119 protein-coding genes (2 of these 119 cut by a window edge) are annotated in these 115,343 nt (G+C 38.0%); 42 read left to right on the top strand and 77 right to left on the bottom strand.

Annotated elements, in window-relative coordinates; all coding sequences use genetic code 11:
• From pruA to ASU31_RS09600, 3 genes are all read left to right on the top strand, one after another.
• Positions 1 to 360 carry the 3' end of an L-glutamate gamma-semialdehyde dehydrogenase gene (gene pruA / locus ASU31_RS09590; RefSeq protein ID WP_057932118.1) on the top strand. 1,275 nt of this gene lie to the left of the window's left edge, so the window shows 360 of its 1,635 coding nt (coding positions 1,276–1,635); its start codon lies off the left edge, out of view; its stop codon occupies positions 358 to 360.
• 70 nt (positions 361 to 430) lie between these two features.
• The gene (locus ASU31_RS09595) at positions 431 to 1,939 is read left to right on the top strand and encodes a sulfatase family protein (protein ID WP_057932119.1); all 1,509 of its coding nucleotides are present in this window, start codon (positions 431 to 433) and stop codon (positions 1,937 to 1,939) included.
• Between the two features lie 112 nt (positions 1,940 to 2,051).
• Positions 2,052 to 2,312, top strand: a complete 261-nt coding sequence (locus ASU31_RS09600; protein WP_057932120.1) for a hypothetical protein — start codon at positions 2,052 to 2,054, stop codon at positions 2,310 to 2,312.
• A 64-nt stretch (positions 2,313 to 2,376) separates the two neighbouring features.
• Here the strand turns inward: ASU31_RS09600 and can are convergent, their stop codons facing one another.
• From can to ASU31_RS27930, 3 genes are all read right to left on the bottom strand, one after another.
• Positions 2,377 to 3,033, bottom strand: a complete 657-nt coding sequence (gene can / locus ASU31_RS09605; protein WP_057932121.1) for a carbonate dehydratase — start codon at positions 3,031 to 3,033, stop codon at positions 2,377 to 2,379.
• 2 nt (positions 3,034 to 3,035) lie between these two features.
• Positions 3,036 to 4,643, bottom strand: a complete 1,608-nt coding sequence (locus ASU31_RS09610; RefSeq protein WP_057932122.1) for a SulP family inorganic anion transporter — start codon at positions 4,641 to 4,643, stop codon at positions 3,036 to 3,038.
• A 156-nt stretch (positions 4,644 to 4,799) separates the two neighbouring features.
• On the bottom strand, positions 4,800 to 5,015 hold the full coding sequence (locus ASU31_RS27930) for a hypothetical protein (protein WP_245224521.1): 216 nt from the start codon (positions 5,013 to 5,015) through the stop codon (positions 4,800 to 4,802).
• 970 nt (positions 5,016 to 5,985) lie between these two features.
• On the opposite strand from ASU31_RS27930, the gene ASU31_RS09620 reads away from it, so the two are divergent.
• The 7 genes from ASU31_RS09620 (at position 5,986) to ASU31_RS09650 (ending at position 11,901) form a co-directional block, all read left to right on the top strand.
• Positions 5,986 to 7,527 (top strand): acyl-CoA carboxylase subunit beta, encoded by a 1,542-nt coding sequence (locus tag ASU31_RS09620; protein WP_057932124.1) that lies wholly within the window; start codon positions 5,986 to 5,988, stop codon positions 7,525 to 7,527.
• A 90-nt stretch (positions 7,528 to 7,617) separates the two neighbouring features.
• A complete protein-coding gene (locus ASU31_RS09625; protein ID WP_057932125.1) occupies positions 7,618 to 8,790 on the top strand; it encodes an MFS transporter in 1,173 nt (390 codons plus the stop codon).
• Between the two features lie 18 nt (positions 8,791 to 8,808).
• Complete coding sequence (locus ASU31_RS09630) at positions 8,809 to 9,411, top strand: hypothetical protein (RefSeq protein ID WP_057932126.1); 603 nt, start codon at positions 8,809 to 8,811, stop codon at positions 9,409 to 9,411.
• Between the two features lie 2 nt (positions 9,412 to 9,413).
• Positions 9,414 to 9,821, top strand: coding sequence for a GNAT family N-acetyltransferase (locus tag ASU31_RS09635; RefSeq protein ID WP_245224522.1), 408 nt, complete (start codon positions 9,414 to 9,416; stop codon positions 9,819 to 9,821).
• A 106-nt stretch (positions 9,822 to 9,927) separates the two neighbouring features.
• A complete protein-coding gene (locus tag ASU31_RS09640; protein WP_057932128.1) occupies positions 9,928 to 11,043 on the top strand; it encodes a M42 family metallopeptidase in 1,116 nt (371 codons plus the stop codon).
• A complete protein-coding gene (locus ASU31_RS09645) occupies positions 11,043 to 11,309 on the top strand; it encodes a hypothetical protein (RefSeq protein ID WP_029275483.1) in 267 nt (88 codons plus the stop codon). Before ASU31_RS09640 ends, ASU31_RS09645 begins: the two co-directional genes overlap by 1 nt.
• A gap of 184 nt (positions 11,310 to 11,493) precedes the next feature.
• On the top strand, positions 11,494 to 11,901 hold the full coding sequence (locus ASU31_RS09650; RefSeq protein ID WP_057932129.1) for a PAS domain-containing protein: 408 nt from the start codon (positions 11,494 to 11,496) through the stop codon (positions 11,899 to 11,901).
• A 5-nt stretch (positions 11,902 to 11,906) separates the two neighbouring features.
• Here ASU31_RS09650 and xth read toward each other — a convergent pair whose 3' ends face one another.
• The 6 genes from xth to ASU31_RS09680 all read right to left on the bottom strand — a co-directional run bounded on the left by xth (position 11,907) and on the right by ASU31_RS09680 (position 16,977).
• Complete coding sequence (xth, locus tag ASU31_RS09655) at positions 11,907 to 12,683, bottom strand: exodeoxyribonuclease III (RefSeq protein WP_057932130.1); 777 nt, start codon at positions 12,681 to 12,683, stop codon at positions 11,907 to 11,909.
• A gap of 312 nt (positions 12,684 to 12,995) precedes the next feature.
• Entirely contained in the window at positions 12,996 to 13,364 is a 369-nt protein-coding gene (locus tag ASU31_RS09660; RefSeq protein ID WP_057932131.1) for a response regulator, read from the bottom strand.
• Positions 13,365 to 13,442: 78 nt separating this feature from the next.
• Positions 13,443 to 13,961: an RNA polymerase sigma factor gene (locus tag ASU31_RS09665; RefSeq protein WP_057932132.1), complete on the bottom strand. Its 519-nt coding sequence runs from the start codon at positions 13,959 to 13,961 to the stop codon at positions 13,443 to 13,445.
• A gap of 125 nt (positions 13,962 to 14,086) precedes the next feature.
• Positions 14,087 to 14,737: a response regulator gene (locus ASU31_RS09670; protein WP_057932133.1), complete on the bottom strand. Its 651-nt coding sequence runs from the start codon at positions 14,735 to 14,737 to the stop codon at positions 14,087 to 14,089.
• A gap of 40 nt (positions 14,738 to 14,777) precedes the next feature.
• A complete protein-coding gene (locus ASU31_RS09675) occupies positions 14,778 to 15,854 on the bottom strand; it encodes a PAS domain-containing sensor histidine kinase (RefSeq protein ID WP_057932134.1) in 1,077 nt (358 codons plus the stop codon).
• Positions 15,855 to 16,551: 697 nt separating this feature from the next.
• On the bottom strand, positions 16,552 to 16,977 hold the full coding sequence (locus ASU31_RS09680; RefSeq protein ID WP_057932135.1) for a helix-turn-helix domain-containing protein: 426 nt from the start codon (positions 16,975 to 16,977) through the stop codon (positions 16,552 to 16,554).
• A gap of 275 nt (positions 16,978 to 17,252) precedes the next feature.
• Here ASU31_RS09680 and ASU31_RS09685 point away from each other — a divergent pair, with 275 nt between their 5' ends.
• From ASU31_RS09685 to ASU31_RS09720, 8 genes are all read left to right on the top strand, one after another.
• A complete protein-coding gene (locus tag ASU31_RS09685) occupies positions 17,253 to 17,669 on the top strand; it encodes a DUF1801 domain-containing protein (protein ID WP_057932136.1) in 417 nt (138 codons plus the stop codon).
• A gap of 295 nt (positions 17,670 to 17,964) precedes the next feature.
• The gene (locus ASU31_RS09690) at positions 17,965 to 20,382 is read left to right on the top strand and encodes an alpha/beta hydrolase family protein (protein WP_057932137.1); all 2,418 of its coding nucleotides are present in this window, start codon (positions 17,965 to 17,967) and stop codon (positions 20,380 to 20,382) included.
• Between the two features lie 316 nt (positions 20,383 to 20,698).
• Positions 20,699 to 21,595 (top strand): DnaJ C-terminal domain-containing protein, encoded by an 897-nt coding sequence (locus ASU31_RS09695; protein WP_057932138.1) that lies wholly within the window; start codon positions 20,699 to 20,701, stop codon positions 21,593 to 21,595.
• Positions 21,596 to 21,600: 5 nt separating this feature from the next.
• Complete coding sequence (locus tag ASU31_RS09700) at positions 21,601 to 21,906, top strand: chaperone modulator CbpM (RefSeq protein WP_057932139.1); 306 nt, start codon at positions 21,601 to 21,603, stop codon at positions 21,904 to 21,906.
• A 94-nt stretch (positions 21,907 to 22,000) separates the two neighbouring features.
• Complete coding sequence (locus ASU31_RS09705) at positions 22,001 to 23,575, top strand: helicase HerA-like domain-containing protein (RefSeq protein WP_057932140.1); 1,575 nt, start codon at positions 22,001 to 22,003, stop codon at positions 23,573 to 23,575.
• Between the two features lie 122 nt (positions 23,576 to 23,697).
• On the top strand, positions 23,698 to 24,597 hold the full coding sequence (locus tag ASU31_RS09710; RefSeq protein ID WP_057932141.1) for a nucleotidyltransferase family protein: 900 nt from the start codon (positions 23,698 to 23,700) through the stop codon (positions 24,595 to 24,597).
• The gene (locus tag ASU31_RS09715; RefSeq protein ID WP_057932142.1) at positions 24,588 to 25,664 is read left to right on the top strand and encodes a phosphotransferase enzyme family protein; all 1,077 of its coding nucleotides are present in this window, start codon (positions 24,588 to 24,590) and stop codon (positions 25,662 to 25,664) included. Before ASU31_RS09710 ends, ASU31_RS09715 begins: the two co-directional genes overlap by 10 nt.
• Positions 25,665 to 25,729: 65 nt before the next feature.
• Entirely contained in the window at positions 25,730 to 26,020 is a 291-nt protein-coding gene (locus ASU31_RS09720) for a hypothetical protein (protein WP_157257956.1), read from the top strand.
• 390 nt (positions 26,021 to 26,410) lie between these two features.
• Here the strand turns inward: ASU31_RS09720 and dnaK are convergent, their stop codons facing one another.
• The gene (gene dnaK, locus ASU31_RS09725) at positions 26,411 to 28,321 is read right to left on the bottom strand and encodes a molecular chaperone DnaK (RefSeq protein WP_057932249.1); all 1,911 of its coding nucleotides are present in this window, start codon (positions 28,319 to 28,321) and stop codon (positions 26,411 to 26,413) included.
• Positions 28,322 to 28,741: 420 nt separating this feature from the next.
• On the opposite strand from dnaK, the gene ASU31_RS09730 reads away from it, so the two are divergent.
• The gene (locus ASU31_RS09730) at positions 28,742 to 29,101 is read left to right on the top strand and encodes a DUF1304 domain-containing protein (RefSeq protein ID WP_057932144.1); all 360 of its coding nucleotides are present in this window, start codon (positions 28,742 to 28,744) and stop codon (positions 29,099 to 29,101) included.
• A 171-nt stretch (positions 29,102 to 29,272) separates the two neighbouring features.
• Here ASU31_RS09730 and ASU31_RS09735 read toward each other — a convergent pair whose 3' ends face one another.
• The gene (locus tag ASU31_RS09735; RefSeq protein ID WP_057932145.1) at positions 29,273 to 30,478 is read right to left on the bottom strand and encodes a class I SAM-dependent methyltransferase; all 1,206 of its coding nucleotides are present in this window, start codon (positions 30,476 to 30,478) and stop codon (positions 29,273 to 29,275) included.
• Between the two features lie 245 nt (positions 30,479 to 30,723).
• Between ASU31_RS09735 and ASU31_RS09740 the strand changes: the two genes are divergently transcribed.
• Together ASU31_RS09740 and ASU31_RS09745 are read left to right on the top strand one after the other, a co-directional pair.
• Entirely contained in the window at positions 30,724 to 32,460 is a 1,737-nt protein-coding gene (locus ASU31_RS09740) for a GMC family oxidoreductase (RefSeq protein ID WP_057932146.1), read from the top strand.
• An 11-nt stretch (positions 32,461 to 32,471) separates the two neighbouring features.
• Positions 32,472 to 33,104: a gluconate 2-dehydrogenase subunit 3 family protein gene (locus tag ASU31_RS09745; protein ID WP_057932147.1), complete on the top strand. Its 633-nt coding sequence runs from the start codon at positions 32,472 to 32,474 to the stop codon at positions 33,102 to 33,104.
• A 185-nt stretch (positions 33,105 to 33,289) separates the two neighbouring features.
• On the opposite strand, the gene ASU31_RS09750 is transcribed toward ASU31_RS09745, so the two are convergent.
• From ASU31_RS09750 to ASU31_RS09920, 36 genes are all read right to left on the bottom strand, one after another.
• Positions 33,290 to 36,259 carry a glycoside hydrolase domain-containing protein gene (locus tag ASU31_RS09750; protein WP_057932250.1) on the bottom strand — a complete coding sequence of 990 codons (2,970 nt, stop codon included), beginning with the start codon at positions 36,257 to 36,259 and terminating at the stop codon, positions 33,290 to 33,292.
• 265 nt (positions 36,260 to 36,524) lie between these two features.
• On the bottom strand, positions 36,525 to 37,049 hold the full coding sequence (rplQ, locus tag ASU31_RS09755) for a 50S ribosomal protein L17 (RefSeq protein ID WP_029278659.1): 525 nt from the start codon (positions 37,047 to 37,049) through the stop codon (positions 36,525 to 36,527).
• A 105-nt stretch (positions 37,050 to 37,154) separates the two neighbouring features.
• Complete coding sequence (locus ASU31_RS09760) at positions 37,155 to 38,147, bottom strand: DNA-directed RNA polymerase subunit alpha (protein WP_025145205.1); 993 nt, start codon at positions 38,145 to 38,147, stop codon at positions 37,155 to 37,157.
• An 85-nt stretch (positions 38,148 to 38,232) separates the two neighbouring features.
• Positions 38,233 to 38,841: a 30S ribosomal protein S4 gene (gene rpsD, locus ASU31_RS09765; protein ID WP_029282720.1), complete on the bottom strand. Its 609-nt coding sequence runs from the start codon at positions 38,839 to 38,841 to the stop codon at positions 38,233 to 38,235.
• A 61-nt stretch (positions 38,842 to 38,902) separates the two neighbouring features.
• Positions 38,903 to 39,292, bottom strand: a complete 390-nt coding sequence (gene rpsK / locus ASU31_RS09770) for a 30S ribosomal protein S11 (protein ID WP_025145207.1) — start codon at positions 39,290 to 39,292, stop codon at positions 38,903 to 38,905.
• A 152-nt stretch (positions 39,293 to 39,444) separates the two neighbouring features.
• Positions 39,445 to 39,822, bottom strand: a complete 378-nt coding sequence (gene rpsM, locus ASU31_RS09775) for a 30S ribosomal protein S13 (RefSeq protein ID WP_010599886.1) — start codon at positions 39,820 to 39,822, stop codon at positions 39,445 to 39,447.
• A gap of 68 nt (positions 39,823 to 39,890) precedes the next feature.
• Entirely contained in the window at positions 39,891 to 40,007 is a 117-nt protein-coding gene (rpmJ, locus tag ASU31_RS27185; protein WP_010599887.1) for a 50S ribosomal protein L36, read from the bottom strand.
• 1 nt (position 40,008) lies between these two features.
• Positions 40,009 to 40,227: a translation initiation factor IF-1 gene (gene infA, locus ASU31_RS09780; RefSeq protein WP_010599888.1), complete on the bottom strand. Its 219-nt coding sequence runs from the start codon at positions 40,225 to 40,227 to the stop codon at positions 40,009 to 40,011.
• 71 nt (positions 40,228 to 40,298) lie between these two features.
• Positions 40,299 to 41,084: a type I methionyl aminopeptidase gene (gene map / locus ASU31_RS09785; RefSeq protein ID WP_057932148.1), complete on the bottom strand. Its 786-nt coding sequence runs from the start codon at positions 41,082 to 41,084 to the stop codon at positions 40,299 to 40,301.
• An 8-nt stretch (positions 41,085 to 41,092) separates the two neighbouring features.
• A complete protein-coding gene (gene secY / locus ASU31_RS09790; protein ID WP_029278656.1) occupies positions 41,093 to 42,433 on the bottom strand; it encodes a preprotein translocase subunit SecY in 1,341 nt (446 codons plus the stop codon).
• A 7-nt stretch (positions 42,434 to 42,440) separates the two neighbouring features.
• Positions 42,441 to 42,887 carry a 50S ribosomal protein L15 gene (gene rplO / locus ASU31_RS09795; RefSeq protein WP_025145210.1) on the bottom strand — a complete coding sequence of 149 codons (447 nt, stop codon included), beginning with the start codon at positions 42,885 to 42,887 and terminating at the stop codon, positions 42,441 to 42,443.
• A gap of 104 nt (positions 42,888 to 42,991) precedes the next feature.
• Positions 42,992 to 43,171, bottom strand: coding sequence for a 50S ribosomal protein L30 (gene rpmD, locus ASU31_RS09800; protein WP_010599892.1), 180 nt, complete (start codon positions 43,169 to 43,171; stop codon positions 42,992 to 42,994).
• Between the two features lie 4 nt (positions 43,172 to 43,175).
• Positions 43,176 to 43,694 (bottom strand): 30S ribosomal protein S5, encoded by a 519-nt coding sequence (gene rpsE / locus ASU31_RS09805; RefSeq protein WP_010599893.1) that lies wholly within the window; start codon positions 43,692 to 43,694, stop codon positions 43,176 to 43,178.
• 17 nt (positions 43,695 to 43,711) lie between these two features.
• Positions 43,712 to 44,065: a 50S ribosomal protein L18 gene (gene rplR / locus ASU31_RS09810; RefSeq protein ID WP_029278655.1), complete on the bottom strand. Its 354-nt coding sequence runs from the start codon at positions 44,063 to 44,065 to the stop codon at positions 43,712 to 43,714.
• Between the two features lie 5 nt (positions 44,066 to 44,070).
• The gene (rplF, locus tag ASU31_RS09815) at positions 44,071 to 44,628 is read right to left on the bottom strand and encodes a 50S ribosomal protein L6 (protein ID WP_057932149.1); all 558 of its coding nucleotides are present in this window, start codon (positions 44,626 to 44,628) and stop codon (positions 44,071 to 44,073) included.
• An 18-nt stretch (positions 44,629 to 44,646) separates the two neighbouring features.
• Positions 44,647 to 45,045 (bottom strand): 30S ribosomal protein S8, encoded by a 399-nt coding sequence (rpsH, locus tag ASU31_RS09820; RefSeq protein WP_010599896.1) that lies wholly within the window; start codon positions 45,043 to 45,045, stop codon positions 44,647 to 44,649.
• Positions 45,046 to 45,205: 160 nt separating this feature from the next.
• A complete protein-coding gene (gene rpsN, locus ASU31_RS09825; protein WP_025145214.1) occupies positions 45,206 to 45,475 on the bottom strand; it encodes a 30S ribosomal protein S14 in 270 nt (89 codons plus the stop codon).
• A complete protein-coding gene (rplE, locus tag ASU31_RS09830) occupies positions 45,475 to 46,041 on the bottom strand; it encodes a 50S ribosomal protein L5 (protein ID WP_086547740.1) in 567 nt (188 codons plus the stop codon). The genes rpsN and rplE overlap by 1 nt, the downstream gene beginning before the upstream one ends.
• A complete protein-coding gene (gene rplX / locus ASU31_RS09835; protein WP_029278653.1) occupies positions 46,038 to 46,379 on the bottom strand; it encodes a 50S ribosomal protein L24 in 342 nt (113 codons plus the stop codon). The genes rplE and rplX overlap by 4 nt, the downstream gene beginning before the upstream one ends.
• A 1-nt stretch (position 46,380) precedes the next feature.
• Positions 46,381 to 46,749 (bottom strand): 50S ribosomal protein L14, encoded by a 369-nt coding sequence (gene rplN / locus ASU31_RS09840; RefSeq protein WP_010599900.1) that lies wholly within the window; start codon positions 46,747 to 46,749, stop codon positions 46,381 to 46,383.
• A 1-nt stretch (position 46,750) separates the two neighbouring features.
• Positions 46,751 to 47,005 carry a 30S ribosomal protein S17 gene (gene rpsQ / locus ASU31_RS09845; RefSeq protein ID WP_010599901.1) on the bottom strand — a complete coding sequence of 85 codons (255 nt, stop codon included), beginning with the start codon at positions 47,003 to 47,005 and terminating at the stop codon, positions 46,751 to 46,753.
• 13 nt (positions 47,006 to 47,018) lie between these two features.
• Complete coding sequence (gene rpmC, locus ASU31_RS09850; protein WP_029278652.1) at positions 47,019 to 47,231, bottom strand: 50S ribosomal protein L29; 213 nt, start codon at positions 47,229 to 47,231, stop codon at positions 47,019 to 47,021.
• Between the two features lie 73 nt (positions 47,232 to 47,304).
• Positions 47,305 to 47,727: a 50S ribosomal protein L16 gene (rplP, locus tag ASU31_RS09855; RefSeq protein ID WP_010599903.1), complete on the bottom strand. Its 423-nt coding sequence runs from the start codon at positions 47,725 to 47,727 to the stop codon at positions 47,305 to 47,307.
• Between the two features lie 40 nt (positions 47,728 to 47,767).
• Positions 47,768 to 48,613 carry a 30S ribosomal protein S3 gene (gene rpsC, locus ASU31_RS09860; protein WP_057932150.1) on the bottom strand — a complete coding sequence of 282 codons (846 nt, stop codon included), beginning with the start codon at positions 48,611 to 48,613 and terminating at the stop codon, positions 47,768 to 47,770.
• Between the two features lie 9 nt (positions 48,614 to 48,622).
• Positions 48,623 to 48,985 carry a 50S ribosomal protein L22 gene (gene rplV, locus ASU31_RS09865; protein WP_029278650.1) on the bottom strand — a complete coding sequence of 121 codons (363 nt, stop codon included), beginning with the start codon at positions 48,983 to 48,985 and terminating at the stop codon, positions 48,623 to 48,625.
• A gap of 7 nt (positions 48,986 to 48,992) precedes the next feature.
• A complete protein-coding gene (gene rpsS, locus ASU31_RS09870) occupies positions 48,993 to 49,259 on the bottom strand; it encodes a 30S ribosomal protein S19 (protein ID WP_010599906.1) in 267 nt (88 codons plus the stop codon).
• Positions 49,259 to 50,083 (bottom strand): 50S ribosomal protein L2, encoded by an 825-nt coding sequence (rplB, locus tag ASU31_RS09875; protein WP_057932151.1) that lies wholly within the window; start codon positions 50,081 to 50,083, stop codon positions 49,259 to 49,261. Before rplB ends, rpsS begins: the two co-directional genes overlap by 1 nt.
• Positions 50,084 to 50,103: 20 nt before the next feature.
• Positions 50,104 to 50,394, bottom strand: a complete 291-nt coding sequence (gene rplW / locus ASU31_RS09880; RefSeq protein WP_029278648.1) for a 50S ribosomal protein L23 — start codon at positions 50,392 to 50,394, stop codon at positions 50,104 to 50,106.
• Position 50,395: 1 nt separating this feature from the next.
• Positions 50,396 to 51,025, bottom strand: a complete 630-nt coding sequence (gene rplD / locus ASU31_RS09885) for a 50S ribosomal protein L4 (RefSeq protein ID WP_029278647.1) — start codon at positions 51,023 to 51,025, stop codon at positions 50,396 to 50,398.
• A gap of 4 nt (positions 51,026 to 51,029) precedes the next feature.
• Complete coding sequence (gene rplC, locus ASU31_RS09890; RefSeq protein ID WP_057932251.1) at positions 51,030 to 51,647, bottom strand: 50S ribosomal protein L3; 618 nt, start codon at positions 51,645 to 51,647, stop codon at positions 51,030 to 51,032.
• Positions 51,648 to 51,819: 172 nt separating this feature from the next.
• A complete protein-coding gene (locus ASU31_RS09895; protein ID WP_057932152.1) occupies positions 51,820 to 52,215 on the bottom strand; it encodes a DUF1634 domain-containing protein in 396 nt (131 codons plus the stop codon).
• Positions 52,215 to 53,048, bottom strand: a complete 834-nt coding sequence (locus ASU31_RS09900) for a sulfite exporter TauE/SafE family protein (protein ID WP_057932153.1) — start codon at positions 53,046 to 53,048, stop codon at positions 52,215 to 52,217. The genes ASU31_RS09895 and ASU31_RS09900 overlap by 1 nt, the downstream gene beginning before the upstream one ends.
• Before the next feature lie 133 nt (positions 53,049 to 53,181).
• The gene (locus tag ASU31_RS09905) at positions 53,182 to 53,475 is read right to left on the bottom strand and encodes a type II toxin-antitoxin system RelE/ParE family toxin (protein ID WP_057932154.1); all 294 of its coding nucleotides are present in this window, start codon (positions 53,473 to 53,475) and stop codon (positions 53,182 to 53,184) included.
• Positions 53,469 to 53,696, bottom strand: coding sequence for a hypothetical protein (locus ASU31_RS09910; protein WP_057932155.1), 228 nt, complete (start codon positions 53,694 to 53,696; stop codon positions 53,469 to 53,471). The genes ASU31_RS09905 and ASU31_RS09910 overlap by 7 nt, the downstream gene beginning before the upstream one ends.
• A gap of 89 nt (positions 53,697 to 53,785) precedes the next feature.
• Positions 53,786 to 54,379, bottom strand: coding sequence for a hypothetical protein (locus ASU31_RS09915; RefSeq protein ID WP_057932156.1), 594 nt, complete (start codon positions 54,377 to 54,379; stop codon positions 53,786 to 53,788).
• Between the two features lie 9 nt (positions 54,380 to 54,388).
• Positions 54,389 to 55,645: a prephenate dehydrogenase gene (locus ASU31_RS09920; protein ID WP_057932157.1), complete on the bottom strand. Its 1,257-nt coding sequence runs from the start codon at positions 55,643 to 55,645 to the stop codon at positions 54,389 to 54,391.
• 172 nt (positions 55,646 to 55,817) lie between these two features.
• Between ASU31_RS09920 and ASU31_RS09925 the strand changes: the two genes are divergently transcribed.
• The gene (locus ASU31_RS09925) at positions 55,818 to 56,429 is read left to right on the top strand and encodes a hypothetical protein (RefSeq protein WP_057932158.1); all 612 of its coding nucleotides are present in this window, start codon (positions 55,818 to 55,820) and stop codon (positions 56,427 to 56,429) included.
• A 736-nt stretch (positions 56,430 to 57,165) separates the two neighbouring features.
• On the opposite strand, the gene ASU31_RS09935 is transcribed toward ASU31_RS09925, so the two are convergent.
• The 4 genes from ASU31_RS09935 to dgt all read right to left on the bottom strand — a co-directional run bounded on the left by ASU31_RS09935 (position 57,166) and on the right by dgt (position 62,435).
• A complete protein-coding gene (locus ASU31_RS09935; protein ID WP_245224527.1) occupies positions 57,166 to 58,044 on the bottom strand; it encodes a PorP/SprF family type IX secretion system membrane protein in 879 nt (292 codons plus the stop codon).
• A gap of 13 nt (positions 58,045 to 58,057) precedes the next feature.
• Positions 58,058 to 58,561: a T9SS type B sorting domain-containing protein gene (locus ASU31_RS09940; protein WP_167346172.1), complete on the bottom strand. Its 504-nt coding sequence runs from the start codon at positions 58,559 to 58,561 to the stop codon at positions 58,058 to 58,060.
• A gap of 5 nt (positions 58,562 to 58,566) precedes the next feature.
• Positions 58,567 to 60,795 carry a beta strand repeat-containing protein gene (locus tag ASU31_RS09945; protein WP_057932161.1) on the bottom strand — a complete coding sequence of 743 codons (2,229 nt, stop codon included), beginning with the start codon at positions 60,793 to 60,795 and terminating at the stop codon, positions 58,567 to 58,569.
• Positions 60,796 to 61,076: 281 nt separating this feature from the next.
• Positions 61,077 to 62,435, bottom strand: a complete 1,359-nt coding sequence (gene dgt, locus ASU31_RS09950; protein ID WP_057932162.1) for a dGTP triphosphohydrolase — start codon at positions 62,433 to 62,435, stop codon at positions 61,077 to 61,079.
• A gap of 128 nt (positions 62,436 to 62,563) precedes the next feature.
• On the opposite strand from dgt, the gene ASU31_RS09955 reads away from it, so the two are divergent.
• Positions 62,564 to 62,926, top strand: coding sequence for a hypothetical protein (locus tag ASU31_RS09955; RefSeq protein ID WP_057932163.1), 363 nt, complete (start codon positions 62,564 to 62,566; stop codon positions 62,924 to 62,926).
• A gap of 10 nt (positions 62,927 to 62,936) precedes the next feature.
• Positions 62,937 to 63,131 carry a hypothetical protein gene (locus ASU31_RS09960; RefSeq protein ID WP_057932164.1) on the top strand — a complete coding sequence of 65 codons (195 nt, stop codon included), beginning with the start codon at positions 62,937 to 62,939 and terminating at the stop codon, positions 63,129 to 63,131.
• A gap of 276 nt (positions 63,132 to 63,407) precedes the next feature.
• Here the strand turns inward: ASU31_RS09960 and ASU31_RS09965 are convergent, their stop codons facing one another.
• The 6 genes from ASU31_RS09965 to rpsL all read right to left on the bottom strand — a co-directional run bounded on the left by ASU31_RS09965 (position 63,408) and on the right by rpsL (position 67,738).
• Positions 63,408 to 63,677, bottom strand: coding sequence for a hypothetical protein (locus tag ASU31_RS09965; RefSeq protein ID WP_057932165.1), 270 nt, complete (start codon positions 63,675 to 63,677; stop codon positions 63,408 to 63,410).
• A 130-nt stretch (positions 63,678 to 63,807) separates the two neighbouring features.
• Positions 63,808 to 64,101, bottom strand: a complete 294-nt coding sequence (locus tag ASU31_RS09970) for a hypothetical protein (RefSeq protein WP_057932166.1) — start codon at positions 64,099 to 64,101, stop codon at positions 63,808 to 63,810.
• 52 nt (positions 64,102 to 64,153) lie between these two features.
• Complete coding sequence (rpsJ, locus tag ASU31_RS09975) at positions 64,154 to 64,459, bottom strand: 30S ribosomal protein S10 (protein WP_008244591.1); 306 nt, start codon at positions 64,457 to 64,459, stop codon at positions 64,154 to 64,156.
• Positions 64,460 to 64,595: 136 nt separating this feature from the next.
• Complete coding sequence (fusA, locus tag ASU31_RS09980) at positions 64,596 to 66,710, bottom strand: elongation factor G (RefSeq protein WP_057932167.1); 2,115 nt, start codon at positions 66,708 to 66,710, stop codon at positions 64,596 to 64,598.
• 129 nt (positions 66,711 to 66,839) lie between these two features.
• Positions 66,840 to 67,307 (bottom strand): 30S ribosomal protein S7, encoded by a 468-nt coding sequence (rpsG, locus tag ASU31_RS09985; protein ID WP_029278632.1) that lies wholly within the window; start codon positions 67,305 to 67,307, stop codon positions 66,840 to 66,842.
• 17 nt (positions 67,308 to 67,324) lie between these two features.
• Complete coding sequence (gene rpsL / locus ASU31_RS09990; protein WP_029278631.1) at positions 67,325 to 67,738, bottom strand: 30S ribosomal protein S12; 414 nt, start codon at positions 67,736 to 67,738, stop codon at positions 67,325 to 67,327.
• 553 nt (positions 67,739 to 68,291) lie between these two features.
• On the opposite strand from rpsL, the gene ASU31_RS10000 reads away from it, so the two are divergent.
• Complete coding sequence (locus ASU31_RS10000) at positions 68,292 to 69,197, top strand: prohibitin family protein (RefSeq protein ID WP_057932169.1); 906 nt, start codon at positions 68,292 to 68,294, stop codon at positions 69,195 to 69,197.
• 18 nt (positions 69,198 to 69,215) lie between these two features.
• Positions 69,216 to 69,788 carry a rhodanese-like domain-containing protein gene (locus ASU31_RS10005; RefSeq protein WP_057932170.1) on the top strand — a complete coding sequence of 191 codons (573 nt, stop codon included), beginning with the start codon at positions 69,216 to 69,218 and terminating at the stop codon, positions 69,786 to 69,788.
• 12 nt (positions 69,789 to 69,800) lie between these two features.
• Here ASU31_RS10005 and ASU31_RS10010 read toward each other — a convergent pair whose 3' ends face one another.
• The 10 genes from ASU31_RS10010 to ASU31_RS10050 form a co-directional block, all read right to left on the bottom strand.
• On the bottom strand, positions 69,801 to 70,259 hold the full coding sequence (locus tag ASU31_RS10010) for a hypothetical protein (RefSeq protein WP_057932171.1): 459 nt from the start codon (positions 70,257 to 70,259) through the stop codon (positions 69,801 to 69,803).
• Between the two features lie 126 nt (positions 70,260 to 70,385).
• Positions 70,386 to 73,202: a TonB-dependent receptor gene (locus ASU31_RS10015; protein ID WP_057932172.1), complete on the bottom strand. Its 2,817-nt coding sequence runs from the start codon at positions 73,200 to 73,202 to the stop codon at positions 70,386 to 70,388.
• A gap of 236 nt (positions 73,203 to 73,438) precedes the next feature.
• A complete protein-coding gene (locus ASU31_RS27435; protein WP_157257957.1) occupies positions 73,439 to 73,606 on the bottom strand; it encodes a hypothetical protein in 168 nt (55 codons plus the stop codon).
• Positions 73,607 to 73,684: 78 nt separating this feature from the next.
• Positions 73,685 to 74,083, bottom strand: a complete 399-nt coding sequence (locus tag ASU31_RS10020; protein WP_057932173.1) for a hypothetical protein — start codon at positions 74,081 to 74,083, stop codon at positions 73,685 to 73,687.
• 148 nt (positions 74,084 to 74,231) lie between these two features.
• Positions 74,232 to 74,453, bottom strand: coding sequence for a VF530 family protein (locus tag ASU31_RS10025; protein WP_057932174.1), 222 nt, complete (start codon positions 74,451 to 74,453; stop codon positions 74,232 to 74,234).
• Positions 74,454 to 74,476: 23 nt separating this feature from the next.
• A complete protein-coding gene (locus ASU31_RS10030) occupies positions 74,477 to 75,085 on the bottom strand; it encodes a class I SAM-dependent methyltransferase (RefSeq protein WP_057932175.1) in 609 nt (202 codons plus the stop codon).
• Positions 75,086 to 75,100: 15 nt separating this feature from the next.
• Positions 75,101 to 75,508 (bottom strand): RidA family protein, encoded by a 408-nt coding sequence (locus ASU31_RS10035; protein ID WP_057932176.1) that lies wholly within the window; start codon positions 75,506 to 75,508, stop codon positions 75,101 to 75,103.
• 121 nt (positions 75,509 to 75,629) lie between these two features.
• Positions 75,630 to 77,615 carry a M1 family metallopeptidase gene (locus tag ASU31_RS10040; protein WP_057932177.1) on the bottom strand — a complete coding sequence of 662 codons (1,986 nt, stop codon included), beginning with the start codon at positions 77,613 to 77,615 and terminating at the stop codon, positions 75,630 to 75,632.
• Between the two features lie 103 nt (positions 77,616 to 77,718).
• Positions 77,719 to 78,459: a carboxypeptidase-like regulatory domain-containing protein gene (locus ASU31_RS10045; protein WP_057932178.1), complete on the bottom strand. Its 741-nt coding sequence runs from the start codon at positions 78,457 to 78,459 to the stop codon at positions 77,719 to 77,721.
• A gap of 68 nt (positions 78,460 to 78,527) precedes the next feature.
• Complete coding sequence (locus ASU31_RS10050) at positions 78,528 to 78,875, bottom strand: Spx/MgsR family RNA polymerase-binding regulatory protein (RefSeq protein ID WP_057932179.1); 348 nt, start codon at positions 78,873 to 78,875, stop codon at positions 78,528 to 78,530.
• A 330-nt stretch (positions 78,876 to 79,205) separates the two neighbouring features.
• Here ASU31_RS10050 and ASU31_RS10055 point away from each other — a divergent pair, with 330 nt between their 5' ends.
• The 3 genes from ASU31_RS10055 to ASU31_RS10065 all read left to right on the top strand — a co-directional run bounded on the left by ASU31_RS10055 (position 79,206) and on the right by ASU31_RS10065 (position 82,004).
• The gene (locus ASU31_RS10055) at positions 79,206 to 80,744 is read left to right on the top strand and encodes a sensor histidine kinase (protein WP_057932180.1); all 1,539 of its coding nucleotides are present in this window, start codon (positions 79,206 to 79,208) and stop codon (positions 80,742 to 80,744) included.
• Positions 80,745 to 80,967: 223 nt separating this feature from the next.
• A complete protein-coding gene (locus ASU31_RS10060; RefSeq protein WP_057932181.1) occupies positions 80,968 to 81,282 on the top strand; it encodes a GIY-YIG nuclease family protein in 315 nt (104 codons plus the stop codon).
• Between the two features lie 47 nt (positions 81,283 to 81,329).
• Entirely contained in the window at positions 81,330 to 82,004 is a 675-nt protein-coding gene (locus ASU31_RS10065; protein ID WP_057932182.1) for a LytR/AlgR family response regulator transcription factor, read from the top strand.
• A 262-nt stretch (positions 82,005 to 82,266) separates the two neighbouring features.
• On the opposite strand, the gene ASU31_RS10070 is transcribed toward ASU31_RS10065, so the two are convergent.
• Positions 82,267 to 88,641 carry an alpha-2-macroglobulin family protein gene (locus ASU31_RS10070; RefSeq protein WP_057932183.1) on the bottom strand — a complete coding sequence of 2,125 codons (6,375 nt, stop codon included), beginning with the start codon at positions 88,639 to 88,641 and terminating at the stop codon, positions 82,267 to 82,269.
• Between the two features lie 164 nt (positions 88,642 to 88,805).
• On the opposite strand from ASU31_RS10070, the gene ribH reads away from it, so the two are divergent.
• The 3 genes from ribH to ytxJ all read left to right on the top strand — a co-directional run bounded on the left by ribH (position 88,806) and on the right by ytxJ (position 89,956).
• Entirely contained in the window at positions 88,806 to 89,297 is a 492-nt protein-coding gene (gene ribH, locus ASU31_RS10075; protein WP_057932184.1) for a 6,7-dimethyl-8-ribityllumazine synthase, read from the top strand.
• Positions 89,298 to 89,411: 114 nt separating this feature from the next.
• Entirely contained in the window at positions 89,412 to 89,534 is a 123-nt protein-coding gene (locus ASU31_RS27995; protein WP_255420130.1) for a hypothetical protein, read from the top strand.
• 89 nt (positions 89,535 to 89,623) lie between these two features.
• Entirely contained in the window at positions 89,624 to 89,956 is a 333-nt protein-coding gene (gene ytxJ / locus ASU31_RS10080; protein ID WP_057932185.1) for a bacillithiol system redox-active protein YtxJ, read from the top strand.
• Between the two features lie 384 nt (positions 89,957 to 90,340).
• On the opposite strand, the gene ASU31_RS10085 is transcribed toward ytxJ, so the two are convergent.
• Positions 90,341 to 91,858, bottom strand: a complete 1,518-nt coding sequence (locus ASU31_RS10085; RefSeq protein WP_057932186.1) for a malate:quinone oxidoreductase — start codon at positions 91,856 to 91,858, stop codon at positions 90,341 to 90,343.
• A 385-nt stretch (positions 91,859 to 92,243) separates the two neighbouring features.
• Here ASU31_RS10085 and ASU31_RS10090 point away from each other — a divergent pair, with 385 nt between their 5' ends.
• Positions 92,244 to 93,545, top strand: coding sequence for a hypothetical protein (locus tag ASU31_RS10090; RefSeq protein WP_057932187.1), 1,302 nt, complete (start codon positions 92,244 to 92,246; stop codon positions 93,543 to 93,545).
• 156 nt (positions 93,546 to 93,701) lie between these two features.
• On the opposite strand, the gene ASU31_RS10095 is transcribed toward ASU31_RS10090, so the two are convergent.
• Both ASU31_RS10095 and msrA read right to left on the bottom strand, forming a co-directional pair.
• A complete protein-coding gene (locus tag ASU31_RS10095) occupies positions 93,702 to 94,052 on the bottom strand; it encodes a VOC family protein (protein ID WP_057932188.1) in 351 nt (116 codons plus the stop codon).
• Between the two features lie 73 nt (positions 94,053 to 94,125).
• Entirely contained in the window at positions 94,126 to 94,725 is a 600-nt protein-coding gene (msrA, locus tag ASU31_RS10100; protein ID WP_083505323.1) for a peptide-methionine (S)-S-oxide reductase MsrA, read from the bottom strand.
• A gap of 266 nt (positions 94,726 to 94,991) precedes the next feature.
• Between msrA and ASU31_RS10105 the strand changes: the two genes are divergently transcribed.
• The 3 genes from ASU31_RS10105 (at position 94,992) to ASU31_RS10115 (ending at position 98,414) form a co-directional block, all read left to right on the top strand.
• Entirely contained in the window at positions 94,992 to 95,954 is a 963-nt protein-coding gene (locus tag ASU31_RS10105; protein ID WP_057932189.1) for an isopenicillin N synthase family dioxygenase, read from the top strand.
• A gap of 108 nt (positions 95,955 to 96,062) precedes the next feature.
• Positions 96,063 to 96,905: a DUF6929 family protein gene (locus ASU31_RS10110; protein ID WP_057932190.1), complete on the top strand. Its 843-nt coding sequence runs from the start codon at positions 96,063 to 96,065 to the stop codon at positions 96,903 to 96,905.
• 90 nt (positions 96,906 to 96,995) lie between these two features.
• Positions 96,996 to 98,414 (top strand): FAD-binding oxidoreductase, encoded by a 1,419-nt coding sequence (locus ASU31_RS10115; RefSeq protein ID WP_057932191.1) that lies wholly within the window; start codon positions 96,996 to 96,998, stop codon positions 98,412 to 98,414.
• A gap of 60 nt (positions 98,415 to 98,474) precedes the next feature.
• Here the strand turns inward: ASU31_RS10115 and ASU31_RS10120 are convergent, their stop codons facing one another.
• From ASU31_RS10120 to ASU31_RS10130, 3 genes are read right to left on the bottom strand one after another with little or no spacing between them, the layout of a single operon-like run.
• The gene (locus ASU31_RS10120; RefSeq protein ID WP_157257958.1) at positions 98,475 to 98,996 is read right to left on the bottom strand and encodes a hypothetical protein; all 522 of its coding nucleotides are present in this window, start codon (positions 98,994 to 98,996) and stop codon (positions 98,475 to 98,477) included.
• Between the two features lie 19 nt (positions 98,997 to 99,015).
• On the bottom strand, positions 99,016 to 100,809 hold the full coding sequence (locus ASU31_RS10125) for a serine hydrolase domain-containing protein (RefSeq protein WP_245224523.1): 1,794 nt from the start codon (positions 100,807 to 100,809) through the stop codon (positions 99,016 to 99,018).
• 10 nt (positions 100,810 to 100,819) lie between these two features.
• Positions 100,820 to 102,454: an amidohydrolase gene (locus ASU31_RS10130; protein WP_057932194.1), complete on the bottom strand. Its 1,635-nt coding sequence runs from the start codon at positions 102,452 to 102,454 to the stop codon at positions 100,820 to 100,822.
• Between the two features lie 648 nt (positions 102,455 to 103,102).
• On the opposite strand from ASU31_RS10130, the gene mutL reads away from it, so the two are divergent.
• The 6 genes from mutL to ASU31_RS10160 all read left to right on the top strand — a co-directional run bounded on the left by mutL (position 103,103) and on the right by ASU31_RS10160 (position 111,936).
• Positions 103,103 to 104,938, top strand: a complete 1,836-nt coding sequence (gene mutL, locus ASU31_RS10135; RefSeq protein WP_057932195.1) for a DNA mismatch repair endonuclease MutL — start codon at positions 103,103 to 103,105, stop codon at positions 104,936 to 104,938.
• Between the two features lie 94 nt (positions 104,939 to 105,032).
• Complete coding sequence (locus ASU31_RS10140; RefSeq protein ID WP_057932196.1) at positions 105,033 to 105,752, top strand: rhomboid family intramembrane serine protease; 720 nt, start codon at positions 105,033 to 105,035, stop codon at positions 105,750 to 105,752.
• Complete coding sequence (locus tag ASU31_RS10145; RefSeq protein WP_057932197.1) at positions 105,745 to 106,599, top strand: rhomboid family protein; 855 nt, start codon at positions 105,745 to 105,747, stop codon at positions 106,597 to 106,599. The genes ASU31_RS10140 and ASU31_RS10145 overlap by 8 nt, the downstream gene beginning before the upstream one ends.
• Positions 106,599 to 107,711 (top strand): endonuclease/exonuclease/phosphatase family protein, encoded by a 1,113-nt coding sequence (locus ASU31_RS10150; protein ID WP_057932198.1) that lies wholly within the window; start codon positions 106,599 to 106,601, stop codon positions 107,709 to 107,711. Before ASU31_RS10145 ends, ASU31_RS10150 begins: the two co-directional genes overlap by 1 nt.
• Before the next feature lie 605 nt (positions 107,712 to 108,316).
• Entirely contained in the window at positions 108,317 to 108,949 is a 633-nt protein-coding gene (locus tag ASU31_RS10155; RefSeq protein ID WP_057932199.1) for a nitroreductase family protein, read from the top strand.
• Between the two features lie 260 nt (positions 108,950 to 109,209).
• Positions 109,210 to 111,936, top strand: coding sequence for an alpha-2-macroglobulin family protein (locus tag ASU31_RS10160; RefSeq protein WP_245224524.1), 2,727 nt, complete (start codon positions 109,210 to 109,212; stop codon positions 111,934 to 111,936).
• Positions 111,937 to 112,163: 227 nt separating this feature from the next.
• Here the strand turns inward: ASU31_RS10160 and ASU31_RS10165 are convergent, their stop codons facing one another.
• The 3 genes from ASU31_RS10165 to ASU31_RS10175 all read right to left on the bottom strand — a co-directional run.
• Positions 112,164 to 113,123 carry a 2-hydroxyacid dehydrogenase gene (locus ASU31_RS10165; RefSeq protein ID WP_057932200.1) on the bottom strand — a complete coding sequence of 320 codons (960 nt, stop codon included), beginning with the start codon at positions 113,121 to 113,123 and terminating at the stop codon, positions 112,164 to 112,166.
• A 60-nt stretch (positions 113,124 to 113,183) separates the two neighbouring features.
• Entirely contained in the window at positions 113,184 to 113,993 is an 810-nt protein-coding gene (locus ASU31_RS10170; protein ID WP_057932201.1) for a DUF4249 domain-containing protein, read from the bottom strand.
• A gap of 143 nt (positions 113,994 to 114,136) precedes the next feature.
• Positions 114,137 to 115,343 carry the 3' portion of a TonB-dependent receptor gene (locus tag ASU31_RS10175; RefSeq protein ID WP_057932202.1) on the bottom strand. The gene runs 1,118 nt beyond the window's last position, so the window shows 1,207 of its 2,325 coding nt (coding positions 1,119–2,325); the start codon falls outside the window, past its right edge; the stop codon is at positions 114,137 to 114,139.

Consider the following 115,343-nt stretch of genomic DNA (forward strand, 5'->3'; position numbering starts at 1 on the left):
GAGTTGTTCGGCCCTGTTTTAACGGTTTATATTTACGCAGATAAAAATTTCGACCAGATTTTAGAAGTAATCGATACTACCTCGCCTTATGCCTTAACTGGTGCTTTAATAGCACAAGATAGATATGCAATTGAAAAAGCAAGTCATGCGCTACGCAATTCGGCCGGTAACTTTTACATCAACGATAAGTGTACAGGTGCTGTTGTAGGTCAACAGCCATTTGGCGGCGCAAGAGGCTCCGGTACAAATGATAAAGCGGGCTCGATGATCAATTTATTGCGTTGGGTTTCTCCACGTACCATTAAAGAGGTTTTCGAATCGCCAACTGATTACCGTTACCCATTCTTAGCAGAAGACTAATAGCACAATATATAAGGCCAGACATCATTGTTTGGCCTTTTTTATGCCTAACCGAATACCATTTCTAACCATGAATCACAAATTTTTATTATCCCTCATTATTGGCCTCGCCAGCTTTAACTTTTACGCCACAGCACAAAAGAAACCCAATGTAATTATCATCTATGCAGACGATTTGGGTTATGGCGACCTCAGTTGTTACGGCGCAACAAAAATTAAAACCCCAAATATCGACGCCCTGGCAAAGCAAGGGCTGCGATTTACCAATGGTCACGCAACCGCATCTACCTGTACACCTTCACGCTATTCCCTAATGACGGGAAGATATGCATGGCGTAAAAAAGGAACAGGTGTATTGCCAGGCGATGCGGCATTGATTATCCCAACAGGTAATAGTTCCCTACCATCAATTTTTCAGCAGGCTGGTTATAAAACAGGTCTTGTTGGCAAATGGCACTTAGGCTTGGGCAATGCAGTAGAAAAAGACTGGAACAAAGAAGTAAAGCCCGGGCCAAAAGAAGTTGGTTTTGATTATTCCTTTATTTTCCCGGCTACGGCCGATAGGGTCCCAACTGTTTTTATGGAGAATCAACTGGTTGTAGGTTTAGATCCTAAAGATCCGATTACAGTTGATTATAAAAATCCTATCGGTACCGATCCAACAGGGAAAGACCATCCGGAACTGTTAAAAATGCCTGCTGAAGCTAATCATGGGCATAACCAAACCATTGTAAACGGTATTGGCCGTATTGGTTATATGCAGGGAGGCAAACTTGCCCGCTGGACTGATGAGGAAATTCCGTTTACCTTTTTAACCAAAGCGAAAAATTTTATCGAAGATCATAAACAGGAACCTTTTTTCCTGTATTATGCGTTAACAGAACCGCATGTACCACGCTTATCTGCCACTATGTTTAAAGGGAAAAGTGAATTGGGTAATCGTGGTGATGTAATTTTACAACTGGATTGGGCGGTTGGCGAAATAACAAAACAACTAAAATACCTTGGCCTTGATAAAAATACGATGATCATTTTCAGTAGCGACAATGGTCCTGTAATTATGGATGGCTACGAAGATCAAGGTTTCGAAAAATTAAATGGCCATACACCTGCAGGTAGTTTACGCGGAGGAAAATACAGCATTTTAGAAGGTGGCACACGCGAACCTTTTATTATTTCGTGGCCAGCAAAAATCAAACCGGGTGTTTCTGGGGCCTTGGTATCGCAAATTGATTTCTTAGCCTCATTTGCCAGTTTTTTCAATGTAGAAAGTAAAAACGCAATTGATAGTAAAAATGTATGGAATGCCTTTACTGGAAAAGACCAAAAAGGCCGTGATTTTTTTATCGAACAGAGTAATCAACTGGCAATTGTTAAAGATAACTGGAAATATATCAGGCCATCAAAGGGAGAAGCTTTTTATAAGCTTACCCATACCGATAGCGGAAACCTGCCAACAGCACAATTGTATAACTTAAATGATGATTTGGGCGAAAAAAACAACCTTGCCCTAAAATATCCGGAGAAGATAAAAGAATTGGAAACTTTATTAAGTAGCGAAGAAGCGAAAACTAGATAAAACAGATCGGTTGTTCGATTGCCCTGACCAACTCGATTTATACAACACCGTTTAAAGATGTAAAACCAATCTTCTTTTATGCTGTTTTATATAAATAGCTTAAAAGAAGATCATGGAAAACACAAAAGATAACAACAAAAATCTGGGCAATAAAAATGCTGATAACAGCGCCAATAAAACGAATATGCCCGATCAGCAGGTGCCGCGCCACCGGAGCAACGATAACGAAAAGAAAAATAGTGTTGAAACTGAAGCAGGTAACCTCGGCAGAGATTTCGGAATGGGCGATTTTGGTTCGGAAGAAGCAAGAACAGATGCCGAAAAAGGTAATAAGGGAGAAGCAGGAAATATGCCCAATACCACAAAAAAATAAAAGCCCCCGATGTAAAATCGGGAGCTTTCCCTAACAACTAAAAATAGCACTTATTATAGTGCTTTTATCCTACTTTAAACGCAGGGGCAACATCATCAAGACAAGTACAGGTTACTTTTAAGTCTTTAATGATTCCTGTTTTTAAACTATATACCCAGGCATGTACCGCTAGCTCCTGGCCATTGGCCCAGGCGCTTTGTACAATTGATGTATTGGTTACATTTGCAGCACCCTCAATGGCATTTAATTCAACTAAGCGATCAAAACGCTGATCAGGATCTTTGATTGTCGCCATTTCACGTTCGTGCGTGCGGTATACATCGCGGATATTTCTCAACCAGTTATCAATAATTCCAACCTGTTTATTGCCTAATGCAGCTTTCACGCCACCACAGCCATAATGACCACAAACAATAACGTGTTTTACCTTTAATACATTAATAGAATAATCAAGCACTGAAAGTAAATTCATATCGGTATGCACTACCACATTGGCGATGTTTCTATGTACAAAAATATCGCCGGGTTTGGTATTTGTGATCTGGTTTGCAGGCACACGGCTATCAGAACAGCCAATCCACAATACAGGCGGACTTTGACCTTCAGATAGTTTATCAAAAAAAGCAGGATCACTGTCAATCGTATCTTTAACCCAGTCTTTATTTCCTTGCAATAAGCTATCGTATGTTATATCTTTCGTTTCTATTGTTTTTGCGCACATAACTATAATTTATTAATATCTTCTTCTACTTTAATATTTAATTTTGGTACTGTATAATGTTTTTGGATGTTCTCCAAAGTGACGATAATACCCTTGGTATAGGCATTATGTTTGTAATTATAAATCGTTTCCAATACATCAGGATCGATATACCTGGCATTCGAACCATCAATAATTACATCTGTTTCTTTCGGAATATTCGTTAAAACTACTTGTATTGCTGCTTTGTTCAGAAAAGAAACCTCTTCTGCGAGTTTAATCCTGATATGCTTTTTATCGCCTTCATTTGTAATTCGGTAAAAGAACGGGTTACGCATATTGGTACGGAGTAAATAGAAAATAGAAACCAACATACCAACGGCCACGCCTTTTAGCAGATCGGTAAATAAAACTGCAAGCACCGTAACTACAAATGGCACAAACTGATCCCATCCTTTATGGTACATGTGTTTAAATAAACTAATACGGGTTAGTTTATATCCTGTTACCAGAAGGATTGCGGCTAAACACGACAACGGGATCATGTTAATTACCCCTGGAATAAACAAAAGTGAAAGTAATAACCAACAACCATGAAAAATAGCCGACATTTTGGTTCTGGCACCAGCATTAACATTTGCTGAACTACGAACAATTACCGATGTCATAGGTAAACCACCAACCATACCACTGGTGATGTTGCCTAAACCCTGGGCGATTAATTCTCTGTTTGTTGGCGACACACGTTTAATTGGATCTATTTTATCAACAGCCTCTATGCTTAATAAAGTTTCCAAACTTGCTACAACAGCAATAGTTGCAGCTGTTATATAAACATTTTTATTAGCCAACTGAGAGAAATCGGGCATGGTAAACAGGCCTAAAAATTCGCCAAAACCACTTACCACTGGAATTTTCACCATCTGATCGGCACGTAGTGGATGATCGGTACCGGCAAAAAGTATAGTTCCAATAACCCCTAGTGTTACCACCAATAATGGTGCAGGTACAACCGCTAATTTTGGAAATTTAGGCCAAACAATCAGAATAGCTATTGATAATAAACTGATAACCACTGCAGCCAGACTAAAATGGCTTACCGCTGCTGTAATCGCAGAAAAAGTATTTTCGTGATCTTGCTGAAAGAATCCTTCGTCGCCACTAAAATCGGTATCAACACCCAATGCATGTGGCAACTGTTTTAAAATCAAAATCAGTCCGATTGCTGCAAGCATCCCCTCAATTACACTCGAAGGGAAGTAATTACCAATAGTTCCGGCTTTAACCAGGCCTAAAATCATTTGGAATACCCCTGCCAATACAACTGCAAGTAAAAAGGTTTGATAACTCCCCAAAGATGTGATGGCACCCAAAACAATAACGGTTAAACCCGCTGCAGGGCCACTAACGCTCAATTGCGATCCACTGAAAGAGGCAACCACTACCCCTCCAATAATACCAGTGATTAAACCAGCAAATAACGGTGCACCTGAGGCTAATGCAATACCTAAACACAATGGCAACGCCACCAAAAACACTACAATACTTGCAGGTAAATCTTTCTTTAAATTCTTTTTAAGAATATATTTCTTCACGTCCGAACCTGAAAAGGCCGGGTTAAACTTTTGCATAACGATATAATTATCTAGTAAATTTTAACGAATAAATCGCTGGGGAATTTTAAGGCATATTCAGAAAGGCACAGCAATACAATGTAAAATTTTTAACAAAGCATTTATGCTCAATTCAATTGACTAGGCACAATAATTACCCCAAATAATAAAAAACTAGATAAAGTTAGGCGGCGGTGTTGGAACCGTAGGATGATATGGATCTACATACCTTTTGAAATGTTCGATAAAACTGCTCTTCAGAAAGAAGTGACTTGAAGAGAACTCGTAAGAAAAGATAGGATGATTAAGTTCAACGAGTTTGAAATCGGTAAATTTTGCAGTGTCTTTGGCGGCATCCTTCCCGCCCTCATGCTCTAACTCGATTTGCATGATTACAGCGTTCATGATTTCCTTGTCAATACTCGTACAAAACACCGGCGCACCAGATATACCCATCTTCGCCATGAAGATGAACATGAATGAGGCAACGATTAAATACTTGTATTTCCTTAAAAACATCTATTAATTCTAATCTTGTTTTAATACTAACGGTTACAAAAATAAACGGATTATTGGTTTTTCAATGCTTTAAGCTGTAAAAAAAATGTAATATAACAGATAGGCGATTGTATTCGAGATAAAAAAATTTACTGTTTAAAGATTTTGTGAAACACTGATCCAGTTATAAAATTAAATTAACCAAGGCCAAAAAAGATATTGTTCCAGTTAGATTTAGTGAACAAGGCCTGATCCAAATAGCATAATTTTGCCTATAGGCGGATGAAAGGCTTGGGTTTCTTGCACCAACCTAAGTTAAATAAACCCGATTGTCGGGAAGAGCTTCCGATCCTTCATCGGAACTCGTACCAAAAAGCGGGGCTGAAAAAGCCAAAAGCTCAGAACCGCTCATTTCCAATAGTCATAAAATGTTTTTTCTTTTTAGGAAATGAAGGGTTAGTATTTCATAGGTGCTGTAGCCCCGCCATTCGCTAATTCTGATGAAGAATCGGAACCGCTGCTGTCGGGTTTAGCTAACAGCGGTTTGTTTTCAAAGCACCAGCCTAATTTAAATAAACCTGATTATCGGGAAGAGCTTCCGATCTTTCATCGGAACTCGCACTAAAAAAGCGGGGTTTAACCTGTATAATCTTTAGACATTTTTGCATTTTATCGTCACGCTGAATTTATTTCAGGGTCTTAATGGGCAGAAAGATGCTGAAATAAATTCAGTATGACGATCGCGACTCTAGCCCGCCATCTGCTTTACTCAACATCGCCTGTTGGGCTGGGATAAAATAACACCTCGTTTACCTTGCATTACCGCTAGTAATTTTTAATTTTAAAATCTCATAGCGTTGCAATGGACAAAAAAATAGCATTACTTAAAGATAAAATCAACCAGGCAAATCTTGGCGGTGGACAGGCCCGAATCGACAGTCAGCATAAAAAAGGTAAACTTACTGCCCGCGAACGCATTCATTTTTTAATGGATGAAGGGAGCTTCGAAGAAATTGGTATGATGGTTACGCACCGAAGTACTGACTTTGGGATGGAACGCGAAAAATATCTTGGCGATGGTGTAGTAACGGGCTATGGAACAATTAATGGCAGGCTAACTTATGTATTCTCCCAGGATTTCACCGTATTTGGCGGTTCACTCTCCGAAACCCATGCAGAGAAAATTTGCAAGCTTATGGATATGGCCATGAAAAATGGTGCACCACTGATTGGTTTAAATGATAGTGGCGGTGCCCGCATTCAGGAAGGGGTTGTTTCTTTGGGCGGCTATGCCGACATCTTTTATAAAAACGTACAGGCTTCGGGTGTTATTCCACAGCTATCGGCCATTATGGGGCCATGTGCAGGTGGAGCTGTTTATTCGCCAGCCATTACCGATTTTATTTTAATGGTAGAAAATACTTCTTATATGTTTGTTACTGGCCCAAATGTAGTTAAAACGGTAACACACGAAGAAGTAACTTCAGAAGAATTAGGAGGTGCCAGTACACATGCTACAAAATCGGGCGTTACCCATTTTGCCTGTGCCAATGAAATTGAGGCTATTAACCATGTAAAGAAACTACTGAGCTATATGCCGCAAAATTGTGAGGAAATAGCCGATCATTTACCTTACGAAACAGCTGATGAAAGCCGACCAGAATTAAACACTTTTATGCCAGAAAATGCTTCGCAGCCTTATGATATACGTGAAGTGATCTCTGCCGTGGCCGATGCTGACAGCTTTTTAGAGGTACATGCAGCTTATGCTGAAAACATTGTTGTAGGCTTTGCCCGTCTTGCGGGAAGAAGTATCGGCATTGTAGCCAATCAGCCCGCTTATTTGGCAGGTGTTCTAGATAGCAATTCTTCTACCAAGGCAGCCCGTTTTGTGCGCTTTTGCGATTGCTTTAATATTCCATTATTGGTATTTGAAGATGTTCCGGGATTTTTACCAGGTACAGATCAAGAGTGGAATGGCATTATCACAAATGGGGCAAAATTATTGTACGCTTTTAGCGAGGCTACTGTACCACGCATTACTGTAATTACCAGAAAAGCTTATGGTGGCGCTTATGATGTGATGAACAGCAAACATATTGGTGCAGATATGAACTACGCCTGGCCAAGTGCAGAAATTGCTGTAATGGGCGCTAAAGGTGCCGCAGAGATTATTTTTAAAAGAGAAATTACTTCAGCAGAAAACCCTGAAGAAAAATGGCTGGAGAAAGAAAAATTATATTCAGACATCTTTGCCAACCCTTATCGTGCGGCCGAACGCGGCTTTGTTGATGAGGTGATTGAACCAGCGCAAACCCGTACAAAGTTGATAAAAGCCTTTAAGATGTTGGAAAATAAGGTAGTGAATAATCCGAGAAAGAAACATGGAAATATACCTTTGTAGAAAATAATCCATAGTCATTGGTCCATAGTTAGGTTTGTATCAATCCATAACATTAAGACTCATGACTGAGGACTTCCGACTTAAGACTAAATGCAGATTACTCAGAAATTATCACGCGCCGATATCCTCCTCATGGCTTTTTGCACAGGCCTGATTGTTGCAAATATTTACTACTGCCAACCTTTGGTGATCTTAATTGCGAAAGATTTTAACCTCACCGAAACCGATGCCGGGCGGATTACATACCTCACACAGATCGGTTACGCTTTAGGACTTTTCCTTTTAGTGCCGCTGGGTGATATGTTTGAGCGCAAAAAACAGATCCTTGTAATTACCGGACTTGCAATATTCGCCTTACTGGTTGCCGCGGTTTCACATACCTTTTTTGTATTGGAAGTTGCCTCAATTTTAATTGGCACCTGCTCTATTGTACCCCAACTGATTTTGCCCTTAGCGGCTAATTTAAGTACCGATGAGAACCGGGGAGCCAACATTGGCATGATTATGAGCGGTCTACTGGTTGGGATTTTGGCCTCGAGGGCAGTAAGTGGAAGCATTGGCTTTTGGTTAGGCTGGAGAGCCGTTTATTATATCGCTGCCGGAATTTGTGGTCTGCTTATTCTTTTAATGGCCAAACGTTTTCCACAAAGTTATCCTGCTTTTAAAGGCAGCTACAAAGAACTCATGCGTTCGATGTTCAGTTATATCAAAACCCAACCTGCCCTAAGGGAGACTTCGATTATTAACTTCCTGGCTTTCGCCATCATTAGCGCATTTTGGACTACCATGGTATTGTTTCTGGCTAACCCACCCTTTAATTTCCAAACACTGCAGATTGGGTTATTTGGAATTGCCGGAGCAGCAGGTGCATTGGCGGCACCATTGGTTGGAAAGTTAAGCGATGGCAACAATCCACGCAAAAACTTAATGATTGGTTTTATATTACAAATCGTTAGTATCGCTTTGTTTTATTTTACTGGCAGCCATTTGTACCTATTTGTAATTGGCATTGTGCTTATAGACATCGGCCAGCAAGCCATACATGTAACCAACCAGACCCGAATTTACACCTTAATACCAGAGGCCAGAAACAGACTGAACACCATTTTTATGTCAGTTAGTTTTATTGGTGCCAGCTGTGGCTCAGCCTTGGGGCTGTGGCTTTGGGACCAAGGCGGATGGGCATTATTCTGTTATGGAATGACGGGCATAATTGTCCTCAATATTTTAATTTATCAGTTTTACGGAAGAAAAAACAAATAACTAATCAATAAAAATTTCATGAAATCTAAAAACGCAATCAAAACATTTTCGGCCTTACTTATTTGCCTAACCATTTTCGGTAAAGCAAAAGCTCAAGACAGTACAAAAGTAGAACAGCCAACCGAAGTAAAATCATTAAATAAAATAAGGCTGAACCTCTTGTCTTTGCATTATGAAAGAGAACAAAAGATAGGAAAACTAACTACAGCCTACGTAGGTGCGGGTATAGCAGGAACCTTTTTGTTAGAATATAACTACAATTATAACAGTGGAAGTGAAACTAAAACCTATTTTGATCTTTCACCAAACATGTATGCCGGAATCAGGAAATATTACAATTTTGAAAACAGAATAAAAAAAGGAAAAAAAACCATTAATAACGCGGCTAATTATTTTGGTCTCGATGTAGCTACATATTTTTCTCCCTTGCTTAAAGAAGGCAACATTAATCAATATAATGTGATAGATTTTGAAATCGGAATCACCCCTCAATGGGGCATCCAACGCAGTATTGGCAAAAAAACAAATTTTGAGCTCTCATTAGGTCCAACTATACGCATCAATAAATATCAAACCTATTATGGTGTTGACGGTAGAATAGGCTTTAGCTTTTTATTATAACTATGGTTCAAATTGAGCAAATATTCCCTTCTCTAACCTGGCGGATCAGGCATGAGGCTATGTATCCAGAATTACCTTTTGATAGTGTAAAGCTTCCCGATGATTTTGACGGCATCCATTTTGGATTATACCTCAATCATAAGTTAACAGGAGTAGTTTCGTTATTTCATGACGGGGATGTTTATCAGTTCCGTAAGCTTGCCGTTCTGCCCGATACTCAAAAAGCAGGTTATGGCTCACAACTAATGGCCTATATCATTAATTTTTGTAAAATTCAAAAAGCGACAAAACTATGGTGCAACGCACGTGTAAATGCTAAGGAATTTTATTTTAAATTTGGCTTCCACGAAACAGATAAAACCTTTTTTAAAGATGGTTACGATTTTGTGGTAATGGAAAAAGAACTTTAAATTACCAACCGTCATGCTGATCCGATTGCTATCGGATTTAGTTCAGCATCTCATTAATCAGATCCTGAATCAAGTTCAGGATGACGAATAATTATAGAATAATATTATGGCTAAGAAAAAAGACGACGAAAAGAAAAAACATGTTGCTGTGGTAACTAAAAAATCGCTGCAGTTTCTAGAAGAATACATCAATAATCCTGCGCCTACCGGTTATGAATGGGAAGGACAAAAACTTTGGTTAAACTATTTAAAACCATATATCGACGAGCATTTTATCGACAACTACGGTACTGCTGTAGGTGTTATTAACCCTAAAGCTGCTTTTAAAGTAGTTATAGAAGCACATGCCGATGAAATTTCCTGGTATGTAAATTATATTACCGCAGATGGTTTAATATATGTAATCCGCAATGGCGGTTCAGATCATCAGATTGCGCCTTCAAAACGTGTGAATATTCATACTGAAAAGGGATTGGTTAAAGCGGTATTCGGTTGGCCGGCAATCCATACCCGCCATGGCGAAAAAGAACAGGCACCAGAATTAAAAAATATCTTTTTAGACTGTGGTTGTACTACAAAAGAAGAAGTAGAAAAACTGGGTATCCACGTAGGCTGTGTAATTACCTACGAAGATGAGTTTATGGTTTTGAACGACCGCTACTATGTTGGTCGTGCCTTAGATAACCGTGTAGGCGGCTTTATGATTGCCGAAGTAGCACGTTTATTAAAAGAGAACAAGAAGAAACTTCCTTTCGGCTTATATATTGTAAACTCTGTACAGGAAGAAATCGGTTTACGCGGTGCTGAGATGATTGCCCAGCGCATTAAACCAAATGTGGCCATTATTACCGATGTAACACATGATACTACTACGCCAATGATCAACAAAAACATTCAAGGCGATCTATCAGCCGGTAAAGGGCCTGTGGTTTCTTACGCGCCAGCTGTTCAAACCAATCTAAATAAATTATTAATTAAAACCGCTGAGAAAAACCATATTCCATTTCAGCGTCAGGCATCTTCTCGTTCTACCGGAACCGATACCGATGCTTTTGCCTATTCGAATGGTGGTGTACCATCAGCATTAATTTCGCTGCCGTTACGCTATATGCATACTACCGTAGAAATGGTACACAAAGAGGATGTTGACAATGTAATCAGCTTGATTTATGAAAGCTTGTTGAACATTACCGACGGTCAGGATTTCAGAGAGTTTAAATAATGGAAAAAGTAAATCACCAAAAAATCATCATCAGCACCTTGCTAAAGGTTTTGCTAATGATTGTTATTATTTTCATTCTTAACTCCTGGCCAAACATTAAACAGAGTTTTAGTGGTAATGTACCAGCATTTAGTTATTGGCTGGATCATAGTTTCAAAATAAGTAATATCATCCTCATCTTAGGGTTTGGTGGTTATTTCTACTATAAAGATTTGAGCGATCAAAAAGAACTGATAGAAAAGTCAAAAAACACGAATCAGCATTAATTAATTCCTAAATAAGTCAAGTTTTAAAGCTTGACTTATTTTTTGCCCCGGGCAGCTACGCTAAACCATCCTACCTTTTGCTACCCATTTATTTAACTCCCTGAGCAGTACGTTTATTTTTATTAATACTCAAAATATTTTTACATTGTTTGTGTAATTTACCCAAATAGTTTATCCTTTATTTATGAGTATTAATAAAAAAATTATTGATCTATCCATTATTTGCGATGATCATTGGGATGTGGTGTTCGACCACCTAGGTCTTGGTTTTTGGGAGTTAAGCATAGCAACAGGCATACTCCGCTCAACCCGGTCATTTAAGAAAAACCTAGGTTGCCCACCAGATGAAGTTTTAAGTTATGAAAAAGTTTTAGGCTTAATCCTCCCGGAAGACCTTGACCACGTTCAGGATGAAATTGAACTCACGGTTTCGAGAGAAAAAAATAGTTACCACTCAATACATAGAATTTGCCGGCCTGACGGAGAAATTAGATGGATTAAAGCCGACGGAATACTATCTCAGCAGGACGGTGAAAGCTTAAAATTAATAGGAACAATTTTAGATGTAACCGATTTAAAGAATAAGCCGTAATCATATTAAGCCTCGCTTAGTTCAATCCATACCGGACCGTGATCGCTTGTTTTTTCCCAGCCCCTCACTTGTTTATCTACTCCCGCAGATTTTAAGCGATCACTAACCTGAGGACTTAGTAAAAAATGATCAATTCTTAATCCCGCATCTCTACCATATGCATTCCTGAAATAATCCCAAAAGGTATATATCGTTTCAGTAGGATATAATTTTCTGATCGCATCTGTCCAGCCTTGCGCCATTAAATTTTGAAATGCCAAACGGGTTTCAGGACGGAATAAAGCATCTTCAACCCAACGTTCTGGTTTATAGGCATCCAGCTCCGTAGGTATTACGTTATAATCGCCACATAAAATTACTGGCAAATTATATTCTAACAATTTTGCTGCGTGGGCTGTAAAACGCTCAAACCATCGCAACTTATATTCGAATTTTGGCCCTGGTGCCGGATTTCCGTTCGGCAGATAAAGACATCCAATTATAACATTGTTTACCATTGCTTCGATGTATCGGCTGTGCAAATCTTCAGGATCGCCATCCAAATTTCGTTTTAGCTCTTTTATTTCCAGGTTTCGGGCCAATATAGCAACGCCATTCCAACTTTTTTGACCATGCCAAATGGCATTATAACCAGCATCTTTAATAGCTTGCTCCGGAAATTTTTCCTGCGGTGCTTTTAATTCCTGTAAACAAACTACATCAGGTTGGGTTTCTTCTAACCACCTTAACAGAACAGGTAAGCGCCCATTTATTCCGTTTACATTATAAGTTGCTATTTTCATCGGTATCAATATGTTTTAATGGTAATGAGGCAATCATGATTGATCTGGAGTGTGTTTTTTTGAAAATCACGATAATTTCATTTTATAAATCTCCGCAATAAAACTCAAAAATGAAACTAAGTATTTCAGATAGTAAAGCTAAGCGTGGCTTAGCATTCTTATAACATGAAATCTTTAACTATTACACTACTTTTTAAAACTAATAATAAACTAAAATGTTTAATTTTGGAGATTCATTCATGTTTGAGCGCATGTTTGAGTTTAGATATAGGGATAGGCTGTTAGTCTATCCCTTTTTATGCTCAATGATCTTTAGTTTTTATCCAACAATTTTTTCACTTTCTGTTGGAGATCCATAATATCAAAAGGTTTTTCAATGATGGCAGTTGGTGAGCAGCCTAAATTATCCATATTTAAAGCCGAAAGCAATATAATGGGCAAATGAGCTGTTTTAGGATTGTGCTTTAATTTATTGCAAATATCCCGGCCATCATGTTTACCAATACGGATATCCAATAAAATAATATCTGGCAGAAAATCGGCGATTGCTCCTTCCAGATCATCGGCGCTTAAAATGCCTTTAATAAGGTAATGTCCTTCTTCAAAAATTAAATTTATAATGTCGTGGATGTCCTCATCATCATCAACTATGAAGATTTTCTTAACTAGCAGGTTGCTCATATGCAACAAATCTAGTTTAACTTAATTAGCTAACATGACGTATTTATACCTGAATTTACCGAATAAATGATGAGAACACTAAGCAGCCAAACCAGATTTATAATTTTTAAGCATCTTTTTAAGAAGCCCTCTTGCTACATGTATTTTGGTTTTTACAGTGCCTAAGGGAATATCGAGCTCAGCAGCAATTTCATGATATTTATACCCTTCAAAATAACGGCAAAAACAAAAACGACAATCTTCGGGCAAGGCATTTAACGACTTTTGGATGTCCTCCATCATAAACTTTGCCGCACCACCATTAAATGATGCGCTTGGAACCAGTTGGATGGAAGTTAAATCCTCTTCCTGCTGGATCATTTCATTTTTCCGTTTTACCTTGTAATAATGATTAAGAAAGGTATTTTTTAGAATTGTAAAAAGCCATGCACGTACATTACTTCCCATTTCAAACTTAGCCGAAAACCTGAACGCCTTCATAAAGGTGTCCTGAACTAAATCGGCTGCATCGTCTTCATCACGCGTATAGGCTAATGCGCGATCGAAAAGTGGTTGCCTGTATTGGTATATGTCACAATTGAAATTTAATGTTTCCATGATTCGTTTTAGGTCTGATGTAAGTATTCAACAAACAGCACCATGCAATGTTATTTGTAGAAATACGCGATTTTTTACGGTTTATTTAAAACACTAAAAAATTGCCCAAAAAACGATCAAAAACACTAGGCTACATAACCATTTCGCATAGCAAAACGAACCAGAGAAGCAGAGTTTTTTGTGCCGGTTTTACTGATTAAAGCTTCTCTCTGGCTCTCTACTGTCCGCCTGCTTAAGTACAATTTGTCTGCTATTTCCTGATTGGTCAACCCATCCGCGATGAGTTTTAATACATTAATTTCACGTTCAGAAAAGTTGATTTCAGTATTCATTTTTTGCGAAAGCATATTTAACTGGGTATTAAAACGCTCTAAAATGGAGATGCATAAATTAGAGGAAAGGTACCGTTTTCCTTTCATTACATGCTTTAGGCAAAATAGCAATTCATCTTCTTCGATATCTTTTGAAAGGTAAGCAAAAGCGCCTGATGTAAAGGCATTTGACGCATACTTTTCATCATCTAAAATAGACAAAACAACAACTTTTATGTCGTATCCCCGCTCCTTAATGGTGCTGGCTAAACCTATTCCATCGAGTCCGGGCATTACAATATCTGATAAAATGATATCCGCTTTTATTCCCTTTTCCAAAAGTTCCAAAACCGCTAAACCTTCTGATACTTCTGCAACAACCTTGATGCCTTCGTGTTTTTCTATAAGTGCTTTAAGTGATGTCCGGATAATATGGTGATCATCCGCAAGAATAATGTTAATCATAATTCAAATATAACTTACACTGTTTTAAATTAAAAAAAGGCTACTTAGGCAGTTCAATATAGAAGGTGGTTCCGATACCAATTTTGCTCTTAAACCAGATTTTTCCCTGGTGCAATTCAACAATTGCTTTGATTATTCCCATACCAAATCCGCCGGATTCTTCGCCTTTCAAACCTGGTCTTAGGGTTTCGGGCAAATGATCAAAAAGCCCTGCCTGCAACTCATCTGGAATTCCAACCCCATTATCGGCCACAGTAATTAAAACAGTACTTTCATATTCCTCGGCATGTAAAGTAATATTTCCATGATCGGCAGTAAATTTTATTGAATTTGAGATTAGATTATTGATTACCTGCATAAATTTCATGCTATCCAGGTGCAGATAAATCTGTTCGGCAGAACTTGTGAATTTAATATTCTTCATTTTCCCTAGTTTCGATCGTTTGTAAAAACGAACTACATCTCTAAGTTCCCAAACCAAATCTGCCCGCTCCTTGCCAATTTCTACTATCGATGATTTTAAAAACTCCCGGTTAATCATGCTCCGTACCAAAAGCAGGTTACGCTCACACATATCCAGAATAAAAGCTAATGAGTTTATCATTTGCTCATCGCCTGTTTGGGCCACACCTTTTTTCATAGATGAGGCAGTTAATTTCATCATGGCCAGCGGTTCTTTTAAATCGTGAGCCAATACTTCCAAGGTGATATTTTTTCGGGCGTTTATTTGTTCAATATGGATTTTATTATGGCGCATTATTGTGGTATCTTCTACTGTACCCACTAAATGCTTTACTTCCCCATCCGTAACAGCAAACACAGTTACCCGCACATACTTTTCTCTATCGACAAACAGTAAACGGAATTCATATTTTTTCTCTGTACCATCTTTAAGGCATTCCTTATAACAGGACTTTACATGTTCCGAATCTTCAGGGTGTACCCGCTCAAAAAGTAACTGCGGCTTAGCCATAATTTCATCAAGGCCCAGTTCCCAAATTTTACTTATCGATTTATTGAGATATGAAAAATTTTGTGCCGTATAATCGAAAATAAAATACCCATCAGCAGAGTGGTTGCCCAGGTTACAAAAAAGCTCTTTATTTAATTCGATCATTATTTAATGTTTGATAATTTGTCCAGTAAATGATGTAATTATATCATCAGCAGCAACCACATCACAAACATCACACACGCTAAAAAGTTTTAATCAAAAAATGTGCATAATACTTCATATGATAACATGTAAATTACTTTAGATCTGTTTTTAGAGATATTAACATTTTCCACACGATGTGCAAAATTATTTTGCGGATCAAAACCAACTATTGCCTAAATTGTTAAGCATAAAAGAAAGATAAAAAAGTCCTGTGAGCGGGAGATCCGCGGAGGGCAGGCACACCATAGAGAAGACACCGTCCTTCTTACCAATAGCCATCGCACAGGTGGCTATTTTTATTATGTAGTGGCTATTTTAAAATTACCTTTTTGCCTGTTTGAGCTAATTTTCTCGCTGTCGCTATAATTTCATAATCATCTCTCCCACTATTCTTTAACCTTATTTTTTTATCGTTAATGGCCTGCGTGAATCCATTTGCACAAAACACTTACATATTTTTACACTAAAAGGCCAGCTCTACGAGGCTTCTATAATTCCTGTAGTCCAAATTAGAAATTTAAAAAGCTCTTGATGCTAATACCTAAAAATATTACAATATTGGAGATAGGAAAATGAAGCGACCAGAGTTAAGATGTAAATAAAAAGAAAAATTAACGGGATGACTTAGCTTATTCTATTAGTTAAAACCTTAGTTTTATTGATATAAAAATGTATCAGGTCTTTTATTTCTAAGTGGGAATTCCTTATTAATTGGCTCTAACTCTTGCTGCTCTTCTGTAATTAACAGGTCGTTGTATTTTTCTAGCAGATGAATATATTTATTCATCCAGAAATACACAGAATTATTATCCGAACCGATTTGTTTACCAGGATCTGCCGTTTGATTGATGGATTCGGGGTTGTACTTGGGGAAAGCTTCCGGAAATGCCGAAGAAAGATCCTGACCTAATAACTTGCCTACCTGCCAAATTACTTCATGCCCAATTCTGTCTTGACCAAACCAGTTGTAGATTGTTCTGCGGCTTACATTAAGTTTCCTTGAAAGCTCGCTGATGCCCATGCGATCTCTGCGCACTAAGCGTTCAAGAATTTCTCCTTGTTTTAGTTCTTTTGTTGTCATTGAGATAATTAATTTTTAAAAAATGAAAAAAATAATTAAATCAGCTATCGGGGACGATTGACAATTCAAATGTAAGAATAAGTGTAAAAGGTTGTATAAAAGGTGTTGATTTTTTGACATATGTCAAACTGCATTAGCGAATTACTGTGAAATACGCTCAAAATGAGTAGTTTTCAACCTATATTTTTCAAGAAATAATGTATTACTTTAAATACAATCACAACAGAAATTGAAATTATTTGGCCAAACCCTTATATTCATCATAAAAAAAAGATATGGCACAGAATAAAACTACAGAAAACGATTTAAGCGTTCCAGACTTTTTAAATACCATTCCCGACGAAAATAAAAGAGCCGATTGTTTTAACCTGTCGGATATTCTAAGTTTAGCCACAGGTTTTAAAGCTAAAATGTGGGGAAATGCCATTGTAGGTTTTGGGAGTTACCATTACAAATATGAAAGCGGCCGGGAAGGTGATGCACCATTGGCTGGTTTTTCACCAAGAAAAGATGCCATAGTTTTATACCTATCTTCTCAATTTAAAGATCGGGAAGAATTGCTTTCCAAATTCGGTAAACATAAAACTTCCAAAGCCTGTATCTACGTAAAAAAATTGAGTGATATCCATATCGAAGTTTTAAAAGAAATGATTATCAATTCTGTAGCCCACACAAGTAGCCTGTATCCTTAAAGATGGGGAAATATAATGGAACTGAAACCACCGATGAATATGAGCGCTTTTCTTTTGCCGCAGCTACACAGATAAATATGAGATATAAACTGTCCTTCTGAGTATAATGAAGGATCTTATTACGACATTACATATATGTCTATTTTTGCAGTCAAAAGACTGCCGCATGCATAATCTATCTTAACTCCTCAATGGGAGAAAGCATCCACTTTGTGATGTAAATAAGAAGTTACGCTATAATAAGTTAAATTTTACAATATTTGATTATTCCTTATTTCGAACAAACTAACTGGAAATGATAAAAAAACTACACCTCTATTTATTGATAGCGGGCGCTTGTATTTCGCTTAATTCGGCCGCACAAGATGCAGTAAGCTACCAAACACCCCCAAAAGAAATTGCCGATTTATTACTTGCCAAACCAACCCCAGGCGTAAGTATTGATGGCAAAGCAGAATGGATCTTGTTTAGCGAGCGTAACTCCTATCCTTCGGTAGAAGAACTGGCCTTACCCGAATACAGAATTGCAGGCTTAAGGTTAAACCCCAATAACTACTCACCGAGCAGACAAACCTACATCAATAACTTTAGCTTAAAAAATATCAAATCCAACCAAACGTTTCAGGTTGCAGGATTGCCAACTCCATTATACGCCAGCAACATTAGCTGGAATCCATCAGAAAATAAAATTGCATTTACCAATACTACTCAAAAAGGAGTAGATCTTTATATTATTGATCTGGCTACAAAAAAAGCTGTCAAAACCAATAAGGCTTTTTTAAATGTGGTTTTAGGTAGTGGCCTTACGTGGTTAAATGATAATACCATTATCTACCGCACGGTAACTAAACCTGCAAGTGCTGCACCTAAAAAGCCATTGATGCCAAAAGGGCCAACCATTCAGCAAAACTTAGGTAAAGCTGCACCAAGTGCCACTTATCAGGATTTAATTAAATCACCTTTTGACGAACAATTGTTCGAGTTTTTCGCAACCTCGCAATTGGTAAAAAATACAGCAGGTGTAGAAACGGCCATTGGAAAACCAGCTATTTATGGTTCGACAAGTTTATCACCTGATAAAAATTACATGATGATCGAAACTATACGCAAACCTTTTTCTTATTTGGTTACTGCAAACGGTTTTCCATCAACGGTAACCATTACTGATTTAACCGGTAAAACCATTAAAGTTATTGCTGAACTACCTTCATCAGAGGGTACTCCATCTGGTTATGACAATACACAAAATGTACCGCGTGGTTTCGATTGGAGGGATGATGAACCTGCTACACTGGTTTGGAGCAAGCCATTGGATAGTGGTTTAATTAAAAAAGATGTTCCCTTTCATGATGCAGTTTATGCGCTAAGCGCACCTTTTACCGGCACAGAAAAAGAATTATTTAAGACACAGACCCGTTACCGTGGCGTACAATGGGGAGATGCCAACCTTGCTTTAATTATGGAAGGTTTACGTAGCAAACAAACCAATAAAGTGAGCCGTTATAACCCTACAACAGGCGAAGTAGAAGAATTATACAGCCGTAACCAAACAGATGCCTATGGCAACCCGGGTTCTCCCGTTACTACGAAAAACAAATATGGCCGACAGGTAATTAAAACGGTTGACAATGGCACTAAACTGTTAATGAACAATGTAGTAGGTTCATCAGAAAAAGGAGACTTACCGTTCTTAGCCAAATTCGATTTAACCACTAAAAAGAATGAAATTATCTGGCGCAGCGCCGAAGGAACCTTCGAGTATGTAAGTGATGTAATTAATCCTGACAAACTGGTTTTGCTTACCCGTAAAGAGAGTCAGAAATTAGTACCTAACTACTTTATCAAAAACCTCATGCTTCGCATCGCCGATCAACCAATTACTAATTTCACTAATCCATATCCATCTTTAGAAGGCATTACAAAACAGAAAATTTCTTACAAACGTGCAGATGGCGTAGATTTAACAGGCGACCTGTATTTACCTAAAGGTTACAACAAAGACAAAGATGGTCCATTACCTTCATTAATTTGGGCTTACCCACGCGAGTTTAACTCTGCAGCAGATGCAGCACAGATTCGTGGATCGAAAGACAAATTTACTACAATTAGCTGGGCCTCTCCTATTTTCTGGGTAACCCGAGGTTATGCAGTGCTAGATAACGCAGAAATGCCAATTGTTGCCAAAGATGGTAAAAAACCTAACGATACCTTTGTAGATCAATTACAGCTCAATGCCGAAGCTGCTATTAATAAACTGGCCGACTTAGGCGTTGGAGATAAAAAACGTATGGCTGTTGGTGGACATAGTTATGGCGCATTTATGACCGCAAATTTATTGGCCCATACTAATCTTTTTGCTGCAGGTATTGCCCGTAGCGGAGCTTATAACCGTACGCTTACGCCCTTTGGTTTTCAAAACGAAGAACGTACCTATTGGCAAGTGCCTCAGTTATATTACGAAATGAGCCCATTCAGTTATGCCGATAAAATTAAAACCCCTATATTGTTAATCCACGGTGACTCTGACGATAACCCGGGCACTTTCCCTATTAACAGCGAACGTTTGTTCAATGCGATTAAAGGTGCTGGCGGCACTACCCGTTTTGTATTTTTACCATATGAAGCGCACAGTTACCGTGGCAAAGAAAACTTGCTTCACATGCTTTGGGAGCAAGACCAATGGTTAGAAAAATATGTAAAAAATAAAAAATAATCTCTCTCTACCTTTATCGATTAAAGTGCCTCTATATGAGGCACTTTTTTTGTTTATTTTTTTTCGGCGATGTCAGATATTTCTATCTGGTAATCAACTAATTGCCATTTAAAATCAGCTGATAACACTTCCAGACTCTCGCATATCCGAGAATGCCACCAACGCAAAATGGTAAATATCTTAATGATCTTGAATTCTTAATGACAAAAAAAGACCTGTCCATTTACAATTAACACATCATTGAAATACACCATTATAAAACCTACATTTATACAATAAAATTGAACATTACTGTTATTTATTTGTTAAAGCCATTATGGACTACATAGACTATTATAAAATCCTCGATTTAAAAAAAGACGCAACAACTGAGGATATTAAAAAAGCTTATAGAAAATTAGCCCGAAAGCACCATCCGGATCTTAACCCCAACAATGAGGAAGCCAATAAAAAATTTCAGCAAATTAATGAGGCAAACGAGGTTTTAAGTGATCCGGAAAAGCGTAAGAAATATGACAAGTATGGTAAAGATTGGCAACATGCCGATCAGTTAGATGCCCAGCAACAGCAGCAAAGGCAATACCAGTCGCAAGGTGGAGGATATGGCGGCAATAGCTATTCAGGAGGTTTTGGGGGCGAAGATTTTTCTGATTTCTTTTCTTCGATGTTTGGTGGCGGCGGAGGCAGAAGCAGTAGAAATTCCCCTTTTAAAGGCCAGGATTTCAATGCCGATTTGCAACTGAATCTACTTGATGCTTATTCAACGCACAAACAGACTTTAACTGTAAATGGCAAACAAGTGCGTATTACCATTCCGGCGGGTGTAGAAAATGGACAGAAAATTAAACTACCAGGTTACGGTGCACCAGGTGTTAACAATGGCCCCCCGGGAGATTTATACATCAAATTCAACATTACAGATAATCCTAAATTTAAACGAAAAGGAAACGACATCTACATCCAGGAAGAAATAAACCTGTACACCGCCATTTTAGGTGGCGAAAAAATTGTAGAAACCTTAAACGGCAAGGTCAAACTTAAAGTACCAGAGGGAACACAGCCCGATGCTACTTTACGTTTAAAAGGAAAAGGGTTTCCACTTTATAAAAAAGAAAATCAGTTTGGAGATTTATATATCAAGTGGCAGGTAAAATTACCTACCAATCTAAATGCCGAACAAAAAGAACTATTTGAAAAACTTTCGAAATTCTAACCATTATGGGAACCAATCTAATACCTGTAGAAGACATCTGTGCTTACCACCACGTAGAGATCAACTTTATCCAATCTCTTGAAGATTTTGGCCTGATCCATACTACAGTTAAAAAGCAATCGCTCTTTTTGCCAGTTGATGAATTGACCAAATTGGAGCAGTATCTTCGTCTAGCACACGATCTGGAAATCAACTTGGAGGGCATTCATGCTGTTTCGCATCTGCTTAATCAATTGCAAAATATGCAAGAAGAAATAACCGCACTTCAGAACGAACTAAATTATTATAAGCAACTTAACCAGCACCATTAAACAACCGTTTGTGCAGTATTTTGCATTAAAAGTGGAAACAAAAACACAATCTTTTTAAGATATCTTTCTTAAATTGGCAATCTAATTTAAAAAAATGAGCGATCTTTCTTCAAAATTCATCGAAAAAATAAAATCATCCTATGCCCCTACGGGCTCGTACATTTATTTAGGCGCCGGAATTTTAGACGGTCAGGTTTATAGCGAGGCTGAGGTTAATTTGTCGTTAAAAATGATGAATAGACATGGTTTAATTGCTGGAGCAACCGGAACAGGTAAAACACGTACCCTGCAGTTATTGGCAGAACAACTGTCAGATGCCAGCGTTCCTGTTTTTATGTTAGATGTTAAAGGCGATTTATCTGGCTTAAACCAGCCCGGTTCCGTTAATCCAAAAATTGAAGAAAGAGCACAACAGCTCAACAAACCTTTTTCTCCATCTGGCTTTCCCATCGAAATTTACTCCCTTTCGGGTAAAATGGGTGCTCAGATGCGGGCAACGGTATTAGAATTCGGGCCAACGCTTTTATCGAAAGTATTAGATTTAAATGATACCCAGTCGGGCGTTATGGCGGTAATATTCAAATACGCTGATGATAACAAAATGCCGATTATCGACTTAAATGATTTAAAGAAACTGGTTTCTTATTTATCAGAAGGTGCCGGAGCCGCCGAAATAAAAAGCAGTTATGGTACCATTTCTACTGCTACTTCTGGCACTATATTAAGAAAAATTGTCGCTATAGAGCAACAAGGATTAGCAGGCATGTTTGGCGAAAAATCTTTTGACATTGAAGATCTTTTCGAGCGTGTTGATGGCAAAGGAACTATAAGTTTGTTAAATATTGCCGATGTTCAAAATCAGCCCGTATTATATTCTACATTTTTATTGAGCTTACTGGCTGAGTTATTTAATACCATGCCCGAGGTTGGCGATTTAGACAAACCAAAACTGATCTTCTTTTTTGATGAAGCACATTTATTGTTCAAAAATTCTTCGAAAGCATTTTTAGAGCAGATTGAAACCATCATCAGGTTAATCCGTTCAAAAGGAATTGGTGTTTTCTTCTGCACCCAGGCACCTACCGATGTACCTGAAAGTGTTTTAGGACAATTAGGTAACCGCGTACAACATGCATTAAGGGCATTTACGCCTAATGATGTAGATGCTTTGAAAAAAACAGTTAATACCTATCCAAAATCAGATTTCTACGAGATCGATAAAATATTAACTTCGCTGGGAACAGGTCAGGCATTGGTTACCGTATTAAATGAAAAAGGTATACCAACGGAGGTATCTGCTACCATGCTTACCCCACCAAGGGCTGTAATGGGGCCACTTACCGCTGCTGATTTCGATCAGCTTGTTCATGCCAGTTCGAAGTATACTAAATATAAAGATCCTATCGATCCTGAAAGTGCTTATGATATTTTAACTAAACGCATTAATGAGCAAACTGTAGCAGCAGAACAAGAGAAGCAGGAAGCTGAAGCTCAAAAACAGGCCGAACAAGAAAGCAAGCCTAAACCAGGTGAAAAAAGCCTTGTTGAACAGGTAATGGGCGCAACAATAACGCGCCAAATTGGTAAAGAAATTGTTCGCGGTATTTTTGGCATGCTTACAGGAAAGAAAACACGCTCAAAAACTGGTGGTGGACTTTTTGGATTTTAAAAAAACTTATTAATTAACACAATAAACGCTCAAATAACTAATTTCGCAAGATGGAACCAAGATGGTGAATTAATCGTTCCATCATCAAGGTATTCACACCCACAAAAAATAATAAACAATAGATGAAACCTACCCTATTAATATTGGCTGCAGGTATGGCAAGCCGTTATGGAAGTATGAAACAAATCGATGGTTTTGGCCCAAATGGCGAAACCATTATCGATTATTCAATATATGATGCAATTAACGCTGGCTTTGGCAAAGTTGTATTTATTATTAAAGAAGAGTTTGTAAATGAATTTAAAGCCATTTTCGAACCTAAACTTGCTGGCAGAATTGAAACAGAATATGTTTTCCAAAACTTCGATCTTAAACAATTTGGCATAGAAGAAGAAATATACAGGGAGAAACCCTGGGGTACTGCACATGCAATCCTTTCGGGTAGAAATGTAATTAAAGAACCATTTTGCGTAATAAACGCTGATGATTATTATGGTTACGATGCCTTTAAAAAAATGGTCGATTTCTTAACCACCGAAGTAACAGATAGCAATTATTCTATTATTGGTTACGAAATTGGTAAAACTTTATCGGAGTTTGGAGCCGTTTCCCGTGGTGTTTGCCAGGTAGATGAATCTGGTAACTTAAAAGAAATTGTAGAACGTACAAAGGTTTACCCTAAAGATGGTAATATTTTTTACGAAGAAAATGGCGAAGAGTTCCCTTTAGCCTATGAAACGCCTGTTTCAATGAATTTCTGGGGGTTTACACCAGCAGTTTTCAAAATTACTGAAGAATTGTTCAGAAAATTTGCTGAAGCGAACAAAGATAAGCCTAAAGCAGAATTTTTTATTCCATTAATTGGTGAGAACTTAGTAAAAAGTAATACCGCAACCTTCAAAGTAGTGCCAACCTCAAACAAATGGTTTGGTGTTACATATAAAGAAGACAAACCTTATGTTCAGGATAGTATTGACCAATTGGTTAAAAACGGAACATATCCAGAAAAACTATGGAACTAAATTTAGATTCCGAAGTTTTAAAAGCCTACGGATACGCTAAAGAAAATATAAAAATTACACAAATAGGTACGGGTTTAATTAACCGTACTTATTTGCTTTCTCCCCTATCCGAAAAGAAGAAATACATTCTTCAAAATATAAATACTTCGGTTTTTAAATCGCCCCAGGCTATTGCCAACAACCTACGGTCTATTGCCGATTACCTCACTTTCACTTACCCGGAATATCTTTTTATTAAGCCTGTTTCTACAACAAATAGTGAAGAAATGGCGCACATTCATCATGAATATTGGCGGATGCTTCCTTTCGTGCCAAATACCGTCTCGCTAGACGTTTTAGCCGATCCTAAGCAGGCATATGAAGCTGCAAAACAATTTGGTAAACTGAGTAGATTATTAAATGATTTTGATGCAAAAACACTTCAGCCTACTATCCCAGGTTTCCACGATTTAGGCTTAAGGTACGAACAGTTTGCTTTGGCATTAAGCCAGGCAGAAGAAACACTCAAGGATGAGGCAAAAGCACAAATTGAAGATGCTTTAGCACATAAATATATTTTGGATTATTATACATCATACTCGCACAGAACTGATTTCCCTGATCGTGTAATGCACCACGACACTAAAATAAGCAATGTTTTATTGGATACTGAAACTTATGGGGGTATCTGCGTAATCGATTTAGATACCATTATGCCTGGTAAATTCATTTCCGACCTGGGCGATATGATGCGCACTTATCTTTGTGCCTTCTCTGAAAATGAAACCGATTTAGATAAGATTAAGATACGCTTACCTTACTTTGAGGCCATGATAAAAGGTTATTTATCCGAAATGAAAAGTATTTTGACAGAAACAGAAAAAGAGCTCATCTTATTCTCAGGCAAATACATCATTTATATGCAGGCCCTGCGCTTCTTAACTGACTTTTTAAGTGGCAATAAGTACTATCCTATTAGTTACCCCACACAAAATTTAGACCGGACCAGGAATCAGTTTAAACTATTGCATGAAATTGCTGCAAACGAAAAAGAATTACAAGATATTATTGAAGAGAATTTGGTTTAGTTCTTTGCTAAATAAACCTAGTTGTAGCGTCCCGCTACAATATGCAGAACATTAAAAAGAACAACATGAAAAGAAATAATTTTAAAGTTTGGCTTTTTATTTCTGCAACAATCATTTTTTGTGCTTTCACTTTTATAACGCTTATTGCCGCTGCAGCTGTTGAAGAAGGTACGGATGGAAACAGCTCTACAACAAGAGCAATAGCCAAATTATATTATATTTTTCGTTTTCCTACGCACAGCTTATTCTTTAGCTTTATGGATGGACATTTCTTCTTTCTAGGGCTAGGAATAAATTGTTTATTCTACGGTTTTATAATGGAAAGGGTCGTTTCTGCGTTTAGTAAAAGAAATTAAACAATATCCCTATATTTAGGCGTTTAAGGAACACATAAGTCAACCTTATTGCTATTCAACCCTTCCGAAAAGCACTAAAATTCCTTTCTAAACCCGACAGTAGCGGCAGCCCCGTCACCATTTTACATCGGGATCATGAGGGCTAAAGCGAATGGCGGGACTGTACCGGCCGAAAAGCACTGAGCGTTAATTTCCAAAATATTAATTTTATCTTCATTGCGAAACACAAAGCAATACAATTGCGATTTAAACTCATCTTAGGAAGATTGCTTCTTCGGCTGAAAAAGCCTTCTCGAAATGACGATTTTGCAAAAAAAAGCGTCCCTGAACTTAATCAGAAACGCTTTTTATATTCTCCCGAGACTCTCGACTCAGGAATCAGACTCAAGATTATTTCTTATCGTCTTCTTTTACTTCTTCAAAATCAACATCAGTAACGTTATCGCCACCACCTTGAGGCTGACCATCAGCTTGTGGCTGTTCGCCACCCTGAGGTTGCTCACCAGCTTTGTACATTTCTTCTGACGCTACGTTCCATGCAGCTTGCAATTCAGCTTGTGCTGCATCGATATCAGCAAAGTTACGTGATAGATGCGCTGCTTTCAATTTCTCTAAACCAGCTTCGATCGGTGCTTTTTTATCAGCAGATAATTTATCACCAAACTCTTTTAATTGTTTCTCAGTTGAGAAAATTAAAGCATCAGCACCGTTGATTTTATCAGCTTCTTCTTTCTGCTTAGCATCGTCTGCTGCATTAGCTTCAGCTTCTTCTTTCATTTTTTTGATCTCAGCATCAGTTAAACCTGAAGATGCTTCGATACGGATTTTTTGCTCTTTACCGGTCGCTTTATCTTTAGCACTAACGTGTAAGATACCGTTGGCATCAATATCAAACGATACTTCTACCTGAGGCACACCACGAGGTGCTGGTGGAATACCATCTAAAATAAAACGGCCAATTGTACGGTTTTGAGCAGCCATAGGACGCTCACCCTGTAAAATATGGATCTCTACCGAAGGCTGGTTATCAGCAGCAGTTGAGAAAGTCTCAGATTTTTTAGTAGGGATAGTTGTGTTAGACTCGATTAATTTAGTCATTACACCACCCATAGTTTCGATACCTAATGATAAAGGCGTAACGTCTAATAACAATACATCTTTTACATCACCAGTTAGCACACCACCTTGAATAGCAGCACCGATTGCCACAACCTCATCAGGGTTAACACCTTTACTTGGCTCTTTACCGAAGAAAGCTTTAACCGCTTCCTGAATAGCAGGGATACGTGTAGAACCACCTACCAGGATAATCTCGTCGATATCGCTTGTGCTTAAACCAGCATTTTTCAAAGCAGATTTACAAGGATCGATCGTACGTTTAATCAAACTATCAGCCAATTGCTCAAATTTAGCACGAGATAATGTACGTACTAAGTGTTTAGGGCCGCTGGCATCAGCAGTAATGTATGGTAAGTTAATTTCAGTTGAAGTTGTGCTCGATAACTCAATTTTAGCTTTCTCAGCAGCTTCTTTTAAACGTTGTAAAGCCATTGGATCTTTAGCTAAATCCATGCTGTTTTCAGCTTTGAATTCGCTTGTTAACCAATCGATAATAATGTGGTCAAAGTCATCACCACCTAAGTGAGTATCGCCATCAGTAGATTTTACTTCGAAAACGCCATCACCTAATTCTAAAACAGAAACGTCATGCGTACCACCACCACAGTCAAAAACAACGATTTTCATGTCTTTGTGTGCTTTATCCAAACCATAAGCTAAAGCAGCTGCAGTAGGCTCGTTAATGATACGTTTTACAGTTAAACCTGCAATCTCACCAGCTTCTTTAGTAGCCTGACGTTGTGCATCGTTAAAATAAGCTGGTACAGTAATTACTGCTTCAGTTACTTCCTGACCCAAGAAATCTTCAGCAGTTTTTTTCATTTTCTGTAAAATCATTGCAGAAATCTCTTGTGGAGTATATTTTCTGTCGTCGATTTCAACACGTGGTGTATTGTTATCACCTTTAACTACTTTATATGGTACACGTCCAGCTTCTTTCGCACTTTCGTCGTAGCTGTTACCCATAAAGCGTTTAATCGAATATATCGTTTTTGTTGGGTTGGTTATAGCCTGACGTTTAGCAGGCTCGCCAACCTTACGCTCACCGTTTTCTGCAAAAGCAACAATAGACGGTGTAGTACGTTTACCCTCACTGTTTGCGATAACTACAGGCTCGTTGCCCTCCATTACGCTTACGCAAGAGTTTGTTGTTCCTAAGTCTATTCCAATAATTTTTCCCATTGTATTTTTAATTTCTCTTTTTAAAGTATTATAATTTCTACTGCTATTAAACAATGCTTGTGCCAATTGGTTTTTGGCAGATAATATGGGTAAAAGACTGATAAAATGTAAAAAAAGAGCCTATAGTTTACTGACAGCATGACAGAAATAAGCTGAAAGACAAATGATTTGAAAATGAAAGTCGGCAGTGCTTCGGAGGCAGCAGTCCGTCCTAAAGGGACTCCTTTGGAGCTAATCGCTTTACTTCGTTTCACTCGTGCACGCTATTATCGGGTTTATTGAACAGCGTTTTTTTTTTCGCATCGGTGATTAAAACACAGGCAGAAATAATGAGTGATCATCTAAATGCCCTTAAAGTTTTATATCTTTAAATTACAATCAATCGGTGCAATCATTTAAATCTGTATAATCCAATCTATAATGCAATTAGCAGCTCAAATCGTAATCGGCTTAGTAGCCTTCATCCACATCTATATCCTTTGGTTAGAAATGTTTGCCTGGACCACCAAGGCACCGAAAGTATTTAAAACCATCCCTAAAGATTTATTTGTGCCAACAAAAACATTGGCGGCAAACCAGGGATTGTACAATGGCTTTTTAGCAGCAGGTTTAATTTGGTCGTTATGCATAACCGATCATCACTGGAAATTTTATGTGGCCATATTCTTTTTAACCTGTGTCATTATCGCGGGCATTTATGGCGCTGCTACGGCCAGTAAAAAAATTCTTTACGTACAATCGATACCTGCATTAATTGCGTTGATTTTGTTGCATCTGTAAGTTCGATACGATCCTATCGGTAGGTGTCTCACCGACTGAAAACACGCGGTTGATTTGATAGATCCTGAAATAAGTTCAGAATGACGATAACATCAATGGGCAAATTTTGCATCATAATTTAGTCATGGCTTTGCGTTTCTTTGCAAAAAACCCAGCGTTCTTTGCGGTTAACTACAACTCCAACAATCTTTCCAAATGATGGTAACCAATTCCAAAATATTCTTTACTGGCTTTAATCTTCTCCAAAATCGCTTTCTGCTCTTCAATCTTCGGACTTCCGACTAAAGACTTCAGACTTTTCTTAACCCCCACCACAAGCACATTTTTAGGTGTATGTGCATCCGAAATAAATTCGAAAACTTTGGTTTTATATCCGAAGTATTCTAAGATCAAGGCACGAATCCCATCTGTAACCATTTCGGCCTGGCGTTCTAAAAAGATGCCATATTTAGTTAAAAATGAAACATCATTCTTTACTTTATGTTGCTCAATTTCCCTGCGAATCTGTTTATGGCAACAAGGTGCAACAACAATTAGTTCGGCATTGGCTTTAATCCCTTTAAAAATAGCATCATCGGTAGCGGTATCACAGGCATGTAACGCAATTAAGAGATTCACATCCTCAGCATTATAATCTTCAATCGTTCCCTGAACAAAATTTAATCTATCGAAAGCAGATTTGGCAGCAACCTGATTACACAAATCAACCATATCCTGACGATACTCTACACCTACAACTTCAGTTTCCAATTTTAAAACCGAGTGAAGGTAATCGTACAATGCAAAAGTTAAATAGCCCTTGCCCGAGCCCATATCAGCCACCTTTTTAATACTACCCTCTGGTAATTCTTTAATTAAAGAGCTTAAAATTTCAATGTAATGGTTAATCTGGCGGAATTTATCCTGCGCGTTTTTAAATACCTTACCTTCTGCATCGGTGATTTTCAACTCCGTTAAATAAGACTTCGCATCAGGTTTAATCAACCTTGCTTTCTCTTTGTCGTGAGTGGCAGATGGGACTGCTGCACTTGATGCTTTACCTTCTCTAAAAACAACTTTGCCATTGTTCAGCTCCTCCAAAATCAGATCTTTTTCGGCAGTAAACAAAGTACCGATTTTAAAACCTTTTTCCAGATAATCAGTAATCAAATCTATTGCTTCATCAATTGCATAGTTTTTCACTACATCGCGGGTTTTATAGCGATAAGTAAAGGCCAGTTTATCTTCACGTTTAATCACAACTTTGCGGATAAGAATTTGCTTTAATGCTTCTTCTTCACCTTTGTAGTTCCCTAAAGATACCTTTACAAAAGTTGCTGCATTCAAACTTTCTTTTAAAGCTGCAGTAAATTGTTCTATATATTCTGACACTGGCATTGATAAATTTTAACGACAAAGATAATCAAGTTTATCCGGAGCAGAACATACCCTTGATAATGTAACAATAGAGCGACCATACAAAGGTTTATTTGATTAAAAACGGCTAATCCAGCGCTGACGTAATACGATTTAGAAATACGTATGAGCAATATTATCTATATTGATTCCAAAATAGCCGAACACTTTTATTTCAAAAAATTAAGCTTTAGATTAGAGTATATAAAAATAGCTAACCACAATTCATGAGTGACTTTCAGATAAAAAAATCGCCTACTGTTTATGATGCCATTGTTGTTGGCTCAGGTGCGGGTGGTGGAATGGCTGCATATGTTCTGGCACATGCAGGTCAAAAGGTTTTAATGCTCGAAGCTGGTCAAAATTTCGATCCGCGATTAGATTCACATCAATTAAAATGGCCTTGGGAATCTCCCCGTCGCGGTGCCAGTACTACGCGTCCATTTGGAGATTTTGATGCTTCTTATGGAGGATGGGAATTAGAGGGCGAGCCTTATACACAGAAAAACAAAAGCGAATTCGAATGGTTCCGTTCGCGGATGCTCGGTGGCCGTACCAATCACTGGGGACGAATTTCTTTACGGATGGGGCCGGACGATTTTAAACCTAAAGATGGTTTAACCGATGCCTGGCCCATTACCTACGCGGATGTAAAACCATTCTACGATAAAGTTGATCGTATGATCGGTATTTATGGAACAGCAGAAGGTTTAGAGAATGAACCTGATGGAATCTTTATGAAACCGCCAAAACCAAGATTAAACGAACTTTTCATCAAAAAAGGCGCAGAAAAAGCGGGAGTAAAAGTAATTACTGGTCGTGGGTCTGTACTTACCGAAGCCTTACCCAATAACAGCGATCGTGCACCTTGTTTCTACTGCGGTCAGTGTGGAAGAAGCTGTAAGGTTTATGGCGATTTTTCATCATCATCATGCTTGGTAAACCCTGCTGTAAAAACAGGAAACCTGACTGTGATTACTGATGCAATGGTGCGCGAAGTAATTACTGATAAAGATGGTACTGCAAAAGGCGTTTCATACGTAAACCGAAAAGACCTGCAAGAATACCAGGTAAATGGCAAACTCGTTATTTTAGGTGCGAGTGCCTGCGAATCTGCACGTATATTATTAAATTCAAAATCAACTTCTCACCCAAATGGCCTGGCCAATAGCAGTGGCGTGGTTGGAAAATACCTGCACGATTCTACGGGAGCAAGTGTTTCGGGCTTTCTTCCTCAGTTAATGGACAGAAAACGTTACAATGAAGATGGTTTGGGCAGTGTGCATATCTATTCACCCTGGTGGTTAGATAACCGTAAACTAAACTTCCCACGTGGTTACCATATCGAATATTGGGGTGGCATGGGTATGCCTGCATATGGCTTTGGCGGCGGTGTAGCCCAAATGAACGGAATGGTGCCCGGCAGAGATGGCAAAATGAAAGAAGCCGGAGGTTATGGGAAATCGTTAAAGGATGATTATCGCCGTTTCTATGGTACCGGTGTTGGCATGGCTGGTCGTGGAACAGCAATTGCCAGAGAAGGCAACTACTGTGAAATTGATCCGAACACGGTGGATAAATATGGTATTCCGGTTTTAAGGTTTAACTACAAATGGGACAAAGACGAAATCCTACAGGCTAAGCACATGCAAGAAACTTTCCTTTCGATAATGAAAGAAATGGGTGCCGTGGTTACCTCCGAAATTCAGGGCGCAGATACCAATTATGGTTTGCTTAACCCTGGAAAAATTATTCACGAAGTTGGAACCATCCGCATGGGCGACGATCCTAAAAAATCGGCTTTGAATAAATATTGCCAGGCGCACGACTGTAAAAACCTGTTTGTGGTTGATGCGGGTCCGTTTGTTCAACAAGGCGATAAAAATGCTACCTGGACTATCCTGGCACTATCGATGCGTACCGCAGAATATATTTTAGCTCAAAAGAAAAAACAAAATATTTAAAGAATTACCATATGAACAGACGTGATTCACTAAAAGCATTAGGTTTAACGGCCATCAGCACAACTGTGCTGCTCGATGCCTGTAAACAACCTGAAACAAAAACCGAAGTAGCCGCACCAGAAGAAACTGCAAAAGAAGCCGGAAGAGAACAGTGGGAAATAGACCGTGATAAGAAATTAAAAGCTGAAACCTTTTTCACTAAACATGAAATGGCTACCATTACAGTGCTTGCCGACATTATTATTCCTAAAGATGATGTATCAGGCAGTGCATCTGATGCTAAAGTGCCAGAGTTTATTGAATTTATTGTAAAAGATATTCCGGAACATAAAGTACCTATGCGTGGTGGCCTTAAATGGCTAGATGTATACAGCTTTAATAAATTTCAAAAATCATTTATTGAGGCATCGGAAGATCAACAAATTTCGATTGTAGATGAAATTGCATACCCTAAAAAAGCCAGACCGGAAATGCAGGCGGGTGTAACTTTTTTCAATAGAATGAGGAACTTAACAGCATCAGGTTTTTACACTACAGAAATTGGTGTAAAAGATATTGGTTATGTTGGTAATGCACCAAACCAGTGGGCCGGTGTTCCAGCAGACGTGCTAAAACAGTACGGAATGGAAAATGTGAAGGTATAGTCTCTTAAAAAAATCGTCATCTCGACTGGAGCTCAGTCCCGAACTTTCGGGAGAGAGATCTATAATAGATTTCTCGACTGCGTTGCACTCCGCTCGAAATGACGATATAATATTTTCGCCTCGATACGTATCCTCACGTATCGAAATACGATGGTTCGTGAAGACACGAACCACGGCTTATAGGATTACTCCACTATCAAAATCAAACCTTTTCCTTTTTCAATAGGGATAGATTTTCCATCAGGATAACTTCCCGAAGTTTGAAACTTATCAATTGCAGGAGCTGCTATTTTTACTTTACCGGCATCTAAACCCAGTTTGGCCCAATCGATGGTTAAATTAACGTTTACATCTCCTTCTGCCCAACTTGCCAATGCAATCATTGTTTTACCTTTTTGTTTGTAAACAGTTGCCAATACTTTAGGGTTATCGGTTTTAACCGGGCAGTTTTCGCTCCAGTAACCGATCATTTCAGATCCTTTTATGCCGAAATTGTCCCAAGCTCTCCACAATGGTTTTGGATCACTTTTGTCAGACCAGCCCAAGCGGCTTGTCATGCCATAAATCATACCACGCCAAGGGTTTCCATCATCCTGTAACATCTCTCCCATTAATCCAAAAGGGATTCCACTTACTTCTGTTAAAAAGAAATCGGGATTGTTTTTCTGGTAATCGAAATATTCGCCAAACCATAAACGGTTTAAATAAGGAAAATGCTCCAGGTATAAAATGGCACTGTTGTTAAAGCCATCACTTTTGTTGTACTGATTAGCAGAATGCAGGTCGATAATACCTGGGTGATTATCCTGTGTCAACACACGTTTTATGCGCTTCATGGTTACCCGATCGAAAGCTACATCATCTAAGTATACGCCGTCAATCCCGACATTGTTTACCAACCAGTTCATTCCTTCTACGTAATAGTTGTGCCAACGGTTCATTCCGCTGTTAATTACAGCCGCATCTTTAATTTCGGGTACAAACCAGGCGGCAATATAATTAGAATCTAAATGCTCCTGTAACCAGCTAAATCCTCCTCCTTTACCCGGAGAATATACTTCAGTTCCCAAACTTCTTAAAGCTGGCCACTCGTAAGCATGGTTCGAAAGCTCGCGAACAGTATTGTAAATTTTAACTTTTAAACCTTTCGAGTGTGCATTACCAATATAGTCTTTCATCTTTTTCCATTCTATAAATGGATAGTTGATCCAAGGGTTGATCGGTGTGGCATGGTGAATGTTCACTACTGTTGCGCCTTTAGCTTTGATCGTATCTAAATCACCATATTTATGATAGAAACGGTTATCCCATTGAAAATCGGTGTTAAGTAAATGGAAAGGTGTGATCAGTAAATTGAAATTATAATAAAGCACATCGCCTTTTTTCATGCTTCTTGCACCAGTAAAATTGTCGGCAAGCATCGAACTGCCTTTAACATTGATCTGGATACCACCTTTATCTCCATTACCCCACGATTTAGGCAATAATAAAGGCTTTTGAAGATAGAAATTAGTATTAAGCGGGCGAACATAGTTTTCGTCTCTTAAGTTGTAATACAGGCCCGCATTTACGTTCCCAATCCAAACAGCATCCTGGTTTTTATTCGCTACGTCCCATTTCCATTTTACGGTATCTGGTCTAACGCCGCCTTTTTCGCCTAGGCCCATCAAATACTTCGTAGACCCCTTATCAAATGGGATATGAAAATCGACATTACTGAATTCGACATCTTTTAAAGCGATTACTTTAACTACATAATGTACATAGCCATCAAACTCTAAAGCACCTTCTAAATCCATTTTCAGGTTTTCAGAAGTATTGGTTGCTTTCCATTTTACCGTTCCAGCTTCTTTACTGGTAATCTGGAAATTACTTGGTACAAATTTCTCCTGCGTTTTCGGGGTATTAAAAAAGTGAAAATGAATAGGTTCTGCCAGGATATTATTAGGTTTTTCGCTGTAAGCTGTCATCTCAGCATTAAAAAAGGTCTGAATCTGCTTAGGAAAACCATCGCTATTAATTTCGAATTTTCTACCTAAAAGCGAAATTACATTCCCATCAACAATTAGCGGTGTGTAAGGAGCTACAACTGTATTTGCTTGTGCTAAAGTAGAATTTAACCAGGTTAAGCGAGTCTGTTTATCTGGAGTTCCTACACCTGCATCGGATAAAACTTGATTACCTACTGTAATTTTGACATCGATTACTTTCGATTTTCCATTGGCTTTAACTGTAAATTTTCCGGCATAAATACCTGCAGCTGTATTTTTAGGAATGTTAACCGTAATCCACATTGGCTGAATTTTGCCAGAGGCTACATTTACGGTTTCAACCAAAGGTTTGTTATCATAACTTGTTCCATTGGTATTTAAGCAGTTGATATATTTTGAAGCAATTACTTTTCCAGCTGCATTTTTTAAATCACCGAAGCTAACCACTACATTTTTCAGATCTTTCAAAGCAAATATGCCTAATTGAAAAGCATAGTTTTCACCTTTGCCAGCCGAGCCTGTAAAAGTATTTGCAACACCTTTTTGCACCCAACGATAAGGTAAATCGTTCTGCATTTTGATTGGAAACATTCTGTCCTCTGGAAAAACGACAAAAGCTTCTGAAGCATATTTGGTCTTTATTGCAGCCGTTTCTTTATCCGTTGCAATTATTTCCATTGGATAAAAAGAGTTGAAAGCATCGATAGACTGGATCTCTACAACAGAAGCATTCACTTTAACCTGCTTTGCTGCCGTTAACCATGCCTGGTCAGGCTGTTTTGGTTTTAAGTAAACTCCTTTCGGATAATTACTTCTTCCCTCATTTTTATAAGCGAGGTAATATACGTAATACTTTCCTACTCCAGTTGCTTCGAAATAAACATCAGCACTTTCTCTTGTCAGTTTATCCGTACCTACAACAGAAACAGTTTTGCCATTGGCATCTTGTACAATGATTCCTTTTAATTCCGGATGTTCATCCCTCCGGCGCCAATCGATTTTAGCATGGGCAATTTTGCCTGTGCCAGCAAACTGCACAACAACTCTATGGTTACCTAACGAATCAGGGTTCCATGTATTATTACCATTGGTGTATTTTAGTGTTTGCGCATTAAGAGATAGCTGTCCGAAAAGACAGAGTAATAGAAAAAGCCTAAATTTCATTTCAAATTTGTTTTTGGCTAATTTATAGATACCTAGCTGAAATAAAGCTATGTAATGAAAAAATGAGACAAACGTTTGCTTGATTTCGTTTGGTTCATTGGTCAATAGTTCATTAGTGGCTATCATGTACCTAATGGAGTTATGTCATAGATTCATAGTGGTGTCAGATGTTTCCATCTGACGGCACAAAAAAGACAGAAAGAAAAGCCAAAAAAAAAGTCCTGCTCTTTCGAACAGGACTTTTTTGATCTTAAGGTGAATAAAATTATTCTCCTTTTGGTTCTTCAGTAGCAGGAGCTTCTTCAGCAGGAGCAACTTCTTCGGCAACTTCAGCTTTCGCTTCAGCAGCTTTAGGTGCAGCAGTAGCTTTACTTCTACCACGACGAGTTGTTTTCTTCTCTTCTTTAACCTCTGCATCTTTACCGTAAACTGTATTGTAGTCTACCAATTCAATTAAAGCCATTTCAGCGTTATCACCTAAACGGTTGTTTAATTTAATGATACGAGTGTAACCACCTGGACGGTTTGCAACTTTCTCAGCAATTTCGCGGAATAAGATTGTTACTACTTCTTTATCTTGTAAATAAGCAAATACTGTACGACGTGAGTGAGTAGTATCATTTTTTGATTTAGTGATAATTGGCTCAACATAAGTACGTAAAGCTTTAGCTTTAGCTAAAGTTGTTGTAATTCTTTTGTGCAAAATAAGTGATGAAGCCATGTTAGCTAACATCGCCTTTCTGTGGCTTGCGGTTCTACCTAAGTGGTTTACTTTTTTACCGTGTCTCATTGTTTTTTAATTGAGTGTATACCGTCTCTTTGCAATTAAGCTGAGGGAATTATACACTGTGAAAAATTATTTATTTTTCTAAGTCCCCTTTAGGGGATTTAGGGGTTATTCTTCGTCTAATTTAAATTTAGACAGGTTCATACCAAATGATAAACCTTTTGATTTTACTAATTCCTGGATCTCTGTTAAAGATTTTTTACCGAAGTTTCTGAATTTTAACATATCAGCCACATCGTAAGAAACCAAATCAGCTAAAGTACGGATATCAGCAGCTTTTAAGCAGTTTAATGCTCTAACTGAAAGATCCATATCTACTAACTCAGTTTTAAGGATTTTACGCATGTGTAAAATTTCCTCGTCAACTTCTTTAGTTTCTTCTTTAGCTTGAGATTCTAATACTAAATTCTCATCAGAGAATAACATAAAGTGTTGGATAAGGATCTTAGCCGCTTCTTTTAATGCTTCTTCTGGATGAATTGAGCCGTCAGTAGAGATATCTAAAACCAATTTTTCATAATCCGTTTTTTGCTCAACACGAAAGTTTTCGATCGTGTATTTTACATTTTTCATTGGAGTATAAATCGAATCGATTGCGATTACACCTACAACAGCATCAGCAACTTTATTTTCTTCAGCAGGTACATAACCACGTCCTTTATTGATGGTTAATTCCACTTCCAAAGTAACAGATTTATCCATGTTGCAAATTACATGCTCAGGGTTTAAAACTGTAAAGTTGTTAGAGAATTTAGTGATATCACCAGCTTTAAACTGATCTTGACCATTAACGATGATGAAAACTTTTTCAGAATCACCTGAATCACCTGTTTTCTTAAAACGAACTTGTTTTAAGTTTAAGATAATATCAGTTAAATCTTCTACAACACCTTTCATGGTAGAAAACTCGTGAGAAACGCCTGAAAAACGAATAGTAGTAATAGCATAACCTTCTAATGAAGAAAGTAAAATTCTTCTTAAGGCATTACCAATTGTTACACCGAAACCGGGCTCTAAAGGACGAAATTCAAATGTGCCATCGAAATCGGTTGATTTCTGCATGATCACTTTGTCTGGTTTCTGAAATGCTAAAATTGCCATTTATATTTTTTTAAATTCGTTATTGAATATATAGTAATATGAAAAAAGTTAATTACCCTTTTGAGGTAATTAACCAGATCATTTATTACTTTGAGTACAACTCGATGATTAAGTTTTCCTTGATGTTTTCAGGAATCTCATCACGTTGAGGGTAGGTTAAGAATTTACCAGTTAATTCACTAGCGTTCCACTCTAACCAAGCAAACTTATTAATCGTTCTACCTGCAACTGAGTTACTAATTGATTCTAAAGATTTAGATTTTTCACGAACAGCAACCACATCACCAGCTTTTAACTGATATGAAGGGATATTTACAACTTCACCATTCACGGTAACGTGTTTATGGCTAACTAACTGGCGTGCACCAGAACGGGTTGTTGAAATACCTAAACGGTAAACTGTGTTATCTAAACGTGCTTCTAATAACTGAAGTAAGTTATCACCGGTAATACCAGCACGAGAAGATGCTTTTTTAAACAAGTTACTGAATTGTTTTTCTAATACACCATAAGTATATTTTACTTTTTGTTTCTCCATTAACTGGATAGCATATTCAGATTGTTTTCCTCTTCTTTTTGATGAGCCATGTTGCCCAGGAGGATAATTTTTTCTGTCTAACACCTTATCAGGACCGAAGATTGGTTCTCTGAATTTACGGGCGATTTTTGATTTTGGGCCTGTATATCTTGCCATTTTTTTTCTGTTTTAAAGTATCATCCAACCTGAAGCTGGAGATTCTTAGCTTTAAAATTAATTAAACTCTTCTCTTTTTAGGAGGACGACATCCGTTGTGAGGAAGTGGAGTAATATCTTTAATAGATGTTACTTCGATACCTGCTACTTGCAATGTTCTGATTGCAGATTCACGACCTGAACCCGGACCTTTTACAAATACTTCAACTTTACGTAAACCTAAATCAAACGCAACTTTACCACAATCTGAAGCTGCTTGACCAGCTGCATATGGTGTATTCTTTTTAGAACCTTTAAAGCCCATTTTACCAGCAGAAGACCATGAAATAGTCTGTCCGTTGTTGTTTGTTAAGGTAACGATAATGTTGTTGAAAGTAGCATTGATATGCGCCTGACCAACAGACTCAATTACAACGATACGTTTTTTTGTTACTTTTTTACTCTTAGCCATTTTATCTTTTAGATTTTAGATATGAGACTTGAGATATGAGACTTTCTCTACCCCGACACTCAGTATCCTACTTTTTATCTTTTATTCCAGATTTGAGCAGATTTTAAAGATATGGTGCTCACATCTAAAATCTCATATCTCATATCTATCTATTACTTAGTAGCTTTTTTCTTGTTAGCAACTGTTTTTCTCTTACCCTTACGAGTACGTGAGTTGTTTTTAGTACGCTGACCACGAGAAGGTAAACCTTTTCTGTGACGTAAACCACGGTAGCAACCAATATCCATTAAACGTTTGATGTTTAACTGAACCTCTGAGCGCAAAGCACCTTCTACTTTAATCTCATCGTTAATCATTGTACGGATTGCTGATAACTCATCATCAGACCAGTCTTGTACTTTTTTGTTTAAATCGATACCTGCCGTAGTTAAAATACGTTGAGCAGTTGTTCTACCAATTCCGTAGATATAGGTTAAACCGATCTCTCCTCTTTTGTTTCTTGGTAAATCAATACCTGAAATCCTTGCCATATTTGTTTATGTTTTAAGTAATTCCGAACGGCGGGCCACCGTTGTGCGGTTTATTACAATATTCTTAATTACCCTTGACGTTGCTTGTATTTAGGATTTTTCTTGTTGATTACGTAAAGTTTACCTTTACGGCGAATAATCTTACAATCAGCGCTACGTTTTTTAATTGATGATCTAACTTTCATTTTATTTGTATCTATAAGTAATGCGTCCCTTTGTTAAATCATAAGGAGACATTTCCAATTTAACTTTATCTCCAGGAAGAATTTTGATGTAGTGCATCCTCATCTTTCCTGAAATATGCGCAATAATCTCATGCCCGTTCTCGAGTTCTACCCGGAACATCGCATTGGATAATGCTTCTCTTATTACTCCGTCTTGTTCAATTGAGGCTTGTTTAGCCATATTTTATTGATTGTTACTTAATTAGCTGCTTCTAAACAGGGTTGCAAAATTAAATAAAAAATTTTAATTATTTATTTTTTTTGTTGTAAAACTTCTTCTATTATAGAAAACGTTGATAAAACATCTGCTTTGCCCTTTTTTACGGCTACTGTGTGTTCAAAATGTGCCGATGGTTTATTGTCTTTACTGGTTACTGTCCATCCATCGTTATGGAATTTAACACCGGCTACGCCTGCATTGATCATGGGTTCTATCGCAATTACCATTCCTTCTTCAAGTTTTGGTCCTGCACCACGTTTCCCATAATTCGGAACTTCTGGTTTCTCGTGAAGTTTTACACCAACACCATGTCCAACAAGCTCTCTTACTACCCCAAATCCATTAGCTTCTGCATATTGCTGAACAGCGAAACCGATATCACCGATACGCATACCAACAACAGCTTTTTCTATACCCAATTCCAGGCAACGTTTAGTAACCTCAATCAATTTCTGTTTTTCGGCATCAATTTCCCCGATAGAGAAAGTGTAGGCCGAATCGCCAAAATAATTGTTTTTAATTACCCCACAATCAACTGAAATTAAGTCGCCCTCCTGGATTACGTACTCGCTTGGAAAACCATGAACAACCTGTTCATTTGGCGAAATACATAAAGAATTAGGGAAACCATTATAGTTTAAAAATGCTGGAATCGCTCCGTGGTCACTTATAAACTCGTAGGCTAGTTTATCTAATTGGATAGTAGTCATGCCTGCTTTTATCACCTTGGCCACTTCGGCTAAAGTTTTAGAAACAAGCATGGAACTTTCTCTTATTAACTCGATCTCCTCAAGAGATTTGTAATAAATTTTAGACATCCGTTACACTACAACGCTGCGTTGCTACTTGCAGCAGGAACACCTGTTCTGCCAGTAACTCTACCCGTTTTCATCAAACCATCATAATGGCGCATCAATAAATAACTTTCGATCTGCTGTAAAGTATCCAATACAACACCAACTAAAATCAATAAAGAAGTACCACCGAAGAAGTGCGCAAACTCTTGTTTAATGCCGAACTTAACCGCCAACGAAGGTAAAATAGCAATGATCGCTAAAAATACTGCACCTGGGAAAGTAATTTTAGAAATTACATCATCAATAAAAGTTGATGTTGCAAAACCTGGTTTAACACCTGGGATAAAACCACCGTTTTTCTTCATATCATCACTCATTTGAGTTGGATTAACTGTAATTGCAGTATAGAAGAAAGTAAATGCGATAATTAAAAATGCGAACGTTAAGCTATAAGCCAACGAAGTGGTATTGCTGAACTGGATTAACCAAGAACCTTGTAATGAAGGAACAAACTGCATTAAAGCACCTGGAATAAACATTAACGCTTGAGCGAAAATGATCGGCATAACACCGGCAGCATTTACCTTTAAAGGAATGTACTGACGAACACCACCAAACTGGCGGTTACCAACAATTTTCTTTGCGTATTGTACAGGTACTTTACGTACACCTTGAACAATTAAGATGGTAAACATTACCACAGCAAATAATGCAACGATCTCTAAAACCAATGCAACCGGGCCTCCACCTTCACTAGATGAACCCACACGTGCACTAAATTCTTGAGAAATTGCAACTGGTAAACGGGCAATAATACCAACCATGATGATTAGTGATGTACCGTTACCAATACCTTTATCAGTAATTTTTTCACCCAACCACATTACAAATAATGTACCTGCTGTTAATACAAACGTAGATAACACTAAGAATAAAGTATTTGGTAATAAAATAGCTTCTGCCGGAACTTGCGTTTTAACGTAACCAACAGATTGAACGATTGTGATCGCTACCGTTAGGTAACGGGTAATCTGGTTCATTTTCTTTCTACCACTTTCGCCCTCTTTCTGCATTTTTTGGAAAGAAGGAACAGCAATACCCAATAGTTGCACCACAATCGATGCAGAGATATAAGGCATTACCCCCAATGCTAAAATAGACACACGAGAGAAAGAACCTCCGGCAAACATATCTAGTAAGCCTAAGATTCCTGATTTTTCGTTATTGCCTAAAGCAGTTGGATCTACACCTGGTAAAACCACGTGAGATACGAAACGGTATACCAAAAGAATTAAGAGCGTAAACAATATACGCTCTTTTAATTCCTGAATTTTCCAGATATTACTTAAAGTAGTAAATAGCTTCTTCATTTAATAATTACAATTTTACAATAGAACCACCTGCAGCTTCAATAGCTTTTTGTGCGGTTGCAGAGAACGCATGTGCTGTAATTTCTAGCTTTGCTTTAACTTCACCACGACCTAAAATTTTAACTAAGTCGTTTTTAGAAGCTAAACCATGTGCTTGTAAAGCAGCGAAATCGATAGTTGTTAAGCTGTGTTTTTCAGCTAAAGCTTGTAAAACATCTAAGTTTACACCAACATATTCTGTACGGTTGATTGGTTTGAAACCAACTTTAGGCACACGACGTTGTAAAGGCATTTGACCACCTTCAAAACCGATTTTGGTTTTGTGACCTGAACGAGAACCCGCACCCTTGTGACCACGAGTTGAAGTACCGCCACGACCAGAACCTGTACCACGACCAATTCTTTTGCTGTTTTTTGTAGAACCTACTGCAGGTTTTAAATTACTTAAATTCATTTCTTTGAATTTGTGTTGCCCTTCGCTTTCACTAAACAGGTACAACGATTAAACATATATAAAGGTAGTACAGGCTTTTACCCATACTACCTTTAAAACTTTTACTAAATTGCTTCGATTGCTACCAAATGGTTCACTTTGCGAACCATACCGATAATTTGTGGAGTAGCTTCAACCTCAACACTTTGGTTCATTTTAGATAAACCCAAAGCCTGAACGGTTCTTTTTTGGCGCTCGCTTCTGTCGATAACGCTTTTTACTTGTGTTATTTTGATCTTAGCCATGATATTATCCGTTAAATACTTTGTTTAAATCTATACCACGAGTTTGAGCTACTGTATAAGCATCACGCATTTTGGTTAATGCATCAACAGTTGCTTTTACCACGTTGTGTGGGTTAGATGATCCTTTAGATTTTGCCAATACGTTATGCACGCCAGCACTCTCTAATACAGCACGCATCGCACCACCAGCAATTACTCCGGTACCTACTGCAGCTGGTTTGATTAAAACAAAACCACCTGAGAATTTACCAATTTGCTCGTGAGGAACAGTACCGTTTAAAATTGGAACTTTTACCAAGTTCTTTTTAGCATCATCCACACCTTTAGCGATTGCTTCAGTTACCTCTTTCGCTTTACCCAAACCGAAACCAACAACACCGTTTTCATCACCTACAACAACAATTGCTGAGAAGCTGAAAGTACGGCCACCTTTGGTTACTTTGGCAACGCGTTGTATACTAACCAAACGATCCTTTAATTCGATATCGGTGGTTTTTACTCTTTTTATATTAATAGTTGACATCTTACTTTTTCTTCAGATTAAAATACTAAACCAGCTTCGCGGGCACCCTCTGCCAACGATTTTACACGACCGTGGTATAAATAGCCATTTCTATCGAAAACAACTTCTTTAACACCTGCAGCGATTGCTTTTTCGGCAACTAATTTGCCTACTGCTACCGACTGATCGCTTTTGTTTCCAGTACCAGTAAAATCTTTCGATAATGATGATGCTGATGCTATTGTTTTACCGGTTACATCGTTAATTACCTGCGCATAAATCCCTTTATTGCTTCTATATACAGATAACCTTGGACGTTCTTCCGAACCGGTAAGTCTTTTTCTGATCCCTTTTTTAATACGATCTCTTCTTGATAATTTTTTACCTGCCATGATTACTATTTTTTAGATGCTGATTTACCTGCTTTTCTTCTTAACACTTCACCTACAAACTTGATACCTTTACCTTTATATGGCTCTGGTGCACGTAACGAACGGATTTTCGCTGCTACCTGACCGATCAATTGTTTGTCAATACTTTCTAAAATGATTTTAGGCGTTTGACCTTTTTCTGAAGATGTAGTTACTTTAATCTCTTCTGGTAATTGGAATACATAGTGGTGAGAATAACCTAAAACCAGATCTAGTGTGTTACCTTGGTTTGTAGCACGGTAACCAACACCTACTAATTCTTGAGTTAATTTATAACCTTCTGTAACACCAACAACCATGTTGTTAAGCAATGAGCGATATAAACCGTGTAATGCTTTGTGTTTCTTTTGTTCTGAAGGACGTTGAACTGTTAAAATTCCGTCTTCCTGACTTACAGTGATATCTGAATCTACTGCTTGTGTTAATTCACCTTTAGGACCTTTTACAGTTACTACGTTATCTTTTGATACGGTAATTGTAACACCTGCAGGGATTGTAATTGGGGCTTTTCCTATTCTTGACATTGTGCTGTTCTCCTAATATTAATAAACGTGACACAATACCTCACCACCAATGTTTAATTTGGCTGCTTCTTTATCGGTCATTACACCTTTAGAAGTAGATAAGATTGCGATACCTAAACCGTTTAATACTCTTGGCATATTTTCAACACCAGCATAGTTTCTCAAACCTGGTTTACTTACTCGCACTAATGTACGAATAGCAGGAACTTTAGTAATCGGATTGTATTTCAAAGCGATTTTAATGGTGCCTTGAACTGTAGTATCTTCAAACTTGTAGTTCGCGATGTAACCTTTGTCAAAAAGAACTTTAGTAATTTCTTTTTTAAGGTTTGATGCAGGAATTTCTACAACACGGTGGTTGGCCTTAATGGCATTCCTTACTCTTGTTAAATAATCTGCTATTGGATCTGTATTCATTTTTTATTGTTTTTGATAGTGGTTTCCTTTCCCGATCTCACATCGGGATGGGACCTGCTACCGGTTAAAATTCTTTTTTTAGTATATAGACATAAGTATCAAGTATCAAGACCAGATTGGTTTCTTGATACTTGATACTAAATACTTTATACTAGTTGCATTACCAAGATGCTTTTTTAACACCTGGTATTTTACCGTCTAGTGCCATCTGGCGGAACGTTACCCTTGAAATACCAAAGGTACGCATATATCCACGAGGGCGACCAGTTAATTTACAACGGTTGTGTAAACGTACCGGAGATGAGTTTTTAGGTAATTTATCTAAACCCTCGAAATCTCCTGCAGCTTTTAATACTGCACGTTTTTCAGCGTATCTAGCTACCAATTTTTGGCGCTTAACTTCGCGTGCTTTTACACCTTCTTTTGCCATTATTCTGCTGTTTTTTGATTTTTAAATGGTAATCCGAATTGTTTCAATAACTCAAGCGCCTCAACGTCAGATTTTGCCGAAGTTACGAAAGTTATATCCATACCTAAAATTTTATTGATTTTATCGATATTAATCTCAGGGAAGATGATTTGCTCAGTAACACCTAACGTATAGTTACCTTTTCCATCAAATCCTTTATCATTAATACCTTTGAAATCGCGGATACGAGGCAAAGCTACAGAGATCAAACGATCTAAGAACTCGTACATGTTGTTATCGCGCAATGTAACACGTACACCTACTGGCATACCTTTACGTAATTTAAAGTTAGAGATATCTTTCTTTGAATTAGCCGGAACCGCTTGCTGACCAGTAATGGTAGTCAACTCAACGATAGTGGTATCCATAATTTTCTTATCAGTAACAGAAAAACGACCAACACCCTGATTGATACAGATTTTTTCCAATTTTGGAACCTGCATTACAGTTTTGTACTGAAATTTTTCTTTTAGTGCATTTACAACTTCTTCTTTGTATTTGCTTTTTAATCTAGGTGTAGCCATTATTTAATCTCCTCTCCTGAAATTTTAGCAACTCTAACTAATTTACCATCTGCGTTAAGTTTACGACCTACGCGGGTAGCTTTACCAGATTTTGGATCAACCAACATCAAGTTAGAAATGTGAAGAGCAGCTTCTTTTTTAATAATACCACCGTTAGGATTAGCAGCATTTGGTTTAGTATGTTTAGATACTAAGTTAATGCCTTCTACAATGGCTCTGTTTTTATCTATAAGTACTGAAAGTACTTTTCCTTGTTGACCTTTTGAATCGCCAGCAATGACTTTAACTAAATCTCCTGTGCGGATTTTAAGTTTTGATGGTGTATTTACTTTGTTTCCCATTTTATAATACCTCCGGTGCTAATGATACAATTTTCATGAATTGTTTTTCACGTAGTTCTCTCGCAACCGGGCCAAAGATACGTGTACCTCTTGGCTCATCCTGTGCGTTCAATAATACAGCAGCATTATCGTCAAAACGGATATAAGAACCATCTTTACGACGGATTTCTTTTTTAGTTCTTACAACAACTGCTTTAGAAACTGTACCTTTTTTAATGTTACCTGATGGTAACGCGCTTTTTACGGTAACAACTACTTTATCACCAATTGAAGCATAACGTTTGCCGGTTCCACCTAGCACGCGAATTACCAATACTTCTTTTGCGCCGCTGTTATCAGCAACGTTTAATCTCGATTCCTGTTGTACCATCTTATTTAGCTCTTTCTAAAATTTGTACCAATCTCCAGTTCTTGTTTTTACTCAAAGGACGAGTTTCCATAATCAATACTGTATCACCGATACCGCATTCGTTTTTCTCGTCGTGAGCCATAAATTTGGTAGTTTTCTTTACGAACTTACCATAAATCGGGTGTTTTACTTTACGCTCCACGCTCACTACAACAGATTTATCCATCTTGTTGCTTACCACTAACCCGGTTCTTGTTTTTCTTAATTGTCTTTCCATGTCGACTCTCAAATTATTTAGTTTCAGTAGCTGACTCAGTGTTTTTCACTTTAGTCAACGCAGTGTTTAAACGGGCTATGTCTTTCCTTACTTTTGCAATGCGTGAAGGATTTTCGATAGCTGAAATAGTGTGAGCGAACTTCAATTTTGATAAGTTCTCTTTTTCTTCCGCAATCTTAGCTACTAATTCTTCTTTTGAAAGCCCTGTGATTTCTGAATTTTTCATTTTTCTTTTTCTTTTACGTTGAGTGTAGCGGTTATAATAAACAAGTATTTACAACATTCACCTCAACACTTTACTATGCTTCTACGTAATCTCTACGTACTACGAATTTGGTTTGGATCGGTAATTTCTGAGCTGCTAAACGCAATGCTTCTTTAGCAACTTCTAAAGGCACACCTTCAGCTTCGAAAATTACACGTCCTGGTCTTACAACTGCTACCCAATACTCAGGAGCACCTTTACCTTTACCCATACGTACCTCAGCAGGTTTTTTAGTTACCGGTTTGTCCGGGAAGATCCTGATCCATACTTGGCCTTCACGTTTCATGAAACGAGTTACGGCAATACGGGCAGCCTCTATCTGACGACTTGTGATCCAAGTAGCTTCTAGAGATTTGATACCGAAAGATCCGAATGCTAACTCAGCTCCACGAGAAGCTAAACCCTTCATTCTGCCTTTTTGCATCTTCCTGAACTTCGTTCTTTTTGGCTGTAACATTTTATTTTGTTCTAATCGTTAAACGATGTTAATAAATCAATTATTTACGAGGACCTCTGTTAGCGCCTGCGCCACCACCTCTGTTTGCACCACCTTGGCCTGGACCACGACCACCGCCTTGGTTTCCACCACGTCTGTCGTTACCACCGCTACGTCTGTCGTTACCACCACCACGGTTATCTCTTCCACCGAAAGCTGGTTTATCTGATTGGCCTTTTGGACCGTTGTTTGCTGCACCAATGTTTGGAGACAAATCACGTTTTCCATAAACCTCACCTTTACAGATCCAAACTTTAACACCTATTTTACCATAAGTAGTTAAGGCTTCAGCTAAAGCGTAGTCGATATCAGCACGGAATGTATGCAAAGGCACTCTTCCTTCTTTGTACTGCTCAGTACGTGCCATCTCAGCACCACCTAAACGACCAGAAGTCATGATTTTGATACCTTCAGCACCCATACGCATGGTTGATGCGATAGAAGATTTCATTGCTCTACGGAATGAGATCCTTGCTTCTAATTGTTTTGCAACACCTTCTGCAACTAATTGTGCATCAAGCTCTGGGCGTTTAATTTCGAAGATGTTAATTTGAATTTCCTTTTTAGTTAATTTCTTTAACTCTTCTTTAATTTTATCAACCTCAGCACCTGCTTTACCGATTACGATACCTGGACGAGCTGTGTGGATAGTTACCGTGATACGTTTTAACGTACGCTCGATTACTACTTTTGCAACACCGCCTTTAGCGATACGGGCAGAAAGGTATTTTCTTATTTTCTCATCTTCAACTAATTTATCGGAGTAGTTGTTGCCACCGAACCAGTTAGAATCCCATCCTTTGATGATACCTAACCTGTTACCTATTGGATTTGCTTTTTGTCCCATTTCCTAAAATTAGTTTTGAGTTGTTTCTGTACTTTTACTATCTACAATCAGCGTTACGTGGTTAGAACGTTTACGAATTCTATATCCACGGCCTTGAGGAGCTGGACGTAAGCGTTTTAACTGACGGCCACCATCAACCATAACTGTTTTTACAAAAAGTTGGTTTTCTTCAGGGCGGGCACCTTCATTTTTAGATTCCCAGTTTTTGATAGCAGATAATAATAATTTCTCAACTCTTATTGCTGCTTCTTTATTGGTAAACTTTAAAATGCTTAATGCTTTTTCTACACGTTCACCTCTGATAAGATCTACAACCAAACGCATCTTACGCGGTGAGGTTGGACAATTGTTTAATTTTGCTATTGCTTCCATTGTCTAATTATTTTTTCTTTTCAGCGTGTCCTCTGAATGTTCTGGTTGGAGCAAATTCTCCCAACTTGTGACCAACCATGTTTTCTGTTACGTACACAGGGATAAATTTATTTCCGTTGTGTACAGCAAATGTATGATTCACGAAATCTGGTGATATCATTGATCTGCGAGACCAAGTTTTGATTACAGACTTTTTGCCTGAATCATTCATAGAGTTTACTTTTTTCTCTACGTTATGGTCAATATAAGGTCCTTTTTTTATCGAACGAGCCATTATTTCTTCCTTCTCTCTATGATGTAACGATTAGAATATTTTTTAAGTTCTCTGGTTTTAAAGCCTTTAGCTAAAACACCATTTCTTGAACGTGGGTGACCACCTGATGATCTACCTTCACCACCACCCATTGGGTGATCGACAGGGTTCATCGCTACCGGTCTAGTTCTCGGACGACGGCCCAACCAACGTTTACGACCTGCTTTACCTAATACTTCGTTTGCGTGATCTGAGTTAGATACTGCACCGATAGTAGCAAGACAAGTAGTCAAGATTAAACGGGTTTCGCCTGAAGGCATTTTTAAAGTAGCATATTTACCATCGCGGGCAGCTAATTGTGCGTAAGCACCTGCACTACGAGCTAATTGTGCTCCTTTTCCAGGGTGGATCTCTACGTTGTGTACGATAGAACCTAATGGAATGTTCGATAATTTTAAAGTGTTACCTACTTCTGGTGCTGCTTTGTCGCCCGATAATAATACCGAACCAACTTGCAATCCTTCAGGAGCGATGATATAACGCTTCTCGCCATCTGCATAGTGTAATAATGCGATGCGGGCAGTACGGTTTGGATCGTATTCAACAGTAGCTACTGTTGCAGGAATATCGAATTTATCGCGTTTGAAATCGATTAAACGATATGATTTTTTGTGACCACCGCCCATGTAGCGCATAGTCATTTTTCCTGTGTTGTTACGTCCACCAGACTTTTTTGATGATACAACCAATGATTTTTCGGGCTTGGTTGCTGTAATCTCCGTAAAACTAGCACCAACTCTGAAGCGGGTACCTGGAGTAACTGGTTTAAATTTTCTTAAGCCCATAGTTATAATGAATTATTAAATTAAAGGGTTGCGTAATAATCTATTGTTTCGCCGTCTTTTAACGTTACGATTGCTTTTTTGTATTTCGGGCTACGGCCAGATACAAAACCTGCTTTAGTGTAACGAGATTTAGCTTTTCCATCAACAACCATAGTGTTAACTGCAACGATGGTTACACCGTACAATTTCTCAATTGCTTGTTTAATCTGGATTTTGTTAGCCTTGTGGTTAACGCTAAATGTGAAACGGTTAGATTTCTCAGTTAAAGCTGAAGCTTTTTCGGTTAATATTGGTTTTTTTAAAATTTCCATATTATTTGGCAAACGCCTCCTCCAAAGTTTTAACAGAATCAGCAGTTAACACAAGTACACCAGCGTTTAATACATCATAAGTATTTAAATCTGCTGCCGAGATTACTTTAGTTTTCTGAATGTTTCTGCTTGATAAATAGATATTATTATTTTGCGCAGGTAAAACCAATAAAGTTTTTTGAGTACCTACGTTTAACGCAGCCAATAAACTTGTATAGTTTTTAGTTTTAGCTGTATCGAAGTTGAAATCTTCTAAAACTACCACGTTGTTGTCTTTTGCTTTATAAGCCAAAGCAGATTTACGTGCTAATGATTTTAATTTCTTGTTCAATTTAAAGCTATAATCACGTGGCTGAGGACCGAAAACACGACCACCACCGTTAAATAACGGAGATTTAATGCTACCAGCACGGGCACCACCTGTACCTTTTTGTTTGTATAGTTTGCGAGTTGAACCAGCAATCTCATTACGTTGTTTAGATTTGTGAGTACCTTGACGTTGATTAGCCAAATACTGTTTTACATCTAAATAAATCGCGTGGTCGTTAGGCTCGATACCAAATACCGATTCAGGAAGCTGCACCTTGGCACCTGTTTCTTTACCTGAAATGTTTAATACTTTAACTTCCATCTGATTACTTGTCTAAGATTACGTAAGAACCTTTAGCTCCTGGAATGGAACCACTAACTACTAATAAGTTTTGCTCAGCATAAACTTTCAAAACCTGTAAGTTCTGAATTTTTACCCTGTCTCCACCTGTTCTTCCAGCCATGCGCATTCCTTTGAATACACGTGAAGGGAATGATGATGCTCCCAATGAACCTGGGGCACGTAAACGGTTATGCTGACCGTGAGTCTGCATACCAACACCGGCAAATCCGTGGCGTTTTACAACACCTTGAAAACCTTTACCTTTTGAGGTACCTACAACATCAACAAAATCGCCTTCTGCGAATGCGTCAACGGTTACTACATCACCTAAATTAAGTGAAGTTGTAAACGAATCGAATTCTACCAGCTTGCGTTTCGGAGTTGTGTTTGCTTTCGCGAAATGGCCTTTTAACGGTTGAGTTGTGTTTTTCTCTTTTTTCTCATCGTAACCCAACTGGATTGATGAATACCCGTCTTTTTCTTCGGTCTTTACTTGTGTAACTACACAAGGCCCAGCCTCGATTACCGTACAAGGAATGTTTCTTCCTTCGGCATCAAAGATACTGGTCATTCCTACTTTTTTTCCAATAATTCCTGACATTTTATCTTTTCTTTTTAACACCCATCGAAGCAGTAGGGCTTCGTTCAAGGTGGTTGTACATCCCCCGAAAGGGACGGCAAAGATAGACAAGAATTATTAATTTTCAAATAGTTAGCGAAATATTTTTTCAAATAAATTGCTGATATGATGGGATTTAACTAAAAAAGAGATGTTAATGTGCCAAACCGCCATTTAAACTGATGGTTATAATGGCCAAAATGATAAATCCAATGAGTACATATAGGTAATCGCGCTCAATTAAAAAGCTGAAAATAGCAAAAACAATACGTGCAATTGGTGTAAAAATGAGCATCAGGATACCAAATTGCACAATGGCATCGCCCTGAAAACTAGATACTCCCTTAAAAATGGCCACTATGGATGAAAACTTGCTCAGCTCAGGTTTAAAAACTTTATAGTCAGTAACGGCCCCACTATTATGGATTAGAAAAATGGCGCCACCTATTAATACAATGCTCATCGAAATAATTACACCTGCGCGCAGAAGCGTACCCAAAATTACCTGAATATCTTTATCGTTTAGGTTTTCTTTTCCTCTAATACTCATTATAATCCGCTTATTCCTTTATAAATCATCTGCAAAGCCAAGAATACAACAACTACGGCAAATATCATTTTGAGCTTATCGGTTTTTGCTCTTAATAAAATTTTTGAGCCAATAGTTGCGCCTGTCAGCACCCCAATACAAACGGGCATGGCAATACCCGGATCTATCTGGCCACGATGTAAGTAAACCACCGCACTGGCTGCTGCCGTAACCCCCATCATAAAATTACTGGTTGTTGTTGATACCTTAAAAGGCAAACGCATAATGTTATCCATCGCGATTACTTTTAATGCTCCACTCCCAATACCCAGCAAGCCCGATAATGTTCCGGCAAAAAGCATCATTAAAAAACCTCCCGGAACATGTTTTACCGCATATGGATGATCTATACCTTTATCCGGATAAGATCCATTGAGTTTAAAAAAATTGGCCCATTTATCGGTATTATCTAAAGTAGTATGATCTACCTTTTTTTTTAGCGTCATGATGGCCGAAAAAATCAGGATGCAGCCAAATAGAATAGCAATATAGTTGGCATTAAGATAAACAGCTACAATTGCACCGCACACCGCACCTATTGTGGTCGCGATCTCTAAAAACATCCCAATCCGGATATTGGTAATCCCTTCTTTTACATAAGCTGCTGCCGAACCCGAAGAGGTTGCAATAACAGAAACAATTGATGCACCTATAGCATAATGGATGTCAACCCCTAAAGCTAAAGTGAGCAATGGAATAATAATTACTCCCCCACCCAGGCCCGTTAGTGAACCCAATAATCCGGCTAAAAAAGCACCTAATAAAATGATAATGGTAAACAGCAATACCGACATGCGGGCAAATATAATGCACTCTTTTTGGGTAAACGAAGAATTAAGTGAATAAAATAAAGTCTATATGTTATATGGATGATGTAAGATGGAAGGAGGAAAACGGAAGATGTAGGAGGATAACAGATGATTAAATTTACTTATAATATAAAGGCGATTTACTTGTATGGCGTAAGCGCACTACTCGTATTTGGGTAGCAGTGATTTTATATGACACCCTGTAATGATATTTTTCGAAGGCTCTCCAACTACCATCATTGTCGATCTTATATTTATCAAGAGCATATTTTTCAGAATGCTCACTAAGGGCTATGGTTAGATCAATAATTTCATCGCGAACCAATATTGCGTGTTTTAAAGAATCTAAAGCAATGTAGTTAAAAACTTTTTTTAATTCTAACCTTGCTTTTTTACTCCAAACAACTACCATTTACTAGCCTCAGCTTTTAGTTGAGTTGCTGAAATAAAATCACCCCGTTCTATTTCTGAATTTCCATCTTCAAGATCTGCATTATATTCTTCCAAGGTCTGCTCTTCATCAACTAACCTCTCTGATTTATCAATATTATAATTTAAACCCAACGCATCCAAAACAGCCTTAACAGCTTTTTCTGATTTTTTATTGTCAATATTTACAGTTAAAGTTATCATAATAATAAAGTTAAAAAATAATAGGCAGAAATTTTCGGTTGTTTAAGCTATTAAAACTGTTTAATTGTAAAATTGTTGCCAAGCCCTAATTACAATTTATAATATAGCTTACTTTCTTTATTCAAATCAACACCACTAAAACTTTCAAGTAGTTCAAAAGCAATTTGCCGAACAGTTTCAGGAATTGGGTTAATGGCCGATTTATTACCTTTTGCATCCTTTACTGTCCAGCCCGAAGTACTTAGCACCAAAGGCTCAGTATTGGCTAATGATTTAATTATTTTAGCTCTTGTAAAAGCAACCCCATCCGAATCGATAATCACTTTTTTATTGTTCCACCAGTTTTCTTGTGATACTCTTTTTAATTCCGAATGATCTAATTTAGCAGAATAACCCCAACCTTTCCCGGTTTGATGAGCCAGTTTTAATAAACCGATAAAATTGGTAAGGCTTTTAGGGTTATAGATTTCTGAACTACAGTACATTTCGAGGTGGCTGAGTTTAAGTTGCCCTAGCAATGCTTTCGAATGATCGGTGTTATGAAAAATTACTCCTGTCTTTTCAGCAATTAGGCGGATAGCAGTTTCATTCCCATTATCGTACTCCCCACAAAGTATTTCTATCTCTCTTAATTGTTGTTGCAACAGCGAAACCAGTTCAGGTTTATTCAGAATGGTCTTCATCCCTAATCGTTACTTGCCTAATCGCTTAATCATCTCCGCACTTAAATCCCGTCCATCATTTAAACGGTTCGCGAAGAATGATTTGGCAGCTTCAAAATGTTCTTTATAACCTTTTAAATCTCCATAACCAATAATCGATGCCCATTCGTGCACAGCTGTATGAAACTCTAAATCGTCTCCACGGATAGATTTATCATACAAAGCAGTATTAATCGACTCTTCTAACATTTCTTCGTTTTTGAAAAGATATTCGGCAATGCCCAACCTCAATTTAAAAGGTGGCGTTTGGCAGATCAGGTTATCGTAAGGGTTTACGCCCATTTTATACCAGGCATATACCATGCTCAGCAAACTTAAATGCGAATTTGGTTTCTGTTTATGGCTCGCATCCGATAGGCTGAATTCTTTCATGATGTTATCATCCAACAGTAAAAGCGCACGACTTTCGTGAAAAACGAAATCGCGGGCCGCATAGATCTTTTCCCTAAACGCTGCTTCATCTTCACAGATCATCAGTTTAAACAGTTCAGATTCGGCCTGCGCATAATATTTTACCTGTTTCTGGGCATAGGGATTTAAAATGGCCAAGCCAGCATAAATGTGTGATTTATAGCTAAAAATCCTCAGCGTGGTCAAAATTTTCACATTATCTATTCCACCTGCATATGCTGGGTTATCCCAGGGGAAAAAACCTGCATTTTTCCATGCTGAGCCCATGCTTTCGAACCCCATGTGTGTTACTGCCTGTGTATCGGCCACAATGCGGTCGTGTTCCCTATAATCGTCCATTTCAATAATGTTCGATTTTAAAGATTTATAAATTTCTAAAGCTTTGGCATAAATAGCATCGGTAGCACGGTGACGTACCACCACAAGTGTTTGCCCTTCCGGACTAAAAGCCGGACCATGTAAAGAATGGCAGGTTACAATCTGGGTATCTTCAGGAAGATGTTTTTCGAAAGCTGCAATTTCTGGATGTTTAACCGAGGTTTGCCCGGCAACTATGGCACCATATTTTGTTGAGCGGGCAAAAGCAGCTACCACCTCATCAATTTTTTCGGCTTCAACGCAATAGATAATAAAGTCTGATTTACGGGCAACCTCATGGCCATCAATTAAAACTTCGATTCCTTTAGGTTCCAGCTCATTTTTTAAATCTGTAAAACGTAAGGGCATATCTGCCCCACATACCTTATAACCAGCGTTTACAAACGATAGTGCATACAATTTGCCCATATCGCCTAAACCAATAATTCCTATTTGCATGAAACAAATGTAACCTATCGCAAATAAATTTATAATAAAACTTAGATAAAATTGTTATTTAGAATGTTAAACCAGAACAATTTTATCGATTTGCCAAAACCTTAAACAAATTTTATTAACCGGAAAAATAGATAAAAATGTAGTTTTACATTCTAACACCTATATTTAAACTATGCAGAAAATTAAACACACCCTATTGTTTTTAGGCGCTATGCTATTTTTAAACGTTGCGTTTGGGCAAGCTTTACCTGACACTACGAAAAATACCGACCCATCTCTAAATGGCCAGTATCAGTTCATGTTAAAAAAATCTAAAAGCTTCAACGGCGCAAGGCTGATCAATCCATCACGGTTATCGTCCTTATGGAAAAGTGTTAGTGATACGCTAAGAAAAGAACGTAAGCAGCTGCAGGAAGCCCGTCAGGAAATTAAAGCACAGGCCGGTAACATTTCGAGCTTAAAAGGCGAAGTAAATGGAAAAGAAAGTTCCTTGGCCAATGCCAATGCTGCTGTTAATGAAATTAAATTTTTAGGCATATCCTTCAATAAAGGTACCTATAATACTATTGTTTGGGCCATTATTATTGTACTCGGAGTAGGTTTGGCCTTTGTAATTTTCCAATCAGGTAAATTAAGGCACGAAGCAAAATATAGAACGGAACTTTACCAGGAAGTGGCTGATGAATTTCAGGCACACAAAGTAAAGGCAAAAGATAAAGAAATGAGACTTGCCCGTGAGTTGCAGGATGAGCGTAATAAATGGGATGATGGCCGGGGAAGATAGTCTAAACTAATATCATTAAATATAATACTGTCAGTCTGAGCTTGTCGAAGACTTTTCAATAGTTGAAAACAAATAATATTTGTCCTTCGACAGGCTCAGGATGACATTTTTTTTTAGAAAAGCAGGGCTAGTAGTGCTTCGGTTCCGCTAGCCCCGCCATTCGCTTTACCTCACTGCGTTCAGTGTCCGCTACTGTCGGGTTTATGGAATATGGGTTTGTGGTTATGGAAACCAACCGATGCCTAAAACACGAAACGTTCCTACGGAAAAAAAACACTTTTTTCTACCGAGGCGCCGTCCCGATGGGACGAATAATTAATTATACGAGACAAAAAGGATGGGTGGTAGCTAAACACACGTGTTTTCTTCTTAGCTTGATGACATTGCCCGATTGGACGGAAGACAAGGAGGCAACTTTATCAACACAAATCGTCCCATCGGGACGTCTCTTGGGTAGCCAATTTATAATTGGCATTTTTCGTTCCATAGGAACGTTTGGTGGTAAACCATTAATAGACGTACACCATTTGGCCACCTAAACCCGATCGAAGCGAGATGCCAATTCCTTTAATTGGCAGAAGCGGGAGCGGGACTGCTCTTCGCCAAAGCTAATAGAACTGCTTTCCAAAAAAATAACGGTTTAAAAAACAATTAAATTATGGGATAAATCTGTAGCTACATTTAATAATAGATTTCTCCATTCCGTTACACGTCAGTCGAAATGACGATAACACGTTTAATTCTTAATGCTATATTTCAAGCCTACTTCAAATTCGCCATTGCTATAACTTTGCATTTTTGAAGTATTGGTGGTGTACTGGAACAAAATTGAAAACTGATTTTTATAGTTTGCGCCAAAACCCGCGGTAAAACTGTTAGTGCTATGATATATACCGTTCAGCATCAATTTATTCCCTAAGAACTGAAGGTTTACACCTGCATCAAAAATACCATCATAATTCTGCACCCCCCTATACACCAATTTCGGCTCAATACTGTTGATTACTTTATCAGTTGTGAATTTATAACCCGCTGCGATAAAATAAATCGATCGGTCTACTACGTTTCTCAGTACATCTCTTTTAAAAAACCGTTTAAGATTAGGCAAAGCAGCCTGTAGTGTTAATTTATCGGAGCGGTAAGCAACTCCAAAATCGCCATCAAGATACAGCCTGCGATCGTTAAAACTATTAAGCACATCGTCGTCTAAATCACCTTTGGCTTTACCAAAGTCAATCCATTCATTCATTAAGCCAGCCGACAAGCCGAAATCCAAAAAGTTAGTCTCACCGTTTAAAGGCAAATGATAAGCATAAGTTACAGTAGCCCTTGTACGGTTAATGGCTCCTGCACCTTCATTGTAAAAAAGGAATCCCAGGCCTACTTTAGTATTCGCTAAACCATAGTCGCCAGTTAAGTACTGGATCTTTGGTGCTCCGTCTATCCCCGTCCACTGTGTTTTAAATGCCGCATTTAAATTTAGTCCGGTCTCTAAACCAGCCATTGCCGGGTTGGCCAAAAACTGGTTCTGATAGTAGATGCTCCCCATGGGGTTAAGCTGAGCAAATGCTGGTGTAACAAACAAAAACAACAGCCCGGCCATATAACATTTCATTTTTTTCACGCCGTTATTTTTTATATAAGATTGATATAAAACCTTTAATAGAACCATCTCCCCCCAAATCGAGCATATAATAATAAGTATCTTCTGTAAGCGGCTTTCCGTTAAGATAGCCATCCCAGTTATTTTGGTAACTCAGGGTAGTATAAATCAACCTTCCTCCTCTATCAAAAATGGATAATTTGTTGTTCGGATACTTTTCCAAGCCCTTAGTTACAAAAAAATCATTTTTCCCGTCTCCGTTTGGGGTAAGGATATTATTTACAATGGCTACGTCGGCTGTGGTCTGTATAGTTAGAAAAGGCTGCAAAAATCCTTGGGTCAAGGTGATATTGGTAGATTGAAAAGTTTGCACCAGGGCCATTTCTCCAATACTGAAATCATATAATTGATTATTAATCTTACCACTGCCACTGGCCGAATTAACCACATAAGGCAAACTTTGCGCAGTAGCGTTTGTCGCGAAAAACATCAACAGCAAGAAAACAAATAAATAGGATATTTTTCTCATCGTGTTTAGTTTAAAGAAATCCATGTCGAACCATCGCTTTGAATGGTGAAAGTTTTTGCTCCTGTAATGGTGGTTACATTAGAATCATCATTCAACAAAACAGGATTGTTTAACATAACATCGCCTGATGATAAAGCCTTTACAATTACATAAATCCTTCCTTTACAGCTCGAGGCTGTTGGAAGATTAACACTTACCGCTGAACCAGCATTTTTTATCCGTACCGTGTAATGGCTGGCATCGAGCGTTAATGCGCCTGTGGCCGTATAGGTTAAAACACTTGCTGCAACAGAACCATTAATGTTTAAAGTACTGGCATTTGCTGGGGCATAAGCCACAGAAGATGCAGCAGCAGTTCCATTAATGGTTAATGCGCCACCATTCGCTGCAAAATCGCCAGCTATTAAAGGGTATGAGGTATTGGAGTTAGCGACTACCAGGGTATTATTTACGTTTGTGCTATTAGCGGCAGCATTGCTTCCGATAAAAACATTCCCTGCCCCATTATTTTTCGAACCGGCGGCATAACCAAGTGCTGTATTATTGTCGCCATTACTGGCTTCAAGTGCCAAACTTCCGATAGCTGTGTTTGAGATACCAGTTCTATTGGCCATTAGGGTATGTGTACCAATTGCAGTGTTATTAGAGCCTACCGTATTAATGGCTAAGGCCTGCGAGCCAAAGCCGCTATTGTTAATAGCACTAAAACTCTGCTGTAACACCAGGTAACCAAAAGCACTGTTTTCGTAACCTGAAATGTTAACAGATAATGCTTCGCGGCCAAATGCACTGTTGTAAAAGCCAGATACATTAGCAGTAAGTGTTTTATAACCGTAAGAAATATTGTTTTCGGATGAATTGCCTAAACGGCCAGATTTTAAACCGTTAACCAAAAAGTTAATGGCTACGTCATCTGTATTGCCCAGGAAATTATTATTTTGATCGGTACTACCCGTATTCCCTTTTAATGCCCAGGCATTGGCATTTGCAAATAATGTCCTGCTGATTAATTCGGGCTTACCGGTTACTGCATTGGTGATATATACTTTGTTTGCATCGCTTACCCCATCAGTAGTTAATTTAGCCACCGTAACCGAAGCATCAGCAAGCTTTGGTGTAGTTACTGATCCATCGGCCAGTTGAAGCGTATTTACGGCCAAATTGTCTATATTAATATTCTTAACTTCCTTGTTCCCGATTTTTATAGAGGTTACTGCAGCGTCGGCTAATTTTGCCGTTGTTACTGCCCCGTCTGCCAGTTTAAGTGTGCTAACCGCCCCTGCATTGATATCAATTACCACATCTTTCAATAAAGCCGTAGCGCCATTAGCACTGATACTCAAATCAGTTGAGGTTAATGCCTTAGCTCCCGACAGTTGGCTTACATCCAATGTTACTGGTTTCCATGCTGCCCCATCGAATAGGAGCACCTGATTATTGACTGGCGAAGTGGCATTTAATGTCTTTCCCTGAAGATTAGCCAATGTAGGATTTGGATAATTCCCCGTTAAATCGCCACCAGCTACTCCTGTTGAAGGACCAACTGGCCCTATATCACCTTTATCTCCCTTATCACCTTTTATGCCGGGTATGCCCTGCAGACCTTGTAATCCGGTAGCGCCAGTTGCTCCTATATCTCCTTTTGCTCCTTGTGGTCCTGTTGCACCCACTGCTCCTTGTGCACCGGCAGCACCAGTTAAGCCAATTGGCCCCTGAGCACCTGTTGCTCCTGCAGCTCCCGCCGGGCCTTGCGGACCTGCAACGCCCGCAATGCCTTGTGCACCAGCAGGACCAGCTACACCCGGATCGCCTTTGGCTCCGGTTGGCCCATTTGCTGCATAAAGTGCGTATGGAACACTTAGTAATTGTGCAGTACCAGCCAAACTAAAATTTGTACCGTTATCAGGATCAATTTCGACCTTAACAAACTTTAATCCACTTGCCCAGGTTACTCCAGCTATTGTGCCGTTAACCGAGCTTGCACCTGTAGCCCCAATTGCCAATGCATATAAACCTAAAGCATTGGTTGTTACATTTCTTACTTCCGAATACTGAACAGTTCCCGTTGAAGATCCATCTAAAATACTAATCCGCAATGTTATATTTTTATTGGCCAGTGCAGTACCATTAGTATTTCTTGCTGCTCCTTGATAGTTAAATTGTTGTGGGGCTTGTGCTTTAACAGCCAAGGTGAAGCCCATGCTTAACAAAGCAATTAGTAAAAGTTTTTTCATGTATCGGGATGAGATCTAAAGCGTCAGGCGTAAAAAATAAGGGAGCCTAACGATCAAATCTAACAATTAGTACAAGTTACTGCATTCGCTTTACACAAAAAGCTAATTACAAATACTAAAACGATTTTAAAGAACTACAAATCAACAACTTAAATAAAATTAAATTTTATAATTTTACACAAACAGCCAATTTAAGGCTGATTTAACCCCTCAAATCAGAAGAAAAATAGGATCAATTAGCAATTAACCTCACATAAAAAGTAAAAGTCAGAAAATTATTTTTAGGTTTCTGAAGGGAAGGATATTCCCTTAATATTACGGTATAAATCAACAGCGTACAAATCAGTCATACCCGAAACGAAATCCAATACGCTCTGTATTATAGAATAAATATCAGTCAAATCAGTATGATATTGTTTAGGAATAAGTTTAACCAGTTTTTTGTAATAGTGTGTATTGTTGTGGATCAATGCAGGAACAAACTCTTCCAATAAACCAGCCATGATTTTATATCCAGCCACTTCTTTTTGTATTACCGATGAGAAATTGTAGATACGCTCAACAGAAATTTTTTCTACGGCTTTCCAGGCAGAAATATAGGGGTCGGGCAATAAATCGGTTAAACTTTGATTAAGCTCGCCTTTCAATAATTTTTCTTGTTCCCTAAAAAATATACCTGCGCATTGGTTCGTTAACGTATTAATTGCCTTTGCCCTTAACAGACCGATTTTTGCATCGTCGTCTTCATAATCATTTTTTAAACGATCTTCGATGCTGGCAGAATTGGCAAAAGGCAACAGATAACTTTTTACTTCTTCGTAAGAAAGTATCTTTAAACGGTGTGCATCTTCCAAATCGATGATGCTGTAACAGATATCATCGGCAGCCTCCACGAGATAAACCAGAGGGTGGCGCTTGTAAATGAGGTATTCGCTTTCTTCTTTTTCCAGATGAAGCTCGCCCGCGATCTTTTTAAAAGTTTCTTCTTCCGATTGAAAGAAACCGTATTTCTTACGGTGCAGCACCCCCTTTTGTTTACCAGCAATTGAGGCGCAAGGATATTTTGCAATCGATGCCAAAGTAGAATAGGTCAAAGCATAAGCATCGTTACCTTTTCCTTTTAATGGATGGGTAAGAATCCGGATAGCATTTGCATTACCTTCAAAATTAATTAAATCGTGCCACTGCGATTCGTTCATTTCTTTCTGATAAACTTTCCCGTCACCATCGGTAAAATACCTTGAAATAGCTGCTTCGCCTGAGTGCCCAAAGGCTGGGTTTCCCAAATCATGCGCTAGTGCAGCGGCAGCCACTATATTACCTACTTCATTAATTAAAGGAACATCTTTAATCAGTTGTGGTTGCAGTTCTTCTACACTTTTTAAAAAAATATTAGCCATAGAGCGGGCCACACTGGCAACCTCCAAACTATGCGTTAAACGGTTATGTACAAAAACACTTCCTGGCAATGGGAAAACCTGGGTTTTATTCTGCAATCTTCTAAAAGGAGACGAAAAAATCAACCGGTCATAATCACGCTGAAAATCAGACCGTGCCCGATCTGTGCTGGCACCATATTGTTCTTGTCCGTATCTCTTGTTCGAAAGTAAATATTTCCACTCCATTTGTCCCGTTGGCATTTAAAATTTGGCGCAAGTTAAACAAAACGCGAAAATGGTTAAGCATAAAAATTTAGGTAAATTTTACCATTAAAATTGTGCTCCAAACTATTTCTAACCTTATCTGTTTAGTGTAAATAAACAATACTATGAAAACGAACATATATAACAAGGAAGAGCATATTGAAGGTTATGTAGGATCAGGTGATGAGCAATCAGAAAAATCTGATGTACAAAAAGCTTACGAAGAAGCTAACAACACCGACGTAGTAACCAGTTATGGCAAAGAACCGAGCGAATTGATTAAGGGAAATCCTTTAGCCAAAGACGGCCTGGATAATTCTGGCACGCAAGGTAAAGATTCTCTTAGCGACGACGCTTACAACAGTTCGGATAAAAACCCAACCATACAGAGCGCTGCAAGCCATACCGGAAGTTCTTCCGACGATTTTAAAACGAATACCAGCATTAATGAGGCTGATGAAAACCATGCTTTAAATACAGGAATATAAACAGATAATTATGGGACTATTAAAATATGCCATTTTAAGTGCAGCAGCCGTATATGGTTTTAAGTATGCCACAAAAAAGCGGGTAACTGATGGTAAATCCTTGATTGATGACTTTAAGGAAAAAGCCCCCGAATACGTAGATAAGATTAAGAATTATTCTGAAAAAATAAGACAGGATTATCGGCAAACAAGTGATTTATACTGACAATTAATCGAGTGTAGAAATACACATTAGATTGACATATATCAATATATTAATACCTAACATCTTGTAAATTGACGATAAGTTCTTGAAATTTGCAGCGCTGTAGGATTCGCGACAAAGATTAACTAAAAAAAAATCAGAGACTAACGATTTAAGGGCATTTGCTTCTTGATTAACGCATTTCAGTTGTGGAATCCTAATTAATTTCCATCTACCGGAAAATGCATAAATTTTATAAAGGGATTATTCTATATGGATAGTCTCTTTATAACTGGATCATAAATCTTTTCCCTTCAAACCTTTCTCGTTATTCTTGTTTCTGTTTCCAATGTCTTCACCCTGACTTAAATTCGAATTATTTAAATTTTCATTTACGGCATGCGTAGGATCATTTTCTGTTTTCAATAAATGCGCTTCATCTGGCTGATCTTTACGCTTAAAATCAGCTCGTTTATGCCCGTAAGTAGCCTCTCCATTATCCCATTCAATATCCTCCTCATTGCGGTTAATCTCCGAATTAGGATCTATGTTTTTATTTTCATTCATCTCCATAGCCATTTTTCTGTAAATACTTCTTATTTAACAACAATTAGTACAATAAAAAAGTTTAATCGGGCATTAATATATAAATCGCAGCCTTTTGCCTTTTTAACCGAATCCTACCACCAATTTGTGGTTACTGTACGCCTTTACTTTGATCTATCTCTGTGCTACTATCCAAATCATCTTTAGATGATCCATTTTCATCACGATGCTTTGGTGGATTCTCCATTCTACTTTCTTCCAGTTCAGAAAAATCTCCATCTTTTTGATTGGCTACTTCGCCATGTGAAGATGGGGTTTCTTTCAATTTTTCTTTAGGATCCGCAAAATCCTGTCCTTCAACTGGTAATCCTTGTTGCGTTTTATCTTCCTTAGCCATACCAGTACAACCAGCTAACGTTGCTTTTGTTTTAGAATTTGGATGCATAAAAAAAAGGTCTCGATTTGCATCGAGACCTTTTCTGTTCTTTTAAAATCAATTAAACTTTGATTTCAACTTCAACACCGCTAGGTAATTCAAGTTTCATTAAAGCATCAACTGTTTTAGAGTTAGAGCTATAAATATCCAATAAACGTTTGTAAGCGCATAATTGGAACTGCTCTCTAGCTTTTTTGTTTACGTGTGGAGAACGTAAAACAGTAAAGATTTTTTTCTCTGTAGGAAGTGGAATTGGTCCACTTACAACTGCACCCGTAGGCTTAACAGTTTTTACGATTTTCTCAGCAGATTTATCTACTAAGTTGTAATCGTAAGATTTTAATTTAATTCTGATTCTTTGGCTCATCTTATTTTTAATTATGGTTTCCTGTTAGAGCTATTAACAACAGAAACCGGATTTATCTTTTTAGTAGCAAGTATTAGTATCGAGTATCAAGACTGATAATCCATCTTGATACTTGATACCTTTATCTTAATACTAATTAATCTTCAGATTTTACTCTTCCTTTAGATTTAGCAACTACTTCATCCTGTACGTTTTTAGGCGCAGCTTCATAGTGGTCAAATTCCATTGTAGAAGTTGCACGGCCTGAAGTGATTGTACGTAACTGCGTTACATAACCAAACATTTCAGAAAGTGGCACAGTAGCTTTAATTACTTGAGATCCATTACGGGTATCCATACCTAATAATTGACCACGACGACGGTTCATATCACCGATCACATCACCCATGTTTTCTTCAGGGGTTAAGATTTCGATTTTCATGATTGGCTCCATCAAAGTAGGTTTACATTTAGGTAAAGCTTCACGATATGCCATACGGGCAGCAAGCTCGAATGATAAAGCATCTGAATCGACTGCGTGGAATGAACCATCAATCAAACGTACTTTCATATCAGGAAGCGGATAACCAGCTAATACACCATTAGCCATTGCAGCAGCAAATCCTTTTTCTACTGAAGGAATAAATTCACGTGGAATTGAACCACCTGTAATTTCGTTTACGAACTGTAAACCACCTTTTTCGAAATCAGCATCAATTGGTGAAATAACAACTTGGATATCGGCAAATTTACCACGACCACCAGATTGTTTTTTATATGTTTCACGGTGTTGAGTAGTACCAAAAATAGCTTCTTTGTATGCAACTTGTGGCGCACCTTGGTTAACCTCTACTTTAAATTCGCGTTTTAAACGGTCAATTAAAATATCTAAGTGTAACTCACCCATACCAGAGATAACAGTTTGACCAGTTTCCTGATCAGTCTGAACCCTGAATGTAGGATCTTCTTCAGCTAATTTAGCTAAGCCCATACCTAATTTATCAACATCAGCTTGAGTTTTAGGCTCAATAGCTAAACCGATAACTGGCTCAGGGAAGTTCATAGACTCAAGAACGATTGGGTTTTTCTCTTCACAAAGTGTATCACCAGTTTTGATATCTTTAAATCCTACTACCGCAGCAATATCACCGGCAGCCACATTAGGCACAGGGTTTTGCTTGTTAGCGTGCATTTGGAAGATACGGGAAATACGCTCTTTACTTTCTGAACGTGTGTTATACACGTAAGAACCAGCTTCTAAGTTACCCGAATAAACGCGGATAAAACATAAACGGCCTACGAATGGGTCAGTTGCAATTTTAAATGCTAAAGCTGCAAATGGCTCATTGATACTTGGTTTTAATAAAACTTCGGCACCTGTATCTGGGTTAGTACCTGTAACACCTTCTGAATCAAGAGGTGAAGGCAATAATTCCATCACGTAATCCAACATGGTTTGAACACCTTTGTTTTTGAAAGATGAACCACAAACCATAGGAACAATTTTAGCATCTAAAACAGCTGCACGTAAAGCATCTAAAATTTCGCGCTCGGTGATTGAATTTGGATCTTCGAAGAATTTCTCCATTAAAGACTCATCATAATCAGCAACTGATTCTAGTAATTTCTCTCTCCACTCAGCAACTTCGTCTAACATATCTTCTGGGATTGGCACTTCAGTAAAGGTCATACCTTTATCATGCTCATTCCAAACGATACCACGGTTGTTGATCAAATCAACCACACCTTTAAAGTTATCTTCAGAACCGATAGGTAATTGTAATGGAACTGCATTACTACCTAACATATCTTTAACTTGTTTAACAACTTTTAAGAAGTCAGCTCCAGAACGGTCCATTTTGTTAACGAAACCGATACGGGCAACATTATAGTTGTTAGCCAAACGCCAGTTGGTTTCTGATTGAGGCTCAACACCATCAACTGCAGAAAACAAGAACACTAAACCATCTAATACACGTAACGAACGGTTTACCTCAACGGTAAAATCCACGTGTCCTGGTGTATCGATAATGTTCATGTGGTAAGCCTGACCTCTGTATTTCCACTCAACCGTAGTTGCAGCAGAAGTGATCGTGATACCACGCTCTTGCTCTTGTGCCATCCAGTCCATTGTTGCAGCACCTTCGTGCACTTCACCAATTTTATGACTTACACCAGCATAATAAAGAATACGCTCAGTTGTTGTAGTTTTACCCGCATCAATGTGAGCCGCGATTCCAATATTTCTTGTAAATTTTAAATCTCTTGCCATGTTATGTTTTTGATTTATCTGATTTTAAATGATTACACCGATTATGTTAAAACAAATCGGTGTAATTTATCTAATCAGTATAATCTTCTAATTAAATCTGTGTAATCTTACTAATCTGTTAATCCTAAATTAGAATCTGAAGTGAGAGAACGCTTTGTTAGCCTCAGCCATTTTGTGCGTATCTTCTTTCTTCTTAACAGCAGCACCTTCACCTTTAGCAGCAGCTACGATTTCACCAGCTAATTTCTCTTTCATGGTTTTTTCGCCACGTTTACGAGCGTATAAAATTAACCATTTCATACCTAAAGCTGTTTTACGCTCTGGTCTAACCTCAGTTGGAACCTGGAAGTTAGCACCACCAACACGACGAGATTTAACCTCTACAGCTGGCATAATGTTAGTTAAAGCACGTTTAAAGATCTCTAAACCGTTTTCACCTGCTTTTTTCTCAGCAATTTCAACAGCATCGTAAAAAATTGAATAAGCGATAGATTTTTTTCCATCGTACATCATATTGTTTACAAAACGAGTTACCTGAACATCATTAAATTTTGGATCAGGAAGAATAATTCTCTTTTTTGGTTTTGACTTTCTCATTTCTTATTTCCTCCCGATTATTTCTTTTTACCTTTTGTTGGTGCCGCAACTACCTGTCCTGGTTTAGGACGTTTAGTACCATATTTAGAACGACGTTGGTTACGACCAGCTACACCTGATGTATCTAATGCACCACGGATGATGTGGTAACGTACACCTGGTAAATCTTTAACACGACCACCACGGATCAATACGATTGAGTGCTCCTGTAAGTTGTGACCTTCCCCAGGAATGTAAGCATTCACCTCTTTACCGTTCGTTAAACGAACACGGGCTACTTTACGCATTGCTGAGTTTGGTTTTTTAGGGGTAGTGGTGTACACACGTGTACATACACCTCTTCGCTGTGGACAGCTGTCCAACGCTGGAGACTTACTCTTGAACTCCAGTGCTACTCTACCTTTTCTAACTAATTGTTGAATGGTTGGCATTGTGCTTTTTTATGTTTTTTTATTAAAAAATTTACCGCTCCCCCGGCATCCTTGCAGATAGCCCATAAAACGGACTGCAAAAGTAGAACAATTCTTTTTAAAAATCAAGGGGTTAGCGTAAAAAGTTTTGAGTTTGCAATTATCAGTTTTCAGCTGAAGATTAAGGAGTTGCAAATTTTCTTTCCGGTCATCGTCATTGCGAACCGAAGCGGGAGAAATGGTGGTGGCGTGAAGCAATCTTTCTCGCCATAATATTCGGGCCTCTTAACATCATTCCATAATTATAAACTGTTATTTGGAAAGCAACCTCAGCCATCCTTAGGCTGGGTTCGGCCCCGTTCCAAAGGAACTCCTTCGGAGCTAATGTTACAAGCTCGTAAAGAACTCGCTTTCCACGTATATCGGGTTTAGTTAACAAAGTAAATCGATCCTATTAACGTTATAATTTTCTCCAGCCCATTTCTATATGCTTTAAAAAGCCTAAAACCACACATGCTTTAATTCTATAAAAGATTGTATTAAATACTTTATCTTTAATAAAAATCTAAATTATATGTTCTTAAGTATCATCGGGATTATTATCATTTTTGTTGGTTTTGCAGTATCAAACCAGAATAACGTTATTGGCCGCTACAGCAGTATTACCAAAATTATTGGTGTGGTACTGGTCATCATTGGCCTCTCTTTCTCCATATTTAAAGTTATTGATGCTGGCCAGGTTGGCGTTAAAACAGTTTTTGGAAAAGTAGATAACGACGTTTTATATAGTGGTTTAAACGTAATTAACCCCATTGCGGTAATTACGCCTTTTGATGTTAAAACCCAAAACTACACCATGTCTGGCGTGCATGATGAAGGCAATAAACAAACCGATGATGCGCTACGTGTTTTATCTGCAGACGGACTAGAAGTCATTATTGATCTTTCGGTACTATTCAGGGTAAAGGGAAGTGCCGCTCCAAATATTTTACGGGAAATAGGAACTGATTATCTGGAGAAGATTGTCCGCCCCGTTTCACGTACCGCTATACGCGATAATGCTGTTGCTTACGATGCCGTTGCATTGTACTCGAGCAAACGGGATGAATTTCAATCTAAAATATTTAATACCATTGAAAAGAGCTTTGCCAAAAGAGGTTTAGAACTCGAGCAGCTTTTGGTTCGTAACATCACTTTACCTGCATCGGTAAAAGCAAGTATCGAATCGAAAATAAACGCAGAACAAGATGCACAAAAGATGACTTTTGTACTCCAAAAAGAACGCCAGGAAGCAGAACGGAAAAGAGTAGAAGCACAAGGGATAGCCGATTATCAGCGTATCCTTTCAACAGGTTTAAGCGATCGCCAGCTCCAATACGAATCTATATTGGCTCAAAAAGAAATTGCAAAATCAGCCAACACCAAAGTTATTATTATGGGTAATGGCAAAAGTACACCAATTATTTTAGGTGGAAATTAATATTCAAGTGTTCCAAAAATGAAAACAAAAATCCTCACCATCGTATTCTGCAGCATCGCATACCTATGTAATGCACAAACTTCTTCAACAATTAAAAGAAAGGCTATTGTAGATTTTGATGCTTACGAAAAGCTCTTGCCCGAGGTTAAAGCCCATCGCAAAGGTAGGCTCGTAGATTTACCAACATTTTTAAAAATGGCTCAAGAGAAAGGCACCATTATTTTAGATACACGTTCTGATAGTCTATTTAAACGCAAACATGTTAAAGGTGCTATTCATTTAAATTTTTCTGATTTCACACAACAAAACCTATTAAGGATTATGCCAAGTGCAGATACCAAAATATTAATCTATTGCAATAATAATTTTATAGATGACCAGGCAAATTTTGCCAGCAAAGTAGTTTTGCCTGTTTTAATAAAGAAAAAAATAGCCCCAATTTCATTGGCCTTAAATATTCCTACTTATATTAATCTATATGGTTATGGGTACAGAAATGTATATGAGCTCTCCGAACTGGTAAGCACACGGGATAAACGAATAGCCTTCGAAGGAACTGAAATCAGAAGTGCTATTGCTAAAGCACGATGATAAAGCTAAAAATTAATTACAATCCTTAAAACTATCTTTCAGAACCTTCAGCCGTGCAACTGCGGCTTCTAATTCTTTTGGTGCTTTACCATACTCGTAAGTAATTTTATATTGTTTGCCATCGGCATTAATAGCAATCCACTCTGCTCCTCCATCAGCACAATCAGGGCAGCCAATTACTTCCGGCAAAGCCGAAATCTTCTCCAAATTCAATTCTTTTTTGATTGCGTTTATATCAGCTTCAGAAATTGTTTTGCTACAGGTTTTGGTATCAGCTGTTTGTCCGTTTTTTGATTTAGAAAAAGTAAGTTTCAGATCGCTAATAAGTAAATTATTGGAACAATAGCCCACACACATCCCAAATGACGATCCATAACCAATACTGTTTAGGGTTTTAATGTCGCCTTTTTTACACGCCGAAAAGGACAGGGTTATTAAAATTGTAAAAATGAGTGGTAAAGTTTTCTTCATATATTAAGCCTAATTCTATCCGAAGATACAAATATCGCGCTACATAGAAACAAACTAATCTCCACAACAATTGTATCAACATCAGGTAAAAATGAGCTGTATAATAGGGTAATTATTTTTAGTCCCCTAATTAACGGTATTACGTGGGTTGCTCCGTTGATTGTTTGCGCCTACCTTGGTTAACTTGTAATTTAGTGATAAATAAAAATACCGGGTGATGTTATTATACCTTACATCTTCAATCCGGCTACTATTTACAATTCTATCAATACTGGTATTCTGGTTTAAAATATCAAAGCCCTTTAAGCTTAAGGTTACCCTTCGTTTCATCAAATATTTATTGATACCTGCATTAAGCAAAAAGTAATTGTTATTAAACCCGTCAGCGCGGCCTGCTGAGCCAATATGATCCAAATCAGCTTCTATCCTTAAATCTTTAATGAATTCGTAACTCAGATTCAGAGAATTGTTTAGCGTAAAATATTTATTGTCAATCGCCGATTCGGCCGTATTATTTACTTTGGTATAAGCTACATAAGCATAAATACCAGCGTTAAATTTATCATCAATATCGTAGCTCCAGTTAATATTAGGACCGATTTCAAATCTGTTGGTGATGTTTTTAGCGCCACTGATAAAGTTTGTTCTATGTTCGGTAAAGAAATTTGCACCATAATTCATCCTTAAACCTTTAAGTTTTGATGGCATCCCAAAAAATGTTCCGGCACGCAGGTAATAATTACCATTTACGTTAATTGGCTTCACCGTTTGGATACCATTGTTATAGGTAATATCATTTCCGGTATCATCAAAAGATAGGTTGTAGAGGAAATATCCATTCCAATAGCGGTTATTATCAGGGCTAAAGGTATTAAAGTTCACCGATAGGCGATGGTTTTTCCGGGCTTCGAGATCAGGGTTTCCGATTCTTTGATATAATGGATTAGTATTGTTCTGTACAGGTTGCAGATCGGTAACCGAAGGCAGATTAACGCTTGCCCGATAATTGATCGCAATGGTTTGATTCGCTTTATTTTTAAAATTGACCGTTAAACGCGGCAATAAGTTGTAATACGATTTTTCAATATTGCCAATATTTGCACCAACATTATTAAATACATTGGCATTTAATAAACTTTCCTGTGCATTGAACCCGAAATTATAGGTCCAATCCTTTCCGGTGTAGATAAAACCTAAACCGGCAACTTGCTGACTGTTATGATTATCGAAAGTATTGGTTAAGGATGGCACAATGGTTTCGTAGCGATCGGTAGTCGGATTATAATCAAAGGTAATCTGCTGCGCATCAACAATGCTTCTTGTATAACCGTAAGCAAGGTTGGCACTCCACTTTTGATTTAACTGCCTGGCATAATTTCCGTTGATGGTATAGGTTTTTGAGGCATTTTCCTGATTCGCCTGCTGATTGATATTGGTAACCGAAGTATCACCACTTACATATTGATGAAGCAGTGATTGATTTAACCAGTCAGAATTAAAGGTATTCTGTGTGCCATTTAACCGGAGCGAAACCGAGCCTTTTTTATTGGCCAATCTCCTCAGCACGGTAAACTCGCCAAATAAGGATGGGGTGAAATTATGCTGATTGTAATACTGGCTTCCATCATTTGCTTTTCCGGTAGCATCAAAATTAGCATTGAATGCACGGTTGTTGATGTTGGTGGTACTGTTGAGGATCACATTTGGCCGAAATACCATGTCTGTTAACGAATCGGGATGGTATTCTGCCTTAAAATTAAAGCGGTGTGCCTGGTTATTACTATTGCGGTCGGTATTATCCAATGTGCGTAAAATATCGCCAGAGCTTAAGTCCTGAATATTGGATAGTTTATTACCTAAACCAGAAGAAAAATAAGTAAAATAACTTCCGCTAATGGCCAACTTATTATTTTTGCCCCAGGAGTTACTGTAATTTACCCCACCACTATGTGTGGTAAACAATCCGATAGCATTGTTATCAAAAACACCACTGCCGCCAATGGTGGTTTTACCATTGTTGTTATTGATGGAGAAACTTCCCCCCGCTGGTGGTGCGAAAATATTGCCAATGTTGCCTCCACTAAAACTGCTGAGGTCGTCGTAACCGAAACTGGCATCATTGGTATTGTTGCTCATGCCCAGAACAGCAAACTGCAGGTTTTTATTAAAGTGGTTGGCACTTAAATAACTTCCATATTTATCGGTTGTTCCCCCAGCAAGATTGGCGTTACCGAACCAGCCGTTTTTCTTATCTTCTTTAATGGTGAGGTTCAATACTTTTTCGCGCTGACCATCGTCAATGCCAGTGGCTTTCGCTTCCAGTGTTTTGCTGTCAATCAGCTGTACTTTGGCGATGGCATCTGCAGGGAGGTTTTTTGTTGCCGTTTTAGGGTCAGTGCCAAAGAAATCCTTACCGTCGACAGTTAAGCGCGTAACTTTTTGTCCCTGCACCAAAATACTTCCATCTTTATCAACGGTTACACCTGGAAGCTTCTTCAATAAATCTTCTACGGCGGCATTTGGCCTGGTTTTATAAGCATCGGCATTAAATTCTATGGTATCTTTTTTTACTGTGGCTGTAGCATAGCGGCCGCTTACAGCTACATCCTTTAGGGCAATAGCATCTTCTTCCAATTTTAAAGTACCAATGTTAACAGCCTTTCCGCTCAAATTGATGTTTTTGGTGATGGAATTATATCCCAACGCCGAAATCCTGATTTTGTAATCGCCATTGGCAACCGCATTAAAAGAAAATTCTCCGGCTTTGTTGGTTACCACACCTACTTTTTTGGTCGAATCAGTTTTACCCGATAAAATAATACCCACATATTCAATGGGCCGATTTGTTTTCCCATCAATAATTTTTCCATTTATATTACCTGCCTGTTGTGCGAAGACTTTCGTAGATAATACGCACAGGAACATCCATAAATAGGTTTTCATAGTTAAAATTGTCTTTTTTGTTGGTTTGTTTGATTAACCTTTTTTTAAGGTTTCGACTATAAGACACCAAAAACTGAAAAGTGTGACAGAAAAAAATATTTTTTTTTAAAAATAACCCTGAGGTGGGCCGAATTCCAAAGTTCGCCCCTACGTAGGTCTTAGAAACTTCGGTAGTCTGAGGGTTTTGATTATTAACAAAAAAAGCCTTCCAGTTTACCTGAAAGACTTTCCCTTTTTTAAGCTTTAGCTACTTTTTTTGTGTGCTTTTTATGATGTGTTTTATGACCTTTTTTAGTCTGTGATTTTTCGGTGCCTGCTTTTGCCGGAGTTGTGGTTTGAGCGCTTACGGCATTAATGGTAAAAGCTGCTACTAGTGCGATTACTAAAACTTTAATTGCTTTCATTTTCAAATAGATTAATGATGAATAAACCTTGTTATTTTGTTTATTAAATCTCGAAATTCTAGATGAAGATTCTATGAATTAAGGCAAGTCGAAAGCGAAGGTATATTTTAGCTTTTTTCCACTCAATACATACTCAGAAACTACCTTTCCGTCAACGAGGATTTTATATTCGCCTTTAGATTTATGTTTAGCAGTGGCAAAAGTTGTAAGCTGAACATGTGTTCCTGATTTTAAGGTTACGGGCTTTTCCCATGCACCGTTAATTTCTTTTAGTTCTGTCTGTTTTCCACTTTCATTGGTGTAAGCTACATCAGCTTTTAAACCATCGCCAAAGCTAGCCTGATAAACAACATTGTAACTTTCTTTTTTAGGAGTATCTATTTTGCCTTTCGACATGGAATAGAACGTTGTCATGGTTGAAATAGCGCAACTGCCCAGTACAAGCATCAGCAAAAAACAATAAAAAATATTCTTCATTAGATAGGGTTTAGATCAGGATGACGAGCGTTTTAAAGGAAGGGTTGCAAGATGAGATAATTATCAATGAGAGAATGATTGAATGAACTGAACAAATGCTGAGTTTGATCACTAGCACATTCAAATTCACTTATTCAATCATTAGATCTTATTTATGAAACGTATCAAGATATAATTCTTCTACCTTTTTACGGGCCCAGGGCATTCTTCTTAAAAATTTTAAGCTCGATTTTATAGTTTGATTATTGTTAAAACAATCAATCTTAATTAGTGACCCCAGTTTTTCCCAGCCATAATGTAGCTGAAGATCGGTTACAATTTTTTCTAAGGTGATACCATGTAAGGGATTGTTTTTTTGCTGTTCGGCCATGCTGCAAAGTTAAGGCAAAATTATCAGGGTTTATATTGCGCCATCCAAACATTTGCGCCGCCACAATCAGGGTCGTTTATTTTATGTGTAAGCACCTCAAATTGATTCGATTCGAGCAACGATCGATATTCATCAGTAGCTAAAGAAGCATGAAACAAGTTTTCACCGCCGTTTACCCCCCAAACCTCTCCTCTATCCGTTCCCGAGGTAAACAACAAAACACCATTTGGTTTAAGGTGACGCCTTAAAATACTGAACATACCGGGCTGATCATCAGCAGGGAGATGAAATAAACTGTGCCACGCAATTATCGCATCGAATTTTTCATCTAAATCAAGTTTACGCATATCCTTCAGCACAAATTGTGTGTCTGGAAAATTTAGTTTGGCCAATTCTAACATCTGCTCACTGGCATCGATTCCGAGAACGTTTACATTTTGGCTGATCAGATATTCCAATATAGGTTTTCCACTGCCGCAGCCCAAATCTAAAATACTTGCATTTGGAGGCAACCGCTTAAGTAAATCATCCAAATAGGTTTTCTCCTCTAAACCCGCATAGCGGTTTTCGGCAAACCACTTACCCATCTTATTGTAAGCTTTATAAGCGTTTTTGCGTTCTCCTTTTTCCATCTTAAAGTTTTTGAATTATCCAATGGCTGTGGCATCAATTTCTATTAGCATTCCACTTAAGGCCAATCTTTGTACCGGAATAAGTGTGTTTACCGGAAATTTCTGATCAGCCCATATTTTGTTCGATTCTTCAATCAGGATTTCGTGTTTCGCTTCATCATAATCAACCACCAATGTTGTCAACTTTGCAATATTGGCCATACCTAAATTCTTACTTTTTAAGGCTAAAGCGATATTTTCGAAGACAGTACTTACCTGCGTCCTGAAATCATCACTCAGTACGCCATCGGTTCTGCTACCACCCTGACCTGCAACAAATACAAGTGAGGAATTGGCTGAAACTGAAGCAACGTGAGAATATCCATGCGAACGGGGATCGTATATGCCTTCAGGGTTACTGATTTCTAAATTAGTTTTTTCCATTTGCTATAAATTAACTGGCGCTAAATTATTCGATAAGAATTAGTAAACCGTCGGTTGTTTGCAATAAAAAACCTCCTGATTTTAAAAGATCAGGAGGCTATAATGAATTATTCAGGCTAAATTAGTTACCTGTAGCTGTCCAGGTATTATTATCAGTATTCGAATCGGGTAATACCTTGTTAGGATCTAAAGTAACTGACTCGATCTCTTCAGTTGTTGGATAACGTACCAACCAGGTCGCGTTTTTCATCCAAACATCAACCGGAACTTTTACAATATCCGTTTTACCGCTTTTGGTTTTAACCTGCAGGATAATTGGCATTGGCATTTTCTCCAGGTTTACAACTTTAATCAGGTAGCCCATCAATTTATCGTCTTGCTTAACGGCCTCAACACCAGCAATAGCCTGATCCATTTTCCAGTTGTTTAACCACCAGCTTCTCCAGAACCAGGCTAAATCTTCGCCGGCCCCATTTTCCATTGAACGAAAGAAATCAAATGGGGTTGGATGTTTAAATGCCCAGTTTTTGATATATTGGCGGAAAGCATAATCAAAACGGTCTTCACCTAAAATCTGATTTCTCAAGATATCTAAGCCCCATCCTGGTTTATAATATAAATTAACGCCTATATTACGTTCTGCCATACCATCAGGCATTAACATCATGTTTTCATAAACCGGATTTCCGATGGTGCTTTTACCAACTTTATTCATATCGGTTGGCTGAGCAGCATACTCGCCTTTATTAAAACTACTTTTAGAAATACCATTGATAAAGGTATTGAAGCCTTCATCCATCCAACCATATTTACGTTCGTTAGAGCCTACAATCATAGGGAACCAGGTATGACCGAATTCGTGATCGATTACGCCCCATGCACCTGCTTTTTTAGCTTTCCAACCACAAAAAACAATACCAGGATATTCCATACCACCAACATTGGTTGCGACATTAACCGCCATAGGATATGGATATTCGAACCATTTGGTTGAATAGTGCTCAATGGTAGATTTTACATATTCTACACCACGGCCATATGCATCAACACCATTGCTTTCTACTGGTTGTGCAGAAACGGCCAGAGATTTTTTACCGCTTGGCAAATTGATTCTTGCTGCATCTAACACAAAAGATTTTGACGAAGCCCAGGCTGCATCGCGTGCATTTAAGATTTTAAATTTCCAGGTTAATTTATCTTTCGCCGGACGGGATTTTGGATCTGTTACCTCCTCTTCTGTACGGATGTGAACGGTAGCATCACTAAGTTTAGCGGCATTCCATCTTTTTAATTGTTCTGGTGTAAAAACCTCGGCTGGGTTTAATAATTCACCCGAGCCCATTACGATATGGGTTGCCGGTGCAGTAATGGCAAAATTAATATCGCCATACTCGCAATAAAATTCACCCCCGCCCCAGTAAGGCAAAGTATTCCATCCTAACACATCATCATATACACACATGCGTGGGAACCACTGTGCAATGGCAAAAATTTCACCATTTTTTGTGGTTAAATGTCCTGTTCTGTCCGATCCCTCTTTTGGTACAATAAACGAATAATCCATTTTAATCGTTACAATATCGCCATTGGCTGCCATTGGCTGGTCTAATCGGATCTGCATGCGCGTATCTTCTACCAAAGAAGTAAATTTTACAGCAGCAGCTTTTTGCGATACACTGATGTTCTGAATTTTATAGCCACCATCAAACTTTTCACCTTGCGCCCCATAACGGCTACGCGCTGGCGTAATGGCATAGCCACGTGAAGTTTCTTTAAAAGTATTCTGATCTAATTGCAGCCATAAATAGGGCAATTTATCGGGACTGTTATTTTTGTAAGTAATGGTAAGAGTACCAGTAACCGTGTTTTTTGTTTCATCGAGACTAGCTGTAATGTTGTAATCAACGCGGTTTTGCCAATATTTTGGCCCGGGTGCCCCAATTGCAGAGCGGAATTCATTCCCGTTTTGTGTATAAAATAGCGGTCCAAAGGCTTCAGCCGGGTTATAATTGGTAGCTGGCGCCGGTGTTGTAGCTTGCTGGGCCGATGCAGAAAAGGCAAAAACACAACAAACCAAACAAAAAGTTATTAGTTTAGTCAATTTCATGATAATAATAAGGTGTAATCAGGCGGTAAATATAAAAAATAACCACATATAGATTTATATGTGGTTATAATGTTACCAATGATGGGTATAATGCTACAGAATATTAATTCGCTTTTAATTTGGGTAGATCCTGAAGTTTTCTTTCTTGGGGGGTTAATTTTTTCCACGCTGCAAAGGCACGGGAAATATAATAAGCATAACGGTATGGCCTTTCTGCCTTTACTGTCTCTACCGAAGGGCGATAAATAATCATGAAGTTTTTAAGTTCCTCACCCTCTAGCTTGGTCATATCCGTAATGGCCTTTGCGGTAAAATTCTCATCAATTTCCTGGAGATACATTTCTTTTTCCTCCAAATCGGCCTCTTTTCGTTGTTGTCTTCGATATTTACCATAGCCAAGGTTTAGGTTTAAGCCACCAACCTTATCGGTCATACGCTTACGGTTTAGGTTTCCACCTGTACTCAATAGTGTATATTTTTCAGCTAATGGATCTTTCGCATCTGTAACCTGACTATTCATCCGCACTGCTGTAATATCTACATCTTTTAGACTGTTCGATTTAACCGGAAGATATATCGTTCTATTTAACAGGTTGGTTAAGTACAGCGTATCGGTATGATAGCCAACGGCAGAAAACTCTAAAAGATCGCCAATATTCGCACCAATGGTATACTTACCTTCTCTATTTGTACTGGTTGATTTTTTACTGTTCAGATTTCTGATACTAACACCAGGAAGAGAAAGCGTTTTTTTCGAGTAATCGAAAACCGTACCTGTAGTTACCGTTTGTGCAAAAACGCCAATTGGCAAGGCAAGCAATAGAAAAATGATCAGTTTGTACATACTCAAAAGTAACTTAGTTCGACATTTAAAAGCTGCATTTAACAAACTTTAACATTAGAACAATTGAATTAGGCTAGTGTTTTTAAATAATTGTCATCATCAAATCCAATTAATATGGCTTTGTTGTTTTGCTCAATAATCGGACGTTTTATTGCGCTGGTATTTTCTTTTAAATAAGCTATTGCCAAATCTTGGTTATCAATTTTAGCCTGCTCTTCTTTAGTGAGTTTTTTCCAGGTTAAGCCTTTACGGTTTAATACCGTTTCCCAACCGAAGGTATTACACCATTCATTTAATTTTTCAGTTGTAATGCCTTTTTTCTTGAAATCGTGAAATTCAAAATCAATCTGATGTGTTTTTAACCAATCGAGCGATTTTTTAACTGTATTGCAATTTGGAATTCCGTAAACGGTCATATAAATTATTGAATTTTGAATGAGTGAAGTATAAATGGAAAAATGTAAAATGGATGATGGTAACCAATCCAACAATCCGTTTCAAAGATAATAAAATTTGAATGTGGTGTCAGATATTTCTATCCAATGCAAAGCTCAACTGTCAATCAATTTTCCGGATCCAACAACAGTCAGATGGTAACATCTGACTGCACAACTAACCCGAAACCTGATCTTAAAATCAAATAATCCTAAAAATTCTAATCATTCATCCCATTTTTTAGCTCATCCATCACATTTTAAATATAGATGTAAATTCTCTTCGTAAAATTGTGGTATAAACTAAAACAAATGGTAATTCTATCAGGTAACCCATCTACAATAAAAACCAAAAGCATCAACCAGCTTGAATTTTGGATTTCTACAACACTATATGTGCTGGCCCTAATTGGTATCTGCTCATCCACAATCTATAACTCGGGCAATTCTTATCGTTTTGAAGAAAGCGGTATTGATTACAGTGTAATGGCAAACTTCTTTATTCCAGAATTATTTAAGATCACCAGTTTATATATCAGCTTTTTATTGTTCAATTTTTGCCTCATGCCCCAACTTGCAAATAAGAATAACATAACACTTAATCTTATTCTTACGGTTTTGGTTACAGCGTTCTCTGTAGTTGCGTGGATGGTTTACAATACCTATTCTCAAGCATACCGATTGGTTGAATATGACAACATCGATAACGCTTACGGGATCTTTTTTGGCGAAGCTTTTACTTATATTTTCTTTTTATATCTACTCTTTAATGCGTATGCCTATTTTAATGAGCGGGGCTTAGAATTACTAAAAAGAATCCCGGTATTAAAAAACTACCATAATAACATCGTTCCAGAACTCTTTGTAAGTACCAAAATCTGGCTGATTTCGCTCATGATTTTTGCAGCCGTACTTTCGGTAAGAATAGATTACGAAATACTGATCGTTTGGGTAATTGTACCACCGGTAAATATCTTTCTGGCTTTTTGCTCTATTTATTACGTTATTCCAAACCTCAGAAAGGATTTTAAAGGTTTTGGCCGGTATTTTTGGGGAAATGTAGGTTTAACCATTATCCTCTCACTCCTGCTGTTGATTGTCCTTATCCCTTTTATGCGCAATGGTGCTGTAGTGCCGATTACCTTAATTTTAAACGCCATATGCTTAATCTGCATTACTACGCCATCTGCATGGTATATTTATAAACATAAATTTGAAAAACAAAGCGAAATCCAGATGCTCAAAACGGAGTTGGGCAAATCGGATGCGAACCTTAATTTCTTAAAATCGCAGATCAATCCACACTTCTTGTTTAATGCTTTAAATACCTTATTCGGAACAGCTTTGCAGGAAAATGCAGAAAGGACGGGCGAAGGGATCCAGAAACTGGGTGATATGATGCGTTTTATGCTCCATGAAAATACCCAGGATAAAATTTCGTTAACCCGCGAGGTAGAATACCTGAACAATTATATTGATTTGCAAAAGCTCCGTACCTCCCGCTCTGCAGATATCAGAATTGATACACATATTGAAGAACAGTTGAATAACCTGCAGATTACACCAATGCTATTGATTCCGTTTATCGAAAATGCATTTAAACATGGTATTAGTTTGCAACAGCCTTCGTATATTAAAATTACCTTGCAAACCAAAGAAAAAACTTTGTATTTTGATGTAAGCAACAGCATTTATATTAAGGCAGATAATGATCCCGAGAAATTAAAAAGTGGCATCGGACTAGAAAATGTTAAACAACGTTTATCATTGCTTTATTACGGAAAACATGAGTTAATTATCCGTGAAAGTGCTAATGAATTTTTTGTTCATTTAACTTTGCAATTGGATTAGTCCTTCGACTTTGCTTATGGCAACCCATAATTTGTCATGTCAGTATAAATGATAATTTATCTGCGACTGTCACCCTGAGCGTAGTCGAAGGGTAGTAGATCAAAAATATCTGTTGGGATTAATCTTGATTTTATTATATTTAAAATGTCCTTCGACTCCGCTCAGGATGACAACACGCATTAGTATAAAGCGAAGATGAAGTACCGACAAGTAAAATAAAAATATGAAAACCTACACTGTTTATATTCTAAAATGTGCTGATAATTCATATTACACAGGGGTTACCAACGATATAGACAGAAGGCTTTATGAGCATGAAAATGCAATAAACGTTAATTGCTATACTGCAGAAAGAAGACCATTGGCGTTAGTGTTTTGTGAGCACTTTGAAGATATAAACGATGCGATAAGTTTCGAAAAACAAGTTAAAGGCTGGTCGAGAAAAAAGAAAGAGGCCATTATAAACGATAACTGGGATAAACTTAAAGCGTTATCCATTTGTAAAAACATTACAAGCCATACAAATTTCACAAAGTAATAGGTTTCGACTACGTTCCGCCTGACATCCAACAAGACAAATAAAAAATGATTGCCATTGCTATAGATGATGAACCAATTGCATTAGAGATCATAAAATCTCACGCCTCAAAAGTTCCATTTGTAACATTGCAACAAACTTTTACCGATGCCTTTGCAGCCATCAGCTATCTTCAGCAGAACAAGGTTGATTTAATTTTTCTGGATATCAAAATGCCAGATATCAGTGGAATTGATTTTTTAAAGAGTTTGAGCAAACCACCAATGGTTATTTTTACAACAGCCTATACAGAGCATGCTGTGCAGAGTTTTGAACTCGATGCTGTAGATTATCTGCTAAAACCTTTTTCACTTTCGCGTTTTTTAAAGGCTTGCAATAAAGCCCAGGAACTCTTTAACCTGCGCAATCAGAAGCAGGAAACAAAAACAGAATATATTTTCGTAAAAGATGGTTACGAGCAAATTAAGGTAGAGTTGGACGAAATTCTTTATGTAGAAGCCTCAGGCAATTACACCCAGATACAACTAAAAGATAAACTTTTAAGCTCAAGGATTACCATTAACGATTTGGCCGAACTATTGCCAAAAGCAGATTTTATCCGTTGTCACCGGGCATTTATTGTAGCTAAAAATAAAATATCCAAATTTGACCGCAGCCAGATTTGGATTGGAGAAAAAATTATTCCTATAGGTGCAACTTATACCAGTATTAAACTTACTTAATGTAATTTAAGTGGTTGTATCATATAGGCGATTTCACCTTAGATGATGTCATGTTGAGCTTGTCGAAACACCTTAAAGAGTATTTAAGCAGGTCCGTCGACAAGCTCTCCGTAGGAGTCCTTTGGACAGGATGACAAATCTATATTTATGATTCAACCACTTGTACTTCGTTAGTTAGCCCCCTGAAATAAATTACCTTCGGTGAGCTCGGTTTACTCCGTAGCTTTCCGCTTCGCTCCAGGTCAGGGTGACGCCCAACATCTTAAGGTTTCACATTTACCCTTATCCCTGCTGAGTGTGTGGTAAACTCTGGTGCATACATACTTTGCAAGCTTGTAATTCCATTTGAAAAATTTCCGGCATGCGTAACCCGCAATGGATATTCAAATACGTAGGTTCCTTTTGGCATATAACTGATAAAGAAATTGGTTGAAGCATCTTTTGTACTTTCGTAATAACCTAAACCATCCTGATATTTATACCTGGAGATTACGTTTACAGGTTCAAAACCCGATGAACGCATATCCTTCAAATGAATATATTCCATATCCCGATCGCAGTAAATTTCAATACGCACTTTCAATAAATCGCCAGGGGCCAAAATATTGGTTGCCGTAAGTGGTGTCAAAACATCGCCTTTAGCGCTAGCTTTTTGGACAAACAATTGTTTGTTGATTTTAATACCTGTGTTGGCCGGGGTAATTTTATCCAGTTGCTCAAAATATTGCCAGTACATTGCACCCCAGGCTACAGTCTGGTTGTTGTTTTTAACCTGTACTTTCCCCATTTCTGGTTTTACATTAGCCGCTGCAATGGTTAATTTTTGATAACCCGTTCCGGCTTCTTTTAGGGCATTAGGCTGTAGCAGATCTGTTATTTTTTGACCGCCAATAGTTATTTCTGGCTCATTGCGCTCTGTCAGAAGGTTAGTACCTTTCATTAGCAATGCATAACACGCCGCCGTGGTGGCTTTAGTTGTTTTCCAATCATTGGTCTGTTTGTTTTTGAGCAACCAGATTTTCATTTCCTCCACCGATTTGGCATCGTTAGTCACTTCGTCGAAAGCCTCTATTAGTAAAGCCTGTGTTTCTATCGGGCTTTGGTACCACCACCAGCCAGCTTTATTTGTAGCCCAGTACATGCCGAGTTCATCACTTTGCTGAGCCGTTTGATTTAATAACGTAATGATTTTTTTGGCTTCTACCTCATTGCTGTTTCTATTTAAAACCAAGGCAGTTTGTGCCAACTGGTAAGTATCAAAGGTTTTCCAGCTTGCTATTAATTTTTTCAGATAGAAATCTTTAGCCTTTAAAAAATCTGCATTGTTATTTTTTTGATTGGTGTAGCTTCTGGCGAATAGATAGTGCAACGGCAAATAGGCAAAACGTTTTCCTTTCACTTCCTCCTTGTAATCCTTAACCAGCTGTGCATCTAAATAAATAATGGCTTTGTTAAGCATTACATTAAAACTAGGATAAGCTTTTTCGTCAATCAGTTTTAATTTTTTTAACTGGCTCATTCCTAAAACAATGTGCTGTGTGATGTACCGATCTTCTTGCATGCCATTAAACCACGGAAAAGCACCGTTATTAAACTGCATTTTCTCTAACTTTTCGAAATTGTTTTTCAACTCGTAAGTCATTCTGTTTAAATCGAAAAGTATGGCTAAACGTTTTTTACGCTCGTTTTCATTATCGGCATTACGTACCCAAGGTGTTTCTTCTAACAAGATTGATTTGAGCTCCTGGTTTTTCTCCAGGTTGGATAAGAGGGCTTCGCCATTATTTGTATTTTGCCATTGTTCGAAAACGGTTTTAATTTTTGGCGAGGAATTAATAATACCTGTGGCAAAACTATTGGCATAAAACCGGCTAAAAGTTTGTTCAGCGCACTCATAGGGGTATTCCATTAAATAAGGTAATGCCTGCACGGCATACCAGATGGGATTTGAAGTAAACTCGAAAGTTAAGCTCTGGTTGCGTAAGGTTTTTGAAGCTCCTGATTTCTCCAGCTTCTCAAATTCGAAAGTTTTACTGGTATTACCACGCACGTTTATGGGCATACTTTCGGTAACCAACATGGCATTTGCCAAAACCGGAATGGTATTTTCTTCACCATCGCTAAACTTGCCACTTTGGGCCAAAACTTTGTAGGTAATTGCATTAATTCCCGACGGAATAATTAATGTCCATTTTAAAACCGTATTGTCTGCATCATCAACTTCAAAAGTTTTTTCGTTTTTTTCGTTTGCTCCAAAAATCTGGATCGGTTTAGCCGTTAAGGCATCTGTGAGTGCTAAACTGGCATTGCCGATAAGTTTTTTGCCTGCCAGATTATTTAGTTTGGCGCTTAATAAAATGGTATCCCCTTCGCGGAAAAAACGCGGGGCATTAATGGCAATGGCCAATTGTTTCTGGGTAACCAATTCGTTGGTGATGGATGCGGTTTTTAAATCTTTGGTATGTGCAAACCCCATCATTTTATAGCGTGTTAAACTTTGCGGGATGGTAAACTCGATCTTGATTTCGCCTTTAGCATCAGTTAACAATTGAGGATAAAAAAATGCAAGCTCGTTAAAGTTGGTGCGTGGGATAATATTTTTGTTTTTAAGGGATTCTATTTCCTGACCTGGTGTTGGATCTTTCTGATCAATTGGCGCCCTAGCACTTGAGATTAAATCTTCAATTGCATTATTATCTGCAGCCCTACTGCCATAAATAGCTTCTGTAGCCACACCTGCTACCTTCCCTTGCAAGCTAGCTGAACCTCTGATCTGTATCGCTGCACTTGTCATCTCCTTTTTCTGCGCCCCATAGCCCACAACTACTACTTCATTTAAAGCATTCCCATCTTCTTTCAATATTACATCGACCCGTTTTTTATTGCCAATTTTTACAGCATATCTCTTATACCCTATAAAAGCGAAATTCAGTGTCTCCCCTATTTTAGCATCAATGGTGTAAATGCCAAAAATATTTGTACTTGTAGTAATCTTACCACATTTGATCTGTACACCTGGAACCGGCTCACGCTGACTATCGAACACCACCCCATAAATTAATTTACCTTTTTCCAGTTCAGCCAGTTTTTTTACAGCTTCGGGAGATAAGCCCTTTCTTTTAGGCCTTTGTAAACTGTTCATATAATTACGGTAACCATTGTTGTAACCGCCGTAATAATTGTAACCGAATAAATTAAGATTTTCGTAACCACGTGCAATTACGCCATAATTATTTTCAGACCTTAAAAACCATAAATAACCTGCGTTAGCGACATCATTTACATTGAAGTTCCAAGTGTAAAAATAATAGTTAAAGCCTGTTGGTAACTGCGTATTCCAATCCATTCTTTTCAGGTCGTCCAAACTTGCGTCGTATAGCGTAGCCACCATTTCGGCCATCTGCTTTTCGCCATTTTTATTACTGATCTGTAGTTTCCAGCTTTCTTTTTCACCGGGCTGAAGCTTATTTCTAAAGGTTAAAAACTTAACATCTAACTCTTTTTTCGGATCTATAATTTTAACCTGTTGCATAGAACTGTAAACCATACCTTGATGTACCATGGTAAATTGTACGGCAAAACCATCCTCGTAATTACCTTTCGGTTTAATTTTAACAAAACTTTGTTTTGGCGATAGGTTAAGCCATACCTTTTCGGCTATACTATCACGATAATAAACTTCATAATAAGCCCTGCTGTTATCGGCTAAGCCTGCCAAGCGGAAAACAGCACTCTCAGTCGGTTTAATTACGCTTACTTCAGGAGCAATCCATTCGATATTAGATTGTATCGTTGCAGGCGCTTCATTATAGATAACTAAATACTTATCTACTTTAATGGTATCGTTCTGCTCATTTATGGCTATTAAACTGATTTTATAATAACCTGGTTTTAGATTTTTCTGATTGAAGATTAAATTCCCCCGACCACTTTTAGCAGTCGGGTTTTGTTTTAATTCTACCGATTTTATTGGCCATTTGGCTACTTCGAGTTCGTTGTTATAATCCTCATCAGGAAACCGCTTAATAAATTCCTCTTTGCTTAATGCATAGTTTTCGGCATAAAACGGACTCTTGTTCATTAACCTGGATGGCGCTTGCAATAAACTCCATTCTGCCTTAACATTGGCTTTAATAGGTTCGTTGTTTAAATTGGTTACCCAGAATGGGATACTATCGGTTTTGTTGCTTACATAAATAACCTGCTCGGTACTGATATTAAGATTGATATCTTTTTGCCCCACATTTATAGTTGTGGTTTTCGTTCGGGTTTCGCCATTTAAATCTGTTACCTCAGTTTCAATTTCATAGCTATAATTTTGTTTGGTATTGGTGGCCTTTGCAAAAAAGGTAATATCGAATCTGCCACCTGGTTTAGTATTTGTTTTGCCAATGGCAATCTGTTTTCTTTCGCTATATATATTTGAACCATAAATAGCACTACGCTGCGTGTAGGTTAAACGATAATCGTACATCGCCCTGTGGAAAACTTTATAATTTACTTTTGCATTATTTACGGAATATCCTGAAAATGAACTGGCCTTGGCCTGTACTTTAATGCTGTCGTTCAATTTGTAGTGCTGATTAGGCTTATCAAAAACCACTTCGAAAGTCGGTCTTTTATATTCCTCAACCTGTACAGCAATACGGCCATAATCGGTTTCAATTTCCATCTGGCCATTTAATTTCCCCATCGGGATACTAAAAGATCCCTGAAAAGTGCCAAAATCATTGCTGGTAACATTATTTGATGCTATTTCCTTACCATTCGCATCATTAAAAAATACCTCAAGTGCCTTATTTATTTCTATTTTATTTTTACCATCTTTCGATTGCAAGCATATACCCTTGTAATAAATGGTTTGCCCTGGCCGATAAATAGGTCTATCAGTAAAAAGAATTACACGTTCTTTATCATCGTCATCCCGATAGGTATTATAATTATTGATGTTTAATTTCAATTCGTCTTTCCCGAAAGTAGCCACCGCAAAAGACATATTCCCATCGGTTTCATTTGTAATTGCATAACCATTTTCATCAGTGGTAATTAAATCGCCATTAATGTATTTCCGCTTATTATAATCATATCGCTGTTGCTGGATTTTAACATTTTTTAAGGGTGCACCGTTGCTAAGCTGGCTAACAAAATATTCATGTTTTTCAATATTGCGCCTGTTAATTACAGCCATTGCAGTAACCTTAAAATTAATATTGCTATAAACAGTATCTTTTTGTTCGCGGTTAACAGTTTGGGCAATCAAGGTATAATTACCAAAGGGTAAACCGCCTATTTTATCAATTAAGGTATGGCTTTGGTAATCGCTGGTTTTGGGTACAATGACAAACCATTTTTTGATTACTTTATTCTGATTAAAAAAAGCTAAAAAGTCATCCTTGTTTTTAAACTGTTCGTAATCATTTTGAGGTTCGGGTGCTTTAAAAAGCCTAATATGTACTGTATCTGTATTTTTATATGATAAATACAACTGTGCAGATTTATCTGGCTGGATATATCCTTTTATTTTAATTGATAATTCGCTGCTTTTAATCTGCTTGATTAAATTTTCTGCATTTTGCGCGCCTATACTTTTGGGATAGCTATCAACAGCTCTTTTGGCTAAAACAACGGCTGTTAAAAGATTTTGTCTGTTGGTATCAACAGGTAATTGCGCATTTTTATGCATAAGGGCCTGTTCATATAAAATATCGGCATAAACTTCAGTTTGATTGCTTTGTTCGGCTAAATTACTCAAAGCATTATTGTACAATTCCTGATTATCGCCACTAAAATTTCGTTGTATAAATTTTAAGCGTTTTAAATCAACATCGGCCAATGCCGAAAAGTTATTGCTGTTTTGATGAAATCTGATCAGGTTTTTAAACAACTGCAAAGCTTGCGGTTTAAACAATGTACTGTCATTTGTGAGTTCCATCGCCAAAAAAGCCTGTCTGCTGCCAAACCAGGCAGCATTGCTCATATCAATTGAGTCATCATCATATTGTGTAAGGTTAATCTGCGTATTGCTAAAAACATCGATGGCCCGGTGTACAAGCAGATCATACAGCGTTGGCCTATAATTCCGGTTAGTTTTATCACCGGCTAAAACGGCATCCAAAACATCGACTTTAGTTTGTTGCAAAATTTCAGCTTCCTTCAACGATAACAGGTAGTATTTTATCGTTTCCTCATTTAGTTTTTTAATGCTCCAGGTTTTAATGTCATTGCCAATATCGCCCTGTACTTGTGTCCGCGATCCAATTTGCCACCTATTTTGTTGCAAATAATTCCAATATGTTTCGGCTAAAAGCGATTGTAAAATGCTTTTTTCGGGTTGTTTGGCATTGCTGATATCTGTGCGCAGGTCAATCAAAATTTTATCAAAGGCATTCTCTTCTAAATAGCTTTGAAACATCATCCGGTAGATAACCGATTTGATCAGCAATGGTGCATTGTTCTCTTTCTGTGCCGCTTGATTTATTTTTTCGATCAAAGCCAGGGCATCCTTGGGTTTGGCTTGGTTAGCAAGAGAGTCAACCCGATAAAAATCTGCCAGCGTATATTTATGCTGAGCAGAAACACCGAAGGAAAACAAAAAGGTAAAAAGAAATAAAGCGGAGATACGTAATGATATGTTCATAAGATGGCTTTGCGTTTTAATATAGATGGGCAGAACGTAAAAATTCCATAAGCGGTTAAAATTTTATCTGATTATTATACTAATCTAACTATAACTGAACTAAATGTTACAAGTAACAAACATTAAGGTTTTTAACATTCGAAGCATAACATTATCTTTGCCCCATGTCAACACAATTAAAAAATCTATCTGATTTCTCTCACACCACCGTTCCTAATGGAGCAAACTATAAATTCGGAATTATTGTAGCCGAATGGAATGCCGAAATTACCGGTGCTTTGTACAATGGTGCATTAAAAACATTGTTAGCTAATGGTGTTGCCGAAGAAAATATAATTTCTTTACCTGTACCGGGAAGTTTCGAATTAACAGGTGGTGCAGAAATTCTATTAAGCAAAAGAAGCGATATAGATGCTGTAATTTGTTTAGGATGCGTGATTCAGGGTGATACCAAACATTTCGATTTTATTTGCGATGCAGTAGCACAGGGTATAACCAATGTTGGCATTAAATACAGTAAACCAGTTATTTTTGGTGTTTTAACTACCAATAACTTAGAGCAGGCACAAGATCGTGCTGGTGGCAAACATGGCAACAAAGGCGATGAGGCTGCTATTACAGCGATTAAAATGGCTGATTTTTCTGCTCAAATTTAAACTTGCGTTTTAATAATTATTTGTAACTTAGAAGTTTAAAAAATTATCAGATCCGATGAAATCATCATGACCAGTTCATGATCGCTTCATTACCATTGAAACAAACTTATGCAGATGAAAAAAGTAGCCATTTTATTATTGGCGGTGTTTTGCACCATTACCATTTTAGAATCCTGTTCTTCTAAGCTTTGTCCTGCTTATGGATCTTATCCTGAAGGAAAACGCAGAAGAAATTAACCGCTTTATTCGCAATCTTCATATTCAGGTCATTTACAGAACTTTATTTAACTGTAATTGTTGTCCTGTAAAACAATACGTATAATATCATGACTTGGGTTAACTTAACTTCAATAGAACAGCTTGACGAGATCAAGAATGCAAGCGGTTTTAGCCTTATTTTTAAGCACAGCACACGTTGCTCAATTAGTTTAATGGCTAAAAAGAACTTCGAATTTGACTGGGACATCATTCCGGCAGACACAAAACTTTACTTTTTAGATTTAATTAGCTATCGTGATATTTCCAACCAGATTGCCGAAATCTTTCAGGTAGCGCACCAATCACCACAGATCTTATTAATTAAGGATGGCGAGTGTGTATTGGAGGCATCGCACAGTGATATTTCTGCCGATGAAGTTGCAGAAGTAATTGCGGCTTAATCATAAAGTATTTTTCACAAAAGAGGGTATTCAAGCAATTGGATACCCTCTTTTGTTTGGTAAGAATATGGTCCGGTTTGCTATCGGTTACTGTAGTCCTGCTGTAAACTGTAGTCCCGATTTTTTCAATCGGGGCCTGCCTTTCCCATCAGGTTTATTAAGATAAGGCCTGTGAAGAGAAAACACCAAACGTTCCTACGGAACGAAAAAACCATTTTTCCTTATATATTACCCACGATTCGTTCCGTAGGAACGTTTGATGATATCGATGGTTAATTATTTATCGGATTTCTGTCTGTGGAGACACAGGCCGAGAAAATACCGCCCAACAAAAAAGGTCCCGATTTTGTATCGGAACCTTTTAAAGATTTATTGCTGTTTCGGTTAAGCAATTACAGCATTTTCTATTTTCAATATTTTTGAAGTTTTATTTCTGGTTTCTTTACAAAGATCAGCATCCTGAGCAAGTGATTTTCCATAAGTAGGAATCATTTCTTTGATTTTCGCCTGCCATTCTTCTGTGGCCAGATCATCAGCGAAACAACGGTTTAACAGATCGAGCATAATAGAAACAGCTGTTGATGCACCAGGAGAAGCGCCCAACAAAGCAGCAATAGAACCATCAGCAGCACTTACTACCTCGGTACCGAATTCTAAAATACCGCCTTGTTTTTCATCTTTTTTGATTACCTGAACACGTTGCCCGGCATATTCCAATTCCCAATCTTTAAGTTCGGCGGTTGGTAAATATTCTTTCAACGCTTCCAATCTGTCTTCTGGCGACTGCCTAACCTGCTCAATCAAATATTTTGTTAAATCGAGGTTATGTAATCCGGCAGAGAGCATCGGACGGATATTATTAAATTTAATTGATTTTGGTAAATCCAGGAATGAACCATTTTTAAGGAATTTAGTAGAAAAACCAGCATAAGGGCCAAACAACAATGCCTGTTTGCCATTAATCATTCTGGTATCTAAATGTGGAACCGACATTGGTGGCGCACCAACCGCAGCCTTACCATATACCTTTGCATGGTGTTTTTTAATAATTTCCTCATTGGTACATTTCAGCCATTGCCCACTTACAGGGAAACCTCCAAAACCTTTTCCTTCAGGAATATCTGATTTTTCCAGTAACGGCAAAGAACCACCACCGGCACCAATAAATACAAATTTAGCTACACGTTTACGTTTATCGCCGGTTTCTAAATCTTTAACTTTTACAATCCAGTTGCCGTCTTTATTCTTTTTCAGGTCACGGATTTCGTGATTGAAATGCAGATTAACATTGCTTTGTTCCTTTAAGTTGTTAAACATATCACGGGTTAAGGTTCCGAAATTAACATCGGTTCCCAGATCCATCTTTGTTGCTGCAACTTTTTCGCCCTTTTTACGGCCATCCATTATTAAGGGTGCCCAGTTTTTTACAAGCTCAGTATCCTCGGTATATTGCATGTCGCTAAACAGATCACATTGGGTCAATGCATCGTAGCGTTTTTTAAGGTACTCTACATTCTTTTTCCCCCAAACAAAACTCATGTGAGGAATATTGCGGATAAAATTACAAGGGTCAGAAACCAATCCCTTGTTCACTAAATATGACCAAAATTGTTTAGAAACTTCAAAATGTTCTGCAATCTGAACCGCCTTTTTTATTTCAACCGTACCATCCTTCTTTTCGGGTGTATAGTTTAATTCGCAAAAAGCAGAGTGTCCCGTTCCGGCATTATTCCAGGCATCAGAACTTTCTGCCGCCGCAATATCTAAACGTTCGTAAATTTCTATGCTTAAATTGGGCTCTAATTGTTTTAACAAAACACCCAGGGTTGCACTCATGATGCCAGCCCCTATTAAAATTACATCAGCGTCAGTTTTACCAACTGTCTTTTTCTTTTTTGTCATCTTAGCTTAAAGGAGTTACAAATTTAGAATGATTTTAAACATCCTACGAATTTTAGGCCATTAAATCTGAAAAAATTGCTAAAAAATTAGAAATACCTCTCTCTTTTTGACATGTTCTAATCAAATTTTAATCCAAAAATTAGTTTGGTCAATAACAAAGCAAATAGAACATAAAACTGATCACAGAAACCTATTATTGATTTGCTAATCTTACCATCTATTTCCTTTAAAAATTTATCATTTTACTTTTAAACGCTCAAAAAAATTAAAATTTCGATAATTGAGAAATGTACTGAAAGGCTAAATTTGGAAGAATCTGCGTTTTTCATTTTTTTTCTTTCCTAAAATGTTAGTTTTATACATCTATTTGTTCAAAACATGCCTCATGAAGAATTTAATTTTATTTTGCCTTGTCCTATTTTTAGCTGCCTGTTCTGGCGAAAAAACCGATCAGCTTTTACTCGAACTTGATAAAAAGAAACTGGCTGAAAACATCAATTATGATAAAATCATATTTTATAAATTTGCTAAAATAGCAGTCCGTTCAACCGCTGTTCAGGATACCACCCAGCCCGAGTATCAGAAATTCAGCAAACAGGCACAAAGTGTTTTCAGAACCCTGAACAAAGTAAACGCAAACAATAATGAAAATATTTCTGTAATAGACGCCTTAAGGGTATATAAAGAATATAGATCGGTTAAACAATTTGTAAAAGAAACCGATGAAGATGTTTTTCCATTGCTAACTGCAGGCTTTATCGCGATGAAAACGGGCGTAAAAACGCCGCAACCATTTTTTAAGGATACAAACAAGGCCTACTATCAAAATATAGAACATGCCATTTTAAGTATGGCTGTACTGGCCACCAGAGATTTAGGGCAGCCTTTTGCGTTATATGAATGTGCTAAAACTCAACCGGAACTGCTGGACGATTGCGAAATTAAAACACTTTTAGAATTTGTTCGCGGTTTCTTGTTTTTTAGCAACAACCTGTTTTATTTATCTGAAGATGGCCTTTCGAGAAATATTAAATGGTTGGATAAAAACGAGAAAATCCCACTTCCCTACACCAAATCATTTTTTGGCTGGAGCCGTTTAAACGATGAGCAGACACATTTGGCTTTCCATAGTATGAACTATCTTTTTAGAGGTTTTGACCGAATGAGAATGGAGCGAAAAATTGATGAGGAAAGATCGCTTGAAGATTTTGAGGCTTTCTTAAACGATATGAACAAACTCGGCATTCAAAACGAACTGGTTTGGGGAATAACCGCTTATTTGAATTTAAAGAAAGAGCGGCCAGAGAAATCACTTCCAGCATTGGAAAAGCTGAGCAAAAGCCCATTATTTTCTAACAGCGAACGCGAGGCACTGCAACAAACTATGGTTTATGTAAAAGACCGCGACTCAGACAAGGCTTTAACCAATGTGTACGATAAAGCATTTATCGGTAAAATTGCCACTAAATACATGGTTGCGGTACTCTCGAAAATAGATTGGGAAAAACTGATGAAACAGCAGGGTGTTCCTTATACCGAAGAAGTATTTGCTGGCATAGGCAAGTTTAAAGCGCTTTCTAATTCAGTGAGTGAATATACGCAGCCCTCAACCATTGAAAAGGGTAAAAAAGAAATTGGAAAAAAAGGTAGCGAACTGTTCGAAAAAGCTAAAGGGTTTTTGAACTAAAATACGATTCGTCATCTCGATCCGATAGCTATCGGATGAAGCGCAGCGGAATGGAGAGATCTTTTAACATAGTTCAAAGATTTCTCCACTGCGGTCGAAATGACGCCCCACCTAAACCTGTCATCGTAACTCTAATGTTTTGTCAAAAATTAGCCCTCAATAATGGCTTAAAATATTAACCAGTTTACCAAAAGGATCTCTGGTGTAAAATCGCCTAACACCCCATGGCTCATCAGCCGGGCCGTATTCGATCGGAAATCCGGCTGTCTTAACCTTTTCCAATATTTCATCAACGTTTTCAACTTCGATGGATAAATCTGGTGTTGGGGTACCCGATCCGCCTTCAGACGCAAAACTGATCTGCACATCCATTTTTTGACCAGCCGCACCATAAGTTGCAATCCAACCATGATCCATTAGCAGATCAAGCCCCAAAATATCTTTATAAAAACTGGCTGCATCAGCAATTTTTTGGGTATTAATATTGAGCACTATTCTTTTTACCATAAACAGAAGTTTAAATTCCTAAGATAACAAAAAGCCCTGCAATGTTTATTGCAGGGCTAGTCAAGCACGCTTATCAGTTTTTAAGCTTCGCTTTAAATATTTTTTCCAGTTTCTCTATTTTGGGTTGGATCACCAATCTGCAATAGGGTTCACTTCCGTTTTTGTTGAAATAATTCTGATGATAATTTTCGGCAACATAGAAAGGTTTGGCCGCTTCAATTGCTGTTACCACCTTTTTGCCATAAGCATTGGTTTTATTCAACTCTGCCTTATACTTTTCTGCCAAAGTTTTTTGCTCAGCGGTGTGATAAAAAACTACTGAACGGTATTGTGTACCGCTATCGGCACCCTGACGGTTTAATGTTGTAGGATCGTGGCTTTTCCAAAAAACTTCCAATAAATCATCATAAGAAATCACCATCGGGTTATAGGTAATCTCTAAAACCTCGGCATGCCCTGTAGCACCGGTACATACTTCTTCGTAAGTTGGATTGCTTAAAGTACCGCCTTCATAACCAGACTTCACTGAAACTACGCCTCTTAAACGTTGAAAAATGGCTTCGGTACACCAAAAACAGCCCATCCCGAATGTAGCTTTCTCCGTCTTTTTCCCTTGTGCATTTGCCTGATTTAAGGCCAATACCGATAAAAGAATTAAAATTATTTTTTTCATTTTGTGTTTATTTTATTAGTCGCAAATAATCAATTTACCTTACAGTTTATTAAGTTATTTTCTAGTTAATTATACGAAATTAAACAAAGCCTAGTTTGCGTTTAAATTATAATGGATTTAGTGTGACAATCGACTATCACATCGCTTTCCTGATTTTGTTAATAACTTAAAAAACTGTATATTAATTTATTAAACACTTAATACACAACCGAAACGCACTTATTAACAATTCTTTTTTAAATTCGTAAAACATTAAATATAAAATTATGTCTACACCGTATATTCCTTGTTTAGATTTAGGCTCTTACATCAATGGTTCTGCAGAAGACCGTAAAAAGTTTTCTGATGAATTGGGCAGGGCTTTTAACGATTCGGGTTTTGTTACCATTACCAACCATGGTTTAAGCCAGGAATTAATTGACAAGCTTTATGAAAATATTAAAGCTGCCTTTTCGCTTCCTGTTGAAACCAAAAGGAAATACGAGAAACCAGAATTGGCTGGTCAACGTGGTTACACCAGTGCAGGCAAAGAAACAGCTAAAGGGGCTAAAACTCCAGATTTGAAAGAGTTCTGGCAGATTGGCCAGGAAGTAACTGATGGTGATCCTGTTAAAAATGAGTATCCTGATAATGAGATTTTAGAGGAATTACCAGAGTTTAACAAAGTAACCGGCGATATTTATAAAAAACTGGAAGAAAACGGGACACATTTATTACGTGCCATTGCAACTTACCTGGAATTGCCGATCAATTATTTCGACAAACACGTTCATAACGGAAACTCTATTTTAAGGGGAATCCACTATTTCCCGATCGAAAATCCTGAAACCATTCCTGATGATGCGGTACGTGCAGGTGCACATGAAGACATCAATCTGATTACCTTATTAATCGGTGCCAGTGCTGATGGCCTTGAAGTGTTAACCCGCAGCAATGAGTGGTTGCCAATTAAAGCACATCATACTGATATCGTGGTGAATGTTGGCGATATGTTACAGCGTTTAACCAACAATAAACTAAAATCGACCACACACAGAGTGGTAAACCCACCTCGTGAACTGATGAAAACATCACGCTTCTCTGTTCCTTTTTTCTTACATCCACGCAGCGACATGGATTTAACAAGCTTGCCATCAACCATTGATGCGGAACATCCTAAAGCTTATAGCGACATGACTGCGGGCGAATATTTAGATGAAAGATTAAGAGAAATCGGATTGAAAAAATAAAAAAAGATCGTCATTGCGAGACTCGATTTTTCATCGAGACGTGGCAATCTTATTCGAAAAGACATTAAGCATCGGTCAAAACCGGTGCTTTTTTATTATTTTCAAAGCATGCATTCAACAACTTTAGAAGTTTTTGCCGAGATAGATGGCATTGGTTCTGCTTCGGGTCTATTCCTTCACGAAGATTTACTATATATCATTGGCGATAACAGTGGCTATTTGAATGAATATAACATCAAAACCAAAAAGCTACGCAAAATTCAGATTTTATTTGATCAAACACTTGATCAGTTAGAAAATATACCTAAGCCCTTAAAACCCGATTTCGAAATCCTTTGTCAGCATGGCGATAAATTATACATTTTAGGTTCGGGCTCCACGCCCAAAAGAAACCTGATGATCGAATTCGACCTGAAAATGCAAAAAGTTTTTCAAAAAGACCTGACTGAAACTTATTCCTTGCTTAAATCTATCTCTATAATAGATGATCAGAACTTTAACCTCGAAGGCGCAATCTTTACAGGCAATGAGTGGATGCTTTTTAACCGTGGCAACGGGATCGATGCAAAGAATGGCATATTCAATATCCAGGGAGCAGATTTAACTAAAACTAAGCATGCCGGGTTTAACCCTTTTAAGCTTCCAAATATTGATCATGTTGAATCCTCTTTTACCGATGCTGTATTGGTAAAAAATGAAATATTTTTCATTGCAACCGCAGAAGATACCAAATCGACTTATGCAGATGGCGAAATTCTGGGCAGTTTTATCGGCAGTATTAACCTTCAGACTTTAAAACTAACCTTCAGCAATAAAATTTCGGCCAAACATAAATTCGAAGGTATTACTTTACTTAATCAAGGTGAGTATAGTACAACTTTCCTATTGTGCGAAGATCGTGATAGCGAAGAACTTAAAACGGTAATTTATAAGCTAATTCTAAATCATTAACTTAATGGGCAGTTAACTTTCTAGCAAACAGCCTATTAGATTTAACAATTTTTATATCATTGTATATAAACCCAGAAACATCTGATCACTATGAAACGCTCCCCTCTCAGAATTTTTCTAATCCTCACTGCTTTACTTCTTGCGTGCCAGCCTGATAAACCGATTGTACAAAAGAACGTCGTAAACGATGTTACCGAGCTCAACCCCATAAAGGTTGCCAACATAATTACCCCGCGAACTTCTACTGAAATTATTAAAGCAGTTAAAAGTCACAACGGGCCAATCTCGATAGGTGGAGGCCGATTTAGTCAAGGTGGACAAACCGCTACAGAAAATGCCCTGCAAATTGATATGAGAAAGTTTAACAGGATTTTAAGTTTCTCAAAAGAACGGAAGGAAGTTACAGTTCAGGCCGGTATAAGGTGGCGAGAGCTGATCCAGTTTATTGACCGGTATGATTTATCTGTTAAAATTATGCAGACTTATGCGAATTTCACTGTTGGTGGTTCACTTAGCGTTAATGTTCATGGGCGTTATGTTGGGCAGGGACCAATTATTTTATCGGTTAAAAGTTTTAAGATCGTTTTGGCTGACGGAAGTTTCATCACTGCGAGCCCAACGGTTAATAATGAGGTTTTTTATGCAGCCATAGGTGGCTACGGTGGAATTGGTGTAATCACTGAAATAACCTTATCGCTAACAGAGAATTATAAAATAGAGAAAAACGATACGCTAATGAATATTGCAGGATACAAAAAATTCTTCTTTTCCAGCATTAGAAATAAACCTCAATTTGTATTTCATAATGCAGATATATACCCAAACAGCTACACCAAAGTTAGAGCGGTTACTTATGCCAGAACCGAAAATAAATTAACTGTAACCGAGCATTTAAAACCAAATGACAAAAACTATGGGTTGAAAAAATTTGCCATGAAAGTAGTAGCTGGTTCTGATTTTGGAAAGTGGTTAAGGCAACACATTGCAGATCCATTACATTATACAGGTAAAGTTGTTGAATGGAGAAATTATGAAGCTACCTATGATGTAAAAGAGTTGGAACCCAACTCAAGAAAAAAAGCCACCTACGTTTTACAAGAATATTTTGTCCCTGTAGATCGTTTTGATTCCTTTTATCCAAAAATGGTTAAAGTATTAAAAAGCAATGATGTAAATGTGATCAACATTTCAATCCGGCATGCAAATAAAGATACGGGATCGTATCTCGCCTGGGCGAAGGAGGAAGTTTTTGCTTTCGTAATTTATTACAAACAGGAAGTATCTGATACAGAAAAGGCTAAAGTAACCCAATGGACAAGGGCCCTGATTGATGCATCGCTTTCTGAAAAAGGCACTTACTATCTGCCTTACCAACTACAGGCTACTCAATCACAGTTTTCAAAAGCCTATCCAAATGCTGAATCATTTTTTAAACTGAAAAAGAAATACGATCCTAATTATAAATTCAGAAATAAGCTTTTTGATGCCTATTATAACTGTAAAAATTAATTATTTAAAGAATTATCAACTTTCTAGCCAATGGATTAGTAAAGTTGACAACCCTGAATTTTAATTCTTCAACAAGCTCCTTACGGTAACCTGTGGCGTTTCGCCTGCGGGTACAATAAAAATAGCATCATTTTCTATTACTTGTCCCTGATCGAAATAATAGCCCGCGGTAACCGGTAACACAGCGGTGATTGCTTTTCCATCTTTATCTTTTGTAGGATAAGTAACATTTATCAAATGGCTTTTCATCGCAACCTGAACCTTTTTGGAGGTTAGCCTTGCTCCTGTAGCATTAATGCAATCTAATTCTATAATTTTTGAGCTGTTTATTCCCGATAAATCAAGTGAACTGGCCAAACGGATGTTAAAGGATTTGCCTGTATTGTTTTTTACCGAAGCCAGCACTTTGTAACGATCGAAATTTTGATCTTTTATGGTTAATTTTTCTTTATTAACAACAGAATAGGTTACTGCAATTCCATCAACGTTTACAGTTTCTCCATCTTTAATCTGTTGTGCGTTTGCAACTTTTATCCCTCCGATAAAAAGCAAGAAAAGCGCTAAAGTTTTGATTCGTTTCATATTTAGATATTTTACAGGTTTATTTCTTCGATTCATCGATGGCTTTGTTCACCACATCTTCTATCCTACCTCTAATTTTTAAGTTCGATAGTTTATCCGTAACGGTAGGATTAACACGGTTAGACAAAAACACATACACCAAACCTCGGGATGGATCTACCCAAACACAAGTTCCGGTATAACCGGTATGGCCATAAGTTTGTGGCGAAGCCAGTTCAGACGGGTAATGCTTAGTCGTATCTGGATCCCAACGATCGAAACCTAAACCCCTGCGACTTATATTCGATTGTTTCGAGGTAAACATATCTACTGTCGAATTTTTGAAATATTCTACTCCTCCGTAGGTACCGCGGTTTAAAAGCATCTGATAAATAATGGCCAGATCGTTGGCGCTGGCAAACAAACCTGCGTGACCAGAAACTCCGCCAGCCAAAGCCGCCCCTTGATCGTGAACATAACCCACTAGCAAGGTTTTTCTGAAAAATTTATCATCTTCTGTTGGGATAATCTGTTCGGGTTTAAAGCGGTTACGCGGTAAAAACCCCGCTGTTTGCATACCTAATGGCTTGTAAAAGTTTTCGTAGGTATATTGATTTAAAGGCTCCTCACTAATATGCTCCACAATATCTTTCATTACATACATGCTGATATCGCTGTACACATATTTGCCACGTGTTTTTATTGGCGAATTGAGCATTTTAGGCCACATAAAATCTTTAAAAAAGCCTTTTTTGATGTAATAGTTATCGGCCACCTTGGTAGGATATGCAGCTGAAGAATCTCTACTGTAATCGCCTGTTTTCACATAATCATGAAAAGGGATATAGGGGATAAAACCTGCCTGGTGCAACATCACTTCGCGAACCTGGATATTGTTCATCGGCGTAGTACGCGCTTTTGGAATATAAGCGCCGATGTTGGTATCTAATTTCAGCTTTCCTTCTTCAAACAAACGCATTACGGCCGGTGTGGTTGCCGTTACCTTGGTTACAGAGGCCAAATCGAAAATATCGGTTACTTTATCGGGCACACTGGTATCATAAGTATGAGTACCGTATGCTTTGTTAAAGATTACCTTACCATCTTTAGCCACCAAAACCACCATTCCCGGGGTTGCTTTCTGTGCAATCGCTTCAGCGGCAATAGCATCAATTTCTTTTAAGTTGTTCGAATTTAAACCTGCATCTTCTGGTACAGTGTATTTTAAACGGATAGCAGTTGTAGTAAAGCCAGAGCCCATGGTATAACGGGCAGAATATGCAGTGGTTAACTTATTCGAAGCGGCAATGCCACCAAAAATATATTGTGGCACAATAGCAGCAGCATCTGCATTGTTTTGGGCAGTCCACACAATTGGCGATTTTAATAGATCGAATGACTTTAAACCTGGCCCGTTACCGAAAAAGGAAATAATAACCTGTTTATTTTTACTGATGCTATTGATAAAGTTAATGTATTTCGCCTTGTTTACATTCTGATCATCAATGCTAATTAAAATGGTATTAAAGTATTTCAGATCATCTTCTAAATCGTTGAGGTTTACGCTGTCTTTGTACGAATCGGCAGAAAACGACGTGATTTTATCATATTTATTGGCCAAACTATCGAAAACGGTACTGTAGGCAAAGCTCAGGCTAACCGACGCAATATTCTTTTTATCGAGTGCCTTTAAAGGAATAATACCATCCTGATTGTTTAACAACACTGTTGCGTTAGCTATTGCATTGGCTATAGCCAGTTTTTTCTCATTCGCTGTATGCTCCTGTGCGCAGGCCATTAAACATAAAACATTGCAGCAAAATGCTACAGCCATGATACACAATCTATTTCGCTTCATATACTTTTTCTCCGTTCAGGTAGGTTTTTAAAACTTTGGTTTTTAATATGTTTTGTGGTGTTGATTTCAAAATATCGTGATCGAGGATAACAAAATCGGCTAACTTGCCTTTCTCTAGACTTCCTTTTTCCTGCTCTTCAAAATTGGCTTTTGCTGCCCAAATGGTCATTCCACGTAAAGCTTCTTCAGGTGTTAAGGCATTTTCCATTTGGAAACCTCCTTTCGGGAAACCTTTTGCATCTTCTCTCACTGTTGCTGCATAAAACGTTAATAATGGATTAATGTTTTCGATCGGAAAATCAGTACCCAAAGGAATCCAACCGTTTTGTTTTAACAATTGTTTGTAAGCATAAGCACTTTTTAATCTTTCAGTCCCTAAACGCTGTCCGGCCCAATACATATCGGAAGTGGCATGTGTAGGCTGAACGGATGGAACAATGCTGGCCTTTCCGAACAGATCGAAATCACTAACATTCACTACTTGTGCATGTTCAATGCGCCAGCGCTGATCGTTTTTACCTTTTAAAATTTTATTGTAAATATTCAGGATTACGCGGTTGGCCGAATCGCCAATGGCATGGGTACACATCTGAAAATGATTGGCAGCAATCTTTGTGGCCACTTCTTCAAAGTGTTTTTGATCGCTCAATAGAAAACCTGTTTTGTTTGGCATGTCGCCATATGGGTGCAACAGGCACGCTCCACGCGAACCTAAAGCACCGTCAGCATAAACTTTAAATGCCCTAACATTTAACCGATCGGTTTTAATTGGCCCACGACTAAACAAATATTTATAATTATCAGGCTCATCCGAAAGCATTACATAGAGCCTCATTTTCAATTTATTCTCTTTCTGCAGTTTTTCGATAAATTCGATAGCCAAGTAACTTAAGCCGCAATCGTCAATGGTGGTTAAGCCAGCAGCAAAGCAGTTTTTCTGCGCGTCTATAAATATTTTTTCGGCTTGTTTAGCATCTGGTAAAGGGATTTTGCGTTCTACTAAAGCTGCAGCATTATCAATTAAAACGCCAGTGAGCTTTCCATCTTGGGTAAGCATATCGCCACCTACCAATTTCTGCTCGCCTTTAATGCCAGCGACATCCAATGCTTTTTGGTTAACAATGGCCGCATGACCATCAATACGGTTTAAAAATACCGGGCGACCCGGAAAAAGTACCGTTAACTGTTCATTGGTAGGGAAAGCTTTATTATCCCAATCGTTTTGATCCCATCCGTTACCGATTAACCAACCATCGGGGTGCGTTTTGGCAAAATCAGTTAAACGCATAAGCACTTCATCCCAGGATTTTGTTTCCCGTAGATCGGCTGTTTGCAAACTTTGTCCGTAACCGTAAAAATGAGCATGGGCATCGATAAAACCTGGATAAACAGCCTTGCCTTCGGCATTGATTTCTTCTTTGCCAGCATATTTGGCTTGAATATCATCACTTTTGCCAAGGGCCAGGATTTTGCCATTCTTTACAGCGAAAGCTTCAACAGTATCAAATTTACTGTTAACGGTATAAACTTTTGCGTTGTAAACAATTACATCAACTTTTTCCTTTTTGGTACATGAAGTGAACAGCAGCGCAAAAAAGAGGCTGTATAAAATGGATTTCATATCGATAAAGATAGAAAATTGAAAGCATTTGGGTTTGTAAATTCGGTTTTACAGAATTAGATTTTTTTAGCCAAGGAAACATATCCTGTCCGTAGAGTTAAGCGCAGCGTCTCTACGGATTGGCTAATAAGATTGAGTTTTCAAACTCAATAATTCAGAATGAGTCAGAGACTCTTTTTTATTAGTCATCCCGTAGAGCCCTTCGGAACTCTACGGACAGCTAGGTCTAAATAAAAAAAAATTTTATCCCTTAATAAATCCTGAAACGAATCCGATAGCTATCGGATCAGTAGGATGACTCTTCGTAAAAATGGATGTTTATTTCTTCACTATGTTTGGATGAACAGCCCTTTGTAAAATAAACCCGATGGAAGCGGTATACTTTTTGGCGATCACCCTGAGCGGAGTCTAAGGGCAGCCAAAAAGATACAGCGGACAGCGGGGCTACCAAAACCGATTGACACAGGAACCCGCTTTTCAAAAAAATGTAAAGTCTTAAAATATTGTGTTTTCAAATGTTTTCATCAATATGTACCTACCAATCAATTAAATCTATTTACCTACAGTCATTTACGTGTTGAGTTTTAAACAAATCGGGTTCTTTAAGCTTATTTTGCATAATTTAGCGAATTCACTTTGCCTTAATACATGACTGATATTATTCACTTATTGCCTGATGCTGTTGCCAATCAAATTGCTGCCGGAGAAGTTGTTCAACGACCTGCTTCTGCGGTAAAAGAATTGCTCGAAAATTCGATAGATGCCGGCGCAGATAAAATTCAACTGGTAGTAAAAGATGCCGGAAAGGCATTGATTCAGATTATAGATAACGGTTGTGGAATGAGCGTTACCGATGCCAGAATGTGTTTCGAACGCCATGCCACTTCGAAGGTAAAAAAAGCAGAAGATTTATTCGCCATCCGTACCATGGGTTTCCGTGGCGAAGCAATGGCCTCTATTGCGGCAATTTCGCAGGTGGAAATGAAAACCCGCAGGCATGAAGATGAAATCGGTACCTGTATCTCTATCGAAGGTGCACAGGTAACCAATCAGGAACCCGTTGCCACCTCACCAGGGACACAGATTTCGATTAAAAACTTATTTTTCAATACGCCTGCCAGAAGGAATTTCCTTAAAAGTAATCCGGTAGAAATGCGCCATATTCTGGATGAATTTCAACGGGTAGCATTGGCACACCCCGCTGTATTTTTTAGTCTGCATCATGATGGTACCGAGATTTTTAACCTGCCAAAAGGCAATTTAAAACAACGTATTGTCCACCTTTTTGGCAACAACTATAACGAACGTCTGGTTCCTGTTGAAGAAGAAACGACCATCATCAACCTTAAAGGATATATTGGTAAACCTGCTTTTGCAAAGAAAACCAGGGGCGAACAGTTCTTTTTCGTGAATAACCGCTTTATTAAAGACCCCTATTTAAACCATGCGGTAAGTTCTGCTTTCGAAGATTTATTACCGGATGACAGTTACCCCCTATATGTATTGTTTATAGAGATCGATCCATCTAAAATTGACGTAAACGTTCATCCCACTAAAACAGAAATTAAGTATCTGGATGAAAAATCCATTTATGCAATCATGAAATCGGCGGTAAAACGTTCAATTGGCCGTTATAACATTTCGCCAACTTTAGATTTCGATCAGGAAACAGGTTTTAGCAATATGATTACCCATAAAGCGGTTGAAGATATTGTTCCACCGAGTATTAATTTCAATCCTGATTTTAATCCCTTTGCAAGCGACAGTAGTTCTACATCAGGTTATGCTTCATCGCCAAGAAATTATGAAGCCAAACCAAGTGCTAAAAACTGGGGCTCGCTTTACGAAATAACCGAACAGCCAATTGTAGAACAAACTTCTATTTATGCCGATGAAACTGTTTTAGAAACCAAGCAAAAGCAGTACATGCAATTGCACAACCGTTATATTGTTTCGCAGATTAAGTCGGGATTGATGGTGATCGATCAACAAATGGCACATGAGCGCATCCTTTATGAACGTTTTCTCGTACATCTTGATGATCGCAAAGGCGCATCGCAGCAGAGTTTATTTCCGCAAACCATTACACTTAACGCCAACGATTTCGAACTGGCAAAAAGTTTACTGGATGATATAAAAAGTTTGGGCTTCGATGTACGCGAATTTGGAAAAAATACGTTGGTAGTAGAAGGCGTTCCGGTTGATCTGGGCAGCAGCAATATTAACGAAACGCAATTATTTGAACAATTGATTGAGGGCTTTAAAAACTCACAGCAGGAACTAAAATTAAGCAAACGCGATAGCCTTGCAAGGAGTTTAGCAAAAAATGGTGCCATTAAAGCCGGAACAAGTCTTGGTCAGGAGGAAATGAATACCTTGATTGATGAGCTTTTTGCCTGTAAAACACCTAACTTTAGCGTGAGTGGCAAACCAATTATCCAAACCATTACTTTGGCAGAGCTGGATAAGAAGTTTGAGAAGTAGGTTTAGGGTTTAGGGTTTAGGGTTTAGGGTTTAGGGTTTAGGGAAAACAATTAAAGATTAAACTTTGCCGCTTAAAAACAAGAAAAAAAATTAAATGAATAACATATATATTCCACCTGTAGTAAAAAACCTACTGATTATTAACATTTTATTTTTCGCAGCCACTTACCTGCTGACAAACCTTCACCTTGATGACCTGTTAGCTGTATATTATTTTGATTCTCCAAAATTCGAGATATGGCAGCCAATAAGTTATATGTTTATGCATGGTAACCTGGCACATATCTTTTTCAATATGTTTGCACTTTATAGTTTTGGCAGTATTTTAGAACAGCGTTGGGGAGCTAAAAAATTTTTAATATTTTATTTTGTAACAGGCCTGGGTGCCTTGTTTTTACAATGGGCTGTACAGGCTTACGAGGTTCATCAAATCTTAGGAACTTTTACAGCCGGAAACAAGCTAAGCTTGAGTGACTTATATAATGCAACAGATGCATCACCAGCAAAAGTTAAAACACTATTTGGAATATATTTTGGTGGAATGCTTGGTGCATCGGGCGCCATTTTCGGTTTATTGGTCGCTTTTGGCATGTTATATCCAAACGCCGAGTTAATGATCATGTTTATTCCAGTTCCGGTAAAAGCAAAATATATTATTCCGGTTTATATTTTAATAGAATTAACTTTAGGTGTGGCAGAAATTGCCGGCGATTCAGTAGCACATTATGCCCACTTGGGTGGTGCTTTAATTGGGTTTATACTCGTTAAAATATGGAAAGATAAGAACGATACATTTTATACGCTCTATGAATAATACTTTCAAAGATTTAAAATTCAAGGTTTTTCAATCTGGCAATCCATTGTTCTTTTACATTGGGATTAATGTGATGCTATTTTTGATTATCGCTGTTATTGGGGTAATCAGCAAGCTAAGTGGCCAAGGTGATATTATTGATTTATTTGTAAGCGATTATTTAGGTTTACCTGCAAGTATTTCAAAACTGCCTGAGCGATTTTATACCATATTTACCTACATGTTTATTCATGATGGGATTCTTCACATCCTGTTTAACATGCTCGGCTTATTTTGGTTCGGCAACATATTCATGAATTTCTTAAAAAGCCGTCAGTTCCACTTTGTATATCTGGCCGGGGGGCTATTTGGAGGTTTATTTGCTGTTGCCGCGTTAAATGTATTTCCTCTTTATGCCAGTGGATTAGCAGGCGTAACCATTGTAGGGGCATCTGCGGCAGTAATGGCCATTATTTTCGCTGCCGCAACGCTGGTACCGAATTATACCATCATGCTACTTTTCTTTGGCGAGGTTAAAATTAAATGGATTGCCATCATATATTTTGTACTCGATTTTATTGCTATAGGGTCAGTAAATGCTGGCGGAAGCTTAGCGCATATTGGTGGCGCGTTGTTAGGCTTCACCTTTATTAAAAGTTTGCAGAACGGAAGAGATTGGAGCAAGCTGTTCGAACGCAAACCAAAATTAAAAGTGGTTCGGAATGAAAAACCGGTTAAAAAACCCGAATTTAAAGGCGGCGTTTCCCAACAGGAAATAGATGCTATTTTAGATAAAATATCAACCTCAGGATACGATAAATTAACAGCAGTAGAAAAAGAAAAACTATTTAAGGCAAGTAAAGATTAATGGCCACAAAAAAGAAGAAGTATAGTTTAGTGGATAAACTCCTTTTGCCCATTGCCGTTGTATTGGCAATTGCTTTGCTATTAGGGGTTCTTGCCGGAAATATGGATCCAAGAAAACATGCCATTATTGCTTTTTTCGGTCTTGCCTATCCCTTTGTCCTATTCGTTAATATTATCTTCTTGGCCTGGTGGTTTTTAAGCAAAAAATGGATTTTTGCAATCGCTACCGTTCTGGTTATCGCACTTGGCGCTAAAACTTTAAAAGCAACCTTTGCCATTGGTGGCGATGAAGGTGGCACTGAAAAAGCAGACAATAGCATCAGGATGATGACTTACAACGTGCACAGCTTTAAACTATACGGCGAAGACAATACCGAATCGGTAAAAGAAAAAATGCTACAGGTGGTAAAAGATCAAAATCCTGACATCATCTGTTTTCAGGAATTTTTTACCCGTTACAAAGGCGCTTTTGATACAGTTGATAGCTTAAAAGCATTGTTAAATACAAAATATTACTACTTCGTACCCACCAATAAAAATGATTACGAAGCTACGGGTTTAGCTATATTTTCTAAATTCCCCATTAAAGATTCTGGCAAAATCCCCTTTGTTGAAGGCTTCCCTGGCAACATGAGTATTTATACCGATTTAAACATCAAAGGAAAAACCTTACGGGTTTACAACGTACACTTTCAATCGATCTCTTTCGAAAAGCAGGATTACGAATACTTAGATAAGGTAAAGGAAATGAATACCGAACTGCAGCCATCTAAACGGATTTTAAGAATGCTCAAAAGTGCCTTTTTGAAACGTAGCGGTCAGGTAGATATTATGAAAAAGGAAATGGCAACCTGTAAAACGCCTTACCTTATTGCCGGCGATTTTAACGACACCCCTGCTTCTTATGTGGTTACCCAGATTACTGCCGGATTAAACAATAGCTTCATTAAAAAGGGCAACGGTTTTGGCAAAACCTATAACGGTAAATTCCCTAATTTCCAGATCGATTATATTGCCACTTCTAAAGATTTAGAGGTACTAAACTACAAAATTACCCAGGCCAAATTATCCGATCACTTTCCGGTACGCAGCGATTTAAGGTTTGTGCCTTAATATTACCGTTGACTGAAGTCAACGGCTAAGAAAAATCCTCTTTACCGTTGGCTTTAACCAACCGAAACCAAGCAAAAAATTTTCATCTGGAGCGCAAGGCCTGTACAAAACAATAAGTTTCTTCCCGTTTTACGCTTTTACGCTTCGCTTCCTCGTGCCTCGTTGCTGCAAGGTAACACTTCAACCGGGGCTAGGTGGCTCAAACAGTATTTCATTTTTGGGGCTGCAAAATACACAAACCCTTGTTCCTAAACCCGATAGAGCGGAATAGCCCGGAGCGCAGCGAGGACTATAAGCGAAAGCGGGACTGTAAACTGCCAAGAACCACAAGCCAATCGTTTCCTGATTCAAGAAATAATAAATATGTTTCTATTTCGGTCGGTGAGACACCAACTGATAGAATAAAAACCACCAAGAACCATAAGCCATTCAATTTCCTAATGATGGAACAACATTAACCATATAAGAAATATAAGCGACATATAAGCTTAATGCAAATGACGACCAGATTACTAGCTATTTTGTTTTCTTACCATACATCAACAATAGGTTTATTCCTTATCTCCATATTTGCTTCATAAAATTTAAAAAAAATCTTCAAAAATATGAGCTTAATAGATGCCCTAAACTGGCGTTATGCCGTTAAGAAAATGAACGGTCAACCTGTTGAACAAGAAAAGGTTGATAAAATTATTGCTGCAGCACATCTGGCACCAACATCATCAGGCTTACAGCCATTTAAAGTGATTGTGGTAACCAACCAGGAGTTAAAAGAGAAAATTGCACCGATTGCATATAACCAATCGCAGGTTATCGATTCTTCTCACCTGTTGATTTTCGCAGCCAACGAAAACTATACAGAAGAAGGTATTGATGCTGTTTTTAGCAGAATGAATGCTGAGCGTGGTTTACCCGAAAGTGGAACGGATGCTTACAAAGCGCAATTAAAAGGCATGGTCTTATCCAGAACTGCTGAAGAAAACTTTAACCATGCAGCCCGTCAGGCTTATATCGGTTTCGGTATCGCTATCGCAGAAGCGGCTTTGTTAAAAGTAGATGCTACCCCAATGGAAGGCTTTAATGGCCCTGCTTTAGATGAACTTTTAGGATTAGATAAAAAAGGCTTAAAAAGTGTTACCCTATTGCCATTAGGAAACAGGGATGAAGCCGGCGATTGGTTGGTAAACCTTAAAAAGGTACGTTCACCTAAAGAAGAATTTTTGATCGAGTTTAAATAACAGGCAAACAACACTATATTAAAACGGGCCGCTATTTTAGCGGCCTGTTTTGTTTAGCAATGGTTCGTTACACGCTCCATAAACGAATGTCTGGCTGAACTTGTTTCAGCATCTTTATCGGTTATTTTAAGATCCTGAAACAAGTTCAGGGCGACGATGAACATGGGAATTTATGTAAAAAAATGTTAAACATCATCACATTTTATGTGCTCTATTTATAATTGGATATATTTACGGGCTTAGCATTTAATATCCAATCCATGAAGATTTTTAGATTATCGTTTATAATACTGTCACTTTTATCAGCACTAAGTTTTTCTTCTTCGGCCCAAACCGACACCATTAGCATAAATAGCATCATTACCAAAACGAATAAGGTATTGAGCGATTATCCTGCTGAAAAAATTTATCTTCATTTTGATAAACCCTATTACGCTGTTGCCGATACGGTTTGGTTTAAAGCTTATGTTACCGAAAACCAGAATTTCTTATCTGCAATTAGTAAGATCATTTATGTTGATGTGATCAATCAGAAAGATTCGCTTATCCAAACCTTAAAATTACCCATTACCGGTGGTTTTGCTTACGGCAGTTTCCCCTTAGATCAGATTAATTATAAACAAGGTAATTACCACATCAGAGCCTATACTTTATGGATGCTGAACAGCGAAGATCCTGCTTACTTTAACAAAACATTTTATGTAGGAGAAGCCATTGATAAAGAAGTAAAAACCCATATCACTTATAAAAATACCTCTACCGATAAGTTAGAAAAAATTGACGCACGCGTACAATTTAAAGATGCCAATAATAAACCTTATGCCAATAAAAATGTAAGCTGGCAAGTGGTTACGAGCTATACAGTTATTGCCAAAGGAAGGGGAACAACAGATGCCAATGGTTTTTTAACAATAGCCATGAGCAATGCACAAAAGGCAGAATATCAATTACAAAAAGGCGAACTGATTACCAGCATTAATACAACAGATAAAGATGTGGCGAGCAGTAGCTTTCAACTTAAAAACGCTATCGTAAGCAAAGATTTTCAATTTTTCCCTGAAGGTGGAAGTTTAATTGCCGGCTTAACCAACAGGGTAGCATTTAAAGCCATTAAAAGTGATGGTTTGGGCATTAGTTCAAAAGGTACAGTAACCGATAACGATGGCAAAACTGTTGCTGCTTTTACGGCTCAGCATTTAGGGATGGGCAGTTTCAACTTATTGGCTGAAGCTGGAAAAACCTACAAAGCGACAGTTACTTATGCTGATGGTACTACTCAAAATTATAATTTGCCTGCAGTTGCAGCAAATGGTGTTGCCGTAAATATAGATAATAGCAGTGCTGATAATGTGGCCATAAAAATTGTAGCAAATGATGCTTTCTTTGAGCAGAACCAGGGTAAAAAACTTTATTTAATTGCACAGAGTAAAGGCGTTATCTGCTATGGTGCGCAAACAGCATTATCAAACAAAGAGTACAATACAACCGTACTTAAAGCTAAATTCCCTAACGGAATTGCCCAGTTTACTTTGTTTAACGAATTTGGCAAACCCCTTAGCGAAAGATTGGTGTTTGTTCAGCACAAAAATTCCATGGCAATAGCGTTAACCAGCGCCGCAGCTACTTACGGAATCAAGAAAAAAGTTAAAATAAACGTTGCAGCTAAAAAAGACGGTGCCCCTGTAGAAGGTAGCTTCTCGGTAGCTGTTGTAGATGAATCGAAGGTTCCATCAAGCGAGGATGCAACCAGCACTATTTTAACAGGCCTGTTATTAAGTAGCGATGTTAAAGGTTATATCGAAAAAGCAAACTATTACTTTAATGCTCCCGATGCGAAGAAAAATGCAGATTTAGATGTGCTACTGCTTACCCAAGGATACCGCAGTTTTAAATATGCTGATATCATCGCCAATAAATTACCTAAAATTGATTTCTTACCAGAGCAAGGCATCGAAATTTCTGGCATTTTACGCCAGAACAATGGCATACCGGTTAGAAAAGGAGCATTATTATTAACCATACCTGATAAACGTTTCAATTTAGAAAGTACTACAGATCCAGTTGGAAATTTTAAATTCCAAAATCTGGTGTTTAACGACTCCTCTAAAGTGACCATTACTGCTAAGTACAATGTAAACTATAAAAACATGACCTTAAGTTTGAATGGTGCACCGGTACCTACATTAACCAGAAACTTTAGTGCAGCCGAAGAGGTTTTAAATATCGATAGCGCTTTAACCAGTTACTTAGACAACAGCAAAAGACAATACGCTTATTTACATACCTTGAAAGATGTAAACATTAAAGCCGCGGTTGTTCCTAAAGTAAGTCATAAGGATTATCCTGCACTGAGCGGACTAAGCCAAATGGCTGACCACGAAGTTAGTGGAGACCGTTTAAAAGGTTGTGGCTTATTGATTAACTGTTTACAGGGCATGTTGGCTGGTGTTACTTTTGCAGATAACAATTTCTACGTGAGCAGAGATTATAATCAGGGCAAAAAAATCCCGATGGGTATCTTTATCAATGGAATGAACGTGGATGTAAACCAGATCAATACGCTAGATGCCAACCAGATCGAATCTATTGAAGTATTTTTAAGAGATGATTTAGGCTTGGTTAATCGTGCAAATAATGTAAACGGGGTGATCGTATTCAATCAGAAAAAAGCGCCAAAAGGCACTAAAATATCTAAAGCGCAGCTAATGGATATGCTACCCAAATACTACGAACTTACTTTCTCACCACAAGGTTATAACAAAGAAAAACAGTTCTACTCACCTAAATATGATATTCCTGCAAGCATGAACCGCAACGATTTAAGAACAACCATCTACTGGAACCCTAAAGTGGTAACCGATGCTACGGGTAATGCTTCTTTCGAATATTACAACGCAGATGGTAAAGGCCAGTATAAAGTAATTATTGAGGGTATAGATGCGAATGGAAATTTAGGAAGATCGGTGTTCAAGTACCTTGTTAAATAGGTAATGAGGGAAATGGGATAGCAAGCTGGATGACAGGTTTACAATGAATCGTCATCTCGACCGCAGCGCGTTGCTTCGGTCGAGATGACGACCTCCTTTTGGAACCTGCCAATGATAGCCTATTGAAGGGCAAATGCTTTTTATTTTCGACTATAAAAGACCTTCAACAACATATCATTGAAGATTGCAGTAGAACGATTCCTCGCAACCTACTACTCTCATTCATCTTACATCACCTCAAACGGCAGCTTCTCTCCTTTCAGTCCAGCCAGAATATTCTTAACAATAATCTGCGCCATGGCCGCCCTGGTTTCTTCGGTAGCTGAACCAATGTGTGGTAAAACTGCAACACTTTCCATCGATAGCAAAGGATTATCTTTATCCATTGGCTCAGGATTGGTTACATCCAAACCTGCTCCCCATATCATTCTCTCATCTAAGGCTTTAATTAAATCCTTTTCGTTATGGATACCACCCCTGGCCGTATTAATGAAAATCGAATTGGGTTTCATCTGTTTAAAAACATCAAGCGTAAATTTACCCTTAGTTTCTGGCGTTAGCGCTGTGTGGATGGAGAGCACATCACTTTGTGCCAAAAGTTCTTCGAAAGAGACATATTTGGCTCCGATTTCTCTTTCGGCTTCTTCGTTACGCGATCTGTTGTGATAAATTACCTCCATTTGGTAGGCAGCCTTACATTTTTTTGCCATCTCCAATCCTATTTTCCCCAAGCCAAAAATACCGAGGGTTTTGCCGTTTACTTCAATGCCCAGTTCGGGTGATGGCTCATAATTTTTCCATTCGCCTTTAATGATTTTTTTGTGAGAGAAAAAGGCCTTTCGCGATACGGCAAGCATTAATAAAAAAGCGGTATCGGCAGTTGCCACGCTTAAAACACCAGGCGTATTCCCGATGGGGACATTTAATTTTTTAGCTGCAGCCACATCAACCTGATCGTAACCTACAGAATGTAAAGCAATAACCTTTAAATGACTACATGCTTTTAAAAATTCGGCATTAATTTTATTTGGCCCAACGCTGATCAAGCCATCCTGACCTTGGCAGGCCTCAATCAGTTCTTCGGCTGTAATCTGCCGGTTTTCTTTCCACTGGGTAATCGAAATATTGTTTTCTTCCAGTTGTTTTATGCCAACTGAAGCAATGTTGCCGCTTATAAATACTTTCATGTTTTATTTAACACTAAAAATTCTAAGGTGTTTTGGATAATACGAATTGACCTATGGATACTATTTCACAGTTGCGGATAACACCTGGTAAGTATTGGCACTAAAATAGCCGAGTGCCTGGTTAGAGATATTTGAAGTTGGATTGGCCGGAGTTGTCCCCTGGTTTGGCCCCCGGTTTGATTGCTGACTTAAAGCATACCAATAATCGAAAATATTCGAATCAATACACTCCATTTCTATTTTAATCTTATCGTTCGAATTCAACTCATCACTGTCGTGGTCGTTAGTAGGAGGTTTAAAAAACAACTGGATCCTTAAGTCGTTTCCATTTGTTAAACGATCGTTATTTACATAGAAACGTTCCGATAAAATATCATTTACATAAAGGTTAAAATGATAAAAATTGGTTTCGTTGGCCGGATCTTTTAAAAATACAGCAGCGGTTTTGCGTTCGCGGCCAAAGAAAAAGTTTTTAATCACCCCTATCGAATCCATTTTAACCACATTGGGCATTTTCGAACTGGCCGTATAGGTCTGTCCTTCGGCAGTAACACTTAAATTGTAAGTAACACCAGGTACACCCCTCATCCTGTTGATATAAGTACCAGGAGTGGTACCTTCTTTAAAAACATAGTTATTTCCTTTGCTATCCGTAACGGTAACCGTCGCACCAGAAATTTTCGGAAAAACATTCGCTTCGGTATAACCAATGGTTTTGCTGATCTTAATCTGCTGATCGATCAGTTGATCATTAATTTTCCCTTCAATTACGATCTGAGGTGCGGCATTTTCGGTATCGATAGAAATAATTTTCTTGCAAGAAGACAAACATAAAGTGAACAGCGAAAAGTATATAATCAGTTTTTTCATCAGAATATAGTTTGTTTTTTAATGGTTATGAAGCTATCATGAGCAATATTTTTCACAAGTATCTATTTGATTTTTGTGTTCAAGAGCTCGCAGGCTCGGTTCATTTCTATTTGTGAGCGTTTGCTCATGATGGTTTCATTGTTTTAAAATTTAAAGTTCCAGGTAATTGATGGAATAAGCCCGAAAAGCGAAGTTTGCTGAGCGGCAGTTTTAGTTGGGTCGTTGGGATCGGTAATAAACTCAATAGAATAAGGATTTTTTCTGGCCAATAAATTATAAATTCCGAAATTCCAACTCGACTGGTATTTCTTACCAGGTTTCCCCTCTAAAGTTGCACTTACATCCCAACGCATATTATAAGGCATTCGGCCTGCATTTCTTTGCGTATAATAGTAAGCCATCTGTCCACCAATACTATATTTTCCTGCCGGATAAGTTACCGCATTACCTGTACTGTAAATAAAACTCGAGGAGAAAGTCCACCGCTTGGTCATGTTGTAAATGCCAACTAACGAAATATCATGTGTGCGATCTTGCCGTGCCGGAAAATATTTACCATCATTAAGTTCAGTAAATTTACGTTCAGTACGCGATAAGGTATAACCCACCCAGCCGTTCAGCTTGCCAAATTTCTTCTTAAAAAAAAGCTCCAATCCATAAGCCCTGCCTACTCCGTATAAAAGTTCTGATTCTACATTTGAGTTAGCCAATAATTCGGCCGCATTTTTATAGTCGATCTGATTCTGGAGCCACTTATAATAAATCTCTCCCGAGAATTCATAATTGTTATCCTGAATGTTTTTGAAATACCCCAAAGCCACCTGATCGGCAATTTCGGGTTTAATATTGGTACTGCTCAGCACATACTGATCGGTTGGCGAGCTAGAAGTAGCGTTGGTTAAAATATGGACGTTCTGGGTATTCCGGTTATAAGAAGCCTTTATCGAATTTTCTTCGTTAAACAGATAGCTCACCGAAAAACGTGGCTCCAGGTTAAAGTAGTTTTTATGGAATTTTCCCTTGGCTACATTTTCTGTCGACAGGGTATTCCCATCGGCATCATAGGTGCTAAAATTACCAGGTCCCATTAAAGAAAATGCAGCTAAACGTACACCATATAAAAAATTTAAATGTTCGTTTACGGTCCATTCGTCAGAAATGTAAGCTGCTGATTCAATACCATAACGCCTTTCCTGCGTAAGCGAATTTACCTGCGATGCTTCATCGCTATCAATATCAATCGGCGAAATACGGTGCTGTGTGGCATTGATACCAAAACGAAGTGTATGCTTGTTGCTGAAATACTGGAAATCTTCTTTAAAGTTAAAATCCCGAACCAGTGAGGTTGCT

The sequence above is a fragment of the Pedobacter ginsenosidimutans genome, from assembly GCF_001442625.1.
Classification (GTDB): domain Bacteria; phylum Bacteroidota; class Bacteroidia; order Sphingobacteriales; family Sphingobacteriaceae; genus Pedobacter; species Pedobacter ginsenosidimutans.

Excerpts from the sequence above, each read along its gene's own strand:
- ASU31_RS09595 (WP_057932119.1), top strand. The coding sequence starts at position 431 with ATGAATCACAAATTTTTATTATCCCTCATTATTGGCCTCGCCAGCTTT.
- ASU31_RS09600 (WP_057932120.1), top strand. The coding sequence starts at position 2,052 with ATGGAAAACACAAAAGATAACAACAAAAATCTGGGCAATAAAAATGCT.
- can (WP_057932121.1), bottom strand. The coding sequence starts at position 3,033 with ATGTGCGCAAAAACAATAGAAACGAAAGATATAACATACGATAGCTTA.
- ASU31_RS09610 (WP_057932122.1), bottom strand. The coding sequence starts at position 4,643 with ATGCAAAAGTTTAACCCGGCCTTTTCAGGTTCGGACGTGAAGAAATAT.
- ASU31_RS27930 (WP_245224521.1), bottom strand. The coding sequence starts at position 5,015 with ATGCAAATCGAGTTAGAGCATGAGGGCGGGAAGGATGCCGCCAAAGAC.
- ASU31_RS09620 (WP_057932124.1), top strand. The coding sequence starts at position 5,986 with ATGGACAAAAAAATAGCATTACTTAAAGATAAAATCAACCAGGCAAAT.
- ASU31_RS09625 (WP_057932125.1), top strand. The coding sequence starts at position 7,618 with ATGCAGATTACTCAGAAATTATCACGCGCCGATATCCTCCTCATGGCT.
- ASU31_RS09630 (WP_057932126.1), top strand. The coding sequence starts at position 8,809 with ATGAAATCTAAAAACGCAATCAAAACATTTTCGGCCTTACTTATTTGC.
- ASU31_RS09635 (WP_245224522.1), top strand. The coding sequence starts at position 9,414 with ATGGTTCAAATTGAGCAAATATTCCCTTCTCTAACCTGGCGGATCAGG.
- ASU31_RS09640 (WP_057932128.1), top strand. The coding sequence starts at position 9,928 with ATGGCTAAGAAAAAAGACGACGAAAAGAAAAAACATGTTGCTGTGGTA.
- ASU31_RS09645 (WP_029275483.1), top strand. The coding sequence starts at position 11,043 with ATGGAAAAAGTAAATCACCAAAAAATCATCATCAGCACCTTGCTAAAG.
- ASU31_RS09650 (WP_057932129.1), top strand. The coding sequence starts at position 11,494 with ATGAGTATTAATAAAAAAATTATTGATCTATCCATTATTTGCGATGAT.
- xth (WP_057932130.1), bottom strand. The coding sequence starts at position 12,683 with ATGAAAATAGCAACTTATAATGTAAACGGAATAAATGGGCGCTTACCT.
- ASU31_RS09660 (WP_057932131.1), bottom strand. The coding sequence starts at position 13,364 with ATGAGCAACCTGCTAGTTAAGAAAATCTTCATAGTTGATGATGATGAG.
- ASU31_RS09665 (WP_057932132.1), bottom strand. The coding sequence starts at position 13,961 with ATGGAAACATTAAATTTCAATTGTGACATATACCAATACAGGCAACCA.
- ASU31_RS09670 (WP_057932133.1), bottom strand. The coding sequence starts at position 14,737 with ATGATTAACATTATTCTTGCGGATGATCACCATATTATCCGGACATCA.
- ASU31_RS09675 (WP_057932134.1), bottom strand. The coding sequence starts at position 15,854 with ATGATCGAATTAAATAAAGAGCTTTTTTGTAACCTGGGCAACCACTCT.
- ASU31_RS09680 (WP_057932135.1), bottom strand. The coding sequence starts at position 16,977 with ATGACAACAAAAGAACTAAAACAAGGAGAAATTCTTGAACGCTTAGTG.
- ASU31_RS09685 (WP_057932136.1), top strand. The coding sequence starts at position 17,253 with ATGGCACAGAATAAAACTACAGAAAACGATTTAAGCGTTCCAGACTTT.
- ASU31_RS09690 (WP_057932137.1), top strand. The coding sequence starts at position 17,965 with ATGATAAAAAAACTACACCTCTATTTATTGATAGCGGGCGCTTGTATT.
- ASU31_RS09695 (WP_057932138.1), top strand. The coding sequence starts at position 20,699 with ATGGACTACATAGACTATTATAAAATCCTCGATTTAAAAAAAGACGCA.
- ASU31_RS09700 (WP_057932139.1), top strand. The coding sequence starts at position 21,601 with ATGGGAACCAATCTAATACCTGTAGAAGACATCTGTGCTTACCACCAC.
- ASU31_RS09705 (WP_057932140.1), top strand. The coding sequence starts at position 22,001 with ATGAGCGATCTTTCTTCAAAATTCATCGAAAAAATAAAATCATCCTAT.
- ASU31_RS09710 (WP_057932141.1), top strand. The coding sequence starts at position 23,698 with ATGAAACCTACCCTATTAATATTGGCTGCAGGTATGGCAAGCCGTTAT.
- ASU31_RS09715 (WP_057932142.1), top strand. The coding sequence starts at position 24,588 with ATGGAACTAAATTTAGATTCCGAAGTTTTAAAAGCCTACGGATACGCT.
- ASU31_RS09720 (WP_157257956.1), top strand. The coding sequence starts at position 25,730 with ATGAAAAGAAATAATTTTAAAGTTTGGCTTTTTATTTCTGCAACAATC.
- dnaK (WP_057932249.1), bottom strand. The coding sequence starts at position 28,321 with ATGGGAAAAATTATTGGAATAGACTTAGGAACAACAAACTCTTGCGTA.
- ASU31_RS09730 (WP_057932144.1), top strand. The coding sequence starts at position 28,742 with ATGCAATTAGCAGCTCAAATCGTAATCGGCTTAGTAGCCTTCATCCAC.
- ASU31_RS09735 (WP_057932145.1), bottom strand. The coding sequence starts at position 30,478 with ATGCCAGTGTCAGAATATATAGAACAATTTACTGCAGCTTTAAAAGAA.
- ASU31_RS09740 (WP_057932146.1), top strand. The coding sequence starts at position 30,724 with ATGAGTGACTTTCAGATAAAAAAATCGCCTACTGTTTATGATGCCATT.
- ASU31_RS09745 (WP_057932147.1), top strand. The coding sequence starts at position 32,472 with ATGAACAGACGTGATTCACTAAAAGCATTAGGTTTAACGGCCATCAGC.
- ASU31_RS09750 (WP_057932250.1), bottom strand. The coding sequence starts at position 36,259 with ATGAAATTTAGGCTTTTTCTATTACTCTGTCTTTTCGGACAGCTATCT.
- rplQ (WP_029278659.1), bottom strand. The coding sequence starts at position 37,049 with ATGAGACACGGTAAAAAAGTAAACCACTTAGGTAGAACCGCAAGCCAC.
- ASU31_RS09760 (WP_025145205.1), bottom strand. The coding sequence starts at position 38,147 with ATGGCAATTTTAGCATTTCAGAAACCAGACAAAGTGATCATGCAGAAA.
- rpsD (WP_029282720.1), bottom strand. The coding sequence starts at position 38,841 with ATGGCAAGATATACAGGCCCAAAATCAAAAATCGCCCGTAAATTCAGA.
- rpsK (WP_025145207.1), bottom strand. The coding sequence starts at position 39,292 with ATGGCTAAGAGTAAAAAAGTAACAAAAAAACGTATCGTTGTAATTGAG.
- rpsM (WP_010599886.1), bottom strand. The coding sequence starts at position 39,822 with ATGGCAAGGATTTCAGGTATTGATTTACCAAGAAACAAAAGAGGAGAG.
- rpmJ (WP_010599887.1), bottom strand. The coding sequence starts at position 40,007 with ATGAAAGTTAGATCATCAATTAAAAAACGTAGCGCTGATTGTAAGATT.
- infA (WP_010599888.1), bottom strand. The coding sequence starts at position 40,227 with ATGGCTAAACAAGCCTCAATTGAACAAGACGGAGTAATAAGAGAAGCA.
- map (WP_057932148.1), bottom strand. The coding sequence starts at position 41,084 with ATGTCTAAAATTTATTACAAATCTCTTGAGGAGATCGAGTTAATAAGA.
- secY (WP_029278656.1), bottom strand. The coding sequence starts at position 42,433 with ATGAAGAAGCTATTTACTACTTTAAGTAATATCTGGAAAATTCAGGAA.
- rplO (WP_025145210.1), bottom strand. The coding sequence starts at position 42,887 with ATGAATTTAAGTAATTTAAAACCTGCAGTAGGTTCTACAAAAAACAGC.
- rpmD (WP_010599892.1), bottom strand. The coding sequence starts at position 43,171 with ATGGCTAAGATCAAAATAACACAAGTAAAAAGCGTTATCGACAGAAGC.
- rpsE (WP_010599893.1), bottom strand. The coding sequence starts at position 43,694 with ATGTCAACTATTAATATAAAAAGAGTAAAAACCACCGATATCGAATTA.
- rplR (WP_029278655.1), bottom strand. The coding sequence starts at position 44,065 with ATGGCAGGTAAAAAATTATCAAGAAGAGATCGTATTAAAAAAGGGATC.
- rplF (WP_057932149.1), bottom strand. The coding sequence starts at position 44,628 with ATGTCAAGAATAGGAAAAGCCCCAATTACAATCCCTGCAGGTGTTACA.
- rpsH (WP_010599896.1), bottom strand. The coding sequence starts at position 45,045 with ATGAATACAGATCCAATAGCAGATTATTTAACAAGAGTAAGGAATGCC.
- rpsN (WP_025145214.1), bottom strand. The coding sequence starts at position 45,475 with ATGGCAAAAGAAGGTGTAAAAGCACGCGAAGTTAAGCGCCAAAAATTG.
- rplX (WP_029278653.1), bottom strand. The coding sequence starts at position 46,379 with ATGGGAAACAAAGTAAATACACCATCAAAACTTAAAATCCGCACAGGA.
- rplN (WP_010599900.1), bottom strand. The coding sequence starts at position 46,749 with ATGGTACAACAGGAATCGAGATTAAACGTTGCTGATAACAGCGGCGCA.
- rpsQ (WP_010599901.1), bottom strand. The coding sequence starts at position 47,005 with ATGGAAAGACAATTAAGAAAAACAAGAACCGGGTTAGTGGTAAGCAAC.
- rpmC (WP_029278652.1), bottom strand. The coding sequence starts at position 47,231 with ATGAAAAATTCAGAAATCACAGGGCTTTCAAAAGAAGAATTAGTAGCT.
- rplP (WP_010599903.1), bottom strand. The coding sequence starts at position 47,727 with ATGTTACAGCCAAAAAGAACGAAGTTCAGGAAGATGCAAAAAGGCAGA.
- rpsC (WP_057932150.1), bottom strand. The coding sequence starts at position 48,613 with ATGGGACAAAAAGCAAATCCAATAGGTAACAGGTTAGGTATCATCAAA.
- rplV (WP_029278650.1), bottom strand. The coding sequence starts at position 48,985 with ATGGAAGCAATAGCAAAATTAAACAATTGTCCAACCTCACCGCGTAAG.
- rpsS (WP_010599906.1), bottom strand. The coding sequence starts at position 49,259 with ATGGCTCGTTCGATAAAAAAAGGACCTTATATTGACCATAACGTAGAG.
- rplB (WP_057932151.1), bottom strand. The coding sequence starts at position 50,083 with ATGGGCTTAAGAAAATTTAAACCAGTTACTCCAGGTACCCGCTTCAGA.
- rplW (WP_029278648.1), bottom strand. The coding sequence starts at position 50,394 with ATGGAAATTTTAAAAAAACCAATATTAACCGAAAAAGCTTCAGCTTTA.
- rplD (WP_029278647.1), bottom strand. The coding sequence starts at position 51,025 with ATGGAAGTTAAAGTATTAAACATTTCAGGTAAAGAAACAGGTGCCAAG.
- rplC (WP_057932251.1), bottom strand. The coding sequence starts at position 51,647 with ATGTCAGGAATTATTGGAAAAAAAGTAGGAATGACCAGTATCTTTGAT.
- ASU31_RS09895 (WP_057932152.1), bottom strand. The coding sequence starts at position 52,215 with ATGAGTATTAGAGGAAAAGAAAACCTAAACGATAAAGATATTCAGGTA.
- ASU31_RS09900 (WP_057932153.1), bottom strand. The coding sequence starts at position 53,048 with ATGTCGGTATTGCTGTTTACCATTATCATTTTATTAGGTGCTTTTTTA.
- ASU31_RS09905 (WP_057932154.1), bottom strand. The coding sequence starts at position 53,475 with ATGGTAGTTGTTTGGAGTAAAAAAGCAAGGTTAGAATTAAAAAAAGTT.
- ASU31_RS09910 (WP_057932155.1), bottom strand. The coding sequence starts at position 53,696 with ATGATAACTTTAACTGTAAATATTGACAATAAAAAATCAGAAAAAGCT.
- ASU31_RS09915 (WP_057932156.1), bottom strand. The coding sequence starts at position 54,379 with ATGAAGACCATTCTGAATAAACCTGAACTGGTTTCGCTGTTGCAACAA.
- ASU31_RS09920 (WP_057932157.1), bottom strand. The coding sequence starts at position 55,645 with ATGCAAATAGGAATTATTGGTTTAGGCGATATGGGCAAATTGTATGCA.
- ASU31_RS09925 (WP_057932158.1), top strand. The coding sequence starts at position 55,818 with ATGCAGAAAATTAAACACACCCTATTGTTTTTAGGCGCTATGCTATTT.
- ASU31_RS09935 (WP_245224527.1), bottom strand. The coding sequence starts at position 58,044 with ATGAAATGTTATATGGCCGGGCTGTTGTTTTTGTTTGTTACACCAGCA.
- ASU31_RS09940 (WP_167346172.1), bottom strand. The coding sequence starts at position 58,561 with ATGAGAAAAATATCCTATTTATTTGTTTTCTTGCTGTTGATGTTTTTC.
- ASU31_RS09945 (WP_057932161.1), bottom strand. The coding sequence starts at position 60,795 with ATGAAAAAACTTTTACTAATTGCTTTGTTAAGCATGGGCTTCACCTTG.
- dgt (WP_057932162.1), bottom strand. The coding sequence starts at position 62,435 with ATGCCAACGGGACAAATGGAGTGGAAATATTTACTTTCGAACAAGAGA.
- ASU31_RS09955 (WP_057932163.1), top strand. The coding sequence starts at position 62,564 with ATGAAAACGAACATATATAACAAGGAAGAGCATATTGAAGGTTATGTA.
- ASU31_RS09960 (WP_057932164.1), top strand. The coding sequence starts at position 62,937 with ATGGGACTATTAAAATATGCCATTTTAAGTGCAGCAGCCGTATATGGT.
- ASU31_RS09965 (WP_057932165.1), bottom strand. The coding sequence starts at position 63,677 with ATGAATGAAAATAAAAACATAGATCCTAATTCGGAGATTAACCGCAAT.
- ASU31_RS09970 (WP_057932166.1), bottom strand. The coding sequence starts at position 64,101 with ATGCATCCAAATTCTAAAACAAAAGCAACGTTAGCTGGTTGTACTGGT.
- rpsJ (WP_008244591.1), bottom strand. The coding sequence starts at position 64,459 with ATGAGCCAAAGAATCAGAATTAAATTAAAATCTTACGATTACAACTTA.
- fusA (WP_057932167.1), bottom strand. The coding sequence starts at position 66,710 with ATGGCAAGAGATTTAAAATTTACAAGAAATATTGGAATCGCGGCTCAC.
- rpsG (WP_029278632.1), bottom strand. The coding sequence starts at position 67,307 with ATGAGAAAGTCAAAACCAAAAAAGAGAATTATTCTTCCTGATCCAAAA.
- rpsL (WP_029278631.1), bottom strand. The coding sequence starts at position 67,738 with ATGCCAACCATTCAACAATTAGTTAGAAAAGGTAGAGTAGCACTGGAG.
- ASU31_RS10000 (WP_057932169.1), top strand. The coding sequence starts at position 68,292 with ATGTTCTTAAGTATCATCGGGATTATTATCATTTTTGTTGGTTTTGCA.
- ASU31_RS10005 (WP_057932170.1), top strand. The coding sequence starts at position 69,216 with ATGAAAACAAAAATCCTCACCATCGTATTCTGCAGCATCGCATACCTA.
- ASU31_RS10010 (WP_057932171.1), bottom strand. The coding sequence starts at position 70,259 with ATGAAGAAAACTTTACCACTCATTTTTACAATTTTAATAACCCTGTCC.
- ASU31_RS10015 (WP_057932172.1), bottom strand. The coding sequence starts at position 73,202 with ATGAAAACCTATTTATGGATGTTCCTGTGCGTATTATCTACGAAAGTC.
- ASU31_RS27435 (WP_157257957.1), bottom strand. The coding sequence starts at position 73,606 with ATGAAAGCAATTAAAGTTTTAGTAATCGCACTAGTAGCAGCTTTTACC.
- ASU31_RS10020 (WP_057932173.1), bottom strand. The coding sequence starts at position 74,083 with ATGAAGAATATTTTTTATTGTTTTTTGCTGATGCTTGTACTGGGCAGT.
- ASU31_RS10025 (WP_057932174.1), bottom strand. The coding sequence starts at position 74,453 with ATGGCCGAACAGCAAAAAAACAATCCCTTACATGGTATCACCTTAGAA.
- ASU31_RS10030 (WP_057932175.1), bottom strand. The coding sequence starts at position 75,085 with ATGGAAAAAGGAGAACGCAAAAACGCTTATAAAGCTTACAATAAGATG.
- ASU31_RS10035 (WP_057932176.1), bottom strand. The coding sequence starts at position 75,508 with ATGGAAAAAACTAATTTAGAAATCAGTAACCCTGAAGGCATATACGAT.
- ASU31_RS10040 (WP_057932177.1), bottom strand. The coding sequence starts at position 77,615 with ATGAAATTGACTAAACTAATAACTTTTTGTTTGGTTTGTTGTGTTTTT.
- ASU31_RS10045 (WP_057932178.1), bottom strand. The coding sequence starts at position 78,459 with ATGTACAAACTGATCATTTTTCTATTGCTTGCCTTGCCAATTGGCGTT.
- ASU31_RS10050 (WP_057932179.1), bottom strand. The coding sequence starts at position 78,875 with ATGACCGTTTACGGAATTCCAAATTGCAATACAGTTAAAAAATCGCTC.
- ASU31_RS10055 (WP_057932180.1), top strand. The coding sequence starts at position 79,206 with ATGGTAATTCTATCAGGTAACCCATCTACAATAAAAACCAAAAGCATC.
- ASU31_RS10060 (WP_057932181.1), top strand. The coding sequence starts at position 80,968 with ATGAAAACCTACACTGTTTATATTCTAAAATGTGCTGATAATTCATAT.
- ASU31_RS10065 (WP_057932182.1), top strand. The coding sequence starts at position 81,330 with ATGATTGCCATTGCTATAGATGATGAACCAATTGCATTAGAGATCATA.
- ASU31_RS10070 (WP_057932183.1), bottom strand. The coding sequence starts at position 88,641 with ATGAACATATCATTACGTATCTCCGCTTTATTTCTTTTTACCTTTTTG.
- ribH (WP_057932184.1), top strand. The coding sequence starts at position 88,806 with ATGTCAACACAATTAAAAAATCTATCTGATTTCTCTCACACCACCGTT.
- ASU31_RS27995 (WP_255420130.1), top strand. The coding sequence starts at position 89,412 with ATGAAAAAAGTAGCCATTTTATTATTGGCGGTGTTTTGCACCATTACC.
- ytxJ (WP_057932185.1), top strand. The coding sequence starts at position 89,624 with ATGACTTGGGTTAACTTAACTTCAATAGAACAGCTTGACGAGATCAAG.
- ASU31_RS10085 (WP_057932186.1), bottom strand. The coding sequence starts at position 91,858 with ATGACAAAAAAGAAAAAGACAGTTGGTAAAACTGACGCTGATGTAATT.
- ASU31_RS10090 (WP_057932187.1), top strand. The coding sequence starts at position 92,244 with ATGAAGAATTTAATTTTATTTTGCCTTGTCCTATTTTTAGCTGCCTGT.
- ASU31_RS10095 (WP_057932188.1), bottom strand. The coding sequence starts at position 94,052 with ATGGTAAAAAGAATAGTGCTCAATATTAATACCCAAAAAATTGCTGAT.
- msrA (WP_083505323.1), bottom strand. The coding sequence starts at position 94,725 with ATGAAAAAAATAATTTTAATTCTTTTATCGGTATTGGCCTTAAATCAG.
- ASU31_RS10105 (WP_057932189.1), top strand. The coding sequence starts at position 94,992 with ATGTCTACACCGTATATTCCTTGTTTAGATTTAGGCTCTTACATCAAT.
- ASU31_RS10110 (WP_057932190.1), top strand. The coding sequence starts at position 96,063 with ATGCATTCAACAACTTTAGAAGTTTTTGCCGAGATAGATGGCATTGGT.
- ASU31_RS10115 (WP_057932191.1), top strand. The coding sequence starts at position 96,996 with ATGAAACGCTCCCCTCTCAGAATTTTTCTAATCCTCACTGCTTTACTT.
- ASU31_RS10120 (WP_157257958.1), bottom strand. The coding sequence starts at position 98,996 with ATGAAACGAATCAAAACTTTAGCGCTTTTCTTGCTTTTTATCGGAGGG.
- ASU31_RS10125 (WP_245224523.1), bottom strand. The coding sequence starts at position 100,809 with ATGGCTGTAGCATTTTGCTGCAATGTTTTATGTTTAATGGCCTGCGCA.
- ASU31_RS10130 (WP_057932194.1), bottom strand. The coding sequence starts at position 102,454 with ATGAAATCCATTTTATACAGCCTCTTTTTTGCGCTGCTGTTCACTTCA.
- mutL (WP_057932195.1), top strand. The coding sequence starts at position 103,103 with ATGACTGATATTATTCACTTATTGCCTGATGCTGTTGCCAATCAAATT.
- ASU31_RS10140 (WP_057932196.1), top strand. The coding sequence starts at position 105,033 with ATGAATAACATATATATTCCACCTGTAGTAAAAAACCTACTGATTATT.
- ASU31_RS10145 (WP_057932197.1), top strand. The coding sequence starts at position 105,745 with ATGAATAATACTTTCAAAGATTTAAAATTCAAGGTTTTTCAATCTGGC.
- ASU31_RS10150 (WP_057932198.1), top strand. The coding sequence starts at position 106,599 with ATGGCCACAAAAAAGAAGAAGTATAGTTTAGTGGATAAACTCCTTTTG.
- ASU31_RS10155 (WP_057932199.1), top strand. The coding sequence starts at position 108,317 with ATGAGCTTAATAGATGCCCTAAACTGGCGTTATGCCGTTAAGAAAATG.
- ASU31_RS10160 (WP_245224524.1), top strand. The coding sequence starts at position 109,210 with ATGAAGATTTTTAGATTATCGTTTATAATACTGTCACTTTTATCAGCA.
- ASU31_RS10165 (WP_057932200.1), bottom strand. The coding sequence starts at position 113,123 with ATGAAAGTATTTATAAGCGGCAACATTGCTTCAGTTGGCATAAAACAA.
- ASU31_RS10170 (WP_057932201.1), bottom strand. The coding sequence starts at position 113,993 with ATGAAAAAACTGATTATATACTTTTCGCTGTTCACTTTATGTTTGTCT.